The organism is Pantoea stewartii (genome assembly GCF_011044475.1).
Lineage (GTDB): Bacteria > Pseudomonadota > Gammaproteobacteria > Enterobacterales > Enterobacteriaceae > Pantoea > Pantoea stewartii.
This window is the reverse complement of sequence record NZ_CP049115.1, coordinates 976,927-1,092,269: the sequence shown is the minus strand read 5'-3', so window position 1 is coordinate 1,092,269 and position 115,343 is coordinate 976,927. Positions and strand designations below refer to the sequence as shown.

The following is a 115,343-nucleotide window of genomic DNA, read 5'->3' as shown; positions in this document are numbered from 1 at the left end:
CTGGACGCCCTCGCCGCAGTCCGCCACGCGTTCTGCCCAGGATGTGTTGCTGCAATCTATCGACCTGGCCGTCGCAGCGGAAGAACTGGGCGCGGATGGGGCCTATTTTCGTGTGCACCACTTCGCCCGTCAGCTCAGCTCGCCGTTCCCGCTGCTGGCTGCGGTCGGTGCACGCACCAAAAAAATTGAAATAGGGACTGGCGTGATCGACATGCGCTATGAAAATCCGCTTTATATGGTGGAGGATGCCAGCGCTGCGGATCTGATTTCCAACGGTCGCTTACAGTTGGGACTGAGCCGTGGTTCACCCGAGCAGGTGATTGATGGCTGGCGTTACTTCGGCTACGTGCCGCAGGAAGGCGAGACGGATGCGGACATGGGCCGTCGCCATACGGAAGTGTTCCTGGATGCGCTGCGTGGCGAAGGCTTTGCTAAACCGAATCCCCAGCCAATGTTCCCCAATCCACCGGGCTTGCTGCGTCTTGAACCGCTGTCGGAAGGCTTACGTGAGCGTATCTGGTGGGGCTCGGGTTCCAACGCCACCGCAGTATGGGCAGCGAAAATGGGCATGAATCTGCAAAGCTCGACGCTGAAAGATGATGAAACCGGCGAGCCGTTCCACATCCAGCAGGCCAAACAGATTCGCGCCTACCGTGATGCCTGGAAAGCGGCAGGGCATCAACGTGAACCGCGGGTTTCCGTCAGCCGCAGTATCTTCGCGCTGGTGAATGATATGGACCGCGCCTACTTTGGTCGCAGTGGTCAGGATCAGGATTCCGTCGGTTTTCTGGATGAGAAAACCCGCGCCATTTTCGGTCGCAGTTACGCGGCTGAACCCGAAAAGCTGATCAAACTGCTGGCAGAGGATCAGGCGATTGCCGAAGCGGATACCTTGCTGCTCACCGTGCCGAATCAGTTGGGCGTGGAATATAATGCCCATGTGATTGAAGCGATTCTGAAGTATGTCGCTCCTGAATTAGGCTGGCGTTAAACGCTAACTGATTCTGTGAGAATAAGGCCCCCGCGCAGTCCGGATTGCGCGGGGTTTTTCATTCTTTTCCATCCTGATGTCCTGTCTTCTCTCCCGGTTACGTAGCAGTGAATACCGTTTTTTTATTTTAAAAAACTATTTCGTCGCGACACAATTTCTTATTAAGAATAACTCTTTCGGATTTATCTCAATAAAATCATGCGCGTTGTAAATTAATTGACATGAACTCATGTTAATTTTATTAATGAGTAAAGGGCGTAGAAAGAATCGTTGCCTGATTAACTATCCCTAATTGCTGCGTGAATAACGCAGTCATCTTTTTATTTCCACTTTATAGCGAACAGAAATGACAGGCCGGTGCTTATCCTGAATTTAAGATGGCACTGATGCTGACGAAATGTCTCAGCCTGGCGATGTGCATCGTGCATTTTGTCCCACCCCAAACTAACCGGAAAAAAGAATGGCGATCGATATTTATTTGAAAGTTGAAGGCACCACAGGTGAATCACAGGACAGTAAACATAAAGGATGGACCGACGTACTCTCATTTGAGTGGGGGGCTTCACAACCCGGCAATATGGCTGTTGGCGGCGGTGGTGGCGCGGGAAAAGTGAGTTTTAACGATCTGCGGATCAAAGCCTTAATCGATAAATCCACGCCAGCCATTCTTAAATACTGTTCCAGCGGAAAGCATGTTTCAAAAGTTGAACTGTCGGTTTGCAAAGCTGGCGGTAGTCAGATTGAGTACACGAAAATTGTGCTGGAAGATGTTCTGGTCACCGCAACGAATTTCAACGGTATCGGGCAAAGTGACACTATTGTTGTGGACTATGCCTTTCAGGCATCTAAAGTTTCTACCAGCTATTGGGAGCAAAGCGCCAGCGGGACTAAAGGTGCGGAAAGCAAAGCCGGTTGGGATATTAAACAAAATAAAGAGAGCTGAGTTAATCTGCCCGTAAATATAAAGGTGAAAAATGGCTATTGATATATTTTTGAAGATAGACGGGATTGAAGGTGAGTCGCAAAATGCGAATCATAAAAAATGGATTGATGTACTTTCATTTGACTGGGGCGCGCAGCAGCCAGGGAATATGGCCGTTGGCGGCGGTGGGGGAGCAGGTAAAGTAAATTACCGCGATTTAACCGTTGAGGCCTTAATTGATAAGGCCACGCCTGCATTAGTGAAATATTGCGCCAGTGGTAAACATCTGCCGAAAGTTCAGCTGTCCGTTTGCAAGGCGGGTGGACAGGAAGTGGAGTATACCCGCATCACACTTGAGGATGTCCTGGTGACACAGACTGACTTCACCGGCGTCGGGCACGCGTCAACGCTGGGTATGCAATATTCCTTTCAGGCCAGCAAAGTGGCACTGGAATACTGGGAACAGGCTTCTCAGGGAACGAAAGCCGCTTCTGTACAGATGGGCTGGGATATTAAACAAAATAAAGAAAACTAATGACTTTGTCGGGCGGCATCAAAAAGTGAGGGCGTTATGGCATTTCCAAAAGTGAGTCTTATTGAGGGCCTGACTACGGACCCTCGTTTTAATCCTGCGGGTTCCGCTAACTTTCTGTCCAAAGAGGTGCTTGATGAAGCGCTGATTTTAGTCAGATCGTTTGAACCAGCGGAAATCGCCCGGCTGAGTAAAACCGATACCAGCCAGATTGCTTATGCGATGTCGAATTATAAAGAAGATAATAACCGTCGTTATAAAACCTGGAACGAAGAGTCGGCTTCAGTCAGGAGGCCTGGCGGAGAAATTCGGCATCTTGACAATCGTATTGGCGGCGTCAGAGTTCAGCAGGCAAGTTCGATTGCGACAGGTGCGATATCAAGCTCTACTGGCGCTACAGGTGTGGTTTTATGGTCCGCTTACCAGGGTCTTGGAAGTATTATTGGACGGGGCTCTCTTCCTGTACTGGCGGCACTCTTTTCTGCGGCAGGCGCCTACTTCGTCAACAAAAAAACCGTTGCCGTTAATCAGATGGCTGCCCATATCAAAGCACTTGCGGATCTCTTTAATACTGCACATGAAGCCTTTGAAGACTTCAAAACAGAAGCGGAGCGTAAACGCGCTAATTTTAAACCCGATGATCAAATGCGTACGCCCCTCACCTTTGAGCAAACCGTGGCATCCCATAACGCCTGGCCCCAGGATCATGCGCGGGACATGACGCCCATCCTTCAGCAATTTATCCGCCATGAATATCAGCGTGTGGAGCTGTATGGCACAAGTGCCGAGTTTGTGAAGGTTTTTTTAAAAAACCAGGCACCCCTTTCTCTTTCACGCACGCAGTACAGTAATCTGATTAACTTAAAATTCCCGTAAGGAATGGCGAAAAGCTGTCTGAAGGCAACGCTATTCAGACGGCAAGCCCGCTTAGCGTGCCGGACGGTGAGTTCACGTCTTGATAAAGGTAAGCAGACTGACCACCTTACCGGTTAAAGCATACGCCCTGGATTTTGCGTTTACCGTCTCACTTCTCAGATAAGTTACCCTGCGCGGATAAAGGTTACCCCGCGCTTTTCCGCCCGGGTAAACGGTATTGCTTTGCGCCAGCCAAAAGTCAGGCTTCAGGCCCCACCATTCACATCAACCATTCGCGCATACGGCGTTTCAGTTGGCGCGCAGTATGCGTTGGAGGCGCATTAACAGTCGGCCGCAGGGCCGGACGGGACAGACAGCAGAATATTGTCAACGTTATGTGAGTTAGCTTCCAGGTCCTGACTTGTTGTCATCCGCTAAAATCGTTATGGTTAACAAGCGTTTGTCAGACCCGATAGCGGGACCAGCCCAGTAAGAAAACCTCCCGATATCAGCGCGTCGGCACTCTTGTAACTCATTGATGTCTTGCATACATAAACAGTAAGCGGGCTGTCTGAAGGCGCAAACCCGGTGCTGGTGCACCAGAAGCAGGTACAGCCTCATCCGGCCTGTATCGCGCCAAATGGCCTCGCGAATGATGGACTCACCTTATTGACCAGGAGCTTGCAAATGACGATGAATGCCCGATCTTCTGACGCTGCACTTACGGCGGCCTCATTTAAAACCCAGCGACATTATACAGTTGGATATGTACCTAAATTCGGGGACACCAGCACACCTGCACTGAACATTAGTGGCAAATGGTTACGTGAATTGGGATTCGAGACGGGGACGAAGGTAAGGGCAGAGATCAGCAAGGGCTGTATCGTGTTGCAGGTCGAGACACCGGAGTCAGAAGAGAACCTTTCCCCAGCGCGTTAAGGGTTGTGTTGCTCTAACCACCGTTTATAGTTACAGAATCAACCGCCCCGTTTAAGGAGCCTGACATGCCACATTACTGTTTTTTCCAAAAGGGTAAGCAGATTGTCGTGCTGGAAAAATCGTCTACAGACGAGGCTACCCAGCTCATTGCGCAGGGCTATGAAAAGCAATTTGAGGAGATGAGTGCGTCCAGTGAGAAAAAGGCACTCGCTCGCTTTGCGGATATTCGCCAACGTAACCAGGCGGATTACGAGGACTTCCTGGCGGGGGCGGCAACGATGCCGATCATCGATGGCTTACGCGCGGTAGCGGGTTTTATCGTGGGTAAGAAGTAGCGCAGCCGGAGCAGCGCCTGCGTTAAGTTCCCTGCGCTGTAACGCGACCTGGATTGTTGCGTATTTCACGCCATTCCCAAAACAAAAAGCCCGCTCAGGTTTCACTGAGCGGGCTTCTCTAAATCTGGCTCCTCTGACTGGACTCGAACCAGTGACATACGGATTAACAGTCCGCCGTTCTACCGACTGAACTACAGAGGAATCGTTTGAACGGGGCGCATATTATCGACGTCGTGCAGGCTTGTCAAAACTCTTTTTCATAAAAGTGTCTGATTGCTGAAATACTCGCCAACTCTGTGCGCTGTGCCGTATCGCTAACGCTAACAAGCGGCTTCACAGGGTTTCTTATTGCGTAAACAGAAACCCAAACCGCGTAAAACGTCGCCTTGGACTGGACAGTGACGATTGTTCTTTATGTTCGTCACATTTATTTCATTTTTAGTTTGAAATGCTAATAAATGGAATTTAAATTTCATTTCAACTTTCGCTGTCCGCCCGGAGTCCAAATGAACAAAGTCAGAATCGGCATGATCGGCAGTGGCTACATTGGCCGCTGTCATGCGATTGCTTATGCCCAGGCCCCTGCGGTGTTTGCGTTAAAAGGGGAGATTGTCCGTGAGATGCTGGCAGAGGTGAATCCGGAACTGGCGGCAAAGCAGGCCGCCACCTTTGGGTTTGCCCGCTCAACCGGTGACTGGCGTGAGCTGGTGTGCGATCCCAATATTGATGTGGTGGATATCTGTGCGCCCAATTTTCTGCATAAAGAGATGGCGCTGGCTGCGATTGCTAACGGTAAACATGTCTATTCCGAAAAGCCGCTTTCCCTGAACGTAGCGGATGCCCGGGAAATGGTGGAAGCCGCGGCAAAGACCGGCGTGAAAACGCTGGTGGGTTTCAATTACATGAAAAACCCCACCAGTCAGCTGGCGAAAGAGATTATTGCCCGAGGCGAAATCGGCGAAGTGGTGCACTTTTATGGCACGCACAACGAGGACTATCTGGCAAAACCCGACACGCCGCTCGACTGGCACTGTAAAAAAGCGCTGGCCGGACTGGGCGCTCTGGGCGATCTGGCTGCGCATATCGTCAATATGGCGCATTATCTGGTCGGCAATATTGTGGAAGTCAGCGGCGATATGATGACGGTCATCAGGTCGCGTCCTGACCCGAAAGATCTCAGTCGTCAGTTACCGGTTGAGAATGAAGATCAGGCCAGCGCATTGCTGCGTTTCCAGAACGGGGCGCAGGGCGTGATTGAAACTTCGCGCATTGCCTGCGGAGCCAAAATGGGCCTGACCTATGTGGTGACGGGCACCAAAGGCACGCTGCGCTATACGCAGGAACGGATGGCAGAGCTTGAACTCTATCTTCATGATGAACCCGCAGGGCGTCAGGGCTTCAAAACGATTCTGACCGGGCCTGCTCATCCGGATTACGCCAGTTTCTGTGTGTCGGCAGGACACGGTATCGGCTTTAACGATCAAAAGACCGTGGAAATACGCGATCTGATTAATGGCGTCGCCGCAGGCGATCGTATGTGGCCGGATTTTGCCGAAGGTTTGCAGGTACAAAAGGTGCTGGAGGCGATTGCGCTGTCCGCCACAGAACGGTGCTGGCAGGAAGTCTGATAGTAGTTACAGCATACTTTAATGCACAGACGGGAACCTGTGCGCCTGCGGACAGGCAGGCGCACGTTGTTATCAGCAGTCAGATGCTTTGTCCCACCACAGCTTGTCCATCGCGTAATAGCGGTCACGCTGGCTCACCGGCTGTGACAAATCCCGCTCCCAGGGCTTCGCCAGAATGTAGTGCAGGTTCTTCACCTCTTTACATTCCCACAACGTATCGTGCTGAAAACGAAGCGTTTTTAGCGCGTTATAAATATAGGAAAGGGGCAGCCATTTATCTTTAAAAGCTTCGTTGAGCAAGTCCTGTTCTGAGAAGGCATAGGCGCGCAGGTCATCAATGGCGGCAATACGCGCTTCAAGATCGTTAAAGACAGCCTCATCCGGTTCCAGCACCAGGAATCCACCGTTCAGGTAATAATCCACATGGGCCGGCGGCGTCTGCTCGCGCTCCTGCCAGGTATAGTGGCAGAACTCGGGCTCCCAACTGTCAGGATAGGACTCAATCTGGTTGGGATTACAGCGGCAGGCGTGGCAGGCGGCCAGCACGAAGTCACCCAGGTCCAGTGTAAACAGTTCATCCATATTCTTTAAGATGAGCATGTCAGCATCCAGGAATACCACGCGCCGATACTCGGTCAACTGCCAGGCGCGCAGCTTAGTCCAGACCTCGCCAAAGCGTTCAGAGGCATAGTGCTGATTCAAATCATTATCCGGATAAAGCGGATCAACCCGGCGGATAATACAGCCCTCATCCCTGAGGGCTTCACACTCGCTGTCACTGATAGCATTGGTGGCCATCACAAGCAGTGGCCAGCGTGTTTTCGTCTGTTGCAGTGAACGGTGCAGCGCTTTCACGCCCACCAGATAATCCGGTTGCGTCAGTAACGTTACCCAGGCAAACATAACATCCCTTTTTTAAATTATTTAAACAGTGCAGCGGTATAGTCGTTGCTGAAGCGGTGGTGCGGATCAAGTTGTTCACGCAGGGCGCGAAAGCGGTCCCAGTGCGGATAAAGATCCCGCCAGTGGTAGAGCGAGGCATCGTAATATTTACCCCAGTGCGGACGCCCACCTTCTTCGGCCAGCAGCTTCTCCACCTCGCTTAAAAAGTGCAGACCGGCCTCAGAAAGCGATCCATCATCCGCGTAATAAACGACAAAGCCAAAGAAGCAGGTGGGCTGGTCGAAGGCGGGGCTCAGCCAGGCGGATGAGGCACCGGTGCAGCGCAGGATAATCGGATAGTGCATGTGCGGACGATTTTCGGCATACCAGCGTTTGATCTTGCTGATGATCGCCGGCGTGCGCGCCAGCGGAACGCCAATCTCAACGTTGATCTGCGGCACGGCGATACCGCGACAGAACAGTTGGTAGATGTCGCCTGTGACATCGGTAAAGTCGCGAAAGCGAGTCACAGTGCGGAACTGTTTGCCGCCTTTACCGTGAATCTGCGTATCGCGATGCATGTGCTCCAGCGTCTGTTCGATCGTATCGTTCAGGCTGTCATCACCTTCATCGGCATGTTCTACTACTTCGCGTCCCGACTGCTCGTAACGCTGGATCTCATCGTAGCTGGCCTGATGTGCATTCCAGACGTGCATGATGTTATCGTCAACAAACCACCAGGCCTTACTGAGTGCATAATCTTCATTCCAGCGCAGCAGATCGCTTTCCAGGTTGTCCGCCGAAACTGCATTCTTGTGGCAGGTGAAGATGCGGAACGGTTGGGTGCGCAACGTCACTTCGGTCACGATGCCCAGGGTGCCGAGCGACACCAGCGCCGCCGCAAAATCGTCGTCACCGCGCGACAGCTCCCGTATGGATCCGTCGCTCAGCACCAGACGGATCTGCTCGGCTTCATCCGCAATGGAGCTTTGCTGCAGACCCTGACCGTGCGTGCCGGTTGCCATCGCACCGGCCAGCGTCTGCACGGAGATCACGCCCGGCGAAGAGGCCAGCATGCGGTCCATGTCTGTCAGGGTGCTGTAGATCTGTTCGAGCGGTGTGGCGCCAGCAAACGTAACGCTGTGAGCATCGCTGCGGAGCAGGCCGGTAAAGGCGCTCAGATCCAGTAACAGATCGTCGGGATGCACAGCCAGCATTCTGCCGGGTGAGTAGGTTTTGCCAATAACGCGCACTGTGTTGTGAGTGTCGCGCAGTAACTGCTGCAAAGCCGCCTCATTGGCAGGGCGTTTTACCTGCTGTTGTGTACCAATCGGCGCGTTTTGCGCCCAGTTCCAGAGTGTATTGTCATGAGGTTCACGCTGCGTCTGGCGAAGCGGATAAAGGCTGGCGTCTCTGCTCAAGCTGCTTTCCTTACTTAAGTGATATTGTTATTACCACTTAAGCATAGACTATCCTTTTCAGCGCTCAGGACGCGTGGCGTGAGCAACCGATGTAGCGCAGCGTTGCCGTGACGGCGAGCTGGCGATTACGACGGATGATCTCGTCTTCATTTTTGTCCCGACTAAACAGCGTATTGAAGGTGAAGCGGTTGGAGACCTGATGCACACAAATACTGCTGATCAGGCGATGCACGTCCAGTGTCTCGATCTCTTTGATGAACAGTCCCTGCTGCTGTCCCCGGCTCAGAATATCGTCCAGTAAGTCCAGCGCACTGCGGTTCAGCTGGCTCAGACGGGCAGACTGCGAGATGTAGCGGCCGCGAGACAGGTTCTCCATACAGATCAGACGCACAAAATCCGGGTGGGAAACATGGTAATCGAAGCTGGCTTCAACCAGTTTTATGATGGCCTGCTCAGGGGCGAGCGAGGCCAGATTCAGGCCAGTTTCATGCTCCCTGATCTGCTGGTAAACCTGTTCCAGCGCATCGATATAGAGCTGTTCCTTATTGCCAAAATGGTAAACCACCATTCGTTTAGTCGTCTGGGCATTTTCAGCAATTTGCTCAAGACGGGCGCCTTGCATGCCAAACTCAGCAAAGGTCGTCAGTGCGCTCGCAAGAATGCGCTTTTTAAGTCCTTCAGGATCATTTTTGCGTTTCGTAGTGTCTGACATAGTGCTTAACAGGGTGCCCGGTAACGAGAAGGTGAGGGCAAGATGTTACCACAGCGGATCAGGGCTGTTACTTATACCGAGAGCAAATGAAGATTAATCAGTCTGTTCTGACGTCGCACGGGAAGCCGTGTCACCTCGGTCACGGCATTAAAGCGTTTTCAGGATCATACCGATGGCGGCCAGCAGCATGATAACGCCGACCGATTTAAACATGATGCGCTGTGCACGTTGGCTGGTCAGTAATGCGCGAACGCTTACTGCCGCCAGAATAAACATGGCTCCGACCATCAGCAGCACCGCTGCGGTAACGGGCACCAGTATGGCTGCCCAGAATGTTAAGGATATGCTCTCCAGCGATATCACAAGCGGTAATATGGCCAGATAAAACGCGATTGTTTTCGGGTTGCCCAGTGTGATGGTCAGGCCTGACAGCCAGGCAGAAGTCAGTTGCTTGTGCGTCACTTTTTGGTCCAGCGTGATGGAATGCGGCTGATAAGACCAGAACTGCCAGGCCAGAAAAGCTAAATAGAGCGCCGCAGCCCAGTTAATCAGTGTAAACAGTCCGGTATAGGTATGAGCGACAACGGCCAGGCCAAACACGGCGAGCGTCAAATAAAATAAATCGCCCATTATCACGCCTGCAAGCGCAGCCAAACCCGCCAGAGAGCCCCCGTTAAGAGTACGGGCCACGATCGCTGTCATGCCCGGGCCGGGAATGGCCGCGGCCAGACCCAGCGCCAGTATATAAGGCAGTAATTCTGTTATCGCAGGCATCGTCTTTCCTCCATAAATGTTATGTCGGGATAAAATCCAGACAGGCTGGCCATGAAAAGCGGCACGACGAGGACAACCCGGACTCGTCTGCCGCCTTAATCTGCCCTGTCCGGCCATTTCTTTTGATCTGCACCTTGTACAGCACCTGAAAACAGTATGTCCTGGCGAGACAGAAATAGGCTGTCTCAATCACATTCATTTATCGTATTCTTTGCAAGAATTAACCTCATAAACGAAATGTAGCGAAAGGAATTGACCGGTATGCTGCTTGATAAGACAGAAATGAAAATCCTGCGTGTTTTACAGGACGATGCCCGTATTACTAATCAGGAACTGGCTGACAAGATTGGTATGTCTGCCTCACCGTGCTGGCGTAAAGTGCGCAGGCTGGAAGAGCAGGGCGTCATTCAGGGGTACCGGGCTGTACTGGACCGCAAAAAAATCGGCGCCGGGGTCATGGTGTTTATTCGGGTGGTTATTGATTGCCACAGCGAGGATGAGGCAAAAAAATTCGAGCAACAGGTTACGGCGCTGGATGATGTGGTGGCCTGCTACAGTATCGGTGGTGATGCCGATTTCCTGCTACAGGTTGTGGCGAGCGATCTCGAAACTTATGCGGAGTTCGCCATGTCTGTAGTACGCAGATTGCCGCGCATTAAAGAGATGCAAAGTATGTTTGTGCTTAAAGAGATCAAACCGCTGACCGCTTATCCGGTTAAAAATTCACACTGATATGACCGGCTGAATCTTATGCAGCATCTGTGATGCAGCCGGACTCAGCCGCGTTGAACGTAGCGTTGACGCGATAATTATAAAGAACAGGAAATGACGGAAAAGCCGGGATGCCATAAAAGGCTTTTTGAAGTTTCTGGCGTGGGCAGAGCTAATATCAGGCAACACAATGGGCATTCATTCCGCGAAACTCTGCGCCTTTATCGCTGTGATTTGAAAAACACGCCATTGACCATGGCGTGTTAATGGTTCAGAAAACTGAATGATGTTTTAAGGCGCCCGCCCGATTTTTTTCGTGCCTTTCGTGTAGTAAAGATTGTGGTATTGACCATTTGAATAAATCACCACGAACCTGCGCACGCCGACATAAGCGCCAAAACTGTTTTTTGCATTAATCACGCCGGGGATGACCCAGCCAAACATCAATTCTTCTTTATCTTCGGGCACATTCATTACCCAGGTATATCCTTTAAAAGGTTTAAAAAAACGATAATGCGCGCTGTAAGGATCTTTCAAATGATAATAAAACGTATTTTTGACATCCGTTTTATAAGTGTCTGGCAGCGTACCGTAACTGGCAAGCTGCACTTGTAGTGGATCGGGTTCATGAGAACGGGCTACACATCCTGTCAACATCATCGTTAAAGCAAAATACAGCACACGCTTTCTCATTAATCGCCTCAAGGGTTAATATTTTTGTTATAAGGCGAAACACTAGCACCCGGCGTATATTTCGGTCTATAAACCGTTGATAAACGAGTGTTTTATATTAGCGAACAGTGAGTGAATGGTTTAATACTGGAGAGCGAAGCGGTTTATCTTGACAACCCGGTGTTGACTGAAACGACTGTTCGGGCGCAGAGAGAGTTTAAGAGACTAACAAAAACCCGCTCCGGTTTCCCTGAGCGGGTTTTTCTAATCTGGCTCCTCTGACTGGACTCGTACTTCATATTTATCTCCTGTTATTATTGGGTTTTAAAAAGGTAACTTATTTTTTACCAGTATTTTTACCAACATTATTTAATCTGTATGGGTAAAAAGTCAATTATATTCAATTGTTTATCTCAGTTTACGTCAGTAGATATTACAAGAATTGTTACCTCAGAAAATCAAACCTGTCAACTTTTGGAAACCGCTATCGTATAGTAACAGCCTGTTTATAAGAGGGATTAGCGATGGCAACCGCAGCTAAAAAAGTTGAGTTAACAAAATGGTTTAAGCCTGAAAATTATAATGTTTTAAAAGATATAACCGTAATGCAACTTTGCCAGGAGATCCGCAAACGAAAGGTAATGTTCGAAGAACTGGAAGAAGCGCTGGAAAGCGATGAACCTGAATGGTGTGTGAGTCAGGCTAATCTTGAAGAAAGGGAGTTAATCTTCTCAGGGAAACCCTTGTTAGCCTCTGGGCCAACAGAAGACGATGCAGAGTCTTATGAAAGTGATCAACATGTCAGGCTTATGACTGCTGGTAAGCTTTATCAGTTGGAAGGGTACATCAAAGAGACCGGATTGCTTGACTACGGAGAAAAAACGGTAATATTCCACACAGAAAAAAACAGGTACGGGTTGCAGCAACCTATCCTGCGATACAAACAGATACATGCTCAGCAACTGATTGAATCTCGGAATCTTACTGACGAGCAGAAAAAGAGCCTGGTTCGAAGGGCAATAAGTGTGATCAATCTTGAGATTGATATGAGTCTGTCAACAGACGATCAAATCATTGAGTCAATGCGCTATCTATTAAACCGATGGCGTAAGCAAACTGGGATCAAGCCCAAAACCAGCCAGCAGGGCTATGGTTTCGGTGAAGCGATGGTACAAAAGATAGTCGATTTTCGAGTCATTCCCATTTTAGATCTTCTTTATCATGCCAAATCCAATGACTACAAGCTCAGTGATAAAGATCTGGAACAGCTTCTCTACCATTGGGGCATGGAGGAGTGCCGTGATCAGGTGCAAATCAAAGAAACTGACAGACCACTTGCTAAGAAAGCACTTACCAAGGAATTTGATAATCTCTTCACGATGTTTTTGTATAAAAACAGACACTTAATGGATGTTAAAGTAAGAGAAGTGTACAACCTGAATGAGAAAAAAAGAAATATAATATGAAAGTCAAGGGGTAAGAGAAATAATCTTATCCCTGTAAACAACTACCGCACAGATTCCCAGAAATATTCCGTAAATTCCATCAATTCTTTCTAATCCTCCAATCTTAGATAATTCTCCTCGTCGAAACAAACAGGAGAAAACAACATGAATAAAAAATTAATACGAATGCACGAAGTCATTAACAGGACAGGATTTTGTAGGGCATGGATTTATAGACTTATTAAACAGAAACGGTTTCCTGAACCAATAAAGGTCGGTGAAAGAGCTATTGCCTTTATAGAAAGTGAAGTTGATAACTGGATAGATAATTTAGTTAACAGTGCAAGATCTTAAATTTGAAAATTAAAAAATAACAGAGGAATGAAACATGAATAAAGATAAATATTACGAAATGCTCCATACGACTGCTTACATCATCAAGAAAGGACACGATGAAGCTAAAAAATCCCTGTCATTAACAGATGAAGGATTAAAAGACTGCATTGATTTAATAAATCCTATTCTTGAACTTATGATCACCAGATCATTAGAAGAAGAATATGGCATAGAAGAAACCAATGAGTTTTTAGAATTATTTTCTAATGCGTCAGGTGAAGATTTTGAAAATCATATTCTAAATATGATCATTAATGGCGATGCAGTCGAATTAAAAAATAATAAATAACATTCAAGTAAGGGTAAGTATCCCGTTTAACCGGGATACTTACATTGCAGCCATGTGAGATTTTTAATCTCACCAATGGGTTTCGATTGGAGAATTTTACTAAAACTAGACTTGCCGTCAGTTTGTATAACTATTAAAAATGATTTTATTAATTTTGATATGTATAGAACCCCGCACAACCTTATGTTGTGCCTGTGAGGTTCATGATAGTTGAAGATCTTCATCATTAACTCAGTAGAAAAATAACAACAAGGCATCTGCTTCAATGCCTTCTAGGGGCAACCAGCAATCGCTGTATGAGCTGATAGCCATTGGTGACTTTTTTCTTCGCTACATACTCGCTTGCTCGCATTACGCAAAAATAAAAAATTGGGTAAATGGCTTGTCTTGATTTCGCTAATGCGCTCAATCGCTAAAATACATGCAAATGTTCTAACGAACGTTTGCTGGCTCTCGCTCTTTTGATTTAAATTTTAAAGTAGATTTTCTTCATCTGATGAAGTGATTTACTTCATTTCTCACACTTAAAACGAAGAAAAGTCTTCAAGCGATGAAAAAAATGGTTTTGGCATAAATCCTATACTTTTTAAGTCGTCAGTGCGCGTGAGCGCATAGCGGTTTTGCTGACAGCAGGAAGCAAAAACAAGACAGCTTCCTTATCAAAGGTTTTAATTTTAAATCAGGATATGAGCAGGCGAATATCCTGAAAAGAAACAAATTCAGAAAATACAGGAGTTACGTCCTGACCTGCTGGTTGCCCCTCAAAGGGCAAAGAAGCATGAGTCAGGGACTATGTTTGTTTTAGTTAAAGGAGAATTATAATCAAATCCTTTGAACCCAATGACGCAACCTAAAAGTTGCGTAGGTTCTTTAACTAAAAATAAAACCCAATGACACGGAATAAAATCCGTGTAGGGTTACATAAAATGAAGAAGATCATAAGGTATTTTTACCTCATAAAAAACAATGACGATAATCTTACGCTTCGCTATATATTAATAATGAAGAAGGAAACTGCCCTCAGACCAGATATAGCTTAAAACAAAGTTCGCGATCCGGGGACTTAAAGTCCGTGGTTTGGGGACTATAATCGATTACTATTCTCATTTATACTCTGTTAGTTCATTATTAAATAATATTTTGATACTTCAAGTGTCAGTCTTTGATACTTGAAATGCTATTTATTTGAAAATAAATGTACTTTAAGTATTGACTAATAAAATAAATGTGTTAATTAAAATATAATAACAATAATAAAAGGAAAATAAAATGACACAAGAGATAACGAATAAATCAAGAAGAGGATTACAACGCCATGTGAAAAACCCATTTATAATATCTGCGAGCAATAATACAAAAGGAGGGGTAAAAAGAATATCCACAGGGAAAGACAGACTTATGGTTGTCAATGAAAACACAGGAGAATGTTTAGGTGGGGCTGGTTTTTTTCAATATCAGGAAGTGGATAAAACACAATTTTTAAAACTCTATGTTAATGGCGTCAGAGCGATTACTGAATTATCTTCGGCAGGGACAAAGGTTTTCGAAATACTGTACAGAGCAATGCAGGAGCAGAAGGATACCGACACAATTTTAATGTCGTATGATATTGTAGATAAAACGATTGTTAAAATATCCAGAACGACTTACTTTAAAGGTATGAGAGAGTTGGTGGAAAAAAATTTTATTGCTGAAACTATGATCCAGAACTATTACTTCATTAATCCTGATTTTATATTCAATGGTGACCGCCTGTCATTTGTTAAATCTTATATTAAATGCGAATCGAAAAATTTAAACTTAAAAAATAGCCGTTGCTAATGTTTAAACTGTACCTTAATATATTTATTATATTAAGGTGCAGTTCAATTTACTACGGCAGTTCCCTGAATTAATTGAATGTTGAAATATCTTTTACAAAAATGCCGTTTCACTACTGCTAATTTTTTCTATGTTTTCTTTTTTCATTTTTACACCAATCCCATGCTCACTATCAATATTTGTGGAGAAAATAAAACCATATTCATTTTCTTTATCTGGAAAAATATACAGTTTTATAAGTTTAAGGTCAGACAGTTCTTGATTGTAAGTTTTAATACAATACCCATGAGCTTCTTTTTGAATCTTTTTTGAAAGTTCATTTTGGTGATTAATTAAGTAAAGGATGTCATCTTTCATCTTTTTATCTGGAAATTCAGATTCAAGATTAACACATTGTACTTCATCCGGACCGAATGCTATTAACTTCAAATCGACAGCAATACCTTCATCATCTTTATAAAATTTTAATTCTTTTGAGTGCACAATGTACCTCACTATTTACAATTTAATGATCTTGCAGTTTTCTTGGCTTCAACTGATTAATATTTAACACCATGATACTGTTCGTATTGGCTCACTGAGCTGGACTGACGGAAAGTGGCTTCGTGAGCGTTTGTCTCTACAAGTTGCATGGGAGAAGTATTGGTTATGGGACCATAATTATTTAAATAGTGTCAAATATAGCCATCTGGATGTTATTAATAATCCATGCAGAAACTATTTTTAATCAAAATTTATTAAGTTCATTTTCAGAGGTCATTACTGATTTTCATTCCAAGTTTTACGGTTGTCTGCGCTACCAATTCGTAAAAAGATGAAAAATCATCAGTGATTTTATATATGTTTCCGCTATCATTTTTTTCAGATATCGCGAAGGATTGAATATTATCTTCTGAATGTAAGTGGGTTCTATCCCAATAGTAAACCCCTTTTTTATCATCAACATTAATAATCAAAAAGTAATTTCCTCCCGGGTCATCACCAATAATTATCTTTTCTTTTAAAAAGTCAACTTCGTTTAGGAAATTTTCATTGTGGTAAGCAATATCATTGTAATGGTTTTGAGTTCCTATGCCGAAAAATGCATGGAAGGCGATGATCCCTTCATCAACACCATCATAGTTTAACTCGCTAAAATCTGGACTTTTAACCACAAAACCATTCTTCTTTTCCAGGAATTCTCTATAATCATAAGGAAGACTAATATTGTATTTCATTTCCAACGAATGGATTTCTGAACCTGATAATGGTTTTCCACAAGAAATAGGCATAATGGTATTTCCTCGTTATGAGCAAGATTTTTTAATTTTAGAAACGCCACCACGATGGGTGAAGTTACTATGAATATCTTTGGGTACTTCTTGCATCGTGATCCCATTTTCATGATGGTGCCATGTATTGGTCTCCAAATCAGCGGGTCCGTTAGGAGCTAAGGCGTTGGCTTTGCCAAAATCACCAGTGGGGCCAAGTCGATGGTTCCCTTTAAGGTCTGGTACATCAACGCTTTGAATCTCATAAGGTTTAAAATCTGGATACCCATTTGGATATCGGACAATGTTACCCATATTATCTTGATACACCCATGTGCGGGTATCAATTTCCTGCCAAGCGGTTCCACCCTTTTCATTCCACTTATCTAGCAAAGGTGAGTTTAGCGGTTTACCCGTTAATCCCCACGGATCAATCCAACCCAGCGGATTAGGTGCATACTGATAAAGATTCCAGCCTCCCAGCAATCCTATCGGGTCCTGTACCGTAAACCGCCCAACTTGCGGGTCGTAATACCGGAACAGATTATAGTGCAGTCCCGTTTCATTGTCAGCGTACTGCCCGGCATAGCGCAGCGGCTGATGAGCGAGGGCAGTTTGTTGCGTGAATCTGTGGAAACTTTCCGTCTGCCGGGTAACCTCACCAAAGCTCCCGTAATGACCGCTCCACCGGAGCTGTCCCTGTTCATCAGTGATTTCCAGCGGTGCACCGTTCAGGTCGGTATTGAACCAAAGGATCTCTCCGCTACTGTCGTCGCGCAAGTGGTCAACACGCGCCAGTGGACTGTATGCCTCGTTAGGGTCGTAAACATATGTCTGGCACTGTCCGTTCTGCTGCTGTTCCTGCAAGAGTCGTAAGCCCTGCCAGAGGAAGCGGGTTTCCGTGGTGCCGTGTTGTGTGGTAACCGTTTTGCGGGTGCGTCTCCCCAGCACGTCATAGTGGTAGCGTGCCGTAAACCGGCCTTCCGGGCCGGTGCCGTCTGCCTGTATCAGCCGGTTTTCCGCGTCGTACTGGTAGTGCTGCTGATACAGGCCGCTTCGGCGACTGACCAGGTTGCCCCACCAGTCGTATTTCATAAACAGGTTCTGCCAGTGCGTCAGGCGGTTCTCCGTCAGTGGCAGGGCTGGCAGGCCATCATCCGGCAGCAGGTTATCCGCAGCGTCGTAGCGGAACGTCCGGGTGCTGTGGCCCGGAAGGGCTTCGTAATGCCTGAGAAGACGACCTTCCTCATCATAGCCATATATGATGTTGCCACGCAGGGTGTCGCTGACGTCAGATACTTCTCCCCGCCCGGTGTAGTTAAAGGCACGTTCGAAGATGGCCTGTTCCGGCAGGTCTGGCGTTAATCCGCCGATACTGCGTTGCAGGGTACGTCTGCCCAGACTGTCATACTGGCGGGTCTGCTCACGGGTTCCCTGAGTACGGGCCACCTCCCTGTGAAGGCGGTCGCGTGTAAATTCAGAGATGATTTCCTGACCGAACCGGATGGCGCTGACGTGGCCGGAACCGTAATGCAGCCAGCTTATCTGCTGGCCGCCGGGCAGAGTCAGCGCAGTAAGATTACCCAGAACGTCATACGCAGAATGCAGTTCACCGTTGACTCCCTGTTCAGCGAGCAGGTTTCCTGCCGCGTCGAAGGTAAACTGAATTTCATCTTCTTCAATTCCCAGCGCCATGCCATCGGCAGTTGGCTTGCGGGTCAGGCCGGTAAGCTGCCCGCTGTTTTTACGCTGGTAATGGTACTGAGCATCGCGGGTAGTGCGTATGGTCAGAAGGCCGCTGCTGTCATAGCTGAAATGCTGAGCGCGTCGTGGGATGCCGCCATCGTCGTCTGGTCTGCCGCTTTCCATAAGCGTGGTGAGCAGTCCACGCGTGTTCCATTGCATCTGCCGGCAGGTGTCGTCCGGGCGGGTTTCGCTCAGTAGATGGCCTGTCGGGTCATAAGTAAAACGGTACTCGCCACCGTTGCCGTTTTCCAGACGCAGCAGATTGCCTCTCGGGTCATAGTGCCAGCGGCGGGTTCGTCCCGTGCGGTCGGTAACGCTTTCTGGCAGTCCAAGCGCGGAATACTGCCAGCGAACCTCACTTTCCAGCGGGTCTCGCCAGGCCGCAAGTTGCCCGTGCTCGTTCCATCGTAACGTTTCATGACTGCCATCGGCCCGAATTAAGGCGGTAAGCTGGCCTGCATCGTTCCATTCGCGGCGTGTGAGGTTGCCTTCTGCGTCCTCACTGGTGATAAGCTGACCGAAGCGGTCATAGGTAAAGCGGGTCACGCTGCCGGAGCAGTCGGTGCGTTGAGTCAGCAGTCCCTGGTGGTTCCACACCAGCAGCACGTCACCACCACTGGCATCGGTGATGCGGTCAGGCAGCGTTTCTTCTTCATCAGGGTAGTGATACGTGGTGGTGTGATTCAGTGCATCGGTTTCCGACAGCAGGCGACCGTTCAGGTCATACACAGACTGAGTGGCTGTTGAATCCGGGAAAACCGTGCGGGCGATTCGGTCAGTATTACGGAACCAGTAATACGCTGTGGTGCGGCCTGCCGGGTCGGTCTCTGACGTCAGGCGACCGTAACGGTCCCACTGGCTGCGCCGCATGGCTCCGTCAGGCAGGATAACATCGCACAACTCCCCATCACGACAGACGAAGCCGGTCTGGCGACCGTCATAATCGGTGAAACGTGCAACATTATCATCGTCGTCAACCAGCCAGTGTGCCTGTGCGCCATCCTCGCGGATGGCGCGGCGGGTGCCGTTTTCAAAATCGTAATCAAAAGTAAGCTGCTCACCCGCGCTGTTGCGGTAAGCCAGCACGCGGGGCAGTCCGTCAAGACTCTGCCAGAGATACTCGTTCAGCAGACCGTTGCTGTCCTCATGGCTGCGCAGTAAATCCGTGCCGTCTCCGTCATCATACCAGCCAAAGCGGCGGCGTACCTGACCGCCGCGTCCGGTGACGCTAATCAGCCGGGCCTTAGCATCGTAATCGTAGCTGACCAGACAAATCTCATCATCCAGCCAGGCTCCGGCCAGGCGAACCTGTCCGCTGACGGTCTGATAACGGCAGACCACGCACTGTCCGGCGCTGTCGGTGAGCGCGTGCAGCGTATGGTCGTCGTTCCAGTCAAAAAGAATATCGTTACCACAAGGTTCGGTGAGTCGCAGCGGCAGGGAAGGGGAATCACCCTGCAGAGATGCGTAACACCAGCGTTCGCCGCTGATGTCATACACTGACCAGGTATCATCCTGATGGTGTTCCAGCCAGCGTTTTTCGGTTTCGCAGAAGGTACGCTTCCCTTTCGGCACGAGAGGAAATGACACGTAATCGCCGGACGGTGCACGCCACACCAGCCCGTCCTGATATTTTTCCAGTCGCGTTTCCCAGAAAAGTGACCAGCCACGGCCCAGTACGCTGTCGCCGGGATTGCCACTGCGCCAGTAACGCTGCCAGACAACCGACAGACGGGAGGGTAATACAAAGTCCAGCTCGTCATCACCGGAGAGGAATTTCTGCCCACTGACGATATCAACCGGGCGGGCGATGATGCCCACGGCGGCGGCACTGGTCATCAGCACGCCAGCGCGGCAGGCGACGCGGGCCAGTTTGTTGATACCCGGAATTTTACTGAACAGCCTTCCCAGCGCACCGACTTTACCTGCCGCTCCGCCCGCTCCACCGAGCAGTCCGGCAAATAACAGCGTCAGGTCAGAGGCTTTATAGAGCCATTCCGGGACTTCTGACTGTATGGGCAGTGTCTGTTCCGGCTCACCACCAATAATCACATCTGAGGAACCGGTCATGACCTTTCCACCACAGGTGGTCTGATCGCCGAGACGGGCAGCAGGCAGGCCATTGATGTACACGCGTGAGGAGCCTTCGGCCATCTGCTGTGAGCCAGCATCTTTGGCGCATTCCACCATGCTGTCGGTGGCAAGGGCGGCAGGTCTGCCATTAATGAACACATTATGAGAGCCGGTGGCGATAACGCCTTCCTTCTCCATGCTGGCGGCCCCGGCATCCGCAATGCTGTCCCTGGCCTTCGTTGCCAGTTCGCCCGTAAAATACCCAACCGCCAGACTGGCCCCGACCAGAAGCACACCAATACCCAGACATGACGCACCGATACCGGCAATCATCAATGCCCCGGCGGCGATACCCCCTGCTGCGGCAATCAGTCCACCGACAATCGTTCCGGCAATCATCCCTGCCAGCGCATGAGAATGGCCGATATCGTCGCCCACGCGTGCCGCTTCAAACATAACAACGTTCCTTAATTGTCAGGTGTTAAAACAGAAGCTGGCAAGCAGCGCGTGGAACTGTTGACTGTTCCCATCCGTCAGTATCGCGGTGCAGGTCATGGTGAACACCAGAATCCTGTTTTCAGAGGTGTTAAATACCGCCTGCTGCTGGAAGACCCGTTTACCGTCACGCAGGTAGCTGGCATGCACACATTCACCTTGCGAGAGGTTATCGCCCAGTACAACAGAAACCCGTTCGGTCTGTTTCCAGCCTTTAAGATGCTTCTGTATCAGCGTTAACTGCCGGTCAATATAAGCTGACAGCGTTTCATCATCATTCATCGAATCACGGGAGATGTTAAAGGCTGGCGTGTTCTCACCGGGCAGGTTAAAGACGTTAACGGTGCGATCCTGATAGTGGTCAGGAAGGATGATGCGGCCTTCGGTAAAAACGCAGAGAGGGAGGTTATCAGACATTGAGCAGCTTCCATATGCATCAGGACGGTTTAAGTGTGCCACAGGGGCATAAAGCTTGCTATATGAAAGGTCGCTTTTCCCCATGTCAGGCATATGTCTTTAAATAAGTAGCCGTCAAGAAACAGTCAAAACCAGCAGAGGGCTACTTTCGATGTGCAAAATCAGTCAATTAATCTCACATTTCATTAACTTATTGATCTGCATAATCGATCAATGCTTGCCTATTCAATAGGTGTTGACGATTGATAACCCTCTATCGATCGGTAATTAATTGTCAAAATCGATCGATATATTTATTTTGATAGTCTATGGCTATCATGTGTTATGGATTTGATCGATAAAAACGATATGACAGGCCCTTTATTCAGATCAATTATATCAATTACTTAGAGTTAATCTGGCGAGGAAAAGAGCATGTCAGAATGTCCATTTTGCGGTACAGAAGTACAAGAGCATGTGTCGGTGTGCAGGGGATGTGGTGCGGAAAGAGTAAAAGGCCACGTCAGTCAGCAGACCATGAAAGGGCTGATAGCCGTTGGAACGATTGTTGGCATTCCTGCGGGATTTGTCATGGCCTATCTAACCAAATCCACGCCAGTAATGGTGATAACTTTGCTCGCGATGATGCTTGGCCCCTTACTGATTCTGAAATTTAAAAACAAAGATAAAGTCAGTTGGGTTCGTCCGACAGCACGTTAATGGCTTTGCTGACACCAGGGAAAAACACCATCGCTCACTGTTCTGAATGAATAGCTCAGATCAGTGAGTTTTTTTATAATCCTGTACAGGTTTTTTAAAATGAATAAAATGATCACGGCTTTATTAGCATCTGCCGCTTTTGCGCTCGCAGGTTGTCAACAGTTGTCTGACGCAACCGGGAAAGTAGGGGAGTCGATCAACTCTTCCTTATCTTCTCTGAGCGGGGCTTTAAGCCCATCAAACACTAAGAGCACAACTCTTGCCTCTGATAATCTTACTGTGAACACCGTTAACGGTTTAGGCGTTATTTGCCGTGATTATGAAGCCAACGCGATGGCTGGTAAAAAGAACTGGATTGGTAAGAAGATAAGCATCAGCAATGCCACTGTGTTAGAAGCGCAGGAAGCTTACGACACAATGAAGTATCTTGGTGCTCAACGGAATCATAAAACCTACGCTATTATCTTCCAGACGCCTGATACCAAATACTGTGGTGGGGCTGTGCTGCTGACCTATTATTCGGGTCAGGATGACGATATCCTGAAAATTAAGAAAGGGCAAAAGATCACGATTACAGGCGTTGTATACGACATTGGCGATAGGTCGTTTGATACCCATAACAACGGCGATATGGCATGGAAGGTGATTAAAATGAAAGATGGAGTTATAAACTAAAATTGATAAGAATATTCTACCCTTTCATGGCTTTTATTCTAAGAAAGGGTAGGAAATTTTCATTGTACTAATAACGCATTTGGAACGTCATATAAATGTTCTTGGTAGTGTGATTGCAGCCTATGATCAAGTAATGCTTGAAAAATATCAGCACAATTTTCAGAGGTTACAATTATTTTATTGTTTTCGTCAAACTGCAAGTTTAGTCTAAACCTTGCCGCATTAGATTTTAGACTTTCCATAAACAAATCATTCTTATAATAAGATTTCTGTCTAATTGCTGATGCTCGTCGTAATTGCATTGCGTTAGTACCAACATATGCAGTTAAGTTATTGATATCATTGAATATATTTTGAAACTCTGGTTCAGATGTTAATTCCGCAAAGTTATTAATGTGCGCTTGTTTGTAACTTAAAATTGATTCGAACAAACCTTTGTTCTTAATGAATATATTGTTTTCAATGATAAAGAAATCGAAGCTCTTTGCAATATCAAACTTAGGTGAATCATCAACTGTCAATGTGTTATTTTTATAGGCTAAGGATCTTAGGCCATGCTTCTTTTTGGTTCTCCATGAAGTATCTGTTTTCTTAATACAATGTAAAACTGTATCATCGCGGACTAATTTTATTGAATAAAAATCGCAGTTAGCTAGATGTTTAATATCGGTCGCTTTTAGCTCCGCTGTTTGATTAGCAGAAAGGGTTAAAATTTTATTGGCTTCTGTCTCGTCTGTTCCAATTCGCAAAAGACTAGATTCATTATTTTGTGATAGTAAACTATATTCAACCAATTCAGTATATTTTATTTTTTTTTTATTAACGAATCCCTTTATCTCATTTATTAATTCATGAGATATTCCTACCCAATGGCCAGTAAAAATTGGATTTGTAGCCTTAATCCGCTTCCGAAATACCCACATGGATAATGTCGCTTCGTCTACATTGAAATTTCTCAGTACGTTTAACATGCTTAATTCCTCTTGTTAATTATAATCACTGACTGCACATCTTGAGATTCATATTCCTTGTTAGGGGCAAGTATTTCGTTTGAAAGAACTACCCCAGTAAACTCATCCGTACCTCCTGGATACCTGTATGTTATTTCGTACATGCGCCAATTTAAAACTATTAACATAGGGTTAAGAATGATTTGGCCAGATTTATAAGAAAGCCAAAAAAGCCACATAAGGAAAATTATAAAGCCTATAAACTTACTTTCTTGAGTATAATCTATGCTCATGAATGAAACTATATATGGAAGGACATAATTCATCAAGTCAACAGGAGTATGCTTTACGGTCAATATTTTTATGTGATTCCCATCTTCTTTTGTTAATTTCAATGCTAACCAAGAAAAAACAAAACAAAATAAGCACACAATGAAAAAACTGACTGAAAGAATAGGTGTTTGTAGCGGTAATTGACAATGAGTATTATTTATGAAATCAAAGTAAATATGACCTACTGCTTTTTCTTTATCATAATCCTGTACTAATAAAATCATGCTTAGAGGTAAGTACGATCCTAGAAATATAGCAAAAGCAATTAACAATCTCGGTTGCATTTATCCTCCTGCTGATATTTTTTAAAATATTACTTGGCATTTATTGCGAGACGTAATATTCGTATATTTCTATGTGTAAAGTTTAATAAGTAAACTCCCCTGCTAACAACTCAGCCTGCTTTAAAACAGTTTCCGTAGCCAGCAATGACATATCAGGCGGATAGCCATATTTTTTGAGCAGACGTTTTACCACCACGCGAATTTTCGCTCTTGCCGCTTCTTTCACTGTCCAGTCCAGACTGACATTGTTGCGGATAGCTTCCGTCAGAACGACTGCCAGTTCTCTTAGCTTTTCCTTTTGCATCAGCTCACGAGCACTATCGTTATCCGCAACAGCAGAATAGAAGGCGTATTCATAAGCGCTAAGGTTCAGTTGACTTGCAAGGCTGTCAGATTCCTGAATGGTTTTAGCTAGTTTGATCAGTTCATCGATCACTTCCGCAGCGGTAAGTACCTTGTTCTGGTAGCCGTTGATTGCAGAGGTCAACATATCAATCAGTTTTTTACCTTGGGTGATACTCTGGTTCGAGCGAACCTTGATCTCATCAGTAAGCAGCTTTTTAAGTGTTTCCAGAGCAATATTTCTGTGCTGATAATCCTTCATTTCCTGGAGAAATTCATCAGAGAGCACAGAGATATCCGGCTTCTGTATTCCCGCTGCGTCAAAGATATCGACGACTTTATCGGTAACCAGAGCCTGATCGATAGTCTGTTTTACCCGCACTTCGAGACTGTCATTGTGTTCTTCTTCTGAGCCGTCTGGGTTTTCAGTAAATTTATTGAGGCGAGCCTTCACTGCCTGGAAGAATGCGACTTCGGGTGCCGCTTCCATTGCTTTATCATGTGGCGTTGCCAGTGCAAATGCCTGGGACATGGCAGCAATAGCGGCAAGGAAACGCATTTTCCCTTTCCCGTTATCCAGCCCTAAAATATGGTTTTCTGATTCAAGGATAATCGTCAGGCGCTGTGAAGTCGTTGCAGTAAAGTAGGCTTTGTAATCGTAGCCATGCATCATGCCTTCTAGGATTTCCAGTTTTTCCTGCATGAGCGTCACGGCTTCTTCCTGAACTTCGGCTGGATCACCGCGTCCACCTGCGTCAGAGTAGAACGAGAGGGCTTCTTTTAAATCAGAGGCAATGCCCAGATAGTCAACAACCAGACCGCCGATTTTATCCTTGTAAACCCGGTTGACGCGGGCAATTGACTGCATCAGGTTATGGCCTTTCATCGGTTTATCGATATAAAGGGTATGCATGCTGGGAGCATCAAAGCCTGTCAGCCACATATCACGCACTATCACCAGTTTCAGCTTGTCGTCGTCATCCTTCATACGGTTAGCCAGAACCTGACGTTCTTTTTTAGTGGTATGGTGTTTTGCGATTTCTGGCCCGTCAGCAGCAGAAGACGTCATAACAACTTTAATAACCCCCTCATTTAGATCATCACTGTGCCACTCAGGTTTAAGTGCGACGATTTCTTTATATAACTCAGCAGCAATACGGCGGGACATGGTTACAATCATACCCTTGCCATGATCGGCATTGGACTTTAAGCGTTGTTCGAAGTGCTGGACCATATCCGCCGCAATTGCTTTAATACGTTTTGAACTGCCAATCAGACCTTCGATTCTGGCCCATTTAGAACGTTCTTTCTGGGTAAGTGTCAGCTCGTCCTCATTAAATTCGTCGTCAAACTCTTCGATAAGCTGTCGACCTTCATCACTGATGGCAATTTTTGCTAAGCGGCTTTCATAGAAGATACGTACGGTGGCACCATCTTCTACGGCCTGTGAGATATCGTAGATATCGACATAGTTACCAAAAACAGCAGGTGTGTTAACGTCCGTTTTTTCTATGGGGGTTCCGGTAAAGCCCAGATAGGTCGCATTGGGTAAGGCATCACGCATATATTTGGCAAAGCCATAAACGGTGCGTTTACCTGTTACGTTGCCTTCATTGTCTTTCACGTCAACTTCTTTGGCGCTGAAACCGTATTGTGAACGGTGAGCTTCATCAGCGATAACGACAATGTTGGTTCTGCCTGACAGCAACTCATAGATATTGCTGCCATCATCAGGCTGGAATTTTTGAATAGTGGTAAACACCACACCGCCAGAGGCTACGCGCAAATATTCTTTGAGTTCTTCCCGATTGTCTGCCTGTTTTGGTTTTTGGCGAAGTAGCTGGGTTGCGGAAGAGAACGTACCGAATAGCTGCTCATCCAGATCATTACGGTCAGTAATCACTACCACTGTGGGGTTATCAAGAGCCAGCACAATTTTTCCGGTATAAAACACCATCGAAAGCGATTTACCGGAACCTTGTGTATGCCAGACTACGCCCGCTTTGCGGTCCCCGGTTTTTTGCGCATTAACAAGATTTTTACTGTTACGTCCCTGTTGGCGCAGTGCCACTTCGGCAGAGGGGGAATCTGCATTAACCGCTGAGGCACGAATAGTGGAAAGCACTGCTGCATTAACTGCGTAGTACTGGTGGTAAGCTGCCATTTTTTTAACAGTACGGATACTGATAATCCCTTTGCTGTCTTCATGTTTGCTGGCTTCAAACACAATAAAGTGGCGGATCATATCCAGCAGTGTTACAGGATTAAGCAACCCCTGTAACAAAACTTCGAGCTGTGGCTGGGTACTGGCGGCTTGCGTTTTACCGTTGGCGGTTTTCCACGTCATATAACGACTGAAATCAGCAGAAACTGTTCCCGCTTTGGCTTCCAGTCCATCTGAAATCACATTAAACGCATTGTAGGTAAACAGGCCGGAAATTTGTTTCTGATAGGTTTTAATCTGGTTATAGGCACCTGCAACCGTAGCATTTTCGTCAGCGGCATTTTTAAGTTCGATAACCACTAAGGGCAGACCGTTGGTGAACAAAATAAGATCCGGTCGACGGGTATGGTTGCCATCTTTGATGGTGAGCTGATTAATGACCAGAAATTCATTTTTCGTGGGGTCGTTAAAGTCGATCAGGTAGGCCAGCTCCCCTTGTGTATTACCATCCTTACTGACTTCGATATTGATACCTTCGGTCAACAGGCGATGAAAAGCTAGATTGTTTGCCATAAGATCAGGTGTGCTGATCTGCATCACCTGTTTCAAGGCTTCCTCACACTTCTGTTCATTAAGGTGAGGATTCAGGCGTTGTAGCGCAGTTCGCACCTTATCTTCAAGGATAACCTGCTGATAGCTACGTAACGGATTGATTCCACTGGGTTCAATGTCCGGGCCATAAACATATTCATAGCCCAACCCTTGCAAGTGTTCAATCGCCATTACTTCAATATCGGATTCGGTCATCTTTGCCATGCGTCCTGTCCTTATTGCTGCTAAACGAGAGAGCGGGTTGTGCACCCGCTTAATTATTTTATGCTACTGACGCGATTGCTTCTTCTGCATACTGAACCCGTACTTCACCGCTCATTAGTTTGGGAAGTAGGGTGTCGCGTAGAGATTTTATTGTTTGAATTTTGCTCTTATTACTGATGATTTTACAAAAGAATACTTTTACCACCTCATCAAATTTTTCAACTAATGTACAGGGGGGCATTCTATATGTTTCAGTAAAAAGCATTGTTTTGTAATCTAAATTTTTAATTCCTGAGCTTCCATTTTCAAAAGCAAACATCTCATTATTTTCATATAAATGAGACAAATAAAGATAAACGAAGTAAGAGTATTCTTTTTTCTTTATTTTTAGCAATCTGCAAAAATTAGAGAAAACAACTGGATGCTTAAATAGCATTTTTACTTCATCGTTAATGAAATAGCATCTTCCGGTAGATTGGTTTTCTGTCCCACCTGATATTTCAATGATTATGTCTCCATTTTCTGGTGATATATTCACGAATTTTTTCTCTTTGACAAATCTAAGTGGTGTTCTGGCTGGTAGGCCATTCTGAAGATCAGATATATCAGTTCCTCTAACACACTGGACTGGATAAATGAAATCCTCTGTGGGGAATTCTTTGCCCCAATCACCACCTTTGGTATCGTTAAGCCATATATGGAATGAGGATGAAGACCAATCCTTTTGAGTTTCCTCAATAAACCACTGTCTAAACAGAATCTTAGCCATAGATTCCAGCGTTTTATTCTGGCGATGCAAAAGGTCTATTTTGTCATCTAAACAGGACAGCACAGAGGCAATCGATTTTTGTTCATTAGGATCTAATGCTGCTTTTGTTTCAACTGACTTTAACAGCTTTTGAGTTAGTAGAGGATGACTAGAACCTTCCGCAAACTGATTTAAATCTAAGTTTTTTAATAGATAATATAAATATTTTGTATTGTTTTTACCAATCGCTTTGGCTGATAGAGCATTGTCTGAAATCCAAATCGGCTTATTTTCGTAATAAGTAGCGCCACAATAAGCCCCTACACGACCAATTATGATGGTTTCTTGATCATAGTTAGATTGGGATACATAGCTCATAATCCCGTTGCCACCATACACTGGAATATTTCCAGAATCTAATGGCCGAGATTTTCCGTTACCAAACGATAACAGTGATGCTAGATTTACGTTCGACCACTCACTCATAATACCACCTTCGCCAGATTCTCAGCGATAGCTTTATTAAGACGAGTTTCTTCTTCCAGTTGTGATTCAAACTCAGCTTTAAGAGCCGTAAAGCGTTCTTTAAAGTCAAAATCATCTTCTTCGTCAGCGAGACCAACATAACGGCCCGGAGTTAGCACATAATCGAGTTTAGCCACTTCATTAATGTCAATTGACGCACAGAATCCAGCAACATCTTCGTAGTCGCCACCTTTGTTACGCCAGTTGTGGTAAGTGTCGGAAATGGTCTTGATATCCTCGTCGGAAAGCACTTTGCTACGACGACTAATTAAATGACCAAGATTACGGGCATCGATAAACAGAATTTCTTTACTGCGATCCCGATACTGGCTGCTGTTTTCACGATCACGGCGCAGAAACCATAACGCCGCTGGGATCTGTGTATTCAGGAACAGTTTTGCAGGTAAGTTAACGATACAGTCAATCACATTTGCATCTTTAACAAGTGCTGCACGGATATCACCTTCACCAGAACTTTTCGAAGTTAAAGCTCCTTTTGCCAGCACAACGCCAGCCTGACCTTTTGGAGACAGGTGATACAGGAAGTGTTGCATCCAGGCAAAGTTAGCGTTACCAGCAGGCGGAATACCATGTTGCCAACGAGCATCACTACGAAGTTGTTCGCCTGACCAGTCGGAAACGTTAAACGGTGGGTTAGCAATGATAAAATCAGATTTTAAATCTTTGTGGGCATCATTCAGGAATGAGCCTTCACTGTTCCACCGGACGTGTTCTGAGTTAATGCCACGAATAGCAAGGTTCATTTTTGCCAGACGCCAGGTCGTCTGGTTGGATTCCTGACCGTAAATAGAAATATCGTCGATATTACCCTGATGTGCTTCGACAAATTTTTCTGACTGAACGAACATACCACCGGAACCACAGCAGGGGTCAAATACACGGCCTTTATAAGGTTCCAGCATGTTAACCAGAAGTGAAACGATGGATTTTGGCGTATAGAACTGACCGCCTTGTTTACCTTCTGCCAGTGCAAACTCACCGAGGAAGTATTCGAATACGTGGCCTAAAACGTCAGCAGAACGCGCTTTGGCATCACCTAATGCAATGTTGCCAATTAGATCTATCAGTTCACCAAGTACGGTGGCGTCGAGGTTTTGGCGGGCATAAACTTTCGGTAACACACCTTTTAGCTGTGGGTTATCCGCTTCGATAAGCTTCATCGCATCATCTACCAACTTACCGATTTCGGGAAGTTTAGCCTTAGATATCAGGTAACTCCATCGTGCCAGTTCAGGAACAAAGAACACGTTATAGGCAGTGTATTCGTCTTTATCTTCCGGGTCGGCTCCCGCGTATTCGCCTTTCCCATCTTTTAGCAATTCGTAATGCGATTCAAAAGAATCTGAAATGTATTTGAGGAAAATCAGGCCCAGTACCACATGCTTGTACTCAGCAGCGTCGATGTTTTTACGCAGCTTGTCAGCCGCTTTCCACAGGATGACCTCTAACGGGTCTGTTTTGATTTCTTTGGGTTTTCTAGCCATTACGGTCATTTTCCATATAAGGACGATTGATCTATTTTGCCTTAAAGTTCCTGTTGTTACGAGCTTATCAAAGGATTATTAATCATTCTGAATTGATTGTTTTGATTAAAAATCATTCATCTTTGTGCTTGCTAGAACCAAAGCGAAGTTTTGGCTGCGTGAAACCTTTTGATTTTGTTGAAACTTTCTTTTCCTTTGGTAAAGGTGGAAAGGAAATTGATTCGCTTGTTTTGTCTGGCTTGTGTTTTTTCTCAGGCTCGTGGTTGTAGTTAGCGTCCGGAGGTACGGAAACGTCTGCTGATTTACTGGTAGTCCCCATAGCCTCCCACTGTCTGCGGGTGATCTTCAATTTAGTAACGGGGTCAATCATGATCTCATCAAGCGAAATATCCGTTAGGTTTTTTGCGTCTTGCTGCGGATCGATAACGGCTGGCGCGGCTACGGTAGTGATAGTGGGTTCTGGTATGGCTTTATGAATAGAGTGTTTCACCAACACACTCATAAAAGTTTTAATAAAATCATACAGCTTGTGCAATTTGATCTTACGCCTACGTCTCAACAGCGTTGGTTTTGCTGTTTTAGGCGCAACACCATAGTAAAGGGACATATCCTTTGGCTTAACCCCGGCAGGCTTAAAGCGGCGTTTCTTCTCTGGTACAACAAGTACAGGCTGACGAGCGAGTTCTGGCGAACGTTGTATCGGTTGCTGTGGTTCTGGTTTTGCTTTCAGACGTTCAATACGGAAAGTGTTGAGGTTGACGGTCATGAGATGACCCACATCACTGTTAAACAACTGCCTGAAATCGTTAGCGGCCTGTTTTGTCTGTGCTGCTTGCGCCTGTTCTACGGAACGTAACGCTTTGGCTCTTTTGGTGTGCCATGATTTACGGTCTATCCTGGTAAGCGCAGGGCGATCAAGTTCAATGGCCTTAGCCAGTTGCTCGTTTGCGATATCCAGTCTTCCCGCTTCCTGTGCTGCCTTAGCCAGAGCAACAGCCTCTTCACGCTGTGCTGCAAGGGAACGGTGATCCATGCGATTCGCTGAACCGCTACGTTCCAGCGCACGGTTAGACATTCTGGACCATGACGCACGCCATTCGTCCATTAAATCATGCTCGTTCCAGCTTCTGTTCTTGTTGCCGAATCCTTGCGGTGTTATCTCGCGTAGCGTCAGCATTACATGAGCATGTGGGTTATGACCGTCAAGGTCATGGAATGAGATATCGGCAATCATGCCTTTATTGACAAAATTGCGTTTACAGTAGTTTTTCACTAACGCGATTTTGGCATCGTTATCAAGTTCAACAGGAATAGCGATATCAAAATAACGTGAGAGCTGGGCGTCTTTTCTTTTCTCAACTTTCTCAATTTCATTCCACAACACAGCAGAGTTTTCAATAATATTAAAAGGTGTGTGTTCTGGTGCAAGAATGCAGTGATGGAACAGGTCAGAACGATATGAATAATCGTACACGTCTCCTGTTCTCACGTCTTCTATTCTTTCTCTTGCGTTATATGCGGCAAGATAGCAGGACGATTTTCCTGCGGATCTTTTTAGCATACTAAACGATAAATGAAATATTGCCATACTACAAAAGTGCTCCTGCTGGTTTTAATTTTTTTTAAAGGTGTTGACCTTTGCTGCTTTTAGTTTTTCGCAAGAAAAAATTATGTTTTGACTTTAAGGCCCCCGCCAGGCCCACACGTTGCGAAGCAATGTATAAGTGGGCATTGTATTTATTTTTTATTCAGCTTGCGCCGAATCAAAATAAAACAATGGTCAAGTTTTTCTCTGGATCTAAGCGCCGAAAGAAGAGGCGCGTAAGCTTGGGGTAAGGGGATATAAATCGAAGAAGGGATGTTTCCGTATTGCTTATATTAATAATATAACTCGGTATTTAATGCTTGTAAAATTTGCCAAATAAAAAAGATGTGATAATTGTCTTATTCAGATTAAGACAACAATAGAGGTAAAGATGAATAAAATAATTAATGTCATTAACAATGAGGATGGTGATCTGGAAACAAAATGGTTTCTGATTGATTACAGCGACAACAGCGAAAGTATGCGCATCAGATTAAAAGAAAACTCGGTTAAAGAAGCCTTTGCTGCTATCCGCAGCGAATATGAACCTCAACTGCTGGAAGCCAGCGAACAAACCCGTTTCAGAACCCTGTCAGGGTGGTATGGTAACGCGATATCTTCCCTGAAAAGAAGCATCATGCAGGAGCTGATTATTATCGTAACGGGGCTTTTCCTGAATTATTTCAGCATCGACAGTACATATGCTACCGCCAGAGAAGTCATCAGGCAGTTATTTGGCCTTTCGGTTAAACGAGAGGTGATTTTATCTTCCTTTGCATCAGATCGTAGGCGAGCAGACAGGAAAGGTGGGTGGTTCAGTATGCAGCAGTATGAAAAATCAATGCTGTTCGACTGTTTTAATGGCGTGATTAATGCTGGACAACAACATGAAGTGATAAAAGGCCGTCTCGACGTTTTGGTTGCCGCCACTAAACGATAATAAAAAACAAAAAGATATATCCCTTTGTTTACTGAAAAATAGATTACTGAATAAGGAGAACTATATGAAGATCGAACCCTTCATGGCTTTGGGTTCGTTGAATGAAAGTACAATGATATTGCTGGGTCTCAATACAGTTTTGTGGTGCCTGGTGATCGGATTTAATATTACAGGAGAAATTTAATGGAAAGAAAAAATTTACAGCAACTACTTGCATCAGCACAGCAGGAACTGAACAGATTAAGTACAAAAGAAAAAGCACTAACCCGAAAAGAAAAAACGCATAGAAAAATTGTATTAGGTGGTGAAGTAGCAAAGTATCTGGGGATGGATATTAATCATGATTTGTTAGTTGGTTTTCTTCTGACTTTCGCCAGTTCGACAGATATACAACGAAAAACCTGGTTAAGTAACGGGGCCAGAGCCAGAGAGAATGAGAATCTGAGAAAAGAGCAAAAAAATAAAAATTACATTAAAAAAACAGATCGTGAAAAAAATGATACTAAGGTACATCAAGAATCGGAAAATGTTACTCATCCTGATGCAATGATAAAAAATACTGAAAAAAATAAAACAATGCAGCTTAATAACACTTTTTCTGCAATGCTTGAAAAGAAACTGGCAGAGAAGAAAAATAAAAATGAATGAACTTACACTGGAAGGTATAGAAAGTAACGATGAGGTTATCGCGGCTGCAACAGATTACATGGCTTTTTTTCTGTTCTCAACTCTCTCTGAGTGTTATCCGGAAATCGCCACAACTGAATTTGAAAATATCTTCAATGATGAGTTTAAAGTTGATATTGAAAATTTTATTAAAAGTTATAGAAAAAACATTGGAAACAGAATGGCGATGCCTGGTAAAGAACTTGCTCAGATATATTCAAATCAGCGGTTTTATGAAAAGTTGTCCAGAGCACTCGAACAGTGTAAAAAAGATAAGACAGCTTTCACTGCTATGAATCAAGTAAAGACTTTTCAGATATAACGCTGAACAGACTAAAACTTGTTTTGGTCTGTGAAGGGTTGGACAAGCCCACCGGGTGCGGCAGGAATTAAATTTAATATTCAGTATTGACATTTGTTGCTTGAATGTCATTCTAGATTGTATTATTAATTTTTTTCTTTACCGTTTAGCCCCTTATAGAGGGGCTTTCCCGTTATTGTTATTCTAATGATTTTTATTAGTTGCGAAATCAAACGGTCTTACCATAGAATTCTTATTCGCATCGAGAAAATCAGCCCACCATTGTAACATTAAGCGGCGCTGTTCAAGATGTTTGGCCTTATGTGTGTAGGCTGCACGGACATTGTTCTTTTCCATATGGCTCATTTGAAGCTCAACAACATCTTCTGACCAGATACCTGATTCAATCAGAGCACTACAAGCGAGGGTTCGGAAACCATGACCGCACAAGTCGGTTTTGGTGTCATAGCCCATTTTACGTAGCGCCTTGTTGATTGTGTTTTCACTCATTGGCTTCATCGCGTCATAACAGCCAGTAAAGATAAAACCATCTTCACCATACACGTCATAGCTGAGGTTTTTTAGCTCTTCCAAAATTGCCAGTGCCTGATTGCACAGTGGGACGTAATGCTTCCTTCGCATTTTGGCACCACGAGCAGAATGCTTAATGCCTTCAATTGCTTCACGCTGTTCCGGGATGACCCAAAGCCCACTTTTAAAATCGATTTCTGACCATCTGGCGAATCGTAGTTCACTAGAACGCACAAACGTCAGGAGATTGAGCTTGATCGCCAGTAACGTTAGCCTGCTACGTCCCTGATAACCCTCAACACGTTCCAGAAGTGCTGGTATCTCTTCGAGTTCAATTGCAGGCCGATGCTCTGTCTGTGGCTTCTGTACAGCACCTTCCAGATCATAGGCAGGATTGAAGCGGATGATCTTTTGCTGAACAGCATATCGCAGGATAGCGGTAGCGTACTGTTTTACCCGCATAGCGATTTCAAGATAACCGAGTGTCTCAATCTTCTTGATTGGAACCAACAGATCACCTGTATCTAACTCACCGATATCTTTGTTGCCGATATCAGGAAACAGGTAAGTTTCAAGACGAGTCCAGACTGAGCGCTGATAATCTTCTGACCAGGTAGTTTTAGTTGCAAACCAGCTTTTAGCAACGGTTTTAAAAGCGCGAGTATTGTTACGCTTTTCCATCGTGGTTTTGTTGTCAGCCTGTTTTTTAGCGCTGGGATCAATTCCGGATGCTAAAAGTTTTTTGGCTTCGTCACGGCGTTGCCTTGCCTCTGCCAGAGAAACGGCAGGGTAGACACCTATTGAAAACACCTTTTGTTTCGCTTCAAAGCGATAACCCAACTGCCAGTACTTTGAACCGTTAGGATGTACCAGCAGGTAGAGACCGAACCCATCAGTGAGCTTAATAGCCTTTTCAGCAGGTTTGGCATTTTTTACTTTGGTATCAGTAAGTGGCATGGCGGTTACCCCCTGAATGCTGGTAAAAGAAAAACCGAACCAGCTTTACCAGTATTTTTACCAGCAAAGGGGTGTAGCTTCGAGTATTTTTTAACAGACGTAAGTAGACATGGTGAAGGGAATAACCAATTGATAGAAAGCAAAAAACCAGACGTCAGTAGACATCTGGTTTCTTTAAATTGGCTCCTCTGACTGGACTCGAACCAGTGACATACGGATTAACAGTCCGCCGTTCTACCGACTGAACTACAGAGGAATCGTGCTACAGGGCGCATAGTAATGGACTGATCTTACTGAGTCAAAGCGGTTTTCGCGCCGGACAGTCTGTTTGCTGAAGGATTCAGCATTCTGGTTGTTTCAAGCGCAACTTTGCGCATTCCTGCTCTTCTTCATCCATAAAATGGTTTTATCACAGCACCCATGCCGGACAGGTGAGTGCGACCCGCATCATCGATGCCTATGCAACAAAGGAAACGGATTAGCCTGACCATCCTGTTCCAGGCGGCCCATGATGACAAAGCCCAGCTTTTGATAAACGTGCATAGCCTGCTTTTGTTCATTCACGTCGAGTGCATTCGCGCCACAGGTTTCCACAGCATATCGGTAAGCGATAGCGTGCTACGTCTTCCTTACCACAGCCACAAACGCACCGCAGAAGGCTAGCGTTGCGCCATCCACGGACGTAGTATGCAGCATTCGTCCCTGTAGCTTGTCTCAAACACTCTTTATCACAGGTAATATCGTCATGGCGTTGATTCCAAAAAACTACTCACGGCTTGAAAGTGGCTACCGTGAGAAAGCCCTGAAAATCTATCCATGGGTTTGTGGGCGCTGTTCGCGCGAGTTTGTCTATTCCAACCTGCGTGAATTAACGGTTCATCATATTGATCACGACCACACCAATAACCCGGAAGATGGCAGTAACTGGGAATTGCTGTGCCTGTACTGCCACGATCACGAACACTCGAAGTATACGGAAGCTGACCAGTATGGCACCCGGGTTGTGGCGGGTGAGGACGCGCAAAAAGACGTGGGCGAAGCCACCTATAATCCGTTTGCGGATTTAAAGGCAATGCTGGATAAGAAAAAGTAAGACTGAAGGCCCGGACGTGACCTTTGCGTTCGTGCCTGACAGCGGCCAGACGCGCATCCGTTTTTATGCGCCTGCTATCCACTCCCTCTCTGACTGTTCGCCGCTTATCCCCCAGGGGCAAAGCCCTTCAGCACGAGGCTGAATCAACAGCCTGGTGATGTCGTTCACCTCTCAGTGCAAAAGTGCAGTATGTCCGTTGATATGCTCACCTGCCGCGTATTCCGTTTTAAACAGCTATGGTTAAAGGGGCACCGTCGACCATGGAGAAGTGAATGAACGAGCAACTGCAAGCACAGATTGCCGCAAGGCTGGCGTTGACAGCCGGACAGCGGCAACAGACGCGCACGGCGCTGAGTCAGGGTCTGCCAGCGGAACCTGATTCACGACGCGCACAGCGTTATGCCTTTCAGCAACGCGCCAGACAACAGGTCATCATCGGCACGAATGATTTGCTGCCCGTCTCTTTTTTGCAGCAGGGGCTGAGCGCCGCCAGGGCGGTGGCACTGGTCAGGGAAGATGGCGTACCCAAAGGCAGTGGGTTTTTAACCTGGGGCAACCTGTTTGTCACGAATCACCATTTGTTACCTGAACCGCCTGAAAAAGGCCGTATTACGCTTCAGTTTGGCTACCGCCAGGGGGAAGCGGGTGAGATGATTCAGGGACGTCTTTTCAGTGTGGATGCGGAACGCTTCTGGCTCACCAGCCCGACCGAAGCATTGGACTGCACGCTGATCGCGTTAGGCGACGCGCTTGACGACAGTGGCGAGCAACCGCTGCCGCTGGCGCTCAATGACCGCAACGATAAACATGCGTTGGGCATCCACCTTAATCTTATCCACCATCCCGGCGGTGCGCCGCAGCAGGTCTCGCTGCGCAATAATGCACTGTTAGCCCGTCATGAAGAGTTTTTGCACTACGAAGCCGACAGCGAAGGTGGCTCGTCGGGCGCACCCGTTTTCAATGACAGCTGGCAGCTGGTGGCGCTTCATCACGGCGGCGTGGAAGAGAACGGAAAATGGGTCAATGAAGGCATCCGCATCAGCGCGCTTACCGACTGGCTTAAAGGCGCGCTGCCGACGTTACCTGAAGCCTGGCAATCGTCGCTGATGCAGGCGCTCAAGGCTGAGCCTGCAGCGGAACAGGTGTTGCCCAGTGCCGCTGCACCCGATGAAAATTACGCTAATCGCGACGGTTATCAGGCGGGCTTTCTGTCGGGCACGCATGTTGATGTCGCCGGCATTATCGCGCCACGCGCCAGTGAAGTCGCACCGCTGCGTAATGGGCGCAGCGGTGCAGAAGCCACGCTGGATTATGAGCACTTCTCGCTGATCATGAGCGCAGGGCGGAAGCTGGCCTTTTTCACAGCCACCAATATTGATGGTGCGCGCTACATCAATATTGACCGCGGCAGTGGACAACCTTCGCTGCTCCCTGAAGGCGACCGCTGGTATGAAGACAGCCGTATCGACAGTCGCTATATCACCGGCCAGGCGTTCTATAGTGAATTCAGCCGCTGGTTTGATCGGGGCCATCTCACCCGCCGTAGCGATCCGACCTGGGGCACTGTGGCCGAAGCAGTGCGCGCCAATAAAGACACGTTTCACTTTACCAACTGTTCACCGCAGCATTTTCGCTTTAACCAGAGTGTGCAGTACTGGCAAGGTGTTGAGCGCTACATCCTTGAATATGGTGTGTTAAAAACCAAACAGCAGATTAGCGTGCTGACCGGACCGGTACTTAACGATCAGCACCGGCAATACGGGAACTTACAGGTGCCACTGATGTTCTGGAAAGTGGTACTGCGCATCGGGCCGCAGGGCACGCCGCAGGCCACCGCACTGCTGGTCAGTCAGGATAAGTTGCTGGACGAACCGCGCCGCGTACTGCCGCTTCAGCAGCCGGAAGCGGTCCCGCAGGTGGATGAATACCGCGTTTCGATTCGTTCACTTGAAACACTCACCGGGCTTGATTTCAGCGCGTTCCGCGACTGGGACAGCTGGCAACCCGATCCCAGCCTGCTGGCCGATCCTGTGCAGGCAAAGCTGATTATGAGCTGGTCTGAGGTGTTATAAAGGGACGGCGGCAATCGGCTGAATGTAAGGGACATCACACTGCCCGTTCTGGTGTTCCGAACGGGCAGAATTCGTAGATTGTCATCACTGACGTGTCGGCCGACTTGCCCGCCAGCAACGCCCTGAGCAGTATGCCAGCCTGAGATTCAGCCGGACGATCGCTGCATGTGTTCGCGGTTCGCCCCGGCTAAACCATGACATTAACCCGACGGGTTAACCGCGCCACTGGCGGCAAGAAGACAGTAAGCCGATGCCGCGACCTGTCCCGGCATCGGGGCAGACAAGGCCTACGCCAGCAAACCGTGTGGATCCAGGACATATTTGGCGGCCACGCCGGCATCAAAGCTGGCATAACCCTCGGCCGCCTGTTCAAGGGGCAGCACTTTGGCGTTCACAATTTTCGCGATGGGTAACCGGTCATGCAAAATTGCATTCATGAGCTGGCGGTTATATCGCAGCACTGGCGTTTGTCCGGTGTGCAGGGTTTGCGCCTTTGACCAGCCCAGGCCAAACTTCAGGCTCAGGGATCCTTCACGGGCTGCCTGCTCCTGAGCGCCCGGATCGTCTGTTACATACAGTCCCGGAATACCAATCTTACCGGCCACCCGGGTGACAGCCATCATGCTGTTAAGGACAGTAGCCGGCTGCTCTTTACCCGAATGGCCTCGCGCTTCAAAGCCGACCGCATCAATCGCCGAGTCGACTTCCGGCACACCTATGATATCCGCGATCATTTCACCCAGGCGATCGTGTTTGCTCAGGTCGACGGGCACAAAGCCCATTTTTTCTGCATGCGCCAGGCGATCCTGATTGAAATCACCCACCATCACGACCGCTGAACCCAGAATTTGCGCTGAGGCTGCCGCGGCCAGGCCAACCGGGCCCGCGCCCGCGACATAGGTCATCGAACCGACGCCTACGCCCGCCGTGACCGCACCATGAAAGCCAGTCGGCAGAATGTCTGACAGCATGGTCAGATCCAGAATTTTTGCCAGCGCCTGATCCCGGTCAGGGAACTTCAACAGGTTAAAATCGGCATACGGCACCATGACATATTTCGCCTGTCCGCCAACCCAGCCGCCCATATCGACATAGCCGAATGCGCCGCCAGCGCGTGCCGGATTAACCGTCAGGCACACGCCGGTATCCAGTTCCCGGCAGCAGCGACAACGTCCGCAGGCCACGTTGAAGGGGACAGAGACAATATCTCCCACGTTAAGCATTTCAACGTCGGTGCCTTTTTCAATGATTTCGCCGGTAATTTCATGCCCCAGCACCATGCCCGCCGGTGCGGTGGTGCGTCCACGTACCATGTGCTGATCGGAGCCACAGATATTGGTCGACAGCACTTTGATGATGACCGCGTGATCGATTTTTTTACCCGCGGGGCTGACGAATTTCGGATCGGCAATATCCATCACTTCAACCTTACCGGGCCCCTGATATACCACACCTTTATTGGAAGCGTTTCCCATAGTAATGTCCTGTCTGGCTGATTAAGAGGTCTGTCTGGCAGCGCGGTATCATGCATGTAGGGTGAGGTACTTACCGGTCTGCAAAGGCAGTGTAAGCAAGTCAGTGGTGCTTAAATGATCTGACAACGACATCGGGACGGGAAAAAACGCAGAATGGCGACATCGACAGAAATAATAAAAACAGATCGCCATTGTGCAATAAAGCCTGTCCGGACATCCTGTCGAAAATAAATAAAATGATTTTATTAAAAACGACCTGTAATTATCTGTCGGCGACAACGTCGCTTATTATTATATAGGCTTTTCCTATGCCGTTATTTCACGTCAGACAGTGCTATGATAAAAATGAATTAGCTCACGCGTGTTGACTTTATTTTTTTCAGGCGGTCAGGTTTTAATTAAGGATTGCAATAACCCGGCAGTTACGAAATAACGCGTCAGAATATCGTGCCTGAATACCCTGCGATCGTTATCGCCAGAGGATTACCGTATCGCTGACGGTTATTTCTGGCATGTCGACCGCAATATATCATCAACCGCAATGGTCGCTGAGTGTTAATCATTACGTAGAAGGAACAGGACAATGAATATTGTTACGCCCGCGTCGCCCGCTACGCTCAGAAAGGTAACCGCCGCTGCCGCTATAGGTAATTTTGTCGAGTGGTTTGATTTTGCCGTTTATGGTTTCCTGGCCACGATTATTGCCCAAAACTTTTTTTCACAGGCACTTCCGCAGACCGCCTTATTACAGACGTTCCTGGTGTTTGCCGTGGCGTTTGCCTTGCGGCCATTAGGTGGGGTGATATTCGGTATGCTGGGGGATAAATATGGGCGTAAACGTATCTTGTCGTTGACGGTACTCATGATGGCGGGCGCGACCACGCTGATTGGCCTGCTTCCGACCGACAGGCATCTGGGGATCATGGCCCCGATTCTGCTGACGCTGGCCCGCTGTATTCAGGGATTTTCGGCAGGAGGGGAATATGCCGGAGCCTGCGCCTATGTGATGGAGCATTCACCGCCACGTAAACGCGCCTGGTACGGAAGCTTTATCACGGTCTCGACGTTTTCTGCTTTCGCGGCTGCGGCAGTTATCACTTTTCTGTCAGACGCCGCGCTGGGCCAGGATCAGATGCGCGCGTGGGGCTGGCGTATTCCTTTTCTGATTGCGGCCCCGCTGGGGCTGGTGGGGATTTATCTGCGCATTCGTATGGAAGAAACGCCTGCTTTCCGGGCTGCACGTCGCGAAGAGGCGGGAACACATGCGGCACTTGCTGACACGTTACGCCAGCAGACAGGAAACATCCTGCGGCTGGGGGCCTTTATCGCCTTAACCGCGCTGACGTTTTATATGTTTACCACCTACTTCTCGACCTTTCTCCAGTTGCAGGGCCACTTCAGTCGGGCCTCGGCCTTGCTGGTCTCCTTCCTCGCGCTGCTGTTTGCGGCGGGGCTCTGTCCGGTAGCGGGAGCGCTTTGTGACGGGATAGGCAGAAGAAAGACGGTGGCTGTCGCGGGCGGATGGGTGATCGTAAGTGTCTTACCGGCCTGGTGGCTGGCCAGTTCGGGCCCGCTCTGGGCCGCCATCCTCGGGGATATGCTGTTAGCGACGGGGGCGGTGTTTTCGGGCGTCGTGACGGCCGCGTTACTCTCCGAAGTCTTCCCCACGCGGGCACGGTATACCGCCTCTGCCATTACCTACAATCTGGCCTATACGCTTTTCGGCGGCACCGCACCGCTGGTGGCAACTTGGCTCATTGACTACACAGGCAATACGCTGTTACCGGCCTTTTATCTTGTTGCGGTCGCGGTGCTGGCGCTGGCGGGCGGACTGAGCTTGCCCGAAACCTCACGTATTTCTTTGCAGGATGACGCCGCACATCCGCATTCGCGGCAACAGGGTGCGGTAAAGCACGTGGGGACGGTCGCCCGCAAGGAGCCGGTGTGAGGCATAACACCAACCGGGCACCCGCCCGGGTTAACTTCTGATGGCCTCGCTGGCGGCGCATAAAACTGCGACATAAGCATTCCTCCGCATAACGAGGGCCGGCATCGGCGCGAAGCAGGCCACGGACTGTGCAGCATCGCAGGGGAAGTGCTTATCACCCATTGCGGTGTCAACACGTCAGAGAAAGCGTGACCCGACGGGTCACCCAAGATCGCCAAGCAACGTGCTGGCTGAGAAATGATGCGCAATCTGCGCCTGTAACAGTTCGGCGCAGCCCAGCGCATCGGTCAGCGCGTTGTGGGCCGGATAGTGCGGCAGATGATAACGGGCCCGACAGTCAGACAGGCGCAACGACAGTCGGGGGCGCGGTCGCCACCATTTCTGTCGCCAGCCGTTTTGCCGCTGTGCCGCAATAACGCGCGCCTCCAGCGCCAGCGTATCGATACAGGGGAACACAATGCCTTCGCCAATGCGCTTTTTAAATGCTGCATCCAGAAAAGGCTGTTCAATCCCTTTGTGATGGACCACCATCACGTTTCCCGCCATCATTGCCAGCAGCCTGAGCAGCACAGCATTCAGGTCCGGGGCGCGGGCAATTGCGGAATGTGTGATGCCGTGAATAACCACCGACTCTGTTCGCAGGTCGGCACGCGGATTCAGTATCCAGTGCTGGCTGCCCTGGATACGGATGCGCGACAGGCTCATCGGCAGTAAACCGATACTGACAATATCATCATGCTGAGGATTCAGGCCGGTGGTTTCAAAATCCATCGCCAGTAAGGGAACGTCGGACAACGGTGTATCGGGTGACGGCATGCCAGACAAGTAGTAGTTTTTCAGCGCGGCATGGCGCGTTTCCCTGGCCCGTCTGGCGAGGACGGCGGGCCAGTCCTGCGGCAGCACACTGTCCTGGCGGGCGCGAACACAGGGCGACAGCAATGCTTTATTGATATGCAGCATTAAACGCTCCGCCCTGGCTGATAGCGATATTTTAAAAATTTTTGCGCATTGCTGAGGATCTGAAAGGCATCCTTCAGATTCTTGCGCTCAAAGTCAGACAGATTAAGCGGTTCAATCCGGTTGTCCGGTTCCTGGCCGTTCTCCACATCCTGCGCCTGGTGGCGGATGCGCACCATCGAAATAAACTCCAGCGCATCCCGCAGATCCTGACCGCGTCCGTGGGGCAAAATGTCGGCCTGCATAATCGTCTGCAGCCGATCAAAGGAGTTATGCGCCGTTGCGCCCGCCGCCAGCGCATGCACACGAATCAGATCGGCCAGCGGGGCCGTTCCGCGCCGTTTCATATCAATGGATTGCGTATGCTGGCCGGAGGGCTCCATCACAAAGTTTTTAAAGAACCCCAGCGGCGGCTTTCGCAGCAAGGCATTGCGCGCCAGACAGGCAAGAAAACGGGCGTTGTGCCGCGCTTTGTGTCTGATACGCTGGTTAAGCTGTTCTCCCCATTCCACCTGGCCCCAGACGGCGTCCAGGTCGAAGAAAATCGCGCTGTCCAGCAGTGATTGCGGTGAGGGCGAATCGATCCACTCATCAAAATAGCGTTCCCAGACGGAGAGCGGCTGACACCAGCGGCTGTTTGTCGCCATGATATTTCCTTTGCAGTAGCGATAGCCGCAGGCGTCCAGCCCGTCACTCACGCGTCGGGTCAGCGCCATAAAATAGGGCGCATGGCGCAGCGGGTCATAACGGTTATCCAGGATCAGGGCATTATCCTGATCGGTGACGAGCAGTTGCTCCTGGCGGGCCATCGAACCCAGGGTGATAAAGCAGTAGGGGACCGGCGGCGGCCCCAGTTCCGCCTCGGCCAGCGCCAGCAGGCGCTGCGTGAAACTGCGACCAATGACCGCCATGGCGCGGCCAGTCATCTGCGAGTTGGCATCTTCACGTACGATGCGGCTGAAACAGGCACGCACCTCGTTTTTCAGGGCGCTCAGTTCGTCCGGGCGCTGGCAGTGAAAAATACGGCTGACGATAAACAGGCTGTTTTGCGACTCGTAGCGGATAATGTCCGATTGTGAAATCACGCCGACAGGACAGCCGTTTTTCATCACCGGCAGATGATGAATATTGTGCTGCATCATGGTCAGCATCGCTTCAGACACCAGCTGATAATGTTCCACATGGTTCAGCGGTGCGGTCATGATCGCCTTCACCGGTGTCTCAAACCCGAGTCCACCCGCGATGACCCGCTCACGCAGGTCTTTATCCGTCACGATGCCGGTCAGCGCCGGCCTGACGGCGGGGTTAACTTCTGCCATCGGCGTCACGATCAACAGCGAGGAGACATCCTCTTTACTCATTTTCACCGCGGCGTCGCGCACCGTGGCCCGGCTGTCGAGGGTAACGGGCGGTCGGCTAATCAGCGCCTCAATGCGGGAGGCCATCAGGCCGTTAGCCTCTTCTGTGCGCGCCACGGTTTGCCGGAGACGGGTGCGGTCCTCCACTTCCACTAAATCGGCAAATTCCTCGTATTTGCGAAACAGCGCATTAAAAATCGGGGCCGGGATCAGGTAAGTCAGCGTATCTTCCAGCGCGGTCACCGGAAAGCGTACGCTGTTTTCGCGCAACAAACCAAATTCGCCAAAATAGCCCCCGGCCGTCAGTCGGTTATACAGATCGCCATTGCGTCGGTAGATTTCCACCGCGCCGCTGCGAATCACATACCAGGCATCGACAGGCTGGCCAAAGGTGAGAACAGGCGTTCCGGCTTTGAAATAGCTGACCTCAATGTGCGCGGCGATGCGCGCCAGCGCCGTGAGCGGTAAGGTGTCAAACGGCGGATAGCGCTGAATGAAGTCGATAATTTCCTGATGGGCTGACTGCACGGTGACCTCCTTTTCTGCCACAGCGGACAGCCTGACCTGCGCGGTCCGCTCAACGCTGACTTATTGATTACGCACCGCAGGGGCAGAACGTGCCAGCCGCGGTTCTGACATCAGTCCTTTCACCACCGCGACTGAGGCGATCAGCAAGACCAGTGCGAACGGCAGCCCGGTCGAGACCACCATCGCCTGTAGTGCATCCAGCCCACCGCCGAGGATCAACGTTATCGCAACCAGCCCTTCAAACACGCACCAGAACACGCGTTGTGAAGTGGGAGAGTCGATCTTGCCACCGGAAGCAATAATATCGATGACCAGCGTGCCCGAATCCGCCGACGTCACAAAAAACACCACCACCAGAATAATCGCCACCACGCAGGTGATTTTTGCCAGCGGCAACGTATCCAGCATGGTGAACAACTGCAGCGGCAGAACAGCATCGGCAATGCTCTGATAGCCTTCGGTGAAATACTGATGAATGGTGGTGCCGCCCAGCACCGTCATCCACAGCACGCAGGCCAGTGACGGCACCAGCAGTACCGAGATCATGAATTCACGCACCGTGCGACCACGCGAGATGCGTGCAATGAACATCCCGACAAAGGGCGACCATGAGATCCACCATGCCCAGTAAAACGAGGTCCAGCCTGCGGCAAAATTGCTGTCAGGGCGGGCAACCGGATTCGACAGGGCGGGCAAAAACGCAAGATAGGAAGCCAGGTTTGAGAAAAAACCGCTAAACAAAATCAGGGTAGGGCCGACCACAATGATAAACAGCAGCAGTAACCCAGCCAGAATCATGTTGGCTTCAGATAACCGCCGTACGCCGACATCCAGCCCGGCCACCACCGAAAAGGTGGCAATCGCGGTGATGACGATCACCAGGACAATCTGCGTAGTTTGTCCTAATGGCACATCAAACAGAAAATTCAGGCCGGACGCCGCCTGGGAAGCGCCCAGCCCCAGCGAGGTTGCCAGACCAAACAGCGTCGCCAGTACAGCCAGGATATCAATGATGTGTCCCGGCCAGCCCCACACCGCGTCGCCCAGCAGCGGATAAAACAGCGAGCGAATCGTCAGCGGTAAACCTTTATTGAAAGAGAACAGCGCCAGACCTAATGCCAGAAAGGCGTAAATGGCCCAGGGATGCAGCGCCCAGTGAAAAATCGTGGCGGCCATCGCCAGCTGCTGCGCATTGTCGGCCGCGCCAACTGCGCCATTCAGGGGAGCCCAGTCGGTACGTACACCGTTTTCCACGACGGTGCCACCCATTGAGCTGGAGAAGTGCGACAAAGGTTCGGAAACGCCATAAAACATCAGGCCAATGCCCATTCCGGCGGCAAACAGCATGGAGAACCAGGTCACGTAGTTGTAGTCAGGGCGGGCCAGCGTGCCGCCGAGGCGCACTTTACCGAGGGGGGAAATAATCAGGCCGAGACAGAGAAGAACAAAAATATTTCCGGCACTGATAAAGAACCAGTCGAGTCGGGTGGTCAGCCAGTTCAGCATTCCTTTAAACAGCGGTGCCACATCACTTTGAAAGACGAGCGTTAAAACGATAAAGGCAATAATGACCATCCCGGAGAGAACAAATACCCGGTTGTGAATATCCAGACCGAAGGGGCCAACATTTACCACGATATTGTCCTGCCCCACCTGATAATCAGTATCATAAGGTGCGACGTCCCCGTCAGGCAGCATGGGATCTCTGGCGTCTGCCATAATCATTTCCTCGCGATTTGTTCGTTGTTGTTAATGCCATCCTCAGCACACCGGGCTGGCTCTGTTTTAGTTAACGGACATCGTTTCGCTCATCCCTGACAATCCCTGTTTTCCTGTGGTGCAAGAGTGCGGCTATCAGTCTCCTTTCCTTTCATTCAGCTGAACACCACCGTACGTTTGCCGCTTAAAAACACCCGTTTTTCGACGTGATAACGCACGGCATTAAATAACGTTACCCGCTCAATATCCTGTCCACGACTAATCAGGTCATCCGGATAAAGGGCGTGATCGACGCTCTGAATGCCCTGGGTAATAATCGGGCCTTCATCCAGATCGTTATTCACATAGTGGGCAGTGGCACCGACCATTTTTACCCCTTTTTCCCAGGCCTGATGGTAAGGGCGCGCGCCTTTAAAGCCCGGCAGCAGGGAGTGATGAATATTGATGGCTTTTCCGTCGAGTTTTTCGCACATGGCAGGTGACAGGACCTGCATATAACGGGCCAGCACTACCAGGTCGATATGATGCTGCGCCAGCAGCGCCATAATGCGGGCTTCCTGTTCGGCGCGGTTCGCGTTATTTACCGGCAGATGGTAATAAGGAATACCGTGCCATTCGGCCAGGGAACAGAGATCGGGATGGTTAGAAATGATCAGCGGGACATCAATATTGAGCTGGCCGGTGCGGTGACGAAATAACAGATCGTTAAGACAGTGATCGAATTTAGACACCAGAATAGCGACGCGTTCGCGATGCTGCGGCGGCGTGAGTTGCCAGTGCATTTCAAAGGGCATCACGCGCGGCGTGAAATTATCCCGAAAAAGGTCGGTACTGAAGGGGGAGGCGGGTGAAAAGGCAACGCGAATAAAAAAATGGTGACTGACCCTGTCATCAAAAGAGTGTATTTCATTGATGTAGTGACCGGACTCTGCCATGAATCGGGTCACAACATCCACGGTACCCAGTTTACTCGGGCAACTGGCGGTAAAAATCCATGAATCGGGCAGCGCGCTCATGGGCAGCTCCTGTGAAGAAGAGAAACGCGTGCCGTCGGAAACGCGTCCGGCCGGCACAACAGGGCATTACTTCGTAATGGTCAGGCCATATTCACGACTGGCATCCTGTAACCACAGCCAGATGTAGTCGGCGAAGCTACGACGGACGACCAGTTCCCAGCGGTCTTCGCCGGTCCGGCGGATCAGTGCGCTGCTTTTGGCAAATACCGAACCTGCGACTTTGCCCACCGGGAACGCACGGGGATGAAGATCCAACACCGTGCTTTTCTTCAGCACATCAATGGCATGTTTGCCGGAGAGCGTCAGTATCGTCTGTCCGCCGCTGACGTTGACCACGGAGTAGTGACCGTCAATCTCTGCGCGCAACGCTTTTTCCACCGGAAACAGCTGATCCATTGGCAGAACCACCAGCCACTCGTCGGGACTCAGCCAGCGCACAGAAATGTCGCCCTCTTCACAGGAGGTAAGGGGGACGGTGGGCAGCGCTACACCCAGCACCGTCAGGCAACCCCGCATAAAACTCCGGTTCTGCTGTGAACCGCGCAGCACCAGATGGCCCAGCAGCGCCTGTTCGCGCAGCTGAACGCCACCGGGCTGCGCATGGCTGGCCGCCAGCTTGTCCAGCCCGGCGTGATGCAGAGGGGATTCGGCGCGTACCTGCGCAGGCGCACACTGATCCATGACCGCCACCTGTCTGACAGTCTTTGCCGGTTTGGTTTCAGGTAAGAGGGTTTCAGACATGTTGACGTTCTCCTTTCGGATCGATAAAGACCGTGCTGCAGATTTCCGCTTCGACCACCCGGCCATCGGCCAGCGGGTAGAATACGGTTTCGCCCATGCGAGACAGCCCGCCTTTGATAAAGCCCATGGCGATGCTGCGATTCAGGTTAGCGCTCCAGTAGCTGGAGCTGATGTGGCCCAGGATATCCATCGGGACAGGCTGAGCAGGATCGGCCACCGCTTGTGCGCCTTCCGGCAAGACGATCATAGGATCGCGTGTTTTCAGCCCGACCAGCTGTTTGCGCTGGTCACGTACGCAGTCAGCCCGCGCCATGCCGCGTTTGCCGATATAGCTGAACGGTTTTGTGTCCGCGACGCACCAGCTCATATTGAGATCGTGCGGCGTCACCGAGCCGTCGGTGTCCTGACCGGCAATGATGAATCCCTTCTCGGCGCGCAGGATATGCATGGTTTCGGTGCCGTAAGGCGTCAGATCGTATTTTGCGCCGTGCGCAAAGAGTTTCTCCCAGACGTACAGGCCGTAATTGGCCTGTACGTTGATCTCAAACGACAGCTCACCGGTAAAGGAGATACGGAAGAGTCGTGCCGGTACGCCCGCTATCTTGCCTTCCTGCCAGTCCATAAACTTAAAGGTCTCTTTGTCCAGCGAGACGTCGCTGCACAGTTCAGCCAGTAAATTGCGGCTGTCTGGGCCGGATACGGTCATCGTGGCCCAGTGATCGGTCACGCTGGTAAAGAACACTTCCAGCTCCGGCCATTCGGTCTGATGGTACAACTCCAGCCATTCCATGACGTGTGCCGCGCCGCCGGTGGTGGTGGTCATCAGGAAGTGGTTTTCCGCCAGGCATGACGTCACGCCATCGTCGAACACCATGCCGCTTTCGCCGCACATCAGACCGTAACGGCATTTGCCGACGCCCAGTTTGGCCCAGGCGTTGGTATAAACACGGCTGATAAACTCACGGGCATCTTTGCCCTGAATATCAATTTTGCCCAGCGTGGACGCATCCAGAATGCCCACGCCATTGCGCACCGCACGACATTCGCGATCCAGCGTCTGTTGCATCGTTTCGCCGGCACGCGGGTAGTACCAGGGGCGCTTCCACTGGCCGACATCCTCGAACATCGCACCTTGCCTGACATGCCACGGGTGCATGGCGGTGAAGCGTTTGGGTTCAAACAGTTCACCACAGTTACGCCCCGCGATAGCGCCAAAGGCGATCGGCGTATAGTTCGGACGAAATACCGTGGTCCCGGTCTCGGGGATGCTCTTGCCCATCACTTTGGCGGCAATCGCCATGCCGTTGATGTTGCCCAGCTTTCCCTGATCGGTGCCAAACCCCATTGCCGTATAGCGTTTAATGTGCTCAATCGCTTCAAACCCTTCCCGCGTTGCCAGAGCGATACCGGCGGCCGTAACGTCATTCTGCAAATCCACAAACTGCTTGGGTGCGCGGCTGATCGGTTTGATGTGCGGAATATGGAACAGGGCGGCGGGCGGATGTTCCAGCCACTTTTTCACATCGGGCAGGGCGACCTCGACCGGCGTCAGGCCCAGCTTCAGCGCAGCGTCCTGCCCGGCACTGATGCCTTCCTGCAGCACGTTACCAAGCGCATAGCGCCCGTTGATGCCGCCTGCCGTCAACTGTTTCTGATGTGTCGGCCCGGGCAGGAAACCCGTCACGTCCGTGTTCCAGACCGGACGGCTGCCGGTATGGCCCGCCAGATGAATGACCGGGCTCCAGCCCCCAGAGCTGGCTACGGTGTCGCAGGTGAGGGAAAAGGGCTTGCCGGCGATCGCCTCACCTTTTTTATCCAGGGCGGCAATCGTGACGCCGCTGACGCGCTTTTTGCCCTTTACTTCAATAACGGCACTGCCGGTGATGATTCGAATACCGCGGCCACGAACAGCGGCGGCCAGTTCACCTTTGGTCACGGTTCGGGTATCTACCACGGCGACCACCTCGCGTCCCGCATCAGCCCAGTCGAGCGCGGTTCGGTAAGCGCTGTCATTGGTGGTCATCAGCACCAGCTGGTGACCGGGCACCACGCCATAGCGGTTGATGTAGGTGGAGATGGCAGAAGGGATCATGCAGCCCGGTACATCGTTATGGCTAAACACCAGCGGTCGCTCCTGGGCACCGGTGGCCAGCACGACCCAGTGTGCCCGGACGCGGTGCATACGCTGGCGAACCTGGGCCGCCGCAGCGCGATCGCCTTTGTAGTCGGTTCGGTTCTCGTTAACGGTAAGAAAGTTATGGTCGTGATAGCCATTCACCGTGGCGCGCGTCAGCAGCGTCACCTCCGGCATCGTCGCCAGTTCCGCCACCACCTTGTTGACCCATTCCATCGCCGGTTTGCCGTCAATCTGTTCCCGGCTGGCAAGCAGATGGCCACCGAATTCATCCTGCTCATCCGCCAGGATGACGCGGGCGCCGCTGCGACCGGCGGCGAGTGCCGCCATCAGGCCCGCAGGCCCGCCGCCCACAACCATGAGATCGCAATGCTGGTTCATGGCGTCATAGATATCGGGATCTTTTTCGCGTGGCGCGCGACCCAGACCGGCGGCTTTGCGGATGAATTTCTCATAGGTCGGCCACATCGATTGCGGATACATAAAGGTTTTGTAGTAAAACCCCGGCGGCATCACTTTGCCGCCAAGGTTGCCTACCAGACTCATCAGGTCGGATTCGACAGACGGCCAGCCGTTGGTGGCCGAACAGACCAGACCGTCATAAAGGGCCTGCTGGGTAGCGCGCACGTTTGGCACCTGCGTGGCTTCTGTCGCGCCAAGCTGTAGCACTGCGTTCGGCTCTTCAGCGCCGGCGGCGACAATGCCGCGTGGACGGCTGTATTTAAAACTGCGACCGACAATATCAATGCCGTTGGCGAGCAGGGCGGAGGCGACGGTATCGCCTTCATAGCCCTGATACGGCTTGCCATTCCACGTAAAGGTCAGCGTACTGGAACGGTTAATTCTGCCGCCGGACGGCAGGCGATTCTTCTGGCTCATGCGCTCCGCTCCTTACGCGTGTTCACGGGATTCAGGCTGTTCGTTGAGTGTGTAAACCTGTTTAATCTCATAAGTCTGGGTATCACGTACCAGATTAAAGAATTTGCGGCATCCCGCGCTGTGCACCCAAAGTTCGTGATGTAATCCGCGCGGGTTTTTACGGAAATAGAGAAAGGTTCCCCACGCTTCATCACTGCACTGGTCCGGGTTAGCAGGCCGCGCGATATGCGCCTGGCCACGGGGATGAAACTCTTCTTCTTCGCGATACTCACCACAGTGAGGACAGTAAATGTGCAGCATGTTGTCACTCCTTAGTGGGCTACGCCTGCGGCGCCATGTTCATCGACCAGCGCACCGGTATAAAACCGGGACAGGGCGAAGGGTTCAGCAATCGGGTGCGGCGTGCCGTGCGCTAACTGATGGGCAAACAGGTTGCCGGAGCCAGGCGTAGCCTTAAAGCCACCGGTGCCCCAGCCGCAGTTAAAGAACAGGTTGCGCACCGGGGTGGACGAGAGAATCGGGCTGGCATCCGGGCAGGTGTCGACAATGCCGCCCCACTGACGGTTCATGCGGACACGGCTGGTGCACGGAAACAGCTCAACAATGGCCTGAATGGTGTGTTCAATGACGCTGTAGGATCCGCGCTGACCATAGCCGACCCAGCCATCAATACCTGCGCCGATGACCAGATCACCTTTATCTGACTGACTCATATAGCCATGCACATGGTTGGACATGACGACGGTATCCAGGAAGGGCTTGATCGGCTCGGAGACCAGCGCCTGAAGCGGATGGGATTCAACCGGCAGCTCAAAGCCGGCCATTTTGGCCATCACGCCAGAGTTACCGGCGGTGACGCACCCCACACGATCCGCTTTAATTACGCCGTGGTGGCGGGTTTTGACGCCGGTGATTTTGCCGTCACTGATTTCCATATCAATGACCTCGCAGTTCTGAATCAGATCGACGCCCAGGCTGTCCGCCGCACGGGCATAACCCCAGGCCACCGCATCGTGACGGGCATTGCCCCCGCGCCGCTGTACCGACGCGCCCAGTACCGGATAGCGCGCATCTTTGCTGCAGTCCAGTGCGGGGATCTCTTTCTGTAACTGGTCGCCGTAAACCATCTCGTTGTCGATGCCCTGCAGGCGATTGGCATTCGCCAGTCGTTCATTGGTGCGCAGGTCCTGCAACGTATGGCAGGTGTGATAAACCCCACGCTGAGAGAACATCTGGTTGTAGTTCAGCTCTTGTGACAGGCCTTCCCATAATTTCATGGCGTGCTCATACAGCGCTGCGGATTCATCCCACAGGTAGTTGGAGCGCACAATCGTGGTGTTACGGCAGATGTTGCCGCCGCCAAGATGGCCTTTTTCCAGCACCGCCACGTTGGTGATGCCGTGCTCTTTCGCCAGATAGTAGGCGGTAGCCAGACCGTGCCCCCCGCCGCCGATGATAATAACGTCGTAGCGTTTCTGCGGGGTGGGGTTGCGCCAGACTTTCTGCCAGTTCTCGTGATAGCTCAGACTGTGCCTGAGCAGGCCAAATCCTGAATAGCGTTGCATCATTTCTACTCCAGTAACTCTCGCGCGTGGGCGAATTGACAGACGATAAAACCGCGCCGCCGACCGAAGCCGGTGGCCGCCTGGCCTAACGGTAAACCGGGAAGTCCGCGCACAGGGACAGCACCTGCTGCTTCACCTGAGCAATCTTCGTCTCCAGCATGTCGGCGTTGTTCATCACATCCAGGATGTCGGCAATCCAGCCGGCCAGCATGCGACAGTGCGCTTCGCTGAAGCCGCGCGTGGTAACAACCGGCGCGCCAATGCGCAGACCGGAGGTCACAAACGGGGATTGTGGATCGCCGGGAACGGCATTTTTGTTGACGGTAATGTTGGCGCGTCCCAGCGCCGCATCGGCCGCTTTACCGGTCAGCCCCTGTTTAATCAGGCTGAGTAAAAACAGGTGGTTGTCGGTGCCGCCTGAGACCACATCGTAGCCACGCGTCATAAACACGTCGGCCATCGCGCGGGCATTGTTGACCACGCGACGCTGGTAGTCGGTATAGTCAGGCTGCATGGCCTCTTTAAAGGCGACGGCTTTGGCGGCGATCACATGCATCAACGGACCGCCCTGGCCGCCCGGAAACACGGCAGCGTTGAGCTTTTTCTCCAGCTCGGGGTTGGCTTTTGCCAGAATCAGGCCGCCGCGCGGACCGCGCAGGGTTTTATGCGTGGTGGTAGTGACCACATCGGCATAGGGCAGTGGAGTGGGATAAAGGCCCGCCGCGACCAGGCCCGCCACATGCGCCATGTCGACAAACAGCCAGGCACCGACCTTATCGGCAATGGCGCGGAAGCGCGCCCAGTCCACGACGCGTGAGTAGGCCGAGAAACCGGCGACGATCATTTTCGGCCGGTGTTCCAGCGCCAGCGCTTCGACCTGTTCATAATCAATTTCGCCGCTGGCTTCATTCAGGCCGTACTGCACGGCACGGTAAATTTTGCCGGAGAAGCTGACATGGGCGCCGTGCGTCAGATGACCACCGTGCGCCAGGCTCATGCCCAGAATGGTGTCGCCCGGCTGGCACAACGCCATATAGACCGCCGCATTCGCCTGCGAACCCGAATGGGGCTGCACGTTAGCGTAATCGGCACCAAACAGCGCACAGGCACGTTCTGTTGCCAGTTTTTCGACTACGTCGACATATTCACAGCCGCCGTAGTAGCGCTTCCCCGGATAGCCTTCTGCATATTTATTGGTCAGTACCGTACCCTGAGCCTGCATCACGCGCGGGCTGGTGTAATTCTCGGAGGCGATAAGCTCAATATGCTCTTCCTGACGCACCGCTTCCTGTTCAATGGCCTGCCACAGTTCACTGTCAAAGCTTTGAATATCGTCGCGCTTCGCAAACATGCTTTTCTCCTTGCCCGGATAACCACGCAGCGCCTGCTTTGGGCCTGAACCGTTCAGGGCAGCGGTAGAGTGAATGTGGGAGGGATAATAACCAGCGTCACCGATGCCGGAATGTTTGGTAGCGCCCCGGCGATGTCAATTTGCGACATACCCACGCAAGGCGGACACATTGAACGGTGAGGAACGGCAGAAAGGGCAAAACATGGCGAATTCATCGCCAAATACGTCGTTATCCGGCATCTCTTGTTTTTCATCCGCGCAGATAATGCGGCTGTCATTCACTCAACGGCAGGCATAAGCCCGGGAGCGCAACATGAGTATCAGTGTCTTCGATCTGTTCAAAGTCGGAATTGGTCCCTCCAGTTCACATACCGTTGGCCCTATGCGCGCGGCACAACGCTTTGTCGAACCGCTCGGTCACCGTGAGGATCGTGGGATGATTTACCGCATCAAAGTCGAACTGTTTGGTTCGCTCAGCGCCACCGGGCGCGGGCACAGTACGGATAAAGCGGTACTGATGGGGCTGATGGGCGCGTCACCCGATACCGTCGATCCCGCTACGATCAACAGCACGATACAGGCGATTGATGAAACCGGCTCCCTCACACTGCCCTGGGGAGAAAACATTGCGTTCGACAGCCATGAGGACCTGCTGTTTGTCGATGATGTGCTTGCTTACCATCCGAACGCGATGCGCCTGAGCGCGTTTTACCGCAACGGGCAAAGCCGTTCGACCGTGTATTACTCCATTGGGGGCGGATTTGTGCTGGATGAGGATGAGGCGCTGGCGTCGGCACATCTGGTGCCACAGTGCACGCTGCCCTACGACTTTAACAGCGGCGCCGCTTTGCTGGCACACTGTGCGGACCGGCAGTTACGCATCAGTGCACTGATGCTGGAGAATGAAAAAGTCTGGCGCACGGAGGCCGGGATTCGGACCGGTCTGGCGCAGATCTGGCAGGTGATGCAGCAGTGCATTGCCAATGGTCTGGAAAATGAAGGCATCCTGCCGGGAGGGCTTAACGTGCGCCGACGAGCGCCCATGCTCTACCGATCGCTGTGCCGCGCCTCAGCGGAAAATGTGATCAGTTCAACCCTGTCGGCGATGGACTGGATCAACCTCTATGCGCTGGCGGTCAATGAGGAGAATGCGGCAGGCGGGCGTATGGTTACCGCGCCCACGAACGGGGCGGCAGGTATTATCCCGGCGGTACTGATGTACTACATGAAGTTTGAACCCCAGGCGCGCGAAGACGATGTGGTCGATTTTCTGCTCGCGGCGGCGGCGATCGGCGCACTGTGCAAGAAAAATGCTTCCATTTCGGGGGCCGAAGTCGGCTGCCAGGGTGAGGTGGGGTCCGCCTGTGCTATGGCAGCAGCCGGCCTGACCGAGGTGCTGGGTGGCACGCCCGAGCAGGTCGAAAACGCCGCCGAGATTGCGCTGGAGCATAATCTCGGTCTGACCTGCGATCCGGTTGGCGGGCTGGTGCAGGTGCCGTGCATCGAACGCAATGCCATTGCGGCAATGAAAGCGATAAACGCGGCACAGATGGCGCTGCGCGGCGACGGTCAGCACTTTATTTCGCTGGATAAAGTGATTCGCACCATGCGCGACACCGGACGGGATATGCAGGATAAATACAAGGAAACCTCGCGCGGCGGGCTGGCGGTCAACGCGATTGAATGTTAACGATGTGTTGGTTTTTGGTTACTTGCGCTTATGGGTTCGAATAAAAAACAGCCAGAAAAACACGTCACAAAACAGTGCAATAAAACCGTCATATGACTAAAACGGTTCAGCGAGTGCACCGTTATGAAGCCTGCCTGCGTTGAAAGGGCAGCAATGATCAAATCTGTGAAGCTGAACAAACATTTGTTTCGCTTATGTTAACTGTGTGTCATTTTTGCATCGTGCGACCTGGTGACGAATGGCATGGCTGTTGCTTACTCTATAGGTGTTGGAGAGCAGTTGGGTGAAATACCCCTGGGTGATGTTCCTGTTAAGCCTAATAGAGGTCAGCGCACATGTTCGATACAGACGCAATTCATAAACGTTCCTCTACTGAAAATAAAACGCGCAGCGTAGGCTTTCTGCTGGTGAATAATTTCACCATGATCGCGCTGGCAACCGCCGTTGAACCCTTACGCATGGCGAACCAGCTGAGCGGCAAGGAGCTGTATAGCTGGTATACCGTCAGTGAAGAGGGCGCGCCCGTTGTCGCCAGTGACGGGATTGCCATTACACCCGACCATTCGATGGCGAACGTGCCGGCACTGGATGTCCTGATTGTGGTCGGCGGTGTCAACATTACCCGCAGCTATTCCAGTCGACAGATTGGCTGGCTGCAAAGTCTGGCGCGCCGTAAGATCCTGATTGGTGGCATCTGTACCGGCCCGTACCTGCTGGCGGAAGCGGGGCTGCTGGATGGCTATCACTGCAGCGCCCACTGGGAATGCATAGCCTCCATGCAGGAAGCCTATCCCCGCGTGATCTGCACCAATCAGCTGTTTGTGATTGAGCAGGATCGCATGACCAGCAGTGGCGGTACTGTACCGATGGATATGATGCTGACGATGATTCAACGGCATTTTGGCCATCAGCTCACCGCCGCCATTTCAGAGATGTTTATCTGCGACCGGGTCCGCAACGAGTCCGACTACCAGCGTATTCCCCTGCGCCATGTACTCGGCACCGCCCAGCCCAGCCTGGTCGAAGCCGTTTCCCTGATGGAGGCCAATATCGAAGAGGCCATCGATCTGGATGAACTGGCCGGATACGTGGGCCTGTCCCGGCGACAGCTTGAACGGCTGTTCCAGAAATATCTGCACTGTTCGCCCTCACGTTACTACTTAAAGCTGCGTCTGTTCCGCGCCCGTCAGTTATTAAAACAAACCTCCATGTCGATTATTGAAATTGCGCTGGCCTGCGGTTTTGTTTCCACGCCGCACTTCAGTAAATGCTATCGCGAACACCTTGGCGTGCCGCCGCGTGAAGAGCGGCGCGGCGTTCACAGCCAGGGAAGCGGCAAAACGCTGACGCAGTTTTTCATGGCCGACCTGCCCGGGCTGACTAACTGGCAGCAGGAAAGCACCGTCTCCACCTCCCTGCGTATTCTGAACGAAGCGCGGTTTGAACCCACCTTTGGCTCCGTCACGCTGCCGGGCAATCTCTGACGCCTGTCTTACCCCACTGCGTCAGCAAAAAACAGCCTTTCGGGGCTGTTTTTTGCTTCGGGTCCCGCAACATATTGCCGTTTTTCTGTGCCCTGAACTGCGCCAGCGGTCAGGCAAGTGACGTTTTCAGAACAATTCTGCCCGCGCGTAAACCCTATTCTGTTTTCATCAGGCCGCATCCGGTTATGACGTAAACCAGAGAGGAAGATATGAACGCGACTGAATTGCATGATTCTGCGATTGTCATTGATGGGTTGGTCATTGCGAAGTGGGACAGAGCGCTGTTTGAAGATATGCGCCGCGGCGGACTCACCGCGGCCAACTGCACGGTATCCGTGTGGGAGGGCTTCCAGAGCACGGTGAATAACATCGTCGAGATGAATCACCTGATTGCGCAAAACGCCGATCTGGTCACCAAAGTCACCACGACGCGCGATATCCGCCGCGCTAAGGACGAAGGCAAAACCGGGATTCTGCTGGGCTTCCAGAACGCCCATGCGTTTGAAGACCAGCTTGGCTATATCCAGGTGTTTAAAGAACTGGGTGTCGGTGTGGTGCAGATGGCCTATAACACGCAGAACCTGGTCGGCACCGGCTGCTATGAGCGTGACGGCGGGCTCTCGGGCTACGGCCATGAAGTCGTGGCGGAAATGAACCGCGTCGGCATGCTGTGCGACCTGTCGCACGTCGGCGCGCAAACCTCGAAAGAGGTGATCCTCGCCTCGAAAAAACCGGTGTGCTACTCACACTGCCTGCCGTCAGGTCTGAAAGATCACCCGCGCAATAAATCGGATGAAGAGTTGAAGTTTATTGCCGATCACGGCGGCTTTGTTGGCGTCACCATGTTTACCCCGTTTTTAAAGAACGGTATTCACTCCACCATCGAGGATTATGTCGAAGCCATCGACTACATCTTTAACCGGGTCGGGGAAGACCAAATCGGCATTGGCACCGATTTCACCCAGGGACATGGCCAGGCATTTTTCGAATGGCTGACTCACGATAAAGGCTACGCCCGCCAGTTAACGGACTTCGGCAAGATCATCAACCCGGAGGGCATTCGTACTTTGGGCGAATTCCCGAATTTAACCGCCGCCTTGTTACGTCACGGCTTCACCGAAAAGCAGGTGCGTAAATTTATGGGCGAAAACTGGCTCAATCTGCTGGCCAATGTCTGGAACGAGTAAATCCGTTACCCATTCCTGTGAACACGTGAGGTTAAACCATGGCACATGCGCCTGAAATGCCTATCAGCGTCGATGATGAAACCGGCGTCTGGACCACCGATGCGTTACCGATGTTGTACGTACCGCGCCACTTTTTTGTGAATAACCATATGGGCATCGAAGAGGAAATCGGTGCAGAACGCTATGCCGCGATCCTCTACAAAGCGGGCTATAAATCCGCCTGGCACTGGTGTCAGAAAGAGGCCGAACTGCACGGTTTTTCAGGTGAGGCGGTGTTTGAACACTACATGAAACGCCTTTCTCAGCGCGGCTGGGGCTTTTTTACCACCGAGTCGCTGGACCTGAAGCAGGGGACCGCGCGCATCCGGCTCGATCACTCCGCGTTTGTGTATCAGTACGGCAAAGTGAACCGTAAGGTGGACTACATGTTTACCGGCTGGTTTGCCGGTGCCATGGACCAGATCGCCGAAAGCCTGGGCTACAGCGTAAGAACGCAGGCGGTGCAGACGCAGAGTGCGGCGGAAGAGGGCTGTGATTACGGCATCTTCACCGTTTCGCCGCGCTAAACACGCACGCGCCGCAGCCTGCTGCGTAAGACGCATGACCTGAAGGAACCGCTGGCTGGCGGCGGGCTATCAGAATTACGTGAAGGTGAAGCTATGTCACAGTTTGATCTGCTGTTTGAGCCATTGAAGATAAATAAACTGACTATCCGCAACCGCATTGTCAGCACGGCCCATGCCGAGGTGTACGCCACGGATGGCGGAATGACCACCGATCGCTACGTGAAATACTATGAAGAGAAAGCGAAGGGAGGGTGTGGCCTCTGCATCTGCGGCGGCTCAAGCGTGGTGTCCATCGACAGTCCGCAGAGCTGGTGGAGCTCGGTCAACCTGAGCACTGATCGTATCATTCCGCACTTTCAGAATCTGGCCGATGCCGTGCATCAGCACGGCGGCAAAATCATGATTCAGATTAGCCATATGGGTCGCCGTTCACGCTGGGATGGGGAAAACTGGCCGAATCTGATGTCGCCGTCCGGTATTCGTGAACCGGTGCACCGCGCCACCTGTAAAACGATCGAGGAAGAGGAGATCTGGCGCGTCATTGGCGATTTCGCCAAAGCGGCGGTGCGGGCGAAAGCGGGCGGTCTGGATGGTGTCGAGTTATCGGCCGTGCATCAGCATATGATCGACCAGTTCTGGTCGCCGCGCGTCAATAAGCGCACGGATGAATGGGGTGGCAGCTTTGAAAAACGGATGCGTTTTGGCCTTGAAGTCCTGACTGCCGTGCGTGACGCGGTGGGGCCGGACTTTGTGGTGGGCATGCGCATCACCGGCGATGAGTTCCATCCGGACGGCCTCAGCCATGAGGACATGCGCCAGATTGCCGCGTACTACGATAAAACCGGCCTGGTCGATTATTTCGGTGTGGTCGGTTCCGGCTGTGACACCCACAACACGCTGGCTAACGTGATCCCCAACATGAGCTATCCGCCCGAGCCGTTCCTGCACCTGGCGGCAGGCATTAAAGAAGTGGTCTCGGTGCCGGTGATCCATGCGCAGAATATTAAAGATCCCAATCAGGCACAGCGCATTCTCGCCGCGGGCTATGTGGACTTTGTCGGCATGACGCGCGCCCACATCGCCGATCCGCACCTTATCGCCAAAATCAAAATGAATCAGGTAGACCAGATTCGTCAGTGCGTCGGGGCGAACTACTGTATCGACCGTCAGTATATGGGGCTGGATGTGCTGTGTATTCAGAACGCGGCCACCTCGCGCGAGTACATGGGGCTGCCGCATATCATTACCAAAACCGACGGCCCTGTGCGCAACGTCGTGGTCATCGGCGGCGGGCCTGGCGGTCTGGAAGCCGCTCGCGTGGCAGCCGAACGCGGTCATAAGGTGACGCTGATCGAGCGCGCCAGTGAACTGGGCGGACAGATCACCATTGCCGCCAAAGCGCCGCAGCGCGACCAGATGGCGGGGATTACGCGCTGGCTAGCGATGGAGCTGGCGCGCCTTAACGTTAACGTTATGACTGATACGACAGCGGATACGGCGATGATCCGGGACCTGAATCCGGATGTCTGCATCCTCGCTACGGGTGGACAACCTTTCCTTGAACAAAATCCGGAATGGGGCGCAGCCGACGGAAGGGTGGTCTCCAGCTGGGACATTCTCAACGGCGTGGTGGAGCCGGGCAAAAACGTACTGGTGTACGACGCCATCTGTGAATTCTCTGGCATGTCCGCCGCCGACTTCCTGGCGGCACGCGGCGCGTTAGTCGAACTGGTCACTGGCGACATCAAACCCGGCATTGGCATCGGCGGCACGACGTTCCCAACCTACTATCGCAGCCTGTATGAAAAAGCGGTCGTGATGACCGCTGATCTGGCGCTGGAGAAAGTGTATCGCGAAGGCGAGAAGCTGGTGGCGGTGCTGGAAAATGAGTATACCGGCCAGAAAGAGGAGCGGGTGGTCGATCAGATCGTGGTCGAGAACGGCACGCGTCCTGATGAGGCGCTGTACTACGCGCTGAAAGCCGAATCGCGCAACAACGGGCAGATTGATGTAGAGGCGCTGTTTGACATCAAACCGCAGCCGGTGTTGTCGCAGCCGGGCAGCGGCATGATCCTCTGGCGCTTGGGCGACTGCGTGTCGCAACGCAATGCCCACGCCGCGATTTACGATGCACTGCGTCTGTGTAAGGACCTGTAATTCGCTGTCGTTGACGTGCAGCCCGCGCGCTGCACATCGCAGAAATTGTCTGGTAAGGGCACATCATGGTACTCGATCGGTTACTTCCCTGGTTACTGCTTGGCGCAGTGATACTCGCCCTCATCGGTATGGTCAGGCGCATGCTGCTCTGGCGGCGCGGGCAACCTGAAAAGGTGGCCCTGCTGAGCGGTTTGCTGGCCATGCCACGGCGCTATCTGGTCGATCTGCATCATGTCGTGGCACGCGATAAATACATGTCGCGCACCCATGTGGCGACCGCAGGTGGCTTTGTCCTGTCAATGTTACTGATTCTGGCGGTTCACCTCTTTCGCATCAGCAACGTACTGGTCAATGGCGTACTGGCGGCCGCGCTGGTCGTCATGTTTACAGGCGCGCTGTTTGTCTGGTATCGCCGCCGCAATCCGCCCGCCCGGCTTTCGCGTGGCCCCTGGATGCGGCTGCCGAAAAGTCTGCTGGTGTTTGCGTTCACCTTCTTTATCACCACATTGCCGATCTCGGATCGGTTTGGCGAGGCCGGTCGCTGGGCGCTGGCGCTGCTTCTGGTGGCGGGCATCATCTGGGGACTGGGTGAGATGGTGTTTGGCCTGGCCTGGGGCGGACCGATGAAACATGCCTTTGCGGGCGCACTGCATCTGGCTTTTCATCGCCGGCCGGAACGCTTTGGCGGCGGACGTTCAACCGGACTCAAAAGCGTCGATCTCAATGCGCCGACGCTGGGCGTCGAAAAACCGGCGGATTTTAAATGGAATCAACTGCTCGGATTTGACGCCTGCGTCCAGTGCGGTAAGTGCGAAGCAATGTGCCCGGCATTTGCGGCGGGTCAGCCGCTAAACCCAAAAAAGCTGATTCAGGACATGGTGATCGGCATGGCAGGCGGCAACGATGCCCGTTTTGCGGGCAGCCCTTATCCCGGTGTACCCGTCGGTGAGGCCTGCGGCCAGCCGCATCAACCGATCGTCGGGGGGCTGATTAAAGAAGAGACGTTATGGTCCTGCACGACCTGCCGCGCCTGCGTTGAGGAGTGCCCGATGATGATCGAGCACGTTGATGCCATTGTCGATATGCGCCGTTTTATGACGCTGGAAAAGGGGCAAACACCAGGCAAGGGCGCGGCAGTGCTGGAAAACCTCAGTCTCACTGACAACCCGAACGGCTTTAATCCGCGCAGCCGTACGCACTGGGCGGCTGACCAGAACCTGCCGCTGATGCGCGACGTGAAACAGACCGACGTGCTGTTCTGGGTATCGGACGGCGCGTTTGATATGCGCAGTCAGCGTATCCTGCGCGCCTTCGTCAATATTCTTAAGGCCGCCAATGTGCGTTTTGCGGTGCTGGGCGATGAAGAACGGGACAGCGGCGACGTGGCGCGGCGGCTGGGCGATGACGCTACATTCCAGCGCCTGGCGAAAAGCAACATTGCGACGCTGCAACAGTATCGTTTTAACCGCATCGTCACCACCGATCCGCATGCCTTTCACTGTCTGAAGAATGAATATCCTGAACACTATCCGGCTGGCACGCAGCCCGACTACGAGGTGCTGCACCACACGACATTCATCAACGAACTGGTTAAGGCGCAGCTCCTGGACCTGAAGGATTACAAGGGCGGCAAGGTGACCTGGCACGATCCCTGTTATCTCGGCCGCTATAACGGTGAATATGCCGCTCCGCGCGAAGTGCTGGCGGAGCTGGGGGTCACGCTGTCTGAAATGACCCGATCCGGCTTTCGTTCCCGCTGCTGCGGTGGCGGGGGCGGTGCGCCGGTGACGGATATTCCTGGTGAACGCCGTATCGCCGATATGCGCATGGAGGATGCCAGAGAGACCGGGGCGGAACTGATCGCTGTCGGTTGCCAGCAGTGTACCGCGATGCTGGAAGGCGTTGTCGGGCCACGTCCGGCGGTAAAAGACATCGCCGAACTGGTGGCTGAGGCGCTGAGCGAACCCAAAAAACCGCTGCCCGCGAAAATCCGCGACCGCCAAATTGCTGTGGAGGTTATCTGATGAAAACGATCATACGTCGCGATCCGCGCCTTGAGTGGATCAGCCGCAACCGCCTGCATCCCGACCATGCGGAGCGGTGTCAGCCGCCGCCGGAGAGCCGCGGCCCGTCAGGGTTGCTGCGCAAAAACCCACACGTCGTGGGCTTTACCGGCCCGACTGGCCTCAGGCGCATTGACCGCGAGAACGGTAATGCCTGCGTGCAGCTCGCCAGCCGGCGTCTGGCCGGGGCTGATCATCCGGTCGAACGGCCGCTGTATCGTGTGGAGCAGCCCGATTACTGCGTGGCCGTGGTGCTCGACATGTCCGGCGGACGCCTTACCCGCCACGATCGCGATATCCTGGGCCAGGCTCATCAGCTGATCCAGCATGCTGGTGGCGCTGGCGTGGTGATGGCCGTGGTGTTTGGCGAGCATCGTGAAGGGGACTTTGCGACGGCCGGTGTGGATCGCCTGCTGCATCTCAGCGGCGAGCACTATACCGGCTACCGCCCGGAGCAGCGCATTCATGCACTGATGGCGGTTGAAAAAGAGTGGGCGCCGCGTTTCTGGCTGTTCCCGGACAGCGTCGCGGGCGGCTTCGAACTTGGCTGCCGGTTTGCCGCCCGCACGGGCGAACGGCCCGCAACCCAGGTCTGGCGCGTAACCGGGGAAACCTGCATCAGCCGTGCCGCAGGCGGCAGCGCGGATATTACCCGACCGCTTGCGCGCGTGATGTTGCTGGCGGAGGAGTGCGCCGAACCGATCGACGACACCTGGCATGAGGTCTTGCCGGTCAGCATCGGGCCATTGAGTATCCGGACAAAACGTATTGAGGACTGCGGCCTGATACCGGTCGATCCGTCTGCGGTGCCGCTGGGCGAAGCGGAATTCATTCTGTCGGCAGGCAATGGCATCGGCAACTGGGAACAGTTTCATGCCACGGCCGCGCTTCTCGGGGCCACCGAAGGCGCAAGCCGTGTCGTGGTGGACAGCGGTCATATGCCGCGTTTCCGTCAGGTAGGGGCCACCGGCACCTGGGTAACGGCACGGGTTTATGTGGCGGTGGGGATCTCCGGCGCGGTACAGCATTTACAGGGCATTGCGCAGTGTGACCGGGTGATTGCCATTAATACCGACCCCGGCTGTGATATGGTCAGCCGCGCCTCGCTCAGCGTGATTGCCGACAGTGATGAGGTTCTGGCAGCGCTGGCACGGCGGGTGCGTGACTGGCGCAAAGAGGAGTTACATCATGCAGCATAATGTGCAACACAGCGGCTGCCGTATCACCGCGCTGGTGTCGGTGGGCAGGCATCCGGAATCCGGACGCGCCCGTCGGGCGGAACAGGACGCCCGCGCGGTAGAGCTTGGGCTGACGCTGGCGCAGGACACCCTGGAAGTCCTGCATGCGGGCGATCCGCATGATGCGGCGCTGCGCAGCTATGCCGGAATGGGCGTGGAGGCGCTGCGCGTGCTCGCCATGGACGAACAAGGCGACGCGGTGGCGGTATTGAGCGATTACCTTAGTCAGGATCAGCCGGACGTGATCCTGACCGGCGGCCGGTCGGAGCGGGGTGAGTCGTCCGGTATGCTGCCTTTTCTGCTGGCGGAAGCGCTGGCGATGCCGGTGGTGGTCGGCGTGGCGGAAATCGTCAGCCTGAACGGCACCGATGCCGAAGTATTACAGGCACTGCCGCGGGGACAGCGCCGGTTGCTACGCATTGCGCTGCCGTTTATCGCCAGCGTCGACATGGCCGCCTGCGCACCGCGTCAGGTCGCCTTTGGTCCGGCAAGCCGGGCGACGATTATGGCGCAGCCGGGCATTGAGGTGCGGGATGCGGCAAGAGCGGAATGGCAGATTGCCCCGGCGGTCAAACGGCCGAAGCGTCTTAAAAAGATCAAAGCCAAAACGGCTGCTGACCGCTTTAAAGCGGCAACCGCCAAATCACAGAGCGACGGTGGAAAGGTTCTGCAAAATAAACCGGTAGAGGAAATGGCGCAGGCGGTCTTTGATCTGCTGCTGGAGGAGGGGGTGATTCGCTAGGGCAACGCTGATCCTGCCTGGCTTTATCCTCGCCAGGCAGGAATATCATCAGTCTTTCACGTTTTTGAGAATGGTTTCGCTGTACCAGTCGATAAAGTTAATCACGCCGAACTCATAGGTTTCCGAATAAGGGCCCGGTTGATAGCCGACAGAGTTAATCCCACGCTGGTTCTCTTCCCCCAGAACGCGATCCTGCTCATTGGTCGCATCCCAGACGGCACGCAGTTTCTCGGGATCAAAATCTTCACCCGCCACCGCGTCTTTATGCACAAACCATTTGGTGGTGACCATCGTTTCCTGCGCCGAGAGGGGTAACACGCGGAACACAATAAAGTGATCGCTCTGCATGTGGTTCCAGGAGTTCGGCAGGTGCAGGATGCGCATGGAACCCTGATCGTGACTCAAAAAGCGCCCCATGAGTCTGGTGCAGCCTTCGCGACCATCTATGGTCATCGCCTTCGTGCCCTCTTTCAGCGGCATCCGTACGATGCGGTTACGCAGGCCAAAGCTCTGGTGGCGATGGGGAATTCCCTGTTCGTCCCAGCGTGCGGCCTGTTTATTGTAGTAATCGTGGAAGCTCTGCGGCGCGCGCGGATCGTTGGTATCGTCCCACTCCAGCAGGCTGTTCAGCAGTTCAGGATGACTTCCGGCGCAGTGATAGCACTCGCGATTATTCTCCAGCACCAGTTTCCAGTTCGCTTTTTCGTACATGTGCGATTCTGCCGCCAGTTTGGTGTTTTCCACGTCATAGGGCGCCATGTATTCGTCCAGGGTGGCCAGAAAGGCGTCAAAGTCAGACTGTGGCGGCGCATCAGCCAGACAGACAAAAATAAAGCCGCCGGCGGTTTTGCAGTGCGCCTTTTTCAGCCCGTGCTGCTTCATATCAAATGCCTGATTCATTTCCGAGCCGGCAAATAACAGATTGCCTTTCAGGTCGTAGGTCCACTGATGATAGGGACACACCAGGTTCGCTACTTTGCCGCGCTCTTTTGAGCAGAGTCGGGAGCCGCGATGACGGCAGGTATTATGAAAGGCGTTAATGTTACCTTCCGCGTCCCGCAAGACCAGCACCGGGTTCTGACCCACCTCAAGGGTGAAGTAGTCCCCTTTTTTCGGGATTTCACTGCTCATTCCGGCAAACAGCCACTCTTTCTGAAAGATCGCCTCCATATCAATGCGAAACAGAGTCGGGTCGTTATAAAGCGCCTGCGGCAGCGAGTAGTTGGGCTGACGCTTTTCGAGCAAATCGCGTATGCGGTCGTTCGCATCGACAAGGCTTGTACAGGTGATATTCAGCAGATCGTTATGGCTCATAGTGATCTTCCCGCGCGGTTAAGGAGAGTGTTTTGCGCCTTTCCAGGCGTAACAGGATGCCAACCACCCAAATTTTCCGTCAGGCCAGACGTTGATGCACGCGTAACGGCTAAGGGTGACGTCCATGCTGCACGGGTTACGCGCACGCCAATGTTCTGCCAGCGACATCCATCCCCTCTGTTAAAGACGTGCGCGCGAAATTTCTTAGCGGGACGGTTTTTTTAAGCATTTCCGTGTCGCGAATAACTAAATGCTGAAACAGGGTTAAACGGAAAATCAGGCTTACCGGCTCAAAAGCCTGTTGCGATGTCGCCAGTCAGACAGGCAATTGAACTCTCCACTTCTGATGGGAATGAAACGTATGTCAGACCGAAATATCACCGTACTGAATACCAATGCTTTTGAGCCTGTCACAACACAAACCTGGACCAATGGCCGCCATGCGGTGCGCTGCGTGAAGGTGATACAGGAAACCCATGACGTGAAAACCTTCTGCTTTATGGCAGAGCAGCCGGTAATGTTCTTTTTCAAACCGGGGCAGTTTGTCACGCTGGAACTGCTGATCGAGAATGAAACGGTTTTCCGCTCCTATACCATCTCCAGTTCGCCCTCCGTGCCTTACAGCTTCTCCATTTCGGTAAAACAGGTGCCGGGCGGCGTGGTCTCGAACTGGTTACATGCCACACTGCGCGAGGGCATGAATCTGGCAGTACATGGTCCGGTAGGGCAGTTCAACTGCATCGACTATCCCAGCAACAAGGTGCTGTACCTCTCTGGCGGCGTGGGCATTACGCCCATGATGTCGATGGCGCGCTGGTATTTTGATACCAATGCGGATGTGGACATGGTGTTTGTGCACAGCGCACGAACGCCGGAAGACATTATTTTCCGACGCGATTTGGAAAACATGACGGCGCGCATCCCCAATTTCAGACTGAGCATCATCTGTGAGCGGTACGAATCGGGCCAGTGCTGGTCCGGCTTCAGCGGTTTCCTCAATTTGGCGATGCTGCAAATGATTGCTGCGGATTTCAAGGACCGCGAGATTTTCTGCTGTGGCCCGACGCCGTACATGCGTGCGATTAAAACGTTGTTACAGGAAGTCGGTTATGACATGACGCGCTATCACGAAGAGTCGTTTGGTGCTACACCAGAGGTCGTGCAGGAGCAGGTCGAACAGGAGGCCGAAGAGGCCGCTGAAATGGCCGACGCGCTGTGCAGTTCAGAACTGCTTAGCGTGGCATTCACCCAAAGCGACAAGAGCGTCAGAATCGCCCCCGGCGAAACCGTGCACGCCGCCGCGGCCAAACTGGGACTGCATATTCCAAAAGCGTGCGGCATGGGCATCTGCGGCACCTGTAAGGTGAAATGCCTGGACGGCGATGTCGAAATGAACCACAACGGCGGCATCACCGATGAGGATGTGGAAGAGGGCTACATTCTGTCGTGCTGCAGCATTCCAAAGAACAATATCATCGTTGAATTTTAATGACGATCCGCATCGCCGTCTGGCGCACGCGCAGCGCGAACACGTTTGCTGTGCAGTGCGCAACGGTGATGCAGCCTGAACAGGGGTAAAGCGCCGTTCACCGCAGCGGATAGACAGCCGCAGCGTCAGTGACAGGGCTTATTCTCCTTCTTGCTGGCCGTCCTCACTCTGCATCGACGCCTCACACCCGCGTAAGGGCCGGCGAACGGGACATATGTCCTGCAAGCGTTCACAAAAGCGCACCAAACAAAAAGCCCGCTCAGGTTTCCCTGAGCGGGCTTTTCTCAATCTGGCTCCTCTGACTGGACTCGAACCAGTGACATACGGATTAACAGTCCGCCGTTCTACCGACTGAACTACAGAGGAATTGTTGGAACGGGGCGAATAGTAGCGGCGTCAGTACGGGATGTCAAAGCACTCTTTAACGGTTTGCGTTCAAGTGCGTGTAAAAGCAGCGCATTGGCGAAGATCTGACGCATTCGCTTGCTTTTCAAACTGCTAACAGGATCTCACTTTAAACCCATTTCCGGGTAGATGTTAGACGCATGTCAAATTTTTGTTATTTGACGATATCAAAACACTTGTTTCAGTGCTTTTATGATAAAAATTTCAAAAAAGTAATTTATGGAATAAATAAACTGTTTACGGCGACAAAATGGAATGTTCTGAGATGTGTCCGCGTCGCCTGTAGCGCATGTTTATGGAAATCATGAAGATAAGAAAAGTGGTGGGGGTATCAGAAAAGCGTCAACGTAGTCGTCTTACCTCAAATTTTCCATTAAAAACGCCAGCGAGGCGGTATGAATGTAAAAAATATTTTTCATTCAACAGGTCAGTCGCTAGCAAGTTAACAAATAAGAAGGGTCCCTATGAACATCAAAAAAACGATTGTTGCTTCACTGTTAGCCTGCATGTTGCCCGCCGCTGCGATGGCGAAAGATATTTCCGTGGGGGTTTCGATGGCGATGTTTGACGATAACTTCCTGACCATTGTGCGTAACGCTATACAAAATGAGATGAAAAAGGATGACGTAAAAGGCCAGATTGAAGATGCCAAAGGCGATGTCGCGCAGCAACTTCAGCAGGTACAAAACTTTATTGGTCAGGGCGTCGACGCCATTATTGTTAACCCGGTGGACACCGACGCGGTGAAACCGATTATCGATCAGGCATCTAAGGCGGGTGTGGCGCTGGTGTTCGTCAACCGCAAACCCCAGGCGCAGTTGGGTGACAAGATGGCGTTTGTGGGTTCTGACTCCGAACTGGCGGGCCGTCTGCAGATGGAAGCGCTGGCAAAAGCCATGAACGGAAAAGGTAACGTGGCTATTTTGCTGGGTGATTTGGCGAACGAATCCACCCGCGAGCGCACCAAAGGGGTGGAAGCGGTCGTGGCGAAATACCCGAATATTAAAGTGGTACAAAAGCAAACGGCGAAATTTAGCCGTAACGATGCGGTGGACGTCGTGAGTAACTGGATGACCGCCGGAGACGATATCAACGCCATCGCGTCAAACAACGACGAAATGGCCATCGGTGCCATTCAGGCGCTGGGTAAAAACGATAAACATATTCTGGTCGCCGGTGTCGATGGTACGCCCGATGCGCTGCAAATGATTAAGAACGGCAAAATGGTCGCCAGCGTGTTCCAGGACGCAAAAGGACAGGGTGAAGGCGCCGTTCAAACGGCGGTTAAGCTCGTCAAAGGTGAGAAAGTGCAAAAGATCGTCGATATCCCGTTCCAGCTGATCACCAAAGACAACTACACCAAATACACCAGCATGAACCAAAAATAAACGTCCTGAACCTGTGGAACGGAGGTGATGTATGACCGCGTTTGCGCTTGAAGCCGAAGGCATCAGCAAGTTCTTTCCGGGCGTGAAGGCACTGGATAATGTGTCGTTACGTGTGCGTCCGGGAACGGTACATGCGTTGATGGGTGAAAATGGCGCGGGCAAATCCACTTTAATGAAATGCCTGATCGGGATGTACCGTCCCGATCAGGGCTCCATTAAAATTAAAGGGGAGCCAGTGCAGTTCAGGGACACCATGGATGCGTTACGTTCCGGTATTTCCATGATTCATCAGGAACTCAACCTGGTGCCGCATATGACCGTCGCAGAGAATATCTGGCTGGGACGGGAGCCGGTGAAGTTTGGTTTTGTCGATCACGCCCGACTGAATGAAGAAACCCAGCAGTTGTTAAGCCGCCTGAACATCAGACTGAAAGCCGATCGGCTGGTGGGCGAACTCAGTATTGCGTCACAGCAGATGGTGGAGATCGCCAAAGCGGTGTCCTGGAACTCGGACATCGTGATCATGGACGAGCCCACCTCCGCCCTGACGGAAACCGAGGTCGCCCATCTGTTTACCATCATTCGTGATCTGCGCGAGCAGGGCAAAGCCATCGTTTATATCAGTCACAAAATGGATGAGATCTTCGCCATTACGGATGAAATCAGCGTGTTCCGCGATGGCAGCTGGGTGGGCAGCGACAGTACCAGCGCATTCACGCGTCAGTCGCTGATTACCAAAATGGTCGGACGTGAGCTGACGCAGCTGTTCCCGAAATTCAATAATGCGATTGGGGAAGAGGTGCTCACCGTTCGTCACCTGAGTTGTCAGGACCGCTTTTCCGACGTCAGCTTTGGCGTGCGCCGTGGGGAAATTCTCGGTGTGGCGGGTCTGGTCGGTGCCGGACGCAGTGAAGTGATGGAAAGCCTGTTTGGCATGGTGCCTTTCGACAGCGGCGAAATCCTGATTGATGGTGTGCCGGTCGCTATTGATTCGCCGTCGGTCGCCATCGAAAAAGGAATGGCGTTTCTGACAGAAGATCGCAAGAAGTCCGGGTTGTTTTTGGTGTTGTCGGTGTTAGAGAACATGAGCATCGTCAACATGCCTGAATACAGCGGTAAAGGCGGTTTTGTCAGTCATGTGAAAATGGCTCAGGACTGCATGGATCAGATCCGCCGTCTGAATATCAAAACCCCCACCATGGACCAAATCATCAATAACCTGAGCGGAGGGAATCAGCAGAAAGTGTTGATTGCCCGCTGGCTGCTGGCTCAACCCAAAATCCTGATTCTTGATGAGCCGACCCGTGGAATTGACGTCGGGGCGAAAGCAGAGATTTACCGTTTGATCAGTGAACTGGCCAACCGTGGAGTTGCCATCATTATGGTGTCGTCAGAGCTGCCGGAAATTCTGGGCATGAGTGACCGTATCATGGTGATGCATGGTGGGCGCATTACCGGCATCCTCGATAAAGACGAGGCCGATCAGGAAACTATTTTGTCGTTAGCATCCGAATGAGGCGCGAAACCACGATGAGTAATATGAAAGCAACGGCCACGCAGGCTCCTCAGCATCAACCCTCTTTTTTTGCGCATTTACGTCAGAAACTGCCAAAAGATACCGGCATTTTTGTCGTGATGGTCGGCATTGCGTTGATTTTCGAAATGTTTGGCTGGTATGTGCGCGATCAGTCTTTTTTGATGAACACCAATCGTCTGATACTTATCGTCCTGCAGGTTGCCATTATCGGCATCATTGCTGTGGGCGTGACCCAGGTCATTATTACCACCGGTATCGATCTGTCCTCCGGGTCGGTTATCGCGCTCACTGCCGTGGTGGCCGCCAGTCTGGCGCAAACTTCAGATACGCTGACCCCGATGTTCCCGTCACTGGTGAACATGCCCGCGGTGGTGCCGATTGGGGCCGGCATTGGGGTAGGGTTATTGTGCGGTCTGATTAACGGCGTATTAATTACCCGTACCGGTATTCCCCCGTTTATTGCCACGCTGGGCATGATGGTGTCGGCCCGTGGACTGGCACAGTATTACACCCAGGGTAACCCTATCAGTTTTCTCTCTGACGGGTTCACCTCGATTGGCCAGGGCGCAATGCCGGTCATTATCTTCCTGGTGGTTGCGCTGGTGTTCCACATCGCACTGAAACATACCCGCTACGGCAAATACGTGTACGCCATCGGCGGTAATATGACCTCGGCCAAAGTGTCCGGTATCAACGTCAATAAATACCTGATTATTGTCTATACCATCGCAGGCGCGTTGTCCGGCCTGGCGGGCGTGGTACTGGCAGCGCGCGTCAGTAGCGGCCAGTCGAGCATGGGCGTGGGCTATGAGCTGGATGCGATTGCCGCGGCGGTTATCGGCGGCAGCAGCCTGATGGGCGGCGTAGGGCGCATTACCGGCACGCTGATAGGCGCGGTGATACTGGGACTGATTAAAAGCGGCTTTACGTTTGTCGGGGTAGATGCGTATATCCAGGATATCATCAAAGGCATCATCATCGTCGCCGCAGTGACCATCGATATGCGACGCAACCGTGCCAAACGCTGAATACGCTGCCGCCTTGGCGCTGTAACGGCGCTGGCGGCAGGCGCTTATCCCGGTCACATCGTTCACCCTGCGCCCGGGACTAAGCGCCACCGCCGCCTTGCTACATCACAAATGCGTTTGCGTCGTCCCCTTTCGCGATCCTGTTAAAAGAAAAAACAGGGTAGTAAACGTTTCGGTTATTCCTTTTAACTAATGCGTCTTTGCACGTCTGCCGGGCCGTGATAACGCCGCCCCGGCGGTCTGCTAAACCTGTTACGTTTCCCGCCTTTTACGGATAAACCCTGCCCCGGAGAGGTGGGGGGATTTCCCAGTCATCAAGCCTCATCCTCGATGAAGATTGCCTGTTAACCATCCCTGCACGCTGGTCTGTCATGTTGCGCACTATTGCGGTGCAGGGCGACATGAATGGGAAAAGCAGGTCTGGCAGTCGTCCGGGATTACCTCTTTAGAGGTAACAGGAAACGCTTTTTTATCCGACTGTTAGAAAAATTTTCAAAGATATTTTGCAAACTGAATAAACCTGGTCTGCATCTTGCAATTCTCTTATGCAGGCTGGTGAGTAGCGACCAGCCAGACACCTTGACGTAGCGACGGAGGCAAGATGAACTTAAGACGGCTGAAATACTTTGTGAAAATCGTCGATATCGGTAGCCTGACACAGGCAGCAGAAGTGCTGCATATTGCTCAGCCTGCATTGAGCCAGCAGGTTGCTACGCTGGAAGGCGAGCTGGAACAGCAGCTTCTGAACCGGACCAAACGCGGCGTCACACCGACCGAAGCCGGTAAACTGCTTTACAGCCATGCACGCGTCATTCTGCGGCAGTGTGAGCTGGCCCAGTCTGCTGTGATGAATGCCGGTCAGGTGGTGGAGGGGCAGGTGTCAATCGGTCTGGCACCGGGCACGGCGGCATCCGCGTTAACTATGCCGCTTCTGCAAACCGTACGGGAACAGTACCCGGATATCATGATTTACCTGCATGAAAACAGCAGCAGTGCGTTGAATGACAACATCATCAGCGGGCAACTGGATATGGCGGTGCTGTATGACCGCGCCCCCACGGCGGGCATCAACAGCGTGCCCCTGCTGAAAGAAGATCTCTATCTGGTCGGCGCAACCGCCTGCCCTGGCGCCAACGTCGATCTGGCCGAGGTAGCCCAGATGAGCCTGTTTCTGCCGCGTGATTACAGCGCCGTGCGCCAGCGGGTTGATGAGGCTTTCTCACTGCGCCGCCTGAGCGCGCGCATTATTGGCGAGATCGAATCGCTTTCGACGCTCACCGCCGCAATATCCAGCGGGATGGGCGTGACCGTGTTGCCTGAATCGGCGGCCAGAGCGCTGGTTGGTTCAACCCAGGCCTGGATGGCGCGGATCACCAGCCCGACCATCAGCCTGCCGCTGTCACTGAATCTTTCGCACCGCTTGCCGTTATCGCCACCCGCACAGGCCGTTAAAAATATTCTGCTGTCGCTGCTCAACAAGCCACTGACTGAAAAACGCGAACTCACGCTGGTCAGCTAAACACAGCGTTCTGTTTATCCCTCTCAAGCAGGGCGCGTAAAACCGCGCCGCTGCCTTTTCTCCTCTTCCAGGCTGTCCTCTCTGTGCGTCCTGCCGCCGGCTATATGCTTCAAACGCATAAATAAATCTTTTTTATTATTTCAGGTTATCGATAAGCGTTTTTATTATCGAATGATCAGATTGCGTAAAGAGAGGTAAATATTTTGAATTTCCAGCAACTTAAAATTATTCGCGAAGCCGCGCGGCGGGAGTTCAACCTCACGGAGGTCGCCAGCACGCTGTTTACCTCGCAATCAGGCGTCAGCCGTCATATTCGCGATCTGGAGGATGAGCTTGGCGTCGAAATCTTTGTCCGCCGTGGCAAGCGCCTGCTTGGTATGACGGAGCCGGGCAAGGCGCTGCTTACCATCGCCGAACGCATTCTTGATGAAGCCGGTAAAGTGCGTCGCCTGGCCGATGTCTTCACGAACGAATCCAGCGGCATTCTCTCTATCGCCACCACACACACGCAGGCCCGGTACAGCCTGCCGCCGGTCATCAAGTCCTTTCGCCAGCTTTATCCTAATGTCCGGCTTGAACTTAATCAGGGATCGCCGCAGGAAATTGTGAATATGCTACTGGCCGGTGAGGTGGATGTCGGGATTGCCAGTGAAATGCTGGCGAATAATAACAGCCTGGCCGCGTTTCCCTGGTTCAGCTGGCATCATGCACTGTTGGTCCCGCGCGATCATGAACTGGCACAACAGCAGCCGGTCTCACTGAATGCTCTCAGTCAGCATCCGTTAATTACCTACCGGCAGGGCATTACCGGCCGCTCCCGGGTGGACAGCGCGTTTCAGCGCGCCGGCTTAAAGCCGGATATCGTGCTCAGCGCTCAGGATTCCGATGTGGTGCGCACCTATGTCAAACTCGGGCTGGGCGTCGGTATTCTGGCCGATCAGGCCTGTGAAAAAGAGCCGGGCGGAGAGCTGGTCCGGCTGGATGCCACTCACCTGTTCGACGCCAACACCGTCTGGCTGGGCCTGAAACGGGGACAACTGCAGCGCAATTACGTCTGGCAGTTCCTTGAGCTGTGCAACGCGAATCTGTCGCTTGAAGAAATTAAAGCGCAGGCGCTCTCTACGGCAGGCGATGATGAGCCCGTAATCGACTTTCAAATCTGACTCCGCGTTGCGCCCTGACGGCATAAAATTTTTTTTCGGCCGTCATTCGCCATAGCGAACGCTTTCTGGCTGCCAATAACAACATCCTGCGCTTCCCCCAACCGATAAAGTGAAGAGAACTGAAAAAGGGGGATGCGATGTCACGTATACAACTGAAAGATCACACACTACTGCGCCAGCAGGCGCTGTTTGCCGGTGAATGGCAACACGGTTATCAGGGCGCAACGCTCGCCGTTAACGATCCGGCTACGGGCGAAACGCTGGCTAGCGTACCGGCGTTAGGTCGCCAGGAAACGGAGGCGGCGATTGCCTGTGCCGAATCGGTCCGCCATGCATGGGCGGCAACCCCCAATGCCACCCGTGCGGCGCTGTTGGAAAAATGGCATCAGCTTATTCTTGATAACGCTGACGATCTGGCCATCATCATGACGGCCGAACAGGGCAAGCCGCTGGCGGAGGCGCGCGGTGAAGTGCTCTACGGTGCCAGTTTTGTGAAATGGTTTGCGGAAGAAGCGCGTCGGATTTATGGCGACACCATTCCCGCCCCAACGACCGACCGGCGCATTATTGTCCTGAAACAACCGGTTGGCGTCGCGGCAGCGATTACGCCCTGGAATTTCCCCATCGCAATGATTACCCGCAAAGTCGCACCGGCACTGGCGGCAGGCTGCCCGATTATCGTTAAACCGTCTGACCTGACGCCGCTGTCTGCACTGGCACTGGCCTTGCTGGCCGAGCGCGCGGGTTTCCCGGCAGGCGTTTTACAGGTGCTCACCGGCATGCCGACAGACATCGGCGCCGCGCTGACCGAAAGCCGTCTGGTGCGTAAAATCTCGTTCACCGGCTCAACGCGCGTGGGCCAGCTGCTGATGAAGCAGTGCGCTGACAGCATTAAACGCCTGAGTCTGGAGCTGGGCGGCAACGCGCCGCTTATTGTCTTTGACGACGCGGATATCGAGATTGCCGTCGCGGGCGTGATGACCAGCAAATTCCGTAATGCGGGACAAACCTGTGTGTGTGCCAACCGTATTCTGGTGCAGCGTAACATCTATGAACGCTTTGCCGCCCGACTGCTGGACGCGGTGGCGACCCTGAAGGTCGGGGATGGTTTTGCCCCTGGCAGCACTATCGGGCCGTTGATCAATACCTCCGCGGTGGAGAAGGTCAACGGGCACATTGATGATGCGCTGCAAAAAGGCGCAACGCTGTTGACCGGTGGCATCAGCAACGTCCCCGGTACGTGGGTGCAGCCCACCGTGCTGGGACAGGTCACGAGTGAGATGCGCATCGCGCAGGAAGAAACCTTTGGACCGGTGGCTCCGCTGTTTATCTTTGATGATGAAGAACAGGCGCTGGCGATGGCAAATGACACACCCTTTGGCCTCGGCGCTTACTTCTTTACTGAAAATATCCGTCGAGCCTGGCGCGTGGCGGAAGCGCTGGAGTTTGGCATGGTCGATTTTAATACCGGCGTCATTTCGCTGGAAGTCGCGCCGTTTGGCGGCGTGAAATTATCCGGGATAGGTCGCGAAGGGTCGCGATATGGCATTGACGAATATCTGGAGCAAAAAACATTTCACATGGGCAGCCTGTAATTTAACTTTTAATTTCTGATATTCCTCGCCAGCATGAACGTTATGCTGGCGTTTTTTTTGTGCGCCAGATCGACGTTTTATCCGTATTCTCCTTTTTAGTGCAAGTTTCATGCGCATTGCACCAAAGCAATGCGGCTTTTTTGTGAAGTAAATCATCTGTTTAACCCTTCGGCAATTCCGCAATAAATCCTTCACGAATACGGCACAAAAATTTTTTTGGGCGGTTTTAAACGCATTTTTATTTTTTTAACGGCTGGCATACTTTCTGCATTACCTAATAAAGCGTGCCGAAAAGCATTGCCAGAAATTAATTCATCCAGCGTGTGATGGGTGTAAAAAATAAGGATTCTTTCATGTTGAGTTTCGACCCGGAAAGCGTGCAACTCCCGCCTGGTCACTATATTGGCGGAAAACATGTACAGACCCAGGGCGACGCTTTTGCCGTTAAACGCCCGTCTGATGGCAAGGTGTTTGCCACGCTGCGCGAAGCCCAGGCAGAGGATGTTGACCATGCCGTCATGACGGCACATCAGGCATTGAAAACCAGCGGCTGGTCAGGATGTGCACCGCGTGAACGTGGTCGGGTATTGCGCCGCTGGGCAGACTTAATCGAACAGGATCCCCTGCTGGCGCAGCTTGAAGCCCTTGGCTCAACCCGTCCGATTACCGATGTCGTGCAACATGAAATTCCCTTTACTGCCGAAGCCATTCGCTTCTATGCCGAGTGCGCCGACAAATACAGCGGCGATCTGTTTCCGACACGCGACAGTAGCCTGGGCATGTTGATTGCGGAGCCCTATGGCGTTATCGGGGCGATCACGCCGTGGAACTTCCCGCTGTCCATGGCTTCATGGAAATGCGGACCTGCGCTGGCCGCAGGCAATGCGGTAGTGCTAAAACCCTCAGAGCTGACGCCGCTGTCCACCGTGCGTATGGCCGAGCTGGCGGTACAGGCCGGGTTACCGGCGGGCATTCTGAATATTGTGCAGGGCAGCGGTGCGGTGACCGGCACAGCCCTGGTCAGGCATCCCCTGGTGCGCAAAGTCTCCTTTACCGGCTCCACTGTGACAGGCGCGCGCATTATGAGTGATGCGGCCCAGTTTGGCATGAAGCCCGTCACGCTGGAGTTAGGCGGCAAAAGCCCCCAACTGGTGTTTGATGATGCGGGCGAGATTGAGGTGCTGGCACAACGTATTCTGCGTGGCTTTACCGCCAACGGCGGCCAGGCCTGCGTTGCCGGGACGCGCCTGATTGTGCAGCGCGGTATTGCCGGTGCGCTGACGGAACGGCTGGCGGCGCTGTGTCGTGAGGTCCGGCCTGGCGTGACCTGGCAGGAGACCAGCCGCTATGCCCCGCTGATTGATGCGCGTCAGGGCAACAAAGTGCAGTCCGTGATTGAGGCGGCGAAAGCCCAGGGCGCAGACGTGCTGGTGGGCGGTGACCGCTTCGCGGATACCGACGAGGGCTGGTTCTGGCAACCTACGCTGCTGACGCAGGTGAAACAGGATAATCCGGCAGTGCAGCAGGAAATCTTCGGGCCTGTGCTGACAATTCAGACGTTCGACAGCGAAGACGAAGGGCTGGGGCTGGCGGCACATGAGACCTATGGCCTGTGCGCCGGGGTGCACACGCTGAGCCTGCCACGTGCGATGCGTGCGATACGGGGAATCGCTTCCGGCACGGTATGGGTCAACCGCTACGGGCGGTCCGGCGATTTCATTATTCCTACCGGAGGGTTCATGGGGTCCGGTATCGGCAAAGATTTGGGTCGTCAGGCGTTCCAGGCCTGCCAGCGCCAGAAAAGCGTCCTTATCGATTTTTAAGCACCTAACCAGACAATAACGAGGTTAATGTAATGGCACTGTTTAAACCCAAATTCATCACGTTTGATTGCTATGGCACGCTGATCTTTTTTGATATGGCCGGTGCGGCAAAACGCTGTTTTCACGATCGCGTCGACGCGAAAGACATGGCGGCCTTTGTGACCGACTTTTCCAGCTACCGCCTGGACGAAGTGCTGGGCGCGTGGAAACCCTATTACGATGTGGTCAGCAATGCGATTCAGCGCACCTGTAAAAAGTGGGGCGTGACATGGACGCAGGCAGACAGCGATTACATTTACACCGACTGCGCCACCTGGGGACCGCATCCGGATGTACCTGCCGGATTAGCTAAAGTGGCGGAAGCCTTCCCGTTGGTGCTGCTGACCAATTCAATGAAGGATCTGATTCCACACCATATTCCTCGTCTGGGTGCGCCCATCCACATGACGATTACCGCAGAAGAAGCGGGCGCGTATAAACCGCAGATGAAAGGCTTTGAATACATGCTGGAGAAACTGGACTGCCGTCCGGACGAAATTCTGCATGTCTCCTCCAGTTTCCGCTATGACCTGATGACGGCGCACGATCTTGGCATTAAACACAAGGTCTGGGTCAACCGTGGCCACGAACCGGCTAACCCCTATTACCAATACACCGAAATCAAAGACATTGGCGGCCTGCCCGGCGTCGTGGGTCTGTGAGGACAGCGTCATGAAACTGGAATCGTACTGGCAGGCGACCGCACCGGCGTTTCGCGCGGCCGCCAGCGGTCCGTTACCCGCCCACGCGGATGTGGTGGTGATCGGGGCGGGCTTTACCGGTGTTTCGGCGGCCTTATCGCTGGCGCGCAGTGGGATCAATGTGGTGGTGCTGGACAGCGGGGAGGTGATGAGTCAGGCCTCCGCCCGTAATGGCGGTCACTGCAACACCGGCGTGGCACAAAACTTTGCTTCACTGGTGGCCAGCCAGGGGCTTGAGCAGGCCAGTCGGTTCTATAAGGCATTCGATGATGCCGTGACCTATGTCGGGCAGTTGATTAAAGACGAGCAGATTGACTGTGACTTTCGTCTGTGCGGCAAGCTCAAACTGGCCAGTAAGGCGTCGCACTTCTCCGGCCTGCGTGAGGCCTGGGAACTGATGCGCCGTACGGTGGATCCGGAGGTGGAGCTGCTCAGTCAGTCAGAGATTGCGCAGGAGATCGACGGCGGCGATTTCCATGGCGGCCTGCTACAGCATCACGGCGGCCAGATGCACATGGGCAAATTTGGCGTCGGCCTGGCCGAAGTCGCGGCCCGCAGTGGGGCAAAAATTTATACGCACCATCACGTTACGAAGCTGGAACGGCTTGACGGCTACCGCCATCGGGTGGTGACCAGCAAAGGTGACATTCTGGCCGATAAAGTGCTGATGGCGACGGGCTGTTCGAGTGACGGTCCGTTCCCGTGGTTCCAGCGCCGTATTGTGCCGGTAGGCAGCTTTATCGTGGTGACCGAGCCGCTGGATACGGCGCTGCTTACCGGCTTGCTGCCGCATAAACGTAACTATGTGACCTCCATGAACATCGGCAACTACTTCCGGACCACCGCGGACAGCCGTCTGGTGTTCGGTGGCCGGGCACGCTTCGCCATCAGTAACCCAACGTCGGACTCCCGCAGCGGGGACATCCTGCACGCCGCTATGGCCAGTATGTTCCCCAGACTGCGCCATACGCAGATCGACTACTGCTGGGGCGGCATGGTGGATATGAGCGCCGATCGCCTGCCGCACGCAGGCGAACAGGACGGTGTGTTTTACTCGCTGGGTTACAGCGGGCATGGCACGCAGATGTCGGTATGGATGGGCCGGGTCATGGCCGATCTGTTGAGTGAGAAATCCCGCGATAACCCCTGGCAGCGCGAGACATGGCCTGCACTGCCGGGTTATCACGGAAAACCGTGGTTCCTGCCTCTCGCCGGGCTCTACTACAAAGCAAAGGATCGCCTTTCATAACTTCACATTGTTTTTCAGGCCGCCGGGGCATTGTCGGGTCGAAACATCATGACCGGATCATCGCCTTCGCGGTGCGCGCCACACAGCATGTGCCGTCTGATTAACGCAGGGAATTTCACCGTTCGCTTGAAAACGTAATGAGGGTGTACAGATGAGTAAAATCGATAATAAAGAATCTGACGTAACCAATCCTGCTCTGACGCGGATGATCACTGAAGGTACGCTGTCCCGCCGCAGTCTGATGAAATTGCTTTCAGCCGGGGCCGCGATGAGCAGCGGGCTGATCGGCTTCCCTGGCATGGCGCTGGCAGAGGAGAAACCGACTCAGGGCGGCAAAATCCGTGTGGGCATGTCCAATGCGTCGGCGACTGACACGCTGGACCCGGCGAAAGGCAATAACAGCGCCGACTTTACGCGCCAGTTTATGTTCTACAGCGGACTGACAGAGGTGGATAAAACCCTGACGGTGAAACCTGCGCTGGCGGAATCCATCGACTCTGACGATGGCGTCACCTGGAGCATTAAGCTGCGTAAAGGCGTGACCTTCCATGATGGTAAGCCGTTTACGTCCAAAGACGTGGTTTATTCACTGAGCCGCCATAAAGATCCAGCCGTCGCGTCCAGCGCTTTCAAGCTGGCTGAGCAGTTCAAAACCATCAACGCCGTCAACGACAATGAAGTGCAGCTTATTCTGGTGGCACCTAACTTTGACGTTCCTTACATGCTCGCAACGTCGCCCTTCCTGATCGTGCAGGACGGCACCAAAGATTTCAGCAAAGGTATCGGCACAGGGCCGTTTGTCTGCAAAAGCTTTACGCCTGGCGTCAGTACGCTTGGCACGAAAAATCCCAACTATTTTAAACCGGGGCTGCCGCATCTGGACCAGGTGGAGCTGCTCGGCGTGACCGATCAGGCGGCCCGCGTCAATGCTCTGTTATCAGGCGATATTCAGGTGGCTTCAGGGCTGAAAGCCTCGGACAGTATGCGCATCAGCCGTACACCGGATCATGCGGTGCTTGAAACCAAGGGCGGCATGTACACCAACCTGATCATCCGCACCGACATTAAACCCGGCAGCAATCCGGATTTCGTGCTGGCGATGAAATATCTGCAACCCCGAGAGATCGTGGTGAAAACCGTGTTGCAGGGCTTTGGCGACGTCAGCAACGACACGCCGGTGCCGCCGTGGCACCCGCTGTACAACGCCGATCTCAAACCCCGTCCGTTGGATCCGGAAAAAGCGAAGTTTTATATCAACAAAGCCGGCATGAGCGGGCAAACCATTGAGATTGTTACGACGCCGCCGCTGGAAGGCGCAACCGAAGGCGCGCAACTGATTCAGCAGGTAGGTCGCAATGTCGGACTGAACGTCAATGTGCGTCGTGTGCCGTATGAAGGCTACTGGGGGACCCACTGGATGAAAGATCCCATTGGTTATGGCTCCATCAACCCGCGGCCAACACTGGATATGCTGTTCTCACAGTTTTATCTCTCCAGCGCACCGAACAACGAATGCGGCTGGAAAAATGAACAGTTCGATCAGCTGGTGATTGCGGCGCGTGGCGAACGTGATAAAGCCAAACGCAAGCAGATGTACGGCGATATGCAAACCCTGATCTATGACCACTGCGGCACGCTGATTCCTGCCTTTATCAGCTCGATGGATGGTTACAGCAAAAAGCTGAAAGGGCTGGAAGCCTGGCCGTCAGGCATGTTGATGGGCTATCGCTTCCATGAGTTTGCCTGGCTGTCTGCCTGATCACGCGTCTGTAAGAGGAGTTCGCCGATGAACCGATACATGATGTTCCTGATTGCCCGGCGCATTGGCGCCGGCATCCTGACCTTGCTTATCGTCTCAGCGGTGGTGTTCTTTATCACCAGCCTGCTGCCTGGCGATGCGGCGCAAATGATCCTGGGGCAAAACGCCACACCCGAAACCGTGGCGGCCCTGCGTCAGCAACTGGGCTTAGATCAGCCGCTGCTGGTGCGCTATTTCACCTGGCTCGGCGGCATGCTGACAGGGAATTTTGGCACCTCATTTGCCAGTCATCTGCCGGTGGCACAGCTGGTGGCACAGCGGCTTCCGGCCACGTTTGAACTGGCGGCGACCACCACCGCCATCTGCGTGCCGCTTGCGCTGATTATCGGTATTGCCGCCGCGATGAACCGCGGCTCGAAGCTGGATCGCGCGCTGGTGATTGGCACTATGGCCACGGTAGCCGTACCGGAATTTCTGGTAGCGACCGTAGCGGTGCTGATCTTCGCCGTGAAGCTGCACTGGGTCTCGGCTATGTCACTGGGCAGTCCCAACATGGATTTCGCCAGCTATATCAAAGCCTACGCATTGCCGGTCATCACGCTATGTTGCGGCCTGGTCGCCCAGATGGCGCGCATGACGCGTGCGGCCATCATTAACCAGCTCGACAGCCCGTATCTGGAAATGGCCTTGCTGAAAGGCGTTTCCCCGATGCGCGCCGTGTTGCGTCATGCCTTACCTAACGCCGTTGGCCCGATTGCGAACGCGATTTCCCTCAGCCTTTCTTATCTGTTTGGTGGCGTCATCATCATTGAAACCATCTTCAGCTATCCCGGTCTGGCCAGCCAGATGGTGGATGCGGTCAGTAACCGCGATCTGCCCGTCGTGCAGCTCTGCGTCATGCTGTTTGCCGGCTGTTATCTGTTGCTGCTGCTGGCTGCGGATATTGTCACTATCGCCTTTAACCCGAAATGGAGGAGCTGATGAAACTTCTGCTTCCCTGGCGCATTTTTCAGTCACTGTCGTTATCAGGTCGCCTGGGCCTGATCGTGACCCTGTTCTGGCTGGTCATCGCGCTGTTTGGCACCTGGTGGGCACCGCACAGCCTCGACGATATTGGTTCCGGGCCGCTGATGGGCGGATTCACCCCCGAAAACCTGTTGGGCACCGATTATCTGGGGCGGGATATGCTCACGCGCATTATGTACGGCGCGAAATTCTCGCTGGGCCTGGCACTCGGCGCGGCCATTCTGGCCAGCCTGATTGGGACGATGCTGGCCTTAATCGCGGCGGTCACCGGACGCTGGCTGGAAGAGCTGCTGGGTCGCATTAACGACGCGATGCTGGTGCTGCCGGGTAAAATTCTGGCGCTGATGATTGTGGCGGTATTTGGTTCTTCACTGCCGATGCTGCTGATCACGGCGGTGTTCACCTACTGGCCGGGCGCCTTCCGCATTGCGTTTGCGCTGGCCAGTAGTTTGCGCAATATGGATTACGTCCGCGCCTCCCGGCTGCGGGGCGAAAGCCGCTGGTACATCGCCATCCACGATATTCTGCCGAACATGGTTCATCCGGTGCTGGCCGATTTTGGTCTGCGCTTTGTGTACATCGTCCTGCTGCTGAGCGGCCTGAGCTTCCTGGGGTTGGGCGTCCAGCCGCCGTATGCCGACTGGGGCACCTTAGTCCGCGAAAATATTCAGGGGCTGTTTGACGGTTCGCCGGCGGTGTTGATGCCCGCCCTGGCGATTGCCAGTCTTACTATCGCCGTAAACCTGTTTATTGACAGTCTGCAAAGCATGCGTCCGCTGACGCTGGCAAAGGAGGGGGCATGAACGTGACACCACATACTGCGATGCCTGTGATTTCGGTGGATAAACTGCGCGTAACGGCACACAACGACAATGGCGATGAGCTGGATATCGTCTCCGATATTCGCTTCACCGTGCAGAAAGGGGAAGTCCTGGCGCTGATTGGTGAATCCGGCTCGGGGAAAACCACCATCGCAATGGCGCTGATGGGCTATGCCCGCCACGGTTGTAAGATCGCCGAGGGAAATATCCACGTCGCGGGCACCAACGTCATGGCACTGACGCCTGCCGAGCTTCGCTTTTTCCGCGGAAATAAGGTCGCCTATATTGCGCAAAGTGCGGCGGCCTCGTTTAACCCCGGCATGAAAATTATCGACCAGGTGATCGAGCCAGTGGTGATTCACGGCACGATGACGCGCAAGGCGGCAAAAGCCAAAGCGCTGGGCCTGTTTCGGGAGCTGGCGCTGCCGAATCCGGACACCATTGGCGATCGCTTTCCGCATCAGGTTTCAGGCGGCCAGCTACAGCGCTTAATGACGGCCATGGCGCTGATTAGCGATCCGGAGGTGGTGATTCTTGATGAGCCCACTACCGCGCTGGATGTCACCACGCAGGTCGAAGTGCTCAAAGCCTTCCGCCGCGTGGTCAAACAGCGTGGCGTGACGGCGATTTATGTCAGCCACGATCTGGCCGTCGTTGCACAAATGGCCGACCGTATTCTGGTTTTGCTGCAGGGAAAAATTGCCGAATACGGCACCACGGCCCATCTGATAGGCGCACCGCAGTCGGACTATACGCGCCTGCTGATGGCGGCGGCGCAACAGAAAGAACGCCCCAGCAACTGGTGCCCGGCAAAGGCGAATGAGCTGCCGCTGCTGGAAGTACGCGACCTGTCTGCGGGTTACGGACCCAAAGGCAGTGATGGTTTGCCCAAAGTGCGCATTCTGGAAAACATCAATCTTACGCTCTGGAAAGGCCAGGCCATCGGCATTATCGGTGAGTCCGGCTCGGGCAAAACCACGCTGGCTCATGCTATCGCCGGCCTGAACCCGGCCTGTCAGGGGCAAATCCTGTTTAACGGTCACATGGTGGCCGGTCAGATGCAAAAGCGCACGGATAACGAACTGCGTCGTATTCAGTATGTTTTCCAGATGGCGGATACGGCGCTCAATCCTGCACACAGTGTGGAACAAATTCTGTCACGCCCGCTGACGCTGTTTCATGGGCTGAGCGGCATCGCCCGGCAGAACCGGCTGTATCAACTGCTGGATTTGGTCAGGCTGCCACGTACCGTGCTCTCGCGCCGTCCCTGGTCGCTGTCCGGTGGACAAAAGCAGCGCGTGAACCTGGCGCGCGCGCTGGCGGCAGAGCCGGATGTCATTCTGTGCGATGAGGTAACCTCGGCGCTCGATACCGTGGTGGCCTCGGCGGTACTGGATCTGATCAGTGAGCTGCGCCGTGAACTGGGGCTGTCTGTCATCTTTATCAGCCACGATATGCACGCCGTCAGAGCGGTGTGCGATGAGATCGTCGTCATGCGCAATGGCGCTATCGTCACCCAACTGGCGCGGGAAAATTACGAGCAGCCGACCCGCGAGCTCTATTTTGAACGCCTGAAACGTGCCGTGCCTGAACTCCGTCAGGGCTGGCTCGACGAGCACGAAGAGATCCTGAAAGCCGAATAACCGGTAAACAAGCGCCCCCCATTCCGGGGCAGGGCAGCACGCCATTGCCATGTTGCCCCAACACACGACGAGGTTGTGACGACATGCCCGCACCGATTCGATATGTACAGGACAGCCCGGATTTCCCGGATGCTGCTGATGTGGTGGTGATAGGTGCCGGTATCGCCGGTGCAGCCGCAACCTGGTATCTGGCAAAGCAGGGCCTGAAAGTGGTGCTGATAGAAAAAGGCCTGGTCGGGGCCGAACAGTCCAGCCGCAACTGGGGCTGGTGCCGCCAGCAGAATCGCGACGAGCGTGAACTGCCACTGGTGATTGAAGCCCTGCGCGGCTGGGAACAACTGAGTCAGGAAACCGGGGAAGAGCTGGGGTTTCGCCGCAGCGGCCTGGTGTATGCCACCCGCAATGAAGCGGATATTGCCGCCTGGGATAAGTGGGGGCAGATGGCGAAGCAGTACGGCGTGCGCAGCGATATTCTGAATGCCCGGCAGGCTAAAGCGATGACGCCGGGCAGTACCACTGACTGGCTGGGCGGCGTATCAGCGCCTACGGACGGTGCTGCTGAGCCGCGACTCGCCGCCCCCGGCATTGTCATAGGGGCGCAGAAAAACGGGGCGCAGGTTTTTCAGCAGTGTGCCGTGCGCGGGCTGGATATCACGGCGGGCCGTGTCAGCGGCGTCGTTACGGAACGCGGCCTGATCAAGACCAGCCGTGTGATCTGTGCTGCCGGGGCATGGACCTCGATGTTTTGCCGTCGTCACGGACTCGATCTGCCGCTTGGCAATGTGATTGGCACCGCGTTTCGCACTCAGCCCATTCGGCAGGCCATTACCGTGCCGTTTTATACCGAACGTTTCGCCTGTCGCCCACAACTGGACGGCAGCTATACGGTTTCCGTCTCCGGCCGCGGCAGACTGGAGCCCGGCGCGCAGGGGCTGCGCTATCTGAAGCAGTTTTATTCCACATTCAAAAGTCGTCGTAAAAACCTTACCCTGAACCTGGGGATTAAACCGTTTTTCCATGGGCCTGAAGCCATGGGCCGCTGGGATCTGGATAGCGTTTCGCCGTTTGAGCGTATGCGTATTCTCGATCCGGCCGCCGATCGCTCGGTGGTGGAAAACGGCCTGGCAGCGATGCGCCTGGAGTTTCCTGCCCTGGCCAACCTGAAGGTTGCCCAGGCCTGGGGCGGCATGATTGACAGCACCCCGGATGCGATTCCGGTCATCTCCACCGTGGCAAAACTGCCCGGTCTGGTGCTGTCGGCGGGCTTCAGCGCCCACGGTTTTGGCATTGGCCCCGGTGCGGGCCGCCTTGCCGCCGAGCTGGCAACTGACGCCACGCCGGTTGTTGATCCGACACCTTATCGCTACAGCCGTTTCACTGACGGCAGCGCACTTGATGCACCTGGCATGATGTAAGGAAAGCAAAATGACATTTCATATTCGTACCATGACCTCAGACGATATCCCGCAGGTTCACGCCATGAGCCAGGCACTTAACTGGCCGCACCGTCGCGAGGACTGGGCGATCGGCATCCAGCTTGGCGAAGGCGTAGTGATTGAAGAGCAGGGTGAGGTCATCGGCAGCGCGATTCTGTGGCGCTGGGGTGACGAGGCCGCCACCATTGGCCTGGTCATTGTGGCCAATCAGCATCAGGGCCGGGGACTGGGCAAGCAGCTGATGCTGGCGCTGCTGGAAAAAGTCCCCGGCTATAACGTACGTCTGCACGCTACCGACATGGGCAAGGGCCTTTACGAGAAACTGGGTTTTGTGGCCTGCGGCAACATTCTCCAGTACCAAACGCCATCACTGAGCAGCGTGCCGGCCGTGCCCATCCCGGCGGGGTTAACTCTGTCTGCCGCAACCGCCGACGACCAGGACAGGCTGGTGCAGATGGACCAGGCGGCGCATGGGCTGTACCGCCCTGAACTTATTGCGCATCTTATTAACGATAACCAGACCGTTATTTTGCAGGACGACGCACAACAGGCGCGCGGGTTTGCCAGCCTGCGCCGTTTTGGCCGCGGCTGGGTGATTGGTCCGGTGATCGCGGACAGTTTACCGGTGGCACAGGCACTGACCGCCGCGTTAATGCAGGGCCTGAAAGGGGAATATCTGCGCATGGACACCGACGCCGCGCTGCCGATGGCCAGTTGGCTTGAAAGTCTTGGACTGGCCAATGTGGATGCCCCGGTCACCATGGTACGTGGCCAGGTGTGGGCACCACAGGGCATGCAGGCGTTTGGCTTAATGACCCAGGCGATGGCCTGATGCATATCGTGTACAAATCGGAGCCCCAGCGTGGCCTTTACTGGCAGCGCTGGCTGGCGGCGCATGCGCCGGATATCCACTTACATCTCTGGCCCGAAACGGGTGAGCCGGAGCAGGTAGAGGCGGTGATCGCGTGGGTGCCGCCGGACGATGTGACCCGCCGGTTTCCCAACCTGAAAATTCTGTTTTCTGTCGGTGCCGGGGCGGAACAGTTCGATCTGTCCGCGCTTCCTGCGCACCTGCCGTTAGTGAGGATGATTGAACCCGGGCTGACGCAGGGCATGGTGGAATACATTACCTTCGCCGTGCTGGGACTGCATCGCGATATGCCGCGCTATTTCCAGCAACAGCGTGTGCAGCAGTGGCAGGCGCATTCAGCCGTGCCCGCCAGCGAACGGCGCGTAGGGATCATGGGACTCGGCGAACTGGGGCGCGCCGCACTGACCCAGCTTCAGACATTAGGCTTTGACTGCGGCGGCTGGAGCCGGACGCCCCATCAGATACCGGGCGCAGTGTGCTGGCACGGTGACGCGCAGCTGCCCGCGTTTCTGGCACGCAGCGACATTCTGGTGTGCCTGTTACCACTGACGCCCAGCACAGAGGGCCTGCTCAATGCCAGACTGTTCAGCCAGTTGCCCGCCGGGGCCGCGCTGGTGCAGGCCGGACGCGGACCGCAGCTTAACGAACAGGATTTGCTGACCGCGCTGGACAGCGGTCAGTTACGGGCCGCGGTGCTTGACGTAACGGAGCCGGAACCGCTCCCTGCCGGTCATGCGTTCTGGACCCATCCCGCCATCTGGCTCACGCCCCACATTGCCAGCCGCACACAAAACGACAGCGCGGTGAGCGCACTGGTGGCCAACCTGCGGCGTTTTCAGCGCGGTGAGCCGCTGCACGGCGTTATCGATCGTTCACGAGGATATTAAGATGGATCATTTAGTGGCGTTGCGCCGGGATCTGCACCGTAACCCGGAGCTGGGATTTCAGGAGCAGCGTACCAGCGACATTGTTGCCCGCTTTTTACACGATCTGGGTATTGAAGTGCATCGTGGCATCGGTAAAACCGGCGTCGTGGGCATACTGAAGAAAGGCACAAATTCGCGCATGATTGGGTTGCGTGCCGATATGGATGCGCTTCCTGTGCAGGATAAAGGCGAGGTTGCCTGGACCAGCCTGCAACAAAACCGCAGCCACGCCTGTGGTCATGATGGCCACACGACCATGTTGCTGGGCGCAGCGGAGAAACTGGCGCGTGACGTTGCGTTTGACGGTACGGTGTGTTTTATCTTTCAACCGGCAGAAGAGGGGCTGGCGGGCGCGAAGGCTATGATCGACGATGGCCTGTTTGAACGCTTTCCCTGCGATGCCGTGTATGCGCTGCATAACTGGCCCGAGCTGCCGCTTGGGGAGATTCAAACCCGTCCGGGGCCGATTATGGCGGCAGCCGACCGTTTTGATATCACCATCAAAGGCGCAGGCGGGCATGCTGCCCAGCCTCATCTGACCCATGACACGCTGCTGGCGCTGAGCGAGCTGGTGGTCCAGCTCAACACGCTGGTGCCACGGGCACTCGATCCCTGCGAACCGGCTCTGCTGACCGTGACGCGCATGCAGGGCGGTTTCTCCCACAATATGATCCCTGCGGAAGCCAACATCACCGGTACGGTGCGCACCTTTAATCCCGCGGCGCAGGACATCATCGAATCACGCCTGCGGCAGATGGCAGAACACATCGCGGCCGCGCACGGCTTACAGGCTGAGGTGAACTATCTGCGCTATTACCCGGCCACGATCAACAGTGATGCGGAAGCGACTCAGGCACTCGCCGCCCTGCAGGCCGCAGGTATGCAGGCACGCCTCGCGGCTCAGCCCGCGCTCACTTCAGAAGATTTTGCTTTTATGTTGCAGGCCAAACCCGGCGCCTATTTATGGATCGGCTCCGCGCCCTGCAAGCCGCTGCACCATGCGGCCTATGACTTTAACGACGCGTTGATACCGCATGGAATACGGGCATTTATCACGCTGGCCTGCCACGGGCTGGGGGCAACATTTCCTTGCTGAAACCTGTGGGATTTTAACACTTAATGCCGCTACTGGCGGAATTACGGCACCGTCATCGCTCAACAGATTGCGATACTTAAGCCAACCGAACACGACGTGGATGAGGTAGAGAAATGCAGAATGTCCTGGCAGAACAGCAAACTTATTCGGATAACAGCCTGTTGCTGGATGTCCGAGAACATCATGTGCCGCGTGGCATCGTTACCGCACATCCGCTGGTGATCGAACGCGCGAAAGGCAGCGAAGTATGGGATGTGGAAGGGAACCGCTATCTGGATTTCGTGGGCGGCATCGGCGTACTGAACGTCGGTCATAACCATCCTGCGGTCGTTAATGCCGTGACCCGTCAGCTCGGCCTGGTGTCGCATGCCTGTTTTCAGGTTGTGGCCTATCCCGGCTATATCGAACTGGCACAGCGCCTGAATAAGCTGGTCGGCGGTGAAGATCGTTATAAAAGTGTTTTCTTCACCAGCGGCGCAGAAGCCGTCGAGAATGCGGTAAAAATTGCGCGAGCTTATACGCAACGTCCCGGCATTATCGCCTTTGACGGTGCCTTCCACGGTCGTACCTTGCTGGGCGTCACGCTGACCGGCATGTCTGCGCCGTACAAACAGAATTTCGGTCCGTTCCCGAGTGATGTGTATCGTCTGCCGTTCCCGAATCCGTTGCACGGTGTCACGGAGGCCGACTGTCTGAAGGCGCTGGAGCAGCTGTTTGCGGTGCAGATTCTGCCGGAGCGCGTGGCCGCCATTATCATTGAACCGGTGCAGGGCGATGGCGGCTTCTTACCGGCCGGTCCCGCGTTTATGCAGGCCCTGCGCCGCATTACCACCCAGCACGGCATTGTGTTGATCTGTGATGAAATCCAGAGCGGCTTTGGCCGTACCGGCACAATGTTTGCCTTCCAGCAACTTGGCATCAAACCGGATTTAGTCACGACGGCGAAGAGTCTGGCGGGCGGGTTGCCGATTTCGGGCGTGGTAGGTAAAGCCGAGATCATGGACAGCCCGGCACCGGGCGGACTGGGCGGGACCTATGGCGGTAACGCGCTGGCCTGTGCGGCGGCCCTCGCGGTACTGGATATCTTTGAGCAGGAAAATCTGCTGGCGCGTTCTTGTCAGTTAGGTGAGCAACTGAATCAGCGTCTGCGTCAGCTGGCAGACAAGTATGCCTGTATTGGCGATGTGCGCGGCGTAGGTTTTATGCAGGCCGTTGAGATTCTGGATGTGGACACACACAAACCCGACAGTGCACTGACGCAAAAGATCCTCGACTGCGCCTGTCAGGAAGGGTTGCTGCTGATTAAATGTGGCTTGCATCGCAATACCATACGTTTCCTTGCACCGTTAGTGACCACCGATTCGCAACTTGAAGAGGCGCTGCACATTTTCGATATCGCGCTGGCGCGGGCAACCGGTCGTTTGTAGCAGCACTGGCCCTCATTGACAAGGCAGCCACCCGGGATGCGGTCCACCAGGCCGCAACCGGGTGTCACGCTGGCGCATTTTTTGCAAAGCGTGATAAGCCCGGGATTTTTTGTGTTACAAAAAAGTAGCGCAGTTGTTATTTTAAAAGGCGTATTTTAAGGAGTAACAAAAGTGCGCTTTGCGCGAGTACACAGCGTATTTCTGGGTAGTCACGAACGTCCAGTACAGCGGTAAACAATGAGGGGTGCTATGAACGGCTTAATGAAACTCGATCGCATCGATATCAATATTCTGGTGCAACTACAAAAAGATGGCCGTATCAGCAACGTTAATCTCGCCGATGCCGTCGGGCTTTCCCCGAGCCCTTGCCTGCAACGCGTCAAGCGCCTGGAACAGGCGGGATTCATCACGGGCTATGAAGCGCACGTTAATCTCACCAAAATTACCGATTCCGTCACCGTCTTTACCGAAGTCACGCTTAACGGACACCGCCGCGAAGACTTTATGAAGTTTGAAGCTGCGATGCGTGATGTCGATGAGCTGATGGAGTGCCATCTGATTACCGGCGGTTACGATTACCTTCTGCGCTTTATCACCCGCAGTATTGAGCACTACCAGGACGTGATTGAGAAGATGCTCGATGCCCAAATCGGCATTGATAAATACTTCAGCTACATCGTGATCAAATCCCCGGTCATGAAAAGCAGTGTGCCCCTGCGCTCACTGATCGGCAAACATAACGCGATGGAATACGGAAGCCAGTAGCCCGCGCAGTAAGAACGCTTTTTCGCGATGACAGGTACGAATGCAACATCGCCTGGGCGCGAAATCCATCACTGACCGTTGATATTTTTTTGATCGACTACCCTTTAAGTCTGCACGGACTAAGAGGGGGAAGGCGACCATGAGTACCAAAACCAGTGATTTTTTTGTCCAGCGTCTCAAGGCGTGGGGCGTTACGCGCATTTATGGCTATCCGGGCGATGGCATCAACGGTGTTTTAGGGGCCATTCAGCGTGCCAACGAACAGGGTGACGGCATTGAATTTATCCAGGTCCGTCACGAAGAAATGGCCGCCTTTATGGCCGCCGGACATGCCAAATTTACCGGCGAGCTTGGCGTTTGTCTGTCAACGGGCGGCCCGGGTGCGACACATCTTCTGACCGGGCTCTACGATGCCAAAATGGATCACGCACCGGTTCTCGCCATTGCCGGGCAGGCGGAAGCGACCGCTCGCGGTGCCAGTTATCAGCAGGAAATGAACCTTGACCGGATTTTTTCCGACGTGGCTAATTTTGTGCAGGAAGCCTCCGCGCCTGCGCAGGTCCGCCATCTGATTGACCGTGGCGTTCGTATTGCCATTGCACAGAATGGCGTGGCGGTGGTGATCGTCCCGAAAGATATTCAGGACGAAGCCTGGCAGGCGCCTCCGCACCTTCACGGGTTTACCCATTCTGGCAGCGGCTATCAGCGCCCCAAAGTTGTCCCTTACGACCATGATCTGCAACGTGCTGCGGAGGTGCTGAACAGCGGGAAAAAGGTCGCCATTCTTATTGGTTCTGGTGCCCGCGATGCGGCGACAGAAGTGGTGAAAGCGGCTAATCTGTTGGGCGCGGGCGTGGCAAAAGCGTTGTTAGGTAAAGATGTGCTGCCGGATGATGCCCCTTTTGTAACCGGCGCTATTGGTTTACTTGGCACGGGGCCCTCCTGGGAAATGATGCAACACTGCGACACGCTGCTGATGATCGGTAGCGGCTTTCCCTGGACGGAATTTCTGCCGAAAGAAGGTCAGGCACGCGCAGTACAGATTGATATCGATCCTGCCATGCTGGGCCTGCGTTATCCTTGTGAAGTGAATCTGCACGGCGATGCCGCAGAAACGTTGCGTGCTTTATTACCTTTGCTGGAGCACAAAACCGATCGTCGCTGGCAGGAGGATATTGCACGTCAGGTACAAGACTGGTGGACACTGATGGAAACGCGAGCGCATGCTCCTGCCAATCCCGTTAATCCGCAGCGTGTGGTATGGGAAATGTCGCCGCAACTGCCGGACGATGCCATTGTGACCTCCGATTCCGGCTCCTGTGCCAACTGGTTTGCGCGTGACTATCGTGTAAAACAGGGCCAGCGCGCCTCACTGTCCGGCGGCCTGGCCTGTATGGGGGCGGCGGTGCCCTACGCGATTGCGGCCAAATTTGCCCATCCGCACAAGCCGGTTGTGGCGCTGGTGGGAGACGGGGCGATGCAGATGAATAATATGGCTGAGCTGATCACCATTCAGAAATACTGGCAACAATGGGCCGATCCGCGCCTGATTGTTTGTGTATTCAATAATCAGGACCTCAATCAGGTGACCTGGGAACAGCGCGTGATGGAGGGCAATCCGCGCTTCGAAGCAACCCAGCAACTGCCGAACGTTAACTATGCTGAGTTCGCTGAATCCCTGGGATTGACAGGGATCTATGTGGATAATCCGGATGCGCTCGCAGGTGCATGGCAACTGGCGCTCAGCGCTGACCGGCCTGTACTGCTGGAGGTAAAAACCGATCCGGAAGTCGCGCCTCTGCCGCCACATATCACGTTCAGTCAGGCCAAATCCTTTATGGCCTCCATGGTTAAAGGGGATCGTGGCGCGGTCCAGATTCTCAGTGACACGGCCAGCCAACTTTTTCATAAAAAGCAATAGCGGGTAAATTTTCACTCGCCCTGCGGCAAGACTCTGCTTGCTGCCGGCCATGCGGATGTCCGGCAGCCCTTTGCTAAACCGATAACAGGAGCCTGATCATGGGAACAAACACACAACCGGTGTGGCTGATTTCTGGATGTTCAACGGGATTTGGCCGTGAACTGGCGCAGCAGACCATCGCCCGCGGATTCCGGGTGGTCGTAACTGCACGCCATCGATCAGCGATCGCCGATCTGGTTGACGGCCATCCGAACGCGATCGCGGTTGAACTGGATGTGACGCAACAACACAGTATTGATAAGGCGGTCAACAAAGCGCTTGAAACGTTCGGCACCCTTGACGTACTGGTCAATAATGCGGGTTACGGTTACCAAAGTTCCGTCGAAGAAGGGGAAGACAAGGCCATACGCGCGCAGTTTGATGCCAACGTTTTCGGTCTGTTTGCTCTGACGCGTGCGGTACTGCCGGCTATGCGCACCGCGCGACGGGGCCACATTATGAATATCACCTCCGTGGCAGGATTTATCGGCTTTGCCAGCTCAGGTTATTATGCTGCCAGTAAGCACGCCGTAGAGGGCTGGTCTGACTCGCTCGCCCAGGAGGTGGGTCCGTTAGGGATTCACGTCACCTGTATTGAACCCGGCCCGTTTCGTACCGACTGGGCAGGACGTTCGCTGCATCAGACCCCGAGCACCTTACCGGATTATGCCGAAACCGCTGCCGCCAGGATGAAGGCGACGGCGGCGTACAGCGGCACGCAAAAAGGTGACCCTGTTCGTGCGGCGAGCGCGATGATCGCCATTGCTGAACACCCTGAACCGCCGCGCCACGTGGTGATGGGAGCATGGGGTTATGAGGCGGTGACGGAAAAACTCAAAGCGCGACTGGCACAGATAGAAGCCTGGAAACAGACATCATTATCAACCGATTTTCCTGATTAAACAGCCGGATAAGCCCTGACCGCCATATGGCATGGATGCCCTATGGCGTTGAGCGGTTTACTCTCAGACCTGTCCGGTGTCCTGCGCTTCACAGACAAATTCACCTTCGCTTCACTAAGTCGTCACCTCTCTGTCATCTGATCCCGTCACGCTGTAGCCATCCCGCAGTCCACCGGCTGCGAAATCCCCCCTTACGCTGTGAGGATTTATTTGTGATGGAGTTATCCAGACATCCGACCACTGTGTATCAGGCCGTTGCGGCGCAACTGGAGCAGGCTGTTCAGGAGCGTTATCGCAGTGGTGACTACCTTCCTTCGGAGCAACAGCTGGCCGATCACTATGCCGTTAACCGCCACACCTTACGTCGGGCGGTTGATGAACTGGTGAATAAAGGGTTGCTGCAGCGTCGCCACGGCGTCGGCATTTTGGTGTTAATGCGCCCGTATGATTATCCGCTCCATGCGCAGGCCCGCTTCAGCCAGAACTTACTGGAACAGGGCAGCGATCCCACCAGTGAGCGCCTGCTGGCCGTATTGCGTCCTGCCAGTACAGACGTCGCGGCCGCATTAGGCGTGAACGAAGGCGACAACGTCATTCATCTGCGCACGCTGCGCCGGGTCAATGGCCTGCCGGTGTGCCTGATTAATCACTTCCTGCCCGACCTCAGTTGGTGGCCGCAGTTACAACGCTTTACCAGCGGCTCGCTCCACGACTTCCTGCGGCAGCACACCGGCAAGCAGCTGGTGCGCACGCAAACGCGCATCAGCACCCGTCGGGCTCAGGCCAAAGAGTGCAAGCAACTGGAGATCGCACTGCATTCCCCCTTGTTGTGCGTGCGCACCCTGAATAAAACCACCGATGGTGCGATGGCGGAGTACTCCGTCAGCCTGACGCGTGGCGACATGATTGAACTCACTCTGGAGCACGAATGAAACAGCAAACGGCACGCCAGCACTGGCTTTCGGTGTTGGCCCACAGTAGCGCCGCCGAGCTTGACGCGCTCTGGCAGCCGCTCAACCTTACGCCGGCATTTACGCTGATCCGACCGGCTGAAATTGGCCTGACACGGTTGCAGGCCCGCATGGGCGCGACGGGCAAACGTTTTGTGATGGGCGATGCCACCGTCACGCGCGCGGTCGTCCGGCTAAACGATGGCACCCTGGGCTACAGCTACCTGCTGGGCCGGGATAAAGCCCACGCCGAACGCTGTGCCCTGATGGATGCGCTGTTGCATCAGACGGGCACCGCCGAGCTGTTACAGGAAAAGATTATTACCCCACTGGCGGCCTTACGCGACGAGCAGCGTCAGCTGCGTGCACGTGAAATCGCCAGTAGCAAAGTGGACTTCTTTACGCTGGTACGCGGAGACAATGAATGACTTTACTGGCAAGTTTTCATCACCCGGTTGCGGATGCGCAGCATGCTTTTCGCCGCATTCTGAAAGCCATGAGCGAACCTGGCGTTATGGTATCGCTGCCGCTGCAACAGGGCTGGGGCGCACTTTCTCCCGCCGCCACTGCCGTGCTGCTGACCCTGGTCGATCAGGAAAGCCCCCTATGGCTGGACCCACAGGTCGATAATCAGACGCTGCGCGATAACCTGCGTTTTCATACCGGCGCACCGATTACCGACAGCAGTGATGCGGCATTTGCGTTAAGTCACGCGACCGCTCAGCCTAATCCGGCCGACTTTTCCGCGGGTGATAACCTGGCACCTGAGAAAAGCACCACGCTGATTATTGAGGTGCCTGCGCTGAACGGTGGCCTGGCATTACGGTTGACAGGGCCGGGGCTGCGCGAAGCACGCGCCATTGCGCCACAACTGCCGGAAAGCGTGATCGACTACCTGCGTGCCCGCCCGCATCCGTTTCCTCAGGGGGTGGATCTCATCTTTACCTGTGGCGAAGCGATGATGGCGGTGCCACGGACAACCCACGTTGAGGTGTGCTCATGTACGTAGCCGTGAAAGGGGGCGAAAAAGCCATTGCTAACGCCCATCACCTGCAGGCGGATGTGCGGCGCGGCGATCGCGCGGTGCCTGAATTATCCTGCGACCAGGTCGCGCAGCAGCTCGGTCTGGCGGTAGATCGGGTAATGACGGAAGGTGGCATTTACGATCCCGCGCTGGCGGCGCTGGCGATTAAGCAGGCCAGCGGCGATCTGGTGGAGGCCATTTTCCTGCTGCGTGCCTATCGCACAACCCTGCCGCGGCTGGCGCAAAGCACGCCGTTAGCTACCGGTAGCATGCGAATCGAGCGACGCATCTCGGCGGTGTATAAGGATTTACCCGGCGGTCAGGTACTCGGGCCGACCTACGACTATAGCCACCGTCTGCTGGACTTTACGTTGATAGCAAATGGCGAAACACCGCCGCCGCCGCGCAGTGAGCAGGCGCTGCCGGAACACTGTCCGCATATGTTCAGCATGATGAGCGAGGAAGGCTTCGCGGAGGCAGAACACGACGATGGCAGCGAACCCACGGATATCACCCGTGAGCCGATGGGCTTTCCCGCCTCGCGCGCGGCACGTCTTCAGCAACTGGTGCGCGGCGACGAAGGGTTTCTGCTGTCGCTGGGCTATTCCACTCAGCGTGGCTATGGCCGCACGCACCCCTTTGCCGGTGAAATCCGTACCGGATACGTCAGCGTCAGCATTTGCCCCGAAGAGCTGGGTTTTGAACTGGAGATCGGGGAAATGCTGCTGACCGAATGCGAAATGGTCAACGGTTTCACGCACGACGGCGAAAGCGCCCCGCACTTTACACGGGGTTATGGCCTGGTCTTTGGCCGGGCTGAGCGTAAAGCCATGTCCATGGCACTGGTGGATCGGGCGCTACAGACGCGTGAACACCATGAACGCATTACCAGCCCGGCGCAGGACGAGGAGTTTGTGCTGTCCCATGCGGATAACGTCGAAGCCGCAGGTTTTGTGTCCCACTTAAAACTGCCGCACTACGTCGATTTCCAGGCGGAACTGGAACTGCTGAAACGTCTGCGCCAGGACTATCAGGAGCAGCAAAATGGCTGAACTCAGCGGCTATAACAACGGCTATCTTGACGAACAAACCAAACGTACGATCCGACGCGCCATCCTGAAAGCCGTGGCGATTCCCGGCTATCAGGTGCCGTTTGCCGGACGTGAAATGCCGATGCCTTATGGCTGGGGCACCGGCGGCATTCAAATTACCGCCAGCGTGATTGGCGACAAAGACGTTCTGAAAGTTATCGACCAGGGCGCGGACGATACCACCAATGCGGTCTCGATCCGCCGTTTCTTTCAGCGCGTCAGCGGTGCGGCGACGACCGAGCGCACAGTGGACGCCACGCTGATCCAGACGCGCCACCGTATTCCGGAAACGCCGCTGCAAGAAGATCAGATCCTGATTTTCCAGGTGCCGATTCCCGAGCCGCTGCGCTTTATTGAGCCTCGCGAAACGGAAACCCGCACCATGCATGCGCTGGAAGAGTACGGCATCATGCAGGTCAAACTGTACGAAGATATCGCCCGTTTTGGTCACATCGCCACCACCTATGCCTATCCGGTAAAGGTCAACGATCGCTATGTGATGGATCCGTCGCCGATCCCCAAATTCGATAACCCCAAGATGCACATGATGCCCGCGCTCCAGCTGTTTGGTGCCGGTCGTGAAAAACGCACCTATGCCTTGCCGCCCTATACCAAAGTTGAAAGCCTCGATTTTGACGATCATCCCTTCACCGTGCAGCAGTGGGACGAACCCTGTGCGCTCTGTGGTTCGCGCCACAGCTATCTGGATGAGGTGGTGATGGACGACCAGGGCACGCGCATGTTTGTGTGCTCCGATACCGATTTTTGCCACCAGCAGCAGGAACAACACCATGCACAGTGAACAACCGCTGCTCGCGGTGAACAACCTTACGCATCTGTATGCGCCAGGAAAAGGCTTTGAAGACGTCAGTTTTGATCTCTATCCGGGCGAGGTTCTGGGTATCGTCGGGGAATCCGGATCGGGCAAAACCACCCTGTTGCGTAGCCTGTCAGCGCGGCTGGCACCGCAGGCGGGCGCGATTCACTATCTGCAACGCGATCTGTATCAAATGAGCGAAAGCGACCGTCGCCGCTTACTGCGCACGGCGTGGGGCGTGGTCCACCAGCACCCGCTGGAAGGTTTGCGCCCTCAGGTCACGGCGGGCGGCAATATCGGCGAGCGCCTGATGGCCGTCGGTCACCGCCATTACGGCGAGATCCGCGCGCAAGCCAGCCACTGGCTGCAGGCGGTGGAAATCGCAGCTAACCGCATCGATGATCTGCCGACAACCTTTTCCGGCGGCATGCAGCAGCGTCTGCAAATCGCCCGCAATCTGGTCACCCAGCCGAAGCTGGTGTTTATGGATGAACCGACCGGCGGCCTGGACGTCTCGGTGCAGGCACGGTTACTGGATCTGCTGCGTACGCTGGTGCGGGAACTCAATCTGGCGGTGGTAATTGTGACGCACGATCTGGGCGTGGCGCGCCTGCTGGCGCATCGCCTGCTGGTGATGAAGCAGGGCCGGGTGGTGGAAAGTGGCTTAACTGACCGCGTGCTGGATGACCCGCATCATCCTTACACGCAACTGCTGGTTTCATCGGTGCTCAACTAATGGCGACGGCGACTATGAAAACGCAACTGCGCGTAGAAAATTTGTGCAAAACCTTTGTGTTGCACAATCAAAACGGGGCGGCGCTGCCGGTATTACAGGATGCCTGCCTGGACGTCAGTCAGGGCGAATGCGTGGTACTGCACGGGCATTCCGGCAGCGGGAAATCCACCCTGCTGCGTGCCCTGTACGGTAACTATCAGGCCAACAGCGGCCAAATCTGGGTACAGCATCAGGGCGAGTGGGTGGATATGGCGCAGGCACCGGCCCGTCAGATTATTGCCATTCGTCGCGATACTATCGGCTGGGTCAGTCAGTTTCTGCGCGTCATCCCGCGCGTGCCGACGCTGGAGATCGTGATGCAGCCGTTGCTGGAGCGCGGCGTGGAACGCGGCTTCTGTGAAGCCCGCGCGAAAGAGCTGCTGACGCGACTTAACGTCCCGCAGCGCCTCTGGTCTCTGGCCCCCTCAACCTTTTCGGGAGGCGAGCAGCAGCGCGTCAATATCGCCCGTGGCTTTATCGCGGACTATCCGGTGTTGCTACTGGACGAACCCACAGCGTCACTCGACAGTGTCAACAGTGCCGCGGTCGTGGGCCTGATTGAGCAGGCGCGTGAACGCGGCGCGGCAATCGTGGGGATCTTTCATGATGAAGCGGTGCGGGAACGTGTGGCCGATCGCCTGCACGTCATGCAGCCCTTCAAAACAGGGGCAGAAGCATGATCATTAATAACGTAAAGCTGGTGCTGGAAAATGAGGTTGTTGCCGGTTCGCTGGAGTTTCGCGAAGACCGTATTACCAACTTTAGCGAAACGAACAGCCAGCTGGCCAGTGCGCTGGATGGCGAAGGCGCATATCTGCTGCCGGGCCTGGTGGAGTTGCATACCGATAACCTGGACAAATTTTTCACCCCACGGCCTAAAGTCGACTGGCCGGCGCACTCGGCGATGAGCAGCCACGATGCGCTGATGGTGGCCAGCGGCATCACCACCGTGCTGGATGCTATCGGCGTGGGGGATGTGCGTGATGGCGGCCACCGACTGGAAAATCTCAGTAAAATGATTGGCGCGATTCGTGACAGCAACCAAAAGGGGCTTAATCGCGCGGAGCATTTACTGCATCTGCGTTGTGAGCTGCCGCATCATACAACGCTGCCGCTATTTGAAGCCTTGCTGTCCTCACCTGAGCTGTCGCTGGTGTCGCTGATGGATCACTCACCGGGCCAGCGTCAGTATGCGTCGCTGGAAAAGTACCGGGAATACTACCAGGGAAAATACCAGCTGAATGACGAGCAGATGGATGCGTTTGAGCGCGAGCAACTGGAACTGGCCGAGGCCTGGTCACAGCCTAATCGTCTGGCGATTGCCGCGCTGTGCCGCGATCACGGCATCGCGATCGCCAGTCATGACGATGCGACTGTTGACCATGTCGAAGAGTCGCACGCCGTGGGCAGTGCGATTGCCGAGTTTCCCACCACGCTGGAGGCGGCAAAAGCTTCACGCTACCGCAACATGCAGGTGTTAATGGGCGCGCCCAACATTGTTAGCGGCGGTTCGCATTCCGGCAACGTGGCCGCCTGGGAGCTGGCCGCTCACGGCATGCTGGATATCCTGTCGTCGGACTACTATCCCGCCAGCCTGCTGGATGCGGCGTTCCGTCTGGCCGCCGATGAGCGCAATACGCTCTCTTTGCCTCAGGCCATTGCGCTGGTGACGTGCAATCCGGCACGTGCGCTGGGGCTGGAAGATCGTGGCGTGATCAGCGAAGGCTGCCGCGCCGACCTGGTCCTGGCGCATACCCAACATGGCCATCCCCATATTCGCCATGTCTGGTGTAAAGGTCGGCAGGTGTACTGATGGCCCGGCTCATCTGGCTTATCGGCCCGTCCGGTTCAGGCAAAGACAGCCTGCTGGACCGGCTGCGCGAGGCACCGCCTGAGGGCTTGCTGATTGCTCATCGCTATATTACGCGCCCCCATGATGTAGGGGGCGAAAACCATATCGCCCTGACGGAAGCGGAATTTATCCGGCGCGATGCGCTGGGGTTATTTGCCGTCAGTTGGCAGGCGCACGGTTTTTATTACGGCGTAGGCAGTGAAATCGACCACTGGCTGGCGTGCGGGCAAAACGTGCTGGTCAACGGATCGCGCCAGCATCTGGAACACGTCCGGGCACGTTACGGCACGCGACTGTTACCGCTATGCCTTGAGGTGTCGTCTGCGGTACTGGCCGCACGGTTACGCCAGCGTGGCCGTGAGAGCGAAGCGGCGATCGCCCAACGGCTGGCACGGGCTGACCGGCATCAGCCAGAAGGCTGCCTGCGGCTGAATAACGATGGCGCACTCGAAGAGACCGTACAACAGTTACGTCAGCTGCTGGAGGGCGCCTCATGAAACTGACCCTGCTCGGTACGGGCGGCGTAACCGGGGCTCCCGTGTTCGGTTGTGACTGTGACGCCTGTTTGCGCGCCCGTCAGTCTGCCCGTTATCGCCGCGCGCCTACAAGCGCGTTAATCGAAGCCGGACGTGAACGTATTTTACTGGATGCGGGCTTACCCTTGCTGGCAGAACGGTTTCAGCCTGAGGATATCAACCGGATTCTGCTGACGCACTATCATATGGATCATGTGCAGGGCTTATTTACCCTGCGCTGGGGCAAAGGGAAACCGATTCCCGTCTGGGGGCCGCCGGATGAAAAAGGCTGTGACGACTTGTTTAAACATCCCGGCTTACTGGATTTCCGGCCCGCGTTAACCCCCTTTGTGGCCCAGTCATTTGGCGACCTGCGGGTGACGCCCTTACCACTCCAGCATTCACGGCTTACGCATGGCTATCTGTTTGACTGGCACGGTGCCCGGCTGGCCTGGCTGTGTGATACCTGCGGTCTGCCGCCGGATACCGCGGATTTCCTTCGTGGACAAACGCTGGACCACCTGGTGGTGGACTGCAACGATCCCCCCGGTCAGGGCGGGCGTAACCATAACGATGTGACCGCGGCCCTGACCATCATCGAGGCACTGAAACCCCACCAGGCCTGGCTGATTCATCTGAGTCACGATATGGACAACTGGCTGGCCGAGCATCCGCTACCGGCCTCGGTGCAGGCGGCGCATGACGGTCTGTCGCTGTCTCTGGACGCCGTTTTGCCTGTCATCGTTTAATCACATAACCGTAATACAGCTTTCATCCCCGGTGTTCTTAATATAGCGGTCTCTCGTCAGGTTCCTGCTGCGTGAGCAGGGCCTGCTGTCCCTGCTGCCAGCAAAGGCACTGAGCCAACAGGTACGGGCCAGACAGGGTAATGAAGCCCCGGATTCAGCGTCGGGTGCACAGAACGTTAACTGGAACAACGGAGAACATCATGGCACAGGCACTGCTGAAAACGGTGGTCGATAACGTCACGTCGTTGACCCACTCCGGCGGGCAAAAAGTGTTATCTGTTCAGGGATTGAGCAAAGCCTACGGTAGCAACAAGGTCCTCGATAATGTCAGTTTCGATTTGCATGCGGGTGAATTAGTGGCGGTGATTGGTCGCTCTGGCGCAGGCAAATCGACATTGCTGCATATGCTGAACGGCACCATTTCGGCCTCGCAGGGCGCAATCATCAGCCTGCATCACGGCGAAGCCGATCGCAATGTGGTCAACCTCAGTAGCCGCCAGATGCGCGAATGGCGTGCGCAGTGCGGCATGATTTTTCAGGATTTCTGCCTGGTGCCGCGTCTTGACGTGCTGACCAACGTGCTGCTGGGTCGTCTCAGCCAGACGTCGACGCTGAAATCGTTTTTCAAAGTCTTCTCTGACGCCGACCGCGCCCGCGCGATTCAACTGCTGGAGTGGATGAACATGCTACCGCAGGCGTTACAGCGTGCCGAAAACCTTTCAGGTGGACAAATGCAGCGCGTGGCGATCTGTCGGGCGCTGATGCAAAACCCCAAAATTCTGCTGGCCGACGAACCGGTTGCCTCTCTCGATCCCAAAAATACCACCCGCATTATGGACGTTCTGCGCCAGGTGAGTGAACAGGGCATCAGCGTGATGGTTAACCTGCACTCGATCGAGCTGGTGAAAAGTTACTGCACCCGCGTCATTGGGATTCAACGCGGTGTGGTGCTCTTTGACGGCCATCCTTCTGACCTGACCGACGGCCTGCTGCATCAGCTGTACGGCGATGAATTCAACCAGATCCACTAACTATCACAGCAAGAGAACAAGGCTAATGAAAATCAAAGCTTTCGCGTTATTGACTACGGCACTGCTTACCTTTGGCGTTAATGCAGCGGATGCACCTAAAGAACTGAATCTGGGCATTTTGGGCGGTCAGAACGCCACCCAGCAGATTGGTGATAACCAGTGTGTGAAATCCTTCTTTGATAAAGAACTGCACGTGGATACCAAAATCCGCAACTCGTCCGACTATTCCGGCGTAATTCAGGGCCTACTGGGTGGCAAAGTGGATCTGGTGCTGAGCATGTCGCCGTCGTCTTACGCCTCGGTGTATATTCAGGACCCGAAAGCCGTCGATTTAGTCGGCATTGTCGTGGATGACAAAGATCAGTCTCGCGGTTATCACTCTGTCGTGATTGTGAAAGCTGACAGTCCTTACAAAAAGCTGGAAGATCTGAAAGGCAAATCGTTTGGGATGGCCGATCCGGATTCCACGTCAGGCTTCCTGGTACCCAATCAGGCCTTTAAAAAGCTGTTTGGCGGCAACATCGACAACAAATACAACAATTTCTTTTCCAGCGTAACCTTCTCCGGTGGTCATGAGCAGGACATCCTGGGCGTACTGAATAATCAGTTCGACGGCGCCGTCACCTGGACCTCCATGGTGGGGGATTACAATAAGGGCTACACCTCCGGTGCGTTTGGCCGCCTGATCCGTATGGATCATCCTGACCTGATGAAACAGATCCGCATCATCTGGCAGTCACCGTTAATTCCTAACGGGCCTATCCTCGTGAGCAATAAACTGCCCGCCGACTTCAAAGCGAAAGTGATTGCTGCAATCAAAAAACTGGATAAAGACGACCACGCCTGTTTCACCAAAGCCGTAGGCGGCCAGCAGCACATTGGCAAAACCTCTGTGGCTGACTTCCAGAACATCATCGACATGAAGCGCGAGCTGATGAAAGGCGCACGCGGCTAACGGTAAAGCCGTTGGCGTTGAGCCAGCGAGCCGCCCGCCGGGGTGCGGGCGGCCCGTTATCACAGACAGATTTCCCTTTCTCTGCTGACTTTGCCACACATCAATCTGAGAACACCGCCGTGACCGACTTCGAACGCTATTATCAACGCATCCGCCGCCAACAGAAGCGTGACTCGCTCGTCTGGTCACTGGTGCTGGTGGGGCTTTACCTGGCGGCGGCGAATATGGCCGAGTTCAATCTCGTGACCATCTGGCAATCCTTACCGCACTTTTTTGATTACCTGCACGAGATCATGCCCGTATTGCATCTGCCGGTGTTATTTGCGGATGGCAAGACAGAAGGATCGCTGGCTTACTGGGGCTATCGTCTGAATATCCAGCTGCCGTTGATATGGGAAACATTGCAGCTGGCGCTGGCCTCCACGCTGATTGCGGTGGTGATAGCGGGCGTGCTGGCCTTCTTTGCGGCCGATAACACACAAACGCCAGCCAGTCTGCGCATGGCGATTCGCGCTTTTGTCGCCTTTCTACGCACCATGCCGGAACTGGCCTGGGCGGTAATGTTTGTGATGGCATTTGGCATCGGAGCGATTCCCGGCTTTCTGGCGCTGGCGCTGCACACCATTGGCAGCCTGACCAAACTGTTTTATGAAGCCATTGAGTCCGCCTCGGATAAACCGGTGCGCGGGCTGGCGGCCTGCGGTGCCAGCAAACTGCAACGGATGCGCTATGCCTTCTGGCCGCAGGTGAAGCCGGTTTTTCTGTCATACAGCTTTATGCGCCTGGAAGTTAATTTCCGTTCGTCGACCATCCTGGGGCTGGTGGGGGCGGGCGGCATTGGTCAGGAGTTAATGACCAATATTAAACTGGATCGCTTTGATCAGGTCAGCATGACGCTGCTGCTGATTTTGATTGTGGTCTCGGTACTGGACACCGTTTCTGGCCGCCTGCGCCGTCGCGTTGTGGAGGAATAACCATGGTTACGCTTGCGCCCGATATCAGCGCGATGAAACAGCAGCATCCCGCGCTGTTTGCTGCACAAAACCGCTATCTGCGTCGCCTTGCCATGCTGGCCCTGGCGCTGGTGCTCTATTATGTCTTTTTCTTTATGGTGTTTGGCATCGAATGGAACCGCCTGCTCACAGGATGCCAGCAACTGGGCCGCTATTTTCTGCGCATGTTTGTCTGGCAGGACTTCGTGAACTGGCCGTTTGGCTACTATTTCTCTCAGGTCGGCATTACGCTGGCGATTGTGTTTGCCGGCACGCTGACCGCCACGCTGCTGGCGCTGCCGCTCTCGTTTCTGGCGGCGCGTAATGTGATGCATGACAAGGTTGCCCGTCCCATTGCGTTTGTTGTGCGTCGCCTGTTCGATATGCTGCGCGGCATTGATATGGCGATCTGGGGCCTGATTTTTGTTCGCGCGGTCGGCATGGGGCCGCTGGCCGGGGTGCTGGCGATTATCCTGCAGGACATTGGTCTGTTAGGTAAGCTCTATTCCGAAGGCCACGAAGCGGTTGAGCGTTCACCCAGTCGCGGCCTGGGCGCGCTGGGCGCCAACAGTCTGCAGAAACACCGGTTTGGTATTTTCACCCAGTCTTTCCCACAGTTTCTGGCACTGAGCCTGTATCAGATCGAGTCCAATACCCGCTCAGCGGCGGTGCTTGGCTTTGTCGGCGCGGGCGGTGTCGGCCTGGTGTACGCGGAGAACATGCGCCTGTGGAACTGGGATGTGGTGATGTTCCTGACGATCATCCTGGTTGTCGTGGTCATGGTGATGGATGCCATCTCCAGCCGCCTGCGTAAACGCTATATCATCGGGAAGCCGGTGCCGTTGTGGCAGCCTGGCGGGCACGATTAAGCCGCGCGCTGCGCTGCCAGGCGCGCTGAAGCGCCTGCACCAGCTGCGCTGCCTGCCAGGGTTTCGCCAGTCGTTCACATAACGGCAACGTGACGGGCTGGTGACGCAGATCCTGGCCGCTGATGAGCAATGTAGCCAACTGTGGCCACTTTTGCTGTGCCTGACGAATCATCTCCGCACCGTTAATCTCACCCGGCAGCATCAAATCGCTGATCAGCAAATCGATATCCGGCGTCTGGTGCAGCAGCGCCAGCGCCGCTTCGACCGTGTCACACTCCAGCGTCAGGTAACCCAGTTGGTGCAGATGTTCACACAGGGTTTGCCGCACAGCCGGTTCATCATCCAGCACCAGAACTAACCGGTCCTGCGCGGCATCCGGCTGCGCCGGGTGCGAGGCGACGGATCGGACCGCCGGGACATCGGGTGCGCGGGGCAGCAACAGCCGTACGGTGGTGCCCTGGCCCGGCGCGGTTTCCAGCTCTACCTGTCCGCCCGACTGACGAACAAAACCGTAGACCATCGACAGGCCCAGGCCGCTACCGGTACCGGTTGTTTTGGTGGTAAAGAAGGGTTCAAACACCTGCGCACGCACTTCTTCTGACATGCCGCAACCGTGATCGATGACCTCAATGGTGACCCGGTCTCGCTTTTCACCGCGCTCAGTGCGGCGCTGGTTCCAGATACGCAGACGGATCTCGCCGCTTTGTCCGGCCATCGCATCTCTGGCATTCACCACCAGATTCATGACCGCATTCTCTAACTGACTGGCATCAATCCAGGCAGGCCAGCCGGGCCGTTGGGCATCAATAATCAGGTGTTGACCGGGCAACAGCGAATGTTGCAGCAGCCCCTGCAGGTTTTCCACTAACGACACGACTGACACCGCATGCGGATTCAGGGTTTGCTTACGCGAAAAGGCCAGCAGTCGCTGGGTCAGCAGGGCTGCCCGATCCGCCGCCTGGCGGGCGCGTTCTATCCGGCTCGCAAGAGGGCCGGGCGGCAGTTGCCCCTCGGTTAACGCCAGGCTGCCGATAATGACGGCCAGCAGGTTGTTGAAATCATGCGCGATGCCGCCGGTCAGCTGACCTACCGCTTTCATTTTCTGACTGTGTACCAGCGCTTCTTCCAGCACCTTCCGTGAGGTACGTTCCAGCACCGTATTCACGCTACCGCGCCGGGGGACCGGGCTGAAGCGCAGTTCTACGGTGCGGCCATCGGCCAGCCTGACTTCCTGTGGTTCCGCCAGATCGTGCAGGTGTATATCAAGCTGCGCCAGCAGATGCTGGTAGTGCAGTCCCCGCTGCAAATCCCGCGGTGCGATGCCCAGAAGCTGCGGATACTGATCGTTCCACACCACCAATTCGCCGCTGTTATCAAACAGGGCAAAGCCATCACGCATTGCCAGAAAGGTGGATTCAAGTTGGGTACTTTTCTCTTTTAGCAGACGCGACGTATGGGCCAGCGAGGCGGTATTACGGGCAAACACGTTGAATGCGCGCGCCAGCTCGCCCAGTTCATCCCGGCGCTGAAGGCCCGGCACGCTGACATTGTGTTCCCCCTGGGCCAGCCGGGTCATTGCGGCGGCAATGGCGGTCAGGCTGGACCCCAGGTTGCGGTAGATGTAGTACCCGGTATAGACGGTGATGGCGAGTGCCAACAGGGCAGAAAGCAGGATAAAGCCACTGACCGAATCCCGTTGTCGGTGAGTGGCAATGTTACGCTGATCACTTTGCCGGGCTACCTGCTGAACGTACGCGGTAATGTCATCATTCAGCGCGGCTACGAGCGCCTTGATACGGTAGGTGGCATAGGCGATGGACAGATCGCTCTGTTCCAGCGCTGCCGCCAACGGGATCAGGCTGCGTTGGGTTTCCAGTAACTGCTGCACGTTGTCACCCAACGCCCCCGATGCGGCCACGTTGCGCCATTGCGTCATCACCTGCTGCAACTGATCGATGACCGCGGTCGAGGAGGGCGTACGAATCGCAATATCCAGTAGCCTGCCGGTCTGCTGGCGCAACGCGAAATCGGGTGCGCCGGTTCCGTTGCGGTGTGCCAGGTCATTAATGCGTTCCAGCAGCAGCTGTGACTGCCATAACCCGCTGAGCACAAGATTGCGCTGCAAATGACGTTCATGGCCCTTACGCAGCAACAGACTCACAGACTGCTCAAGCATCAGACTGCGTGCACGCAGTCGGGCCACGCGTTCAGGCTCGCGTGCAGCCAGCGGCGTACTGGCCAGCAGGGCGAGTGAATGTTGCAGGGCCTGCTGATTCTGCTGCAGTCGTCGCGATTCGCTCTGATATTCCAGCGCGCCCACGACCTGAGATAACCGCACGGCGGTGATGGCGACATTCGCGGTATTGCGCGCCAGCGCCAGGCTGCCGTTCATATCGGCCAGCGTCTGAGCCTGAGCCTGTTCCTGAAGGCTTCCGGCATGGCGAAAGCTGGTAATGGCCACCACGCTCACCATCAGGGTGACGCACACAACTAATAAATGCGACAGCAACAGGCGACCGCGCGCCCCGACCTGCCACGGCAAACTGCGTTGCATCAATACGCTCTCCGGCCATGCGACGATAGGGCGAGTATAAAAGTGAGTGCGAAGCGGAATATGACAAATATGAATGGCCGCTGACATTATCCATTTATCTTCTCCTGCTTAACTCGCGGCTATCCATAATCAGCAGGAGCGGGGCGATGACAGCTAAGCCGATACTTGAAATGCGTCAGATCACCCGGCGTTTTGGCCACTTCTACGCACTGAAAGGCGTTGACCTGACCGTTTATCCTGGCGAGGTGCATGCGCTGATGGGGGAGAATGGCGCGGGCAAAAGCACCCTGATGAAGATTCTGGCGGGGGCCTATACGGCCACCAGCGGCGAGGTGTTGATCAACGGCGAGCCGTATCCGCTTAAAGGACCGAAAGCGGCATTAGCGGCCGGGATTACGCTGATCTATCAGGAAATCAACCTTGCTCCGAATCTCACCGTGGCAGAAAACATCTTTCTGGGAAGCGAAATCACCCGTGCTGGCATGGTCAGGCGTCACCAGATGGCCCGTGAAGCGCAGCAGGTTATTAACCACTTAGGCGCGCAGTTCAGCGCAACGGACAAAGTCAGCAGGCTGAGCATTGCCGAGCAGCAACAGGTGGAGATTGCGCGCGCCCTGCATCGCAACAGCCGTATTCTGGTGATGGATGAGCCCACCGCCGCCTTATCCAGCCGCGAAACTGAACAACTCTTTGCCCTGATCAAACGGCTGCGCAGCCAGGGAATGGCGATTATCTACATCAGTCATCGCATGGCGGAAGTGTATGAGCTGTCGGATCGCGTCAGCGTACTGCGCGACGGGCAGTACGTCGGCAGTCTGACGCGCGACAACCTTAACGCCAGCGAACTGGTGCGCATGATGGTGGGACGCCCACTCAGCGATCTGTTCAATAAAGACCGCACCATTCCTCGCGGCGAGGTGCGTCTGGCTCTGCACAACCTGTCCGATGGCGGCAAGGTACAGCCCTGTAGCCTTAACGTGCGGGCAGGCGAAATTGTTGGCCTGGCCGGCCTGGTTGGTGCGGGACGCAGCGAACTGGCCCAGCTGATTTTTGGCGTGCACCGGCTTCAGCAGGGTGAAATCTGGGTGGACGGCCAGAAGGTAGAGATTCACTCCCCAAGAGAAGCGATTGCGCACGGCATTGGCTTTCTGACCGAGAACCGCAAAGAGCAGGGATTATTCCTCGAAATGGCTGCACAGGAAAACATCGTGATGGCCACGCTGGAACGTGATGCGCAGTACGGCATGCTGAACCGCCGTCAAGCCAGAAAGATCGCCAGCGAGGCGATTGCCGCGCTCAATATCCGGGTTCCCCACGCGCTGGTGCGTGCAGGAGGCCTGTCCGGTGGCAACCAACAGAAGCTGCTGATTTCCCGCTGGATTGCCATTGGTCCGCGCATTCTCATTCTGGATGAGCCGACGCGCGGCGTGGACGTCGGGGCCAAAAGCGAGATTTACCGCATGATGCAGGATATGGCGCGGCAGGGCGTGGCCATTCTGATGATCTCCAGTGAATTACCGGAAGTGGTCGGCATGAGTGACCGGGTTTATGTGATGCATGAAGGCACTATCGCAGGGGAACTGGAAGGTAACGAGATCGGTCAGGAAAACATCATGACGCTGGCAACTGGTGCGTATAGCGCATCACCGCTTGAAGTATGAGGATAAAACCATGACACAAACGGCACGGATTCATCCACCCACGGTCAGACGAGCCCTGATGGGCGACATCATGCAGACCGTCGGCATTTTACCCATTTTGATTTTAATCGTGGCGGTCTTCGGCGTTGTCACACCCAATTTCTTTACCGAAGCCAATTTACTGAATATTACGCGCCAGGCGTCCATCAACATTGTACTGGCCGCAGGCATGACGTTTGTCATTCTTACCGGCGGTATCGATTTATCTGTCGGCTCAATGCTGGGCACGACGGCGGTGGTGGCGTTGCTCACTTCGCTGGATCCGATGCTGGCCTCGCTCACGATTCCGATGGCGCTGGGAGCCGGGCTGGCGATGGGCCTGTTTAACGGCATTCTGGTCGCCTGGGCCGGGCTTCCGCCGTTTATCGTGACGCTGGGCACCTATACCGCACTGCGCGGAGCCGCCTATCTGCTGGCGAACGGCACCACGGTCATCAATGCCGATATCAATTTCGAGTGGATAGGCAATGGCTATCTGGGGCCGGTACCGTGGCTGATTGTTATTGCGTTCGCGGTGATTGCGCTTTGCTGGTTCATCCTGCGCCGCACCACGCTGGGCGTTCACATCTACGCCGTAGGCGGCAATATCCAGGCAGCCCGTCTGACCGGGATCAAAGTCGGGCTGGTACTGCTGTTCGTTTACGGGATGAGCGGCTTACTGTCCGGCTTGGGCGGACTGATGAGCGCTTCACGTCTCTACAGCGCCAACGGCAATCTGGGCATGGGTTACGAGCTGGATGCCATTGCGGCGGTCATTCTGGGTGGCACCAGTTTTGTGGGGGGAATCGGCACCATTACCGGCACGCTGATTGGCGCACTGATTATTGCCACGCTGAACAACGGCATGACATTGATGGGCGTTTCTTATTTCTGGCAGCTGGTGATTAAAGGGGCCGTGATCATCATCGCCGTTCTGATCGACAAATATCGCACGCGTCATCATGTGGGCTGATGTCCCCTATGCAGAGAGTACACAACGCGCCATTCAGCAGTTGGCCGATAAATAACAGCAGGAGAAGATCTATGCGTTTTAATCCGATTGTAACCGGGTTGCTGGCGGCAACGCTGCTCAGCGCCGGTATGGCTCAGGCAAAAGAACTGAAATCGATTGGCGTGACGGTGGGCGATCTGGCTAACCCGTTCTTCGTGCAAATCACCAAGGGCGCAGAGATGAAGGCGCGCCAGCTGGCTGGCGATAACGTCAAGGTGACGCTGGTGTCGAGTGGCTACGATCTCGGACAGCAGGTAGGGCAGATAGATAACTTCATCGCCGCTAAAGTCGACATGATTATCCTGAATGCCGCGGACTCAAAAGGGATCGCGCCCGCAGTGAAACGCGCACGGGATGCCGGTATTGTGGTGGTGGCTGTCGACGTCGCCGCCGACGGTGCCAACGCGACGATCACCTCGGATAACACTCAGGCCGGTGAAATGGCCTGTAAATATATCGCTGACCGTCTGAAAGACAAAGGCAACGTCGTCATTATCAACGGACCGCCGGTCTCGGCGGTGCAAAACCGCGTGGAAGGCTGTATGACGGCGCTGAAGCGCCATCCTGACATCAAACTGCTTTCTTCTAATCAGAACGCCAAAGGCAGCCGTGAAGGCGGCCTGGAAGTGATGACCGGCCTGCTGTCGGCCAACCCGAAAATCGATGCCGTGTTCGCGATTAACGATCCAACCGCAATTGGCGCGGATTTAGCGGCGAAACAGGCACAGCGTAACGAGTTCTTCATTGTCGGAGTGGACGGCTCACCGGACGGCGAAGAAGCGCTGAAGCGTAAGAACTCGCTCTTTGCCGCCACGCCCGCTCAGGATCCTCAGGTGATGGCCGCGAAAGCCGTCGAAATCGGTTACGACATCCTGCAGGGAAAACCCGCACCGGATAAACCCGTGCTGATCCCGGTGAAGCTGATCGACCGTAATAATGTCGGCAGCTACAAAGGCTGGACCGTGAAATAAACCAGCAGGCGGCATCGCAGGGTGCCGCCTTAACGGGAGAGCGGAAGATGAAACGCGCTGATGTGAACAGACAGTTGCAATATACGCGAGACTTTTTCACCCGTCAGGACGTCCCTCTGCCGTCCTGGGCCGATTACGGTCTCCGGCAGTGGCGTCAGCAACAGGAGGACATCACTGAAATCGTTGCCTTACGCCTGGGCTGGGATCTGACCAGTTTTGGTGGCGACGATTTTCTGCAAACCGGCCTGACGTTATTCACACTCCGCAACGGCTCGCCGCACGGAACGCCCTGGCACAAACCTTATGCAGAAAAAGTGATGCACGTGCGTGAAGGGCAGGTAACGCCGATGCATTACCATCCGCGCAAGATGGAAGACATTATTAATCGCGGCGGCGGCAACCTGATTGTCGAGCTGTATAACCGTGAAGGCCATGACAAAGCCGCCACGCCGGTGACGGTTTCCCTGGACGGCATCCGGCAAACCCATGCGGCGGGTTCGCAGATCAGGCTTTCCCCTGGTGAAAGTGTCACGCTCGTCGCGGGCGTCTGGCACAGCTTCTGGGGCGAAAACGGCTTTGGTGACGTGCTGGTGGGGGAAGTCTCCATGCCCAACGATGATGACAACGACAACGTCTTCCTGACGCCGCTGGCGCGTTTCAATGACCTTGACGAGGATGAGGAACCCCAGAGGCTGCTTTGTAACGACTATTCCCGTTGGCTCACCTTGAGGAGTGAATGATGGCTTTGATTTCTCTGGCACAGGGGCTGGCGCATGCCCAGCAACAGGGTTATGCGCTGGGCGCGTTTAATGTCCTGGACAGCCATTTCCTGCGTGCGCTGTTTGATGCGGCAGAGCGACAGCGCTCGCCGTTTATTATCAACATTGCCGAAGTGCATTTTAAGTACGTCACGCTCGATCAGATCACTGAGGCGATCCGTTTTGAAGCCGCGAAGCATACTGTTCCGGTGGTGCTGAACCTGGATCATGGCTTGCACTTTGAGGCGGTAATGCAGGCGATTCGTCTCGGGTTCACCTCGGTGATGTTTGACGGTTCGACCCTGAGCTATGAAGAGAACATTCGCCAGACGCGGGAAGTGGTTCGCGCCGCACATGCCGTCGGCGTTTCCGTTGAGGCAGAGCTGGGCGCAGTCGGGGGTGATGAAGGCGGCGCACTGTTTGGGGAAGCGGACAGCGAGAAATTTACCGATCCGCGACTGGCCGCTGAATTTGTGCGCGAAACCGGCATTGATACGCTGGCGGTCGCCATTGGTAATGCGCACGGCAAATACAAAGGGGAACCCAAACTGGATTTTGACCGGCTGGCGGCGATTCGTCAGCAAACCGGTGTACCGCTGGTGCTGCACGGCGGGTCGGGCATCAGCGACGCGGATTTCCGTCGGGCAATCTCACTCGGTATCCACAAAATTAACTTTTACACCGGCATGTCTCAGGCGGCCCTTGACGCGGTGGAACGCAGCCTGGCCTCGCGCAATACCCGTTATGATGAGTTCGCAGAGTTACTGATGGCGGTGGAAAAGGCGATTTGTGAAACCGTTATGCAGCAGATGAACATTTTCGGCAGCGCAGGCCAGGCGTAAATGGCAACGCGAAGCGGCATTCTGGCCGCAGGTGTCATGCTGGTGGATTATGTGCATCGCATCAGCCACTGGCCGGAACAGGGCTGGCTGACCGAAATACAGCACAGCGAAAAGGCCGCAGGTGGCGCGCCGCTCAATGTTCTGCTCACGCTGTCGCGCATGCAGTGCACATTGCCGCTGGCGGCGATTGGCCTGCTCGGCAATGACGCCGATGGCGATTTTCTGCTGGCTATGATGAAAGCGGCGCAGATTGACTACCGGTTAGTGCAGCGCACCGACGACAAGCCTACAGCGATGACCCAGGTGATGACGACACCGGACGGACAACGGACTTTTTTCTTTTCACCCGGCGCCAACAGCTTACTGGACAGACCGCACTTCGCCGCCGTCGATGACGCACAGCGCATCTTTCATCTGGGGTATTTGCTGCTGCTGGAAACGCTGGATAGCGTGGACAGCGAATTTGGTACCCGCAGCGCCCGGTTGCTGGCACACATGCAGCAGCGGGGCTATTTCACGTCCCTGGATCTGGCTTCCCGCGCGGGCGATTACCGCCCTCAGGTGCTGCCCGCCTTACGCTGGCTGGATTATCTGGTGATTAATGAACTGGAAGCGCAGGCGTTGTCAGGCGTGCTGTTACGTGATGGCCGCGGCATTCAGCCGCCCGCCGCTTTTGCCCGTGCCGCGCAGTGGCTGGCGGAGCAGGGCGTGCGTCAGCGTGTTGTTATCCATGCG

The 115,343-nt window shown here is 53.8% G+C and carries 98 protein-coding genes and 3 tRNA genes (2 of these 101 only partly in view); 70 read left to right on the top strand and 31 right to left on the bottom strand.

Annotated features, from left to right (window positions below):
• The 6 genes from G5574_RS05095 to G5574_RS05070 form a co-directional block, all read left to right on the top strand.
• Window positions 1-991, top strand: the 3' portion of a protein-coding gene (locus G5574_RS05095; RefSeq protein WP_054633503.1) for an LLM class flavin-dependent oxidoreductase. It extends 32 nt beyond the left edge of the window; the window shows 991 of its 1,023 coding nt (coding positions 33-1,023); the start codon falls outside the window, past its left edge; the stop codon is at window positions 989-991.
• Between the two features lie 460 nt (window positions 992-1,451).
• Window positions 1,452-1,934, top strand: coding sequence for an Hcp family type VI secretion system effector (locus G5574_RS05090; RefSeq protein ID WP_039338087.1), 483 nt, complete (start codon window positions 1,452-1,454; stop codon window positions 1,932-1,934).
• 31 nt (window positions 1,935-1,965) lie between these two features.
• Window positions 1,966-2,448: an Hcp family type VI secretion system effector gene (locus G5574_RS05085; RefSeq protein ID WP_033740412.1), complete on the top strand. Its 483-nt coding sequence runs from the start codon at window positions 1,966-1,968 to the stop codon at window positions 2,446-2,448.
• A gap of 36 nt (window positions 2,449-2,484) precedes the next feature.
• Complete coding sequence (locus tag G5574_RS05080) at window positions 2,485-3,321, top strand: hypothetical protein (RefSeq protein ID WP_164482165.1); 837 nt, start codon at window positions 2,485-2,487, stop codon at window positions 3,319-3,321.
• 666 nt (window positions 3,322-3,987) lie between these two features.
• On the top strand, window positions 3,988-4,239 hold the full coding sequence (locus G5574_RS05075) for a SymE family type I addiction module toxin (protein ID WP_172912958.1): 252 nt from the start codon (window positions 3,988-3,990) through the stop codon (window positions 4,237-4,239).
• 65 nt (window positions 4,240-4,304) lie between these two features.
• Window positions 4,305-4,574 (top strand): hypothetical protein, encoded by a 270-nt coding sequence (locus tag G5574_RS05070; protein ID WP_110268265.1) that lies wholly within the window; start codon window positions 4,305-4,307, stop codon window positions 4,572-4,574.
• A 125-nt stretch (window positions 4,575-4,699) separates the two neighbouring features.
• On the opposite strand, the gene G5574_RS05065 is transcribed toward G5574_RS05070, so the two are convergent.
• Window positions 4,700-4,775, bottom strand: a tRNA-Asn gene (locus G5574_RS05065).
• 305 nt (window positions 4,776-5,080) lie between these two features.
• Here G5574_RS05065 and G5574_RS05060 point away from each other — a divergent pair.
• Window positions 5,081-6,202 (top strand): Gfo/Idh/MocA family protein, encoded by a 1,122-nt coding sequence (locus G5574_RS05060; protein ID WP_164482164.1) that lies wholly within the window; start codon window positions 5,081-5,083, stop codon window positions 6,200-6,202.
• A gap of 72 nt (window positions 6,203-6,274) precedes the next feature.
• Here the strand turns inward: G5574_RS05060 and G5574_RS05055 are convergent, their stop codons facing one another.
• The 4 genes from G5574_RS05055 to G5574_RS05040 form a co-directional block, all read right to left on the bottom strand.
• Window positions 6,275-7,105: a glycosyltransferase family 8 protein gene (locus G5574_RS05055; RefSeq protein WP_039338083.1), complete on the bottom strand. Its 831-nt coding sequence runs from the start codon at window positions 7,103-7,105 to the stop codon at window positions 6,275-6,277.
• A gap of 17 nt (window positions 7,106-7,122) precedes the next feature.
• Window positions 7,123-8,505 carry a D-arabinono-1,4-lactone oxidase gene (locus tag G5574_RS05050; RefSeq protein WP_162286476.1) on the bottom strand — a complete coding sequence of 461 codons (1,383 nt, stop codon included), beginning with the start codon at window positions 8,503-8,505 and terminating at the stop codon, window positions 7,123-7,125.
• 64 nt (window positions 8,506-8,569) lie between these two features.
• A complete protein-coding gene (locus G5574_RS05045; RefSeq protein ID WP_039338080.1) occupies window positions 8,570-9,217 on the bottom strand; it encodes a TetR/AcrR family transcriptional regulator in 648 nt (215 codons plus the stop codon).
• Between the two features lie 147 nt (window positions 9,218-9,364).
• Entirely contained in the window at window positions 9,365-9,991 is a 627-nt protein-coding gene (locus tag G5574_RS05040) for a LysE family translocator (protein WP_110268268.1), read from the bottom strand.
• Window positions 9,992-10,252: 261 nt separating this feature from the next.
• On the opposite strand from G5574_RS05040, the gene G5574_RS05035 reads away from it, so the two are divergent.
• Window positions 10,253-10,723, top strand: coding sequence for an Lrp/AsnC family transcriptional regulator (locus G5574_RS05035; protein WP_039338077.1), 471 nt, complete (start codon window positions 10,253-10,255; stop codon window positions 10,721-10,723).
• 270 nt (window positions 10,724-10,993) lie between these two features.
• On the opposite strand, the gene G5574_RS05030 is transcribed toward G5574_RS05035, so the two are convergent.
• Window positions 10,994-11,395: a hypothetical protein gene (locus tag G5574_RS05030; protein WP_164482163.1), complete on the bottom strand. Its 402-nt coding sequence runs from the start codon at window positions 11,393-11,395 to the stop codon at window positions 10,994-10,996.
• 503 nt (window positions 11,396-11,898) lie between these two features.
• Here G5574_RS05030 and G5574_RS05025 point away from each other — a divergent pair.
• The 4 genes from G5574_RS05025 to G5574_RS05010 all read left to right on the top strand — a co-directional run bounded on the left by G5574_RS05025 (window position 11,899) and on the right by G5574_RS05010 (window position 15,325).
• Window positions 11,899-12,840 (top strand): DUF6387 family protein, encoded by a 942-nt coding sequence (locus G5574_RS05025; RefSeq protein WP_164482162.1) that lies wholly within the window; start codon window positions 11,899-11,901, stop codon window positions 12,838-12,840.
• A gap of 144 nt (window positions 12,841-12,984) precedes the next feature.
• The gene (locus tag G5574_RS05020) at window positions 12,985-13,173 is read left to right on the top strand and encodes a helix-turn-helix transcriptional regulator (RefSeq protein WP_164482161.1); all 189 of its coding nucleotides are present in this window, start codon (window positions 12,985-12,987) and stop codon (window positions 13,171-13,173) included.
• Between the two features lie 34 nt (window positions 13,174-13,207).
• Window positions 13,208-13,504 carry a hypothetical protein gene (locus G5574_RS05015; protein WP_164482160.1) on the top strand — a complete coding sequence of 99 codons (297 nt, stop codon included), beginning with the start codon at window positions 13,208-13,210 and terminating at the stop codon, window positions 13,502-13,504.
• Between the two features lie 1,269 nt (window positions 13,505-14,773).
• Entirely contained in the window at window positions 14,774-15,325 is a 552-nt protein-coding gene (locus G5574_RS05010; protein ID WP_164482159.1) for a replication/maintenance protein RepL, read from the top strand.
• Between the two features lie 93 nt (window positions 15,326-15,418).
• On the opposite strand, the gene G5574_RS05005 is transcribed toward G5574_RS05010, so the two are convergent.
• The 4 genes from G5574_RS05005 to G5574_RS04990 all read right to left on the bottom strand — a co-directional run bounded on the left by G5574_RS05005 (window position 15,419) and on the right by G5574_RS04990 (window position 21,306).
• Entirely contained in the window at window positions 15,419-15,808 is a 390-nt protein-coding gene (locus tag G5574_RS05005; RefSeq protein WP_164482158.1) for a hypothetical protein, read from the bottom strand.
• Window positions 15,809-16,074: 266 nt separating this feature from the next.
• Window positions 16,075-16,596: an SMI1/KNR4 family protein gene (locus G5574_RS05000; protein ID WP_164482157.1), complete on the bottom strand. Its 522-nt coding sequence runs from the start codon at window positions 16,594-16,596 to the stop codon at window positions 16,075-16,077.
• 15 nt (window positions 16,597-16,611) lie between these two features.
• A complete protein-coding gene (locus G5574_RS04995; RefSeq protein ID WP_164482156.1) occupies window positions 16,612-20,850 on the bottom strand; it encodes an RHS repeat-associated core domain-containing protein in 4,239 nt (1,412 codons plus the stop codon).
• Between the two features lie 18 nt (window positions 20,851-20,868).
• The gene (locus tag G5574_RS04990) at window positions 20,869-21,306 is read right to left on the bottom strand and encodes a DcrB-related protein (RefSeq protein ID WP_164482155.1); all 438 of its coding nucleotides are present in this window, start codon (window positions 21,304-21,306) and stop codon (window positions 20,869-20,871) included.
• A 414-nt stretch (window positions 21,307-21,720) separates the two neighbouring features.
• Between G5574_RS04990 and G5574_RS04985 the strand changes: the two genes are divergently transcribed.
• Complete coding sequence (locus tag G5574_RS04985) at window positions 21,721-22,005, top strand: hypothetical protein (RefSeq protein WP_164482154.1); 285 nt, start codon at window positions 21,721-21,723, stop codon at window positions 22,003-22,005.
• 99 nt (window positions 22,006-22,104) lie between these two features.
• Window positions 22,105-22,680 carry a hypothetical protein gene (locus G5574_RS04980; protein ID WP_164482153.1) on the top strand — a complete coding sequence of 192 codons (576 nt, stop codon included), beginning with the start codon at window positions 22,105-22,107 and terminating at the stop codon, window positions 22,678-22,680.
• A 59-nt stretch (window positions 22,681-22,739) separates the two neighbouring features.
• Here the strand turns inward: G5574_RS04980 and G5574_RS04975 are convergent, their stop codons facing one another.
• The 6 genes from G5574_RS04975 to mobQ all read right to left on the bottom strand — a co-directional run bounded on the left by G5574_RS04975 (window position 22,740) and on the right by mobQ (window position 31,935).
• Window positions 22,740-23,651 (bottom strand): Kiwa anti-phage protein KwaB-like domain-containing protein, encoded by a 912-nt coding sequence (locus G5574_RS04975; RefSeq protein WP_164482152.1) that lies wholly within the window; start codon window positions 23,649-23,651, stop codon window positions 22,740-22,742.
• A 2-nt stretch (window positions 23,652-23,653) separates the two neighbouring features.
• On the bottom strand, window positions 23,654-24,247 hold the full coding sequence (locus G5574_RS04970; RefSeq protein WP_164482151.1) for a hypothetical protein: 594 nt from the start codon (window positions 24,245-24,247) through the stop codon (window positions 23,654-23,656).
• A gap of 82 nt (window positions 24,248-24,329) precedes the next feature.
• Complete coding sequence (locus tag G5574_RS04965) at window positions 24,330-27,569, bottom strand: type I restriction endonuclease subunit R (protein ID WP_164482150.1); 3,240 nt, start codon at window positions 27,567-27,569, stop codon at window positions 24,330-24,332.
• 58 nt (window positions 27,570-27,627) lie between these two features.
• Window positions 27,628-28,803 carry a restriction endonuclease subunit S gene (locus G5574_RS04960; protein ID WP_164482149.1) on the bottom strand — a complete coding sequence of 392 codons (1,176 nt, stop codon included), beginning with the start codon at window positions 28,801-28,803 and terminating at the stop codon, window positions 27,628-27,630.
• Entirely contained in the window at window positions 28,800-30,347 is a 1,548-nt protein-coding gene (locus G5574_RS04955; RefSeq protein WP_164482148.1) for a type I restriction-modification system subunit M, read from the bottom strand. Before G5574_RS04955 ends, G5574_RS04960 begins: the two co-directional genes overlap by 4 nt.
• A gap of 112 nt (window positions 30,348-30,459) precedes the next feature.
• Window positions 30,460-31,935 (bottom strand): MobQ family relaxase, encoded by a 1,476-nt coding sequence (mobQ, locus tag G5574_RS04950; RefSeq protein WP_164482147.1) that lies wholly within the window; start codon window positions 31,933-31,935, stop codon window positions 30,460-30,462.
• Between the two features lie 388 nt (window positions 31,936-32,323).
• Here mobQ and G5574_RS04945 point away from each other — a divergent pair, with 388 nt between their 5' ends.
• The 3 genes from G5574_RS04945 (at window position 32,324) to G5574_RS04935 (ending at window position 33,860) form a co-directional block, all read left to right on the top strand.
• Window positions 32,324-32,872, top strand: coding sequence for a hypothetical protein (locus tag G5574_RS04945; protein ID WP_164482146.1), 549 nt, complete (start codon window positions 32,324-32,326; stop codon window positions 32,870-32,872).
• A 183-nt stretch (window positions 32,873-33,055) separates the two neighbouring features.
• Window positions 33,056-33,520, top strand: a complete 465-nt coding sequence (gene traD / locus G5574_RS04940) for a conjugal transfer protein TraD (RefSeq protein WP_164482145.1) — start codon at window positions 33,056-33,058, stop codon at window positions 33,518-33,520.
• Complete coding sequence (locus G5574_RS04935) at window positions 33,513-33,860, top strand: hypothetical protein (protein ID WP_164482144.1); 348 nt, start codon at window positions 33,513-33,515, stop codon at window positions 33,858-33,860. Before traD ends, G5574_RS04935 begins: the two co-directional genes overlap by 8 nt.
• Window positions 33,861-34,043: 183 nt before the next feature.
• Here the strand turns inward: G5574_RS04935 and G5574_RS04930 are convergent, their stop codons facing one another.
• Window positions 34,044-35,327: a tyrosine-type recombinase/integrase gene (locus G5574_RS04930; RefSeq protein WP_164482143.1), complete on the bottom strand. Its 1,284-nt coding sequence runs from the start codon at window positions 35,325-35,327 to the stop codon at window positions 34,044-34,046.
• A 180-nt stretch (window positions 35,328-35,507) separates the two neighbouring features.
• A tRNA-Asn gene (locus G5574_RS04925) sits at window positions 35,508-35,583 on the bottom strand.
• 489 nt (window positions 35,584-36,072) lie between these two features.
• Between G5574_RS04925 and yajD the strand changes: the two genes are divergently transcribed.
• Both yajD and G5574_RS04915 read left to right on the top strand, forming a co-directional pair.
• Window positions 36,073-36,420 (top strand): HNH nuclease YajD, encoded by a 348-nt coding sequence (gene yajD / locus G5574_RS04920; protein WP_033740398.1) that lies wholly within the window; start codon window positions 36,073-36,075, stop codon window positions 36,418-36,420.
• A gap of 272 nt (window positions 36,421-36,692) precedes the next feature.
• A complete protein-coding gene (locus G5574_RS04915) occupies window positions 36,693-38,492 on the top strand; it encodes a DNA/RNA non-specific endonuclease (protein ID WP_164482142.1) in 1,800 nt (599 codons plus the stop codon).
• A gap of 287 nt (window positions 38,493-38,779) precedes the next feature.
• Here G5574_RS04915 and fdhA read toward each other — a convergent pair whose 3' ends face one another.
• On the bottom strand, window positions 38,780-39,967 hold the full coding sequence (fdhA, locus tag G5574_RS04910) for a formaldehyde dehydrogenase, glutathione-independent (RefSeq protein ID WP_164482141.1): 1,188 nt from the start codon (window positions 39,965-39,967) through the stop codon (window positions 38,780-38,782).
• A 583-nt stretch (window positions 39,968-40,550) separates the two neighbouring features.
• Between fdhA and G5574_RS04905 the strand changes: the two genes are divergently transcribed.
• Window positions 40,551-41,915: an MFS transporter gene (locus tag G5574_RS04905; RefSeq protein WP_164482140.1), complete on the top strand. Its 1,365-nt coding sequence runs from the start codon at window positions 40,551-40,553 to the stop codon at window positions 41,913-41,915.
• A 201-nt stretch (window positions 41,916-42,116) separates the two neighbouring features.
• Here the strand turns inward: G5574_RS04905 and G5574_RS04900 are convergent, their stop codons facing one another.
• The 9 genes from G5574_RS04900 to glyA form a co-directional block, all read right to left on the bottom strand.
• Window positions 42,117-42,875 (bottom strand): 3'-5' exonuclease, encoded by a 759-nt coding sequence (locus tag G5574_RS04900; RefSeq protein ID WP_033740392.1) that lies wholly within the window; start codon window positions 42,873-42,875, stop codon window positions 42,117-42,119.
• A complete protein-coding gene (locus tag G5574_RS04895; protein WP_033740948.1) occupies window positions 42,875-44,758 on the bottom strand; it encodes a DUF294 nucleotidyltransferase-like domain-containing protein in 1,884 nt (627 codons plus the stop codon). Before G5574_RS04895 ends, G5574_RS04900 begins: the two co-directional genes overlap by 1 nt.
• A gap of 60 nt (window positions 44,759-44,818) precedes the next feature.
• Window positions 44,819-46,477 (bottom strand): BCCT family transporter, encoded by a 1,659-nt coding sequence (locus tag G5574_RS04890; protein WP_039338067.1) that lies wholly within the window; start codon window positions 46,475-46,477, stop codon window positions 44,819-44,821.
• Between the two features lie 155 nt (window positions 46,478-46,632).
• Window positions 46,633-47,493, bottom strand: a complete 861-nt coding sequence (purU, locus tag G5574_RS04885) for a formyltetrahydrofolate deformylase (protein WP_164482139.1) — start codon at window positions 47,491-47,493, stop codon at window positions 46,633-46,635.
• Window positions 47,494-47,559: 66 nt separating this feature from the next.
• Entirely contained in the window at window positions 47,560-48,234 is a 675-nt protein-coding gene (locus G5574_RS04880) for a sarcosine oxidase subunit gamma (protein WP_081011341.1), read from the bottom strand.
• On the bottom strand, window positions 48,227-51,247 hold the full coding sequence (locus G5574_RS04875; protein ID WP_164482138.1) for a sarcosine oxidase subunit alpha family protein: 3,021 nt from the start codon (window positions 51,245-51,247) through the stop codon (window positions 48,227-48,229). Before G5574_RS04875 ends, G5574_RS04880 begins: the two co-directional genes overlap by 8 nt.
• Window positions 51,248-51,259: 12 nt before the next feature.
• Window positions 51,260-51,547 (bottom strand): sarcosine oxidase subunit delta, encoded by a 288-nt coding sequence (locus G5574_RS04870; protein ID WP_033740381.1) that lies wholly within the window; start codon window positions 51,545-51,547, stop codon window positions 51,260-51,262.
• Window positions 51,548-51,558: 11 nt separating this feature from the next.
• The gene (locus G5574_RS04865) at window positions 51,559-52,815 is read right to left on the bottom strand and encodes a sarcosine oxidase subunit beta family protein (protein WP_425325399.1); all 1,257 of its coding nucleotides are present in this window, start codon (window positions 52,813-52,815) and stop codon (window positions 51,559-51,561) included.
• An 82-nt stretch (window positions 52,816-52,897) separates the two neighbouring features.
• The gene (glyA, locus tag G5574_RS04860) at window positions 52,898-54,163 is read right to left on the bottom strand and encodes a serine hydroxymethyltransferase (RefSeq protein WP_039338062.1); all 1,266 of its coding nucleotides are present in this window, start codon (window positions 54,161-54,163) and stop codon (window positions 52,898-52,900) included.
• A 313-nt stretch (window positions 54,164-54,476) separates the two neighbouring features.
• Between glyA and G5574_RS04855 the strand changes: the two genes are divergently transcribed.
• The 8 genes from G5574_RS04855 (at window position 54,477) to etfB (ending at window position 65,290) form a co-directional block, all read left to right on the top strand.
• Window positions 54,477-55,853 carry an L-serine ammonia-lyase gene (locus tag G5574_RS04855; protein WP_058708378.1) on the top strand — a complete coding sequence of 459 codons (1,377 nt, stop codon included), beginning with the start codon at window positions 54,477-54,479 and terminating at the stop codon, window positions 55,851-55,853.
• 335 nt (window positions 55,854-56,188) lie between these two features.
• The gene (gene gbdR, locus G5574_RS04850; RefSeq protein ID WP_033740379.1) at window positions 56,189-57,337 is read left to right on the top strand and encodes a choline metabolism transcriptional regulator GbdR; all 1,149 of its coding nucleotides are present in this window, start codon (window positions 56,189-56,191) and stop codon (window positions 57,335-57,337) included.
• Window positions 57,338-57,546: 209 nt separating this feature from the next.
• A complete protein-coding gene (locus G5574_RS04845; protein ID WP_033740378.1) occupies window positions 57,547-58,524 on the top strand; it encodes a dipeptidase in 978 nt (325 codons plus the stop codon).
• Window positions 58,525-58,562: 38 nt separating this feature from the next.
• The gene (locus tag G5574_RS04840) at window positions 58,563-59,090 is read left to right on the top strand and encodes a DUF5943 domain-containing protein (RefSeq protein WP_033740376.1); all 528 of its coding nucleotides are present in this window, start codon (window positions 58,563-58,565) and stop codon (window positions 59,088-59,090) included.
• Between the two features lie 93 nt (window positions 59,091-59,183).
• A complete protein-coding gene (gene dgcA, locus G5574_RS04835; protein ID WP_039338060.1) occupies window positions 59,184-61,247 on the top strand; it encodes a dimethylglycine demethylation protein DgcA in 2,064 nt (687 codons plus the stop codon).
• 65 nt (window positions 61,248-61,312) lie between these two features.
• On the top strand, window positions 61,313-63,271 hold the full coding sequence (locus G5574_RS04830) for a (Fe-S)-binding protein (RefSeq protein ID WP_164482137.1): 1,959 nt from the start codon (window positions 61,313-61,315) through the stop codon (window positions 63,269-63,271).
• A complete protein-coding gene (gene etfA, locus G5574_RS04825) occupies window positions 63,271-64,509 on the top strand; it encodes an electron transfer flavoprotein subunit alpha (RefSeq protein ID WP_164482136.1) in 1,239 nt (412 codons plus the stop codon). The genes G5574_RS04830 and etfA overlap by 1 nt, the downstream gene beginning before the upstream one ends.
• The gene (gene etfB / locus G5574_RS04820) at window positions 64,499-65,290 is read left to right on the top strand and encodes an electron transfer flavoprotein subunit beta (RefSeq protein ID WP_164482135.1); all 792 of its coding nucleotides are present in this window, start codon (window positions 64,499-64,501) and stop codon (window positions 65,288-65,290) included. Before etfA ends, etfB begins: the two co-directional genes overlap by 11 nt.
• 48 nt (window positions 65,291-65,338) lie before the next feature.
• Here etfB and G5574_RS04815 read toward each other — a convergent pair whose 3' ends face one another.
• Entirely contained in the window at window positions 65,339-66,604 is a 1,266-nt protein-coding gene (locus G5574_RS04815) for an aromatic ring-hydroxylating oxygenase subunit alpha (RefSeq protein ID WP_039338056.1), read from the bottom strand.
• Between the two features lie 361 nt (window positions 66,605-66,965).
• Here G5574_RS04815 and G5574_RS04810 point away from each other — a divergent pair, with 361 nt between their 5' ends.
• Window positions 66,966-68,093 carry an FAD-binding oxidoreductase gene (locus G5574_RS04810; RefSeq protein ID WP_110268332.1) on the top strand — a complete coding sequence of 376 codons (1,128 nt, stop codon included), beginning with the start codon at window positions 66,966-66,968 and terminating at the stop codon, window positions 68,091-68,093.
• Between the two features lie 290 nt (window positions 68,094-68,383).
• On the opposite strand, the gene G5574_RS04805 is transcribed toward G5574_RS04810, so the two are convergent.
• Window positions 68,384-68,459: transfer RNA gene (locus G5574_RS04805), tRNA-Asn, on the bottom strand.
• A gap of 503 nt (window positions 68,460-68,962) precedes the next feature.
• Here G5574_RS04805 and G5574_RS04800 point away from each other — a divergent pair.
• The 35 genes from G5574_RS04800 to phnE (G5574_RS04630) all read left to right on the top strand — a co-directional run bounded on the left by G5574_RS04800 (window position 68,963) and on the right by phnE (G5574_RS04630) (window position 106,792).
• Window positions 68,963-69,886: a sugar ABC transporter substrate-binding protein gene (locus G5574_RS04800; protein ID WP_033740368.1), complete on the top strand. Its 924-nt coding sequence runs from the start codon at window positions 68,963-68,965 to the stop codon at window positions 69,884-69,886.
• Window positions 69,887-69,917: 31 nt separating this feature from the next.
• A complete protein-coding gene (locus G5574_RS04795) occupies window positions 69,918-71,402 on the top strand; it encodes a sugar ABC transporter ATP-binding protein (RefSeq protein WP_033740365.1) in 1,485 nt (494 codons plus the stop codon).
• A 23-nt stretch (window positions 71,403-71,425) separates the two neighbouring features.
• A complete protein-coding gene (locus tag G5574_RS04790) occupies window positions 71,426-72,451 on the top strand; it encodes an ABC transporter permease (RefSeq protein ID WP_369974382.1) in 1,026 nt (341 codons plus the stop codon).
• Window positions 72,452-73,052: 601 nt separating this feature from the next.
• The gene (gene nac, locus G5574_RS04785) at window positions 73,053-73,970 is read left to right on the top strand and encodes a nitrogen assimilation transcriptional regulator NAC (RefSeq protein WP_006119661.1); all 918 of its coding nucleotides are present in this window, start codon (window positions 73,053-73,055) and stop codon (window positions 73,968-73,970) included.
• A gap of 203 nt (window positions 73,971-74,173) precedes the next feature.
• Entirely contained in the window at window positions 74,174-75,133 is a 960-nt protein-coding gene (gene cbl, locus G5574_RS04780) for an HTH-type transcriptional regulator Cbl (protein WP_006119660.1), read from the top strand.
• A gap of 137 nt (window positions 75,134-75,270) precedes the next feature.
• On the top strand, window positions 75,271-76,728 hold the full coding sequence (locus G5574_RS04775) for an NAD-dependent succinate-semialdehyde dehydrogenase (protein WP_164482134.1): 1,458 nt from the start codon (window positions 75,271-75,273) through the stop codon (window positions 76,726-76,728).
• 353 nt (window positions 76,729-77,081) lie between these two features.
• Entirely contained in the window at window positions 77,082-78,551 is a 1,470-nt protein-coding gene (locus G5574_RS04770) for an aldehyde dehydrogenase family protein (RefSeq protein ID WP_164482133.1), read from the top strand.
• Between the two features lie 32 nt (window positions 78,552-78,583).
• Window positions 78,584-79,252: a haloacid dehalogenase type II gene (locus G5574_RS04765; RefSeq protein WP_039338052.1), complete on the top strand. Its 669-nt coding sequence runs from the start codon at window positions 78,584-78,586 to the stop codon at window positions 79,250-79,252.
• A 10-nt stretch (window positions 79,253-79,262) separates the two neighbouring features.
• Window positions 79,263-80,540: an NAD(P)/FAD-dependent oxidoreductase gene (locus tag G5574_RS04760; RefSeq protein ID WP_006119656.1), complete on the top strand. Its 1,278-nt coding sequence runs from the start codon at window positions 79,263-79,265 to the stop codon at window positions 80,538-80,540.
• 151 nt (window positions 80,541-80,691) lie between these two features.
• Window positions 80,692-82,299: an ABC transporter substrate-binding protein gene (locus G5574_RS04755; protein ID WP_164482132.1), complete on the top strand. Its 1,608-nt coding sequence runs from the start codon at window positions 80,692-80,694 to the stop codon at window positions 82,297-82,299.
• 27 nt (window positions 82,300-82,326) lie between these two features.
• Entirely contained in the window at window positions 82,327-83,280 is a 954-nt protein-coding gene (locus G5574_RS04750; RefSeq protein ID WP_039338049.1) for an ABC transporter permease, read from the top strand.
• The gene (locus G5574_RS04745) at window positions 83,280-84,128 is read left to right on the top strand and encodes an ABC transporter permease (protein WP_006119653.1); all 849 of its coding nucleotides are present in this window, start codon (window positions 83,280-83,282) and stop codon (window positions 84,126-84,128) included. Before G5574_RS04750 ends, G5574_RS04745 begins: the two co-directional genes overlap by 1 nt.
• Complete coding sequence (locus G5574_RS04740; RefSeq protein ID WP_110268287.1) at window positions 84,125-85,789, top strand: ABC transporter ATP-binding protein; 1,665 nt, start codon at window positions 84,125-84,127, stop codon at window positions 85,787-85,789. Before G5574_RS04745 ends, G5574_RS04740 begins: the two co-directional genes overlap by 4 nt.
• A gap of 83 nt (window positions 85,790-85,872) precedes the next feature.
• Window positions 85,873-87,204: an NAD(P)/FAD-dependent oxidoreductase gene (locus tag G5574_RS04735; protein WP_164482131.1), complete on the top strand. Its 1,332-nt coding sequence runs from the start codon at window positions 85,873-85,875 to the stop codon at window positions 87,202-87,204.
• A 10-nt stretch (window positions 87,205-87,214) separates the two neighbouring features.
• Entirely contained in the window at window positions 87,215-88,057 is an 843-nt protein-coding gene (locus G5574_RS04730; protein ID WP_039338046.1) for a GNAT family N-acetyltransferase, read from the top strand.
• Window positions 88,057-88,983, top strand: coding sequence for a 2-hydroxyacid dehydrogenase (locus G5574_RS04725; RefSeq protein WP_164482130.1), 927 nt, complete (start codon window positions 88,057-88,059; stop codon window positions 88,981-88,983). Before G5574_RS04730 ends, G5574_RS04725 begins: the two co-directional genes overlap by 1 nt.
• A 1-nt stretch (window position 88,984) precedes the next feature.
• Window positions 88,985-90,118, top strand: a complete 1,134-nt coding sequence (locus G5574_RS04720; RefSeq protein ID WP_133745332.1) for a M20 aminoacylase family protein — start codon at window positions 88,985-88,987, stop codon at window positions 90,116-90,118.
• A gap of 113 nt (window positions 90,119-90,231) precedes the next feature.
• Window positions 90,232-91,545, top strand: a complete 1,314-nt coding sequence (gene gabT / locus G5574_RS04715; protein WP_164482129.1) for a 4-aminobutyrate--2-oxoglutarate transaminase — start codon at window positions 90,232-90,234, stop codon at window positions 91,543-91,545.
• A gap of 249 nt (window positions 91,546-91,794) precedes the next feature.
• A complete protein-coding gene (locus G5574_RS04710) occupies window positions 91,795-92,310 on the top strand; it encodes an Lrp/AsnC family transcriptional regulator (RefSeq protein WP_033740352.1) in 516 nt (171 codons plus the stop codon).
• Window positions 92,311-92,449: 139 nt separating this feature from the next.
• The gene (locus G5574_RS04705; protein ID WP_164482128.1) at window positions 92,450-94,231 is read left to right on the top strand and encodes a thiamine pyrophosphate-requiring protein; all 1,782 of its coding nucleotides are present in this window, start codon (window positions 92,450-92,452) and stop codon (window positions 94,229-94,231) included.
• Between the two features lie 98 nt (window positions 94,232-94,329).
• Window positions 94,330-95,172: an oxidoreductase gene (locus G5574_RS04700; protein WP_110268292.1), complete on the top strand. Its 843-nt coding sequence runs from the start codon at window positions 94,330-94,332 to the stop codon at window positions 95,170-95,172.
• Window positions 95,173-95,387: 215 nt separating this feature from the next.
• Complete coding sequence (gene phnF, locus G5574_RS04695) at window positions 95,388-96,104, top strand: phosphonate metabolism transcriptional regulator PhnF (RefSeq protein WP_006119641.1); 717 nt, start codon at window positions 95,388-95,390, stop codon at window positions 96,102-96,104.
• On the top strand, window positions 96,101-96,550 hold the full coding sequence (gene phnG, locus G5574_RS04690) for a phosphonate C-P lyase system protein PhnG (RefSeq protein WP_164482127.1): 450 nt from the start codon (window positions 96,101-96,103) through the stop codon (window positions 96,548-96,550). Before phnF ends, phnG begins: the two co-directional genes overlap by 4 nt.
• Complete coding sequence (gene phnH, locus G5574_RS04685; RefSeq protein WP_033739495.1) at window positions 96,547-97,131, top strand: phosphonate C-P lyase system protein PhnH; 585 nt, start codon at window positions 96,547-96,549, stop codon at window positions 97,129-97,131. The genes phnG and phnH overlap by 4 nt, the downstream gene beginning before the upstream one ends.
• Complete coding sequence (locus G5574_RS04680) at window positions 97,122-98,198, top strand: carbon-phosphorus lyase complex subunit (RefSeq protein ID WP_006119638.1); 1,077 nt, start codon at window positions 97,122-97,124, stop codon at window positions 98,196-98,198. Before phnH ends, G5574_RS04680 begins: the two co-directional genes overlap by 10 nt.
• Complete coding sequence (locus G5574_RS04675) at window positions 98,191-99,039, top strand: alpha-D-ribose 1-methylphosphonate 5-phosphate C-P-lyase PhnJ (RefSeq protein WP_164482126.1); 849 nt, start codon at window positions 98,191-98,193, stop codon at window positions 99,037-99,039. The genes G5574_RS04680 and G5574_RS04675 overlap by 8 nt, the downstream gene beginning before the upstream one ends.
• A complete protein-coding gene (phnK, locus tag G5574_RS04670) occupies window positions 99,029-99,790 on the top strand; it encodes a phosphonate C-P lyase system protein PhnK (protein ID WP_006119636.1) in 762 nt (253 codons plus the stop codon). The genes G5574_RS04675 and phnK overlap by 11 nt, the downstream gene beginning before the upstream one ends.
• Complete coding sequence (gene phnL / locus G5574_RS04665) at window positions 99,790-100,509, top strand: phosphonate C-P lyase system protein PhnL (protein WP_164482125.1); 720 nt, start codon at window positions 99,790-99,792, stop codon at window positions 100,507-100,509. Before phnK ends, phnL begins: the two co-directional genes overlap by 1 nt.
• Window positions 100,506-101,642 carry an alpha-D-ribose 1-methylphosphonate 5-triphosphate diphosphatase gene (gene phnM / locus G5574_RS04660; RefSeq protein ID WP_164482124.1) on the top strand — a complete coding sequence of 379 codons (1,137 nt, stop codon included), beginning with the start codon at window positions 100,506-100,508 and terminating at the stop codon, window positions 101,640-101,642. The genes phnL and phnM overlap by 4 nt, the downstream gene beginning before the upstream one ends.
• Window positions 101,642-102,178, top strand: a complete 537-nt coding sequence (phnN, locus tag G5574_RS04655) for a ribose 1,5-bisphosphokinase (protein WP_006119633.1) — start codon at window positions 101,642-101,644, stop codon at window positions 102,176-102,178. Before phnM ends, phnN begins: the two co-directional genes overlap by 1 nt.
• Window positions 102,175-102,945: a phosphonate metabolism protein PhnP gene (phnP, locus tag G5574_RS04650; protein ID WP_164482123.1), complete on the top strand. Its 771-nt coding sequence runs from the start codon at window positions 102,175-102,177 to the stop codon at window positions 102,943-102,945. Before phnN ends, phnP begins: the two co-directional genes overlap by 4 nt.
• A gap of 200 nt (window positions 102,946-103,145) precedes the next feature.
• Window positions 103,146-103,976: a phosphonate ABC transporter ATP-binding protein gene (phnC, locus tag G5574_RS04645; RefSeq protein WP_006119631.1), complete on the top strand. Its 831-nt coding sequence runs from the start codon at window positions 103,146-103,148 to the stop codon at window positions 103,974-103,976.
• A gap of 25 nt (window positions 103,977-104,001) precedes the next feature.
• Window positions 104,002-104,931, top strand: a complete 930-nt coding sequence (phnD, locus tag G5574_RS04640; RefSeq protein ID WP_006119630.1) for a phosphonate ABC transporter substrate-binding protein — start codon at window positions 104,002-104,004, stop codon at window positions 104,929-104,931.
• A 119-nt stretch (window positions 104,932-105,050) separates the two neighbouring features.
• Window positions 105,051-105,905, top strand: a complete 855-nt coding sequence (gene phnE / locus G5574_RS04635) for a phosphonate ABC transporter, permease protein PhnE (RefSeq protein ID WP_164483201.1) — start codon at window positions 105,051-105,053, stop codon at window positions 105,903-105,905.
• Between the two features lie 2 nt (window positions 105,906-105,907).
• Entirely contained in the window at window positions 105,908-106,792 is an 885-nt protein-coding gene (gene phnE / locus G5574_RS04630) for a phosphonate ABC transporter, permease protein PhnE (RefSeq protein ID WP_033739486.1), read from the top strand.
• Here phnE (G5574_RS04630) and G5574_RS04625 read toward each other — a convergent pair.
• Entirely contained in the window at window positions 106,746-109,346 is a 2,601-nt protein-coding gene (locus G5574_RS04625) for an ATP-binding protein (protein ID WP_164483200.1), read from the bottom strand. The genes phnE (G5574_RS04630) and G5574_RS04625 overlap by 47 nt on opposite strands.
• A gap of 146 nt (window positions 109,347-109,492) precedes the next feature.
• On the opposite strand from G5574_RS04625, the gene G5574_RS04620 reads away from it, so the two are divergent.
• The 6 genes from G5574_RS04620 to G5574_RS04595 all read left to right on the top strand — a co-directional run.
• On the top strand, window positions 109,493-111,007 hold the full coding sequence (locus tag G5574_RS04620; RefSeq protein WP_164482122.1) for a sugar ABC transporter ATP-binding protein: 1,515 nt from the start codon (window positions 109,493-109,495) through the stop codon (window positions 111,005-111,007).
• A 10-nt stretch (window positions 111,008-111,017) separates the two neighbouring features.
• Window positions 111,018-111,998 carry an ABC transporter permease subunit gene (locus G5574_RS04615; protein WP_033739482.1) on the top strand — a complete coding sequence of 327 codons (981 nt, stop codon included), beginning with the start codon at window positions 111,018-111,020 and terminating at the stop codon, window positions 111,996-111,998.
• Between the two features lie 71 nt (window positions 111,999-112,069).
• Window positions 112,070-113,008 (top strand): ABC transporter substrate-binding protein, encoded by a 939-nt coding sequence (locus tag G5574_RS04610; RefSeq protein WP_054633546.1) that lies wholly within the window; start codon window positions 112,070-112,072, stop codon window positions 113,006-113,008.
• Between the two features lie 47 nt (window positions 113,009-113,055).
• Entirely contained in the window at window positions 113,056-113,748 is a 693-nt protein-coding gene (locus G5574_RS04605) for a D-lyxose/D-mannose isomerase (RefSeq protein ID WP_039338209.1), read from the top strand.
• Window positions 113,748-114,608, top strand: a complete 861-nt coding sequence (locus G5574_RS04600) for a ketose 1,6-bisphosphate aldolase (RefSeq protein ID WP_033739478.1) — start codon at window positions 113,748-113,750, stop codon at window positions 114,606-114,608. The genes G5574_RS04605 and G5574_RS04600 overlap by 1 nt, the downstream gene beginning before the upstream one ends.
• Window positions 114,609-115,343, top strand: the 5' portion of a protein-coding gene (locus G5574_RS04595; RefSeq protein ID WP_058701633.1) for a carbohydrate kinase family protein. 318 nt of this gene lie beyond the right edge of the window; only the first 735 of its 1,053 coding nucleotides appear in the window; it begins with the start codon at window positions 114,609-114,611; its stop codon lies off the right edge, out of view.

What these genes read in the sequence shown, in the direction of transcription:
- G5574_RS05090 (WP_039338087.1), top strand. Translation starts at nt 1,452, where the DNA reads ATGGCGATCGATATTTATTTGAAAGTTGAAGGCACCACAGGTGAATCA.
- G5574_RS05085 (WP_033740412.1), top strand. Translation starts at nt 1,966, where the DNA reads ATGGCTATTGATATATTTTTGAAGATAGACGGGATTGAAGGTGAGTCG.
- G5574_RS05080 (WP_164482165.1), top strand. Translation starts at nt 2,485, where the DNA reads ATGGCATTTCCAAAAGTGAGTCTTATTGAGGGCCTGACTACGGACCCT.
- G5574_RS05075 (WP_172912958.1), top strand. Translation starts at nt 3,988, where the DNA reads ATGACGATGAATGCCCGATCTTCTGACGCTGCACTTACGGCGGCCTCA.
- G5574_RS05070 (WP_110268265.1), top strand. Translation starts at nt 4,305, where the DNA reads ATGCCACATTACTGTTTTTTCCAAAAGGGTAAGCAGATTGTCGTGCTG.
- G5574_RS05060 (WP_164482164.1), top strand. Translation starts at nt 5,081, where the DNA reads ATGAACAAAGTCAGAATCGGCATGATCGGCAGTGGCTACATTGGCCGC.
- G5574_RS05055 (WP_039338083.1), bottom strand. Translation starts at nt 7,105, where the DNA reads ATGTTTGCCTGGGTAACGTTACTGACGCAACCGGATTATCTGGTGGGC.
- G5574_RS05045 (WP_039338080.1), bottom strand. Translation starts at nt 9,217, where the DNA reads ATGTCAGACACTACGAAACGCAAAAATGATCCTGAAGGACTTAAAAAG.
- G5574_RS05040 (WP_110268268.1), bottom strand. Translation starts at nt 9,991, where the DNA reads ATGCCTGCGATAACAGAATTACTGCCTTATATACTGGCGCTGGGTCTG.
- G5574_RS05035 (WP_039338077.1), top strand. Translation starts at nt 10,253, where the DNA reads ATGCTGCTTGATAAGACAGAAATGAAAATCCTGCGTGTTTTACAGGAC.
- G5574_RS05030 (WP_164482163.1), bottom strand. Translation starts at nt 11,395, where the DNA reads ATGAGAAAGCGTGTGCTGTATTTTGCTTTAACGATGATGTTGACAGGA.
- G5574_RS05025 (WP_164482162.1), top strand. Translation starts at nt 11,899, where the DNA reads ATGGCAACCGCAGCTAAAAAAGTTGAGTTAACAAAATGGTTTAAGCCT.
- G5574_RS05020 (WP_164482161.1), top strand. Translation starts at nt 12,985, where the DNA reads ATGAATAAAAAATTAATACGAATGCACGAAGTCATTAACAGGACAGGA.
- G5574_RS05015 (WP_164482160.1), top strand. Translation starts at nt 13,208, where the DNA reads ATGAATAAAGATAAATATTACGAAATGCTCCATACGACTGCTTACATC.
- G5574_RS05010 (WP_164482159.1), top strand. Translation starts at nt 14,774, where the DNA reads ATGACACAAGAGATAACGAATAAATCAAGAAGAGGATTACAACGCCAT.
- G5574_RS05000 (WP_164482157.1), bottom strand. Translation starts at nt 16,596, where the DNA reads ATGCCTATTTCTTGTGGAAAACCATTATCAGGTTCAGAAATCCATTCG.
- G5574_RS04995 (WP_164482156.1), bottom strand. Translation starts at nt 20,850, where the DNA reads ATGTTTGAAGCGGCACGCGTGGGCGACGATATCGGCCATTCTCATGCG.
- G5574_RS04990 (WP_164482155.1), bottom strand. Translation starts at nt 21,306, where the DNA reads ATGTCTGATAACCTCCCTCTCTGCGTTTTTACCGAAGGCCGCATCATC.
- G5574_RS04985 (WP_164482154.1), top strand. Translation starts at nt 21,721, where the DNA reads ATGTCAGAATGTCCATTTTGCGGTACAGAAGTACAAGAGCATGTGTCG.
- G5574_RS04980 (WP_164482153.1), top strand. Translation starts at nt 22,105, where the DNA reads ATGAATAAAATGATCACGGCTTTATTAGCATCTGCCGCTTTTGCGCTC.
- G5574_RS04975 (WP_164482152.1), bottom strand. Translation starts at nt 23,651, where the DNA reads ATGTTAAACGTACTGAGAAATTTCAATGTAGACGAAGCGACATTATCC.
- G5574_RS04970 (WP_164482151.1), bottom strand. Translation starts at nt 24,247, where the DNA reads ATGCAACCGAGATTGTTAATTGCTTTTGCTATATTTCTAGGATCGTAC.
- G5574_RS04965 (WP_164482150.1), bottom strand. Translation starts at nt 27,569, where the DNA reads ATGGCAAAGATGACCGAATCCGATATTGAAGTAATGGCGATTGAACAC.
- G5574_RS04960 (WP_164482149.1), bottom strand. Translation starts at nt 28,803, where the DNA reads ATGAGTGAGTGGTCGAACGTAAATCTAGCATCACTGTTATCGTTTGGT.
- G5574_RS04955 (WP_164482148.1), bottom strand. Translation starts at nt 30,347, where the DNA reads ATGGCTAGAAAACCCAAAGAAATCAAAACAGACCCGTTAGAGGTCATC.
- mobQ (WP_164482147.1), bottom strand. Translation starts at nt 31,935, where the DNA reads ATGGCAATATTTCATTTATCGTTTAGTATGCTAAAAAGATCCGCAGGA.
- G5574_RS04945 (WP_164482146.1), top strand. Translation starts at nt 32,324, where the DNA reads ATGAATAAAATAATTAATGTCATTAACAATGAGGATGGTGATCTGGAA.
- traD (WP_164482145.1), top strand. Translation starts at nt 33,056, where the DNA reads ATGGAAAGAAAAAATTTACAGCAACTACTTGCATCAGCACAGCAGGAA.
- G5574_RS04935 (WP_164482144.1), top strand. Translation starts at nt 33,513, where the DNA reads ATGAATGAACTTACACTGGAAGGTATAGAAAGTAACGATGAGGTTATC.
- G5574_RS04930 (WP_164482143.1), bottom strand. Translation starts at nt 35,327, where the DNA reads ATGCCACTTACTGATACCAAAGTAAAAAATGCCAAACCTGCTGAAAAG.
- yajD (WP_033740398.1), top strand. Translation starts at nt 36,073, where the DNA reads ATGGCGTTGATTCCAAAAAACTACTCACGGCTTGAAAGTGGCTACCGT.
- G5574_RS04915 (WP_164482142.1), top strand. Translation starts at nt 36,693, where the DNA reads ATGAACGAGCAACTGCAAGCACAGATTGCCGCAAGGCTGGCGTTGACA.
- fdhA (WP_164482141.1), bottom strand. Translation starts at nt 39,967, where the DNA reads ATGGGAAACGCTTCCAATAAAGGTGTGGTATATCAGGGGCCCGGTAAG.
- G5574_RS04905 (WP_164482140.1), top strand. Translation starts at nt 40,551, where the DNA reads ATGAATATTGTTACGCCCGCGTCGCCCGCTACGCTCAGAAAGGTAACC.
- G5574_RS04900 (WP_033740392.1), bottom strand. Translation starts at nt 42,875, where the DNA reads ATGCTGCATATCAATAAAGCATTGCTGTCGCCCTGTGTTCGCGCCCGC.
- G5574_RS04890 (WP_039338067.1), bottom strand. Translation starts at nt 46,477, where the DNA reads ATGGCAGACGCCAGAGATCCCATGCTGCCTGACGGGGACGTCGCACCT.
- purU (WP_164482139.1), bottom strand. Translation starts at nt 47,493, where the DNA reads ATGAGCGCGCTGCCCGATTCATGGATTTTTACCGCCAGTTGCCCGAGT.
- G5574_RS04880 (WP_081011341.1), bottom strand. Translation starts at nt 48,234, where the DNA reads ATGTCTGAAACCCTCTTACCTGAAACCAAACCGGCAAAGACTGTCAGA.
- G5574_RS04875 (WP_164482138.1), bottom strand. Translation starts at nt 51,247, where the DNA reads ATGAGCCAGAAGAATCGCCTGCCGTCCGGCGGCAGAATTAACCGTTCC.
- G5574_RS04870 (WP_033740381.1), bottom strand. Translation starts at nt 51,547, where the DNA reads ATGCTGCACATTTACTGTCCTCACTGTGGTGAGTATCGCGAAGAAGAA.
- G5574_RS04865 (WP_425325399.1), bottom strand. Translation starts at nt 52,815, where the DNA reads ATGATGCAACGCTATTCAGGATTTGGCCTGCTCAGGCACAGTCTGAGC.
- glyA (WP_039338062.1), bottom strand. Translation starts at nt 54,163, where the DNA reads ATGTTTGCGAAGCGCGACGATATTCAAAGCTTTGACAGTGAACTGTGG.
- G5574_RS04855 (WP_058708378.1), top strand. Translation starts at nt 54,477, where the DNA reads ATGAGTATCAGTGTCTTCGATCTGTTCAAAGTCGGAATTGGTCCCTCC.
- gbdR (WP_033740379.1), top strand. Translation starts at nt 56,189, where the DNA reads ATGTTCGATACAGACGCAATTCATAAACGTTCCTCTACTGAAAATAAA.
- G5574_RS04845 (WP_033740378.1), top strand. Translation starts at nt 57,547, where the DNA reads ATGAACGCGACTGAATTGCATGATTCTGCGATTGTCATTGATGGGTTG.
- G5574_RS04840 (WP_033740376.1), top strand. Translation starts at nt 58,563, where the DNA reads ATGGCACATGCGCCTGAAATGCCTATCAGCGTCGATGATGAAACCGGC.
- dgcA (WP_039338060.1), top strand. Translation starts at nt 59,184, where the DNA reads ATGTCACAGTTTGATCTGCTGTTTGAGCCATTGAAGATAAATAAACTG.
- G5574_RS04830 (WP_164482137.1), top strand. Translation starts at nt 61,313, where the DNA reads ATGGTACTCGATCGGTTACTTCCCTGGTTACTGCTTGGCGCAGTGATA.
- etfA (WP_164482136.1), top strand. Translation starts at nt 63,271, where the DNA reads ATGAAAACGATCATACGTCGCGATCCGCGCCTTGAGTGGATCAGCCGC.
- etfB (WP_164482135.1), top strand. Translation starts at nt 64,499, where the DNA reads ATGCAGCATAATGTGCAACACAGCGGCTGCCGTATCACCGCGCTGGTG.
- G5574_RS04815 (WP_039338056.1), bottom strand. Translation starts at nt 66,604, where the DNA reads ATGAGCCATAACGATCTGCTGAATATCACCTGTACAAGCCTTGTCGAT.
- G5574_RS04810 (WP_110268332.1), top strand. Translation starts at nt 66,966, where the DNA reads ATGTCAGACCGAAATATCACCGTACTGAATACCAATGCTTTTGAGCCT.
- G5574_RS04800 (WP_033740368.1), top strand. Translation starts at nt 68,963, where the DNA reads ATGAACATCAAAAAAACGATTGTTGCTTCACTGTTAGCCTGCATGTTG.
- G5574_RS04795 (WP_033740365.1), top strand. Translation starts at nt 69,918, where the DNA reads ATGACCGCGTTTGCGCTTGAAGCCGAAGGCATCAGCAAGTTCTTTCCG.
- G5574_RS04790 (WP_369974382.1), top strand. Translation starts at nt 71,426, where the DNA reads ATGAAAGCAACGGCCACGCAGGCTCCTCAGCATCAACCCTCTTTTTTT.
- nac (WP_006119661.1), top strand. Translation starts at nt 73,053, where the DNA reads ATGAACTTAAGACGGCTGAAATACTTTGTGAAAATCGTCGATATCGGT.
- G5574_RS04775 (WP_164482134.1), top strand. Translation starts at nt 75,271, where the DNA reads ATGTCACGTATACAACTGAAAGATCACACACTACTGCGCCAGCAGGCG.
- G5574_RS04770 (WP_164482133.1), top strand. Translation starts at nt 77,082, where the DNA reads ATGTTGAGTTTCGACCCGGAAAGCGTGCAACTCCCGCCTGGTCACTAT.
- G5574_RS04765 (WP_039338052.1), top strand. Translation starts at nt 78,584, where the DNA reads ATGGCACTGTTTAAACCCAAATTCATCACGTTTGATTGCTATGGCACG.
- G5574_RS04760 (WP_006119656.1), top strand. Translation starts at nt 79,263, where the DNA reads ATGAAACTGGAATCGTACTGGCAGGCGACCGCACCGGCGTTTCGCGCG.
- G5574_RS04755 (WP_164482132.1), top strand. Translation starts at nt 80,692, where the DNA reads ATGAGTAAAATCGATAATAAAGAATCTGACGTAACCAATCCTGCTCTG.
- G5574_RS04750 (WP_039338049.1), top strand. Translation starts at nt 82,327, where the DNA reads ATGAACCGATACATGATGTTCCTGATTGCCCGGCGCATTGGCGCCGGC.
- G5574_RS04745 (WP_006119653.1), top strand. Translation starts at nt 83,280, where the DNA reads ATGAAACTTCTGCTTCCCTGGCGCATTTTTCAGTCACTGTCGTTATCA.
- G5574_RS04740 (WP_110268287.1), top strand. Translation starts at nt 84,125, where the DNA reads ATGAACGTGACACCACATACTGCGATGCCTGTGATTTCGGTGGATAAA.
- G5574_RS04735 (WP_164482131.1), top strand. Translation starts at nt 85,873, where the DNA reads ATGCCCGCACCGATTCGATATGTACAGGACAGCCCGGATTTCCCGGAT.
- G5574_RS04730 (WP_039338046.1), top strand. Translation starts at nt 87,215, where the DNA reads ATGACATTTCATATTCGTACCATGACCTCAGACGATATCCCGCAGGTT.
- G5574_RS04725 (WP_164482130.1), top strand. Translation starts at nt 88,057, where the DNA reads ATGCATATCGTGTACAAATCGGAGCCCCAGCGTGGCCTTTACTGGCAG.
- G5574_RS04720 (WP_133745332.1), top strand. Translation starts at nt 88,985, where the DNA reads ATGGATCATTTAGTGGCGTTGCGCCGGGATCTGCACCGTAACCCGGAG.
- gabT (WP_164482129.1), top strand. Translation starts at nt 90,232, where the DNA reads ATGCAGAATGTCCTGGCAGAACAGCAAACTTATTCGGATAACAGCCTG.
- G5574_RS04710 (WP_033740352.1), top strand. Translation starts at nt 91,795, where the DNA reads ATGAACGGCTTAATGAAACTCGATCGCATCGATATCAATATTCTGGTG.
- G5574_RS04705 (WP_164482128.1), top strand. Translation starts at nt 92,450, where the DNA reads ATGAGTACCAAAACCAGTGATTTTTTTGTCCAGCGTCTCAAGGCGTGG.
- G5574_RS04700 (WP_110268292.1), top strand. Translation starts at nt 94,330, where the DNA reads ATGGGAACAAACACACAACCGGTGTGGCTGATTTCTGGATGTTCAACG.
- phnF (WP_006119641.1), top strand. Translation starts at nt 95,388, where the DNA reads ATGGAGTTATCCAGACATCCGACCACTGTGTATCAGGCCGTTGCGGCG.
- phnG (WP_164482127.1), top strand. Translation starts at nt 96,101, where the DNA reads ATGAAACAGCAAACGGCACGCCAGCACTGGCTTTCGGTGTTGGCCCAC.
- phnH (WP_033739495.1), top strand. Translation starts at nt 96,547, where the DNA reads ATGACTTTACTGGCAAGTTTTCATCACCCGGTTGCGGATGCGCAGCAT.
- G5574_RS04680 (WP_006119638.1), top strand. Translation starts at nt 97,122, where the DNA reads ATGTACGTAGCCGTGAAAGGGGGCGAAAAAGCCATTGCTAACGCCCAT.
- G5574_RS04675 (WP_164482126.1), top strand. Translation starts at nt 98,191, where the DNA reads ATGGCTGAACTCAGCGGCTATAACAACGGCTATCTTGACGAACAAACC.
- phnK (WP_006119636.1), top strand. Translation starts at nt 99,029, where the DNA reads ATGCACAGTGAACAACCGCTGCTCGCGGTGAACAACCTTACGCATCTG.
- phnL (WP_164482125.1), top strand. Translation starts at nt 99,790, where the DNA reads ATGGCGACGGCGACTATGAAAACGCAACTGCGCGTAGAAAATTTGTGC.
- phnM (WP_164482124.1), top strand. Translation starts at nt 100,506, where the DNA reads ATGATCATTAATAACGTAAAGCTGGTGCTGGAAAATGAGGTTGTTGCC.
- phnN (WP_006119633.1), top strand. Translation starts at nt 101,642, where the DNA reads ATGGCCCGGCTCATCTGGCTTATCGGCCCGTCCGGTTCAGGCAAAGAC.
- phnP (WP_164482123.1), top strand. Translation starts at nt 102,175, where the DNA reads ATGAAACTGACCCTGCTCGGTACGGGCGGCGTAACCGGGGCTCCCGTG.
- phnC (WP_006119631.1), top strand. Translation starts at nt 103,146, where the DNA reads ATGGCACAGGCACTGCTGAAAACGGTGGTCGATAACGTCACGTCGTTG.
- phnD (WP_006119630.1), top strand. Translation starts at nt 104,002, where the DNA reads ATGAAAATCAAAGCTTTCGCGTTATTGACTACGGCACTGCTTACCTTT.
- phnE (WP_033739486.1), top strand. Translation starts at nt 105,908, where the DNA reads ATGGTTACGCTTGCGCCCGATATCAGCGCGATGAAACAGCAGCATCCC.
- G5574_RS04625 (WP_164483200.1), bottom strand. Translation starts at nt 109,346, where the DNA reads ATGCAACGCAGTTTGCCGTGGCAGGTCGGGGCGCGCGGTCGCCTGTTG.
- G5574_RS04620 (WP_164482122.1), top strand. Translation starts at nt 109,493, where the DNA reads ATGACAGCTAAGCCGATACTTGAAATGCGTCAGATCACCCGGCGTTTT.
- G5574_RS04615 (WP_033739482.1), top strand. Translation starts at nt 111,018, where the DNA reads ATGACACAAACGGCACGGATTCATCCACCCACGGTCAGACGAGCCCTG.
- G5574_RS04610 (WP_054633546.1), top strand. Translation starts at nt 112,070, where the DNA reads ATGCGTTTTAATCCGATTGTAACCGGGTTGCTGGCGGCAACGCTGCTC.
- G5574_RS04605 (WP_039338209.1), top strand. Translation starts at nt 113,056, where the DNA reads ATGAAACGCGCTGATGTGAACAGACAGTTGCAATATACGCGAGACTTT.
- G5574_RS04600 (WP_033739478.1), top strand. Translation starts at nt 113,748, where the DNA reads ATGGCTTTGATTTCTCTGGCACAGGGGCTGGCGCATGCCCAGCAACAG.